The 115,343-nt window shown below is 46.2% G+C and carries 80 protein-coding genes and 1 pseudogene (1 of these 81 running past the window's edge); 21 read left to right on the forward strand and 60 right to left on the reverse strand.

What is annotated here, in order from left to right; translation table 11 throughout:
* Positions 1-14: 14 nt before the first annotated feature.
* The 4 genes from P6910_RS00745 to P6910_RS00760 form a co-directional block, all read right to left on the reverse strand.
* On the reverse strand, positions 15-1,676 hold the full coding sequence (locus tag P6910_RS00745) for a hypothetical protein (protein ID WP_317144376.1): 1,662 nt from the start codon (positions 1,674-1,676) through the stop codon (positions 15-17).
* Between the two features lie 496 nt (positions 1,677-2,172).
* Positions 2,173-4,038, reverse strand: coding sequence for a hypothetical protein (locus P6910_RS00750; RefSeq protein ID WP_317144377.1), 1,866 nt, complete (start codon positions 4,036-4,038; stop codon positions 2,173-2,175).
* Between the two features lie 181 nt (positions 4,039-4,219).
* Complete coding sequence (locus tag P6910_RS00755) at positions 4,220-5,926, reverse strand: hypothetical protein (protein ID WP_317144378.1); 1,707 nt, start codon at positions 5,924-5,926, stop codon at positions 4,220-4,222.
* A 528-nt stretch (positions 5,927-6,454) separates the two neighbouring features.
* Positions 6,455-8,281, reverse strand: coding sequence for a hypothetical protein (locus P6910_RS00760; protein WP_317144379.1), 1,827 nt, complete (start codon positions 8,279-8,281; stop codon positions 6,455-6,457).
* A 178-nt stretch (positions 8,282-8,459) separates the two neighbouring features.
* Between P6910_RS00760 and P6910_RS00765 the strand changes: the two genes are divergently transcribed.
* The 3 genes from P6910_RS00765 to deoD all read left to right on the forward strand — a co-directional run bounded on the left by P6910_RS00765 (position 8,460) and on the right by deoD (position 10,953).
* The gene (locus tag P6910_RS00765; protein WP_317144380.1) at positions 8,460-8,657 is read left to right on the forward strand and encodes a hypothetical protein; all 198 of its coding nucleotides are present in this window, start codon (positions 8,460-8,462) and stop codon (positions 8,655-8,657) included.
* 298 nt (positions 8,658-8,955) lie between these two features.
* Positions 8,956-10,173 (forward strand): phosphopentomutase, encoded by a 1,218-nt coding sequence (locus P6910_RS00770; protein WP_317144381.1) that lies wholly within the window; start codon positions 8,956-8,958, stop codon positions 10,171-10,173.
* A gap of 69 nt (positions 10,174-10,242) precedes the next feature.
* On the forward strand, positions 10,243-10,953 hold the full coding sequence (gene deoD, locus P6910_RS00775) for a purine-nucleoside phosphorylase (protein WP_317144382.1): 711 nt from the start codon (positions 10,243-10,245) through the stop codon (positions 10,951-10,953).
* Positions 10,954-11,059: 106 nt separating this feature from the next.
* Here the strand turns inward: deoD and P6910_RS00780 are convergent, their stop codons facing one another.
* Positions 11,060-11,461 carry a hypothetical protein gene (locus P6910_RS00780; RefSeq protein WP_317144383.1) on the reverse strand — a complete coding sequence of 134 codons (402 nt, stop codon included), beginning with the start codon at positions 11,459-11,461 and terminating at the stop codon, positions 11,060-11,062.
* Between the two features lie 167 nt (positions 11,462-11,628).
* On the reverse strand, positions 11,629-12,369 hold the full coding sequence (locus P6910_RS00785) for a TrmB family transcriptional regulator (protein ID WP_317144384.1): 741 nt from the start codon (positions 12,367-12,369) through the stop codon (positions 11,629-11,631).
* A 328-nt stretch (positions 12,370-12,697) separates the two neighbouring features.
* On the opposite strand from P6910_RS00785, the gene glmU reads away from it, so the two are divergent.
* From glmU to P6910_RS00805, 4 genes are all read left to right on the forward strand, one after another.
* Positions 12,698-14,074: a bifunctional UDP-N-acetylglucosamine diphosphorylase/glucosamine-1-phosphate N-acetyltransferase GlmU gene (gene glmU / locus P6910_RS00790; RefSeq protein WP_317146493.1), complete on the forward strand. Its 1,377-nt coding sequence runs from the start codon at positions 12,698-12,700 to the stop codon at positions 14,072-14,074.
* 35 nt (positions 14,075-14,109) lie between these two features.
* A complete protein-coding gene (glmS, locus tag P6910_RS00795; RefSeq protein ID WP_317144385.1) occupies positions 14,110-15,942 on the forward strand; it encodes a glutamine--fructose-6-phosphate transaminase (isomerizing) in 1,833 nt (610 codons plus the stop codon).
* 631 nt (positions 15,943-16,573) lie between these two features.
* Positions 16,574-20,359: a hypothetical protein gene (locus tag P6910_RS00800; protein ID WP_317144386.1), complete on the forward strand. Its 3,786-nt coding sequence runs from the start codon at positions 16,574-16,576 to the stop codon at positions 20,357-20,359.
* Between the two features lie 1,152 nt (positions 20,360-21,511).
* The gene (locus P6910_RS00805; protein WP_317144387.1) at positions 21,512-23,182 is read left to right on the forward strand and encodes a hypothetical protein; all 1,671 of its coding nucleotides are present in this window, start codon (positions 21,512-21,514) and stop codon (positions 23,180-23,182) included.
* 113 nt (positions 23,183-23,295) lie between these two features.
* On the opposite strand, the gene P6910_RS00810 is transcribed toward P6910_RS00805, so the two are convergent.
* The 4 genes from P6910_RS00810 to P6910_RS00825 form a co-directional block, all read right to left on the reverse strand.
* Positions 23,296-24,996: an F-box/WD40 repeat-containing protein gene (locus P6910_RS00810; protein ID WP_317144388.1), complete on the reverse strand. Its 1,701-nt coding sequence runs from the start codon at positions 24,994-24,996 to the stop codon at positions 23,296-23,298.
* Positions 24,997-25,076: 80 nt separating this feature from the next.
* Entirely contained in the window at positions 25,077-26,738 is a 1,662-nt protein-coding gene (locus P6910_RS00815) for an F-box/WD repeat-containing protein (protein WP_317144389.1), read from the reverse strand.
* 294 nt (positions 26,739-27,032) lie between these two features.
* Positions 27,033-27,782 (reverse strand): SDR family NAD(P)-dependent oxidoreductase, encoded by a 750-nt coding sequence (locus tag P6910_RS00820; RefSeq protein WP_317144390.1) that lies wholly within the window; start codon positions 27,780-27,782, stop codon positions 27,033-27,035.
* 72 nt (positions 27,783-27,854) lie between these two features.
* Positions 27,855-28,232 carry a WD40 repeat domain-containing protein gene (locus P6910_RS00825; protein WP_410493909.1) on the reverse strand — a complete coding sequence of 126 codons (378 nt, stop codon included), beginning with the start codon at positions 28,230-28,232 and terminating at the stop codon, positions 27,855-27,857.
* A gap of 107 nt (positions 28,233-28,339) precedes the next feature.
* Here P6910_RS00825 and P6910_RS00830 point away from each other — a divergent pair.
* Positions 28,340-29,904 (forward strand): IS3 family transposase gene (locus tag P6910_RS00830; protein WP_317144392.1). Its coding sequence is split into 2 segments (ribosomal slippage): positions 28,340-28,793 and positions 28,793-29,904, totalling 1,566 coding nucleotides; the frame shifts between segments, so codons are not numbered across the junction.
* A 191-nt stretch (positions 29,905-30,095) separates the two neighbouring features.
* Here the strand turns inward: P6910_RS00830 and P6910_RS00835 are convergent.
* The 4 genes and pseudogenes from P6910_RS00835 to P6910_RS00850 form a co-directional block, all read right to left on the reverse strand.
* Positions 30,096-31,196 (reverse strand): annotated as a pseudogene (locus P6910_RS00835) (F-box/WD repeat-containing protein); the annotation flags it as partial.
* A gap of 225 nt (positions 31,197-31,421) precedes the next feature.
* A complete protein-coding gene (locus tag P6910_RS00840; RefSeq protein ID WP_317144393.1) occupies positions 31,422-33,182 on the reverse strand; it encodes an F-box/WD40 repeat-containing protein in 1,761 nt (586 codons plus the stop codon).
* A gap of 223 nt (positions 33,183-33,405) precedes the next feature.
* On the reverse strand, positions 33,406-35,154 hold the full coding sequence (locus tag P6910_RS00845) for an F-box/WD40 repeat-containing protein (RefSeq protein ID WP_317144394.1): 1,749 nt from the start codon (positions 35,152-35,154) through the stop codon (positions 33,406-33,408).
* 657 nt (positions 35,155-35,811) lie between these two features.
* Positions 35,812-37,602: an F-box protein gene (locus P6910_RS00850; RefSeq protein ID WP_317144395.1), complete on the reverse strand. Its 1,791-nt coding sequence runs from the start codon at positions 37,600-37,602 to the stop codon at positions 35,812-35,814.
* A gap of 62 nt (positions 37,603-37,664) precedes the next feature.
* Between P6910_RS00850 and P6910_RS00855 the strand changes: the two genes are divergently transcribed.
* Positions 37,665-37,949 carry a hypothetical protein gene (locus P6910_RS00855; protein WP_317144396.1) on the forward strand — a complete coding sequence of 95 codons (285 nt, stop codon included), beginning with the start codon at positions 37,665-37,667 and terminating at the stop codon, positions 37,947-37,949.
* Between the two features lie 30 nt (positions 37,950-37,979).
* Here the strand turns inward: P6910_RS00855 and P6910_RS00860 are convergent, their stop codons facing one another.
* Complete coding sequence (locus tag P6910_RS00860) at positions 37,980-39,803, reverse strand: F-box/WD40 repeat-containing protein (RefSeq protein WP_317144397.1); 1,824 nt, start codon at positions 39,801-39,803, stop codon at positions 37,980-37,982.
* Between the two features lie 62 nt (positions 39,804-39,865).
* On the opposite strand from P6910_RS00860, the gene P6910_RS00865 reads away from it, so the two are divergent.
* On the forward strand, positions 39,866-40,234 hold the full coding sequence (locus tag P6910_RS00865; RefSeq protein WP_317144398.1) for a hypothetical protein: 369 nt from the start codon (positions 39,866-39,868) through the stop codon (positions 40,232-40,234).
* A gap of 30 nt (positions 40,235-40,264) precedes the next feature.
* Here the strand turns inward: P6910_RS00865 and P6910_RS00870 are convergent, their stop codons facing one another.
* Positions 40,265-42,088, reverse strand: a complete 1,824-nt coding sequence (locus P6910_RS00870; RefSeq protein ID WP_317144399.1) for an F-box/WD40 repeat-containing protein — start codon at positions 42,086-42,088, stop codon at positions 40,265-40,267.
* A 61-nt stretch (positions 42,089-42,149) separates the two neighbouring features.
* Between P6910_RS00870 and P6910_RS00875 the strand changes: the two genes are divergently transcribed.
* Positions 42,150-42,578 (forward strand): hypothetical protein, encoded by a 429-nt coding sequence (locus P6910_RS00875; RefSeq protein ID WP_317144400.1) that lies wholly within the window; start codon positions 42,150-42,152, stop codon positions 42,576-42,578.
* On the opposite strand, the gene P6910_RS00880 is transcribed toward P6910_RS00875, so the two are convergent.
* Positions 42,506-44,329, reverse strand: a complete 1,824-nt coding sequence (locus P6910_RS00880) for an F-box/WD40 repeat-containing protein (RefSeq protein WP_317144401.1) — start codon at positions 44,327-44,329, stop codon at positions 42,506-42,508. The genes P6910_RS00875 and P6910_RS00880 overlap by 73 nt on opposite strands.
* A 119-nt stretch (positions 44,330-44,448) precedes the next feature.
* On the opposite strand from P6910_RS00880, the gene P6910_RS00885 reads away from it, so the two are divergent.
* The gene (locus P6910_RS00885; RefSeq protein ID WP_317144402.1) at positions 44,449-44,646 is read left to right on the forward strand and encodes a hypothetical protein; all 198 of its coding nucleotides are present in this window, start codon (positions 44,449-44,451) and stop codon (positions 44,644-44,646) included.
* Positions 44,647-44,806: 160 nt separating this feature from the next.
* Here the strand turns inward: P6910_RS00885 and P6910_RS00890 are convergent, their stop codons facing one another.
* Together P6910_RS00890 and P6910_RS00895 are read right to left on the reverse strand one after the other, a co-directional pair.
* Entirely contained in the window at positions 44,807-46,642 is a 1,836-nt protein-coding gene (locus tag P6910_RS00890; RefSeq protein WP_317144403.1) for an F-box/WD40 repeat-containing protein, read from the reverse strand.
* Between the two features lie 245 nt (positions 46,643-46,887).
* Positions 46,888-48,678 (reverse strand): F-box/WD40 repeat-containing protein, encoded by a 1,791-nt coding sequence (locus tag P6910_RS00895; protein WP_317144404.1) that lies wholly within the window; start codon positions 48,676-48,678, stop codon positions 46,888-46,890.
* 62 nt (positions 48,679-48,740) lie between these two features.
* Here P6910_RS00895 and P6910_RS00900 point away from each other — a divergent pair, with 62 nt between their 5' ends.
* Positions 48,741-49,241, forward strand: coding sequence for a hypothetical protein (locus P6910_RS00900; RefSeq protein ID WP_317144405.1), 501 nt, complete (start codon positions 48,741-48,743; stop codon positions 49,239-49,241).
* On the opposite strand, the gene P6910_RS00905 is transcribed toward P6910_RS00900, so the two are convergent.
* Entirely contained in the window at positions 49,169-50,992 is a 1,824-nt protein-coding gene (locus P6910_RS00905; protein WP_317144406.1) for an F-box/WD40 repeat-containing protein, read from the reverse strand. The genes P6910_RS00900 and P6910_RS00905 overlap by 73 nt on opposite strands.
* A 62-nt stretch (positions 50,993-51,054) precedes the next feature.
* On the opposite strand from P6910_RS00905, the gene P6910_RS00910 reads away from it, so the two are divergent.
* Positions 51,055-51,369, forward strand: coding sequence for a hypothetical protein (locus P6910_RS00910; RefSeq protein ID WP_317144407.1), 315 nt, complete (start codon positions 51,055-51,057; stop codon positions 51,367-51,369).
* Positions 51,370-51,399: 30 nt separating this feature from the next.
* Here the strand turns inward: P6910_RS00910 and P6910_RS00915 are convergent, their stop codons facing one another.
* Complete coding sequence (locus tag P6910_RS00915) at positions 51,400-53,223, reverse strand: F-box/WD40 repeat-containing protein (RefSeq protein WP_317144408.1); 1,824 nt, start codon at positions 53,221-53,223, stop codon at positions 51,400-51,402.
* Between the two features lie 62 nt (positions 53,224-53,285).
* Here P6910_RS00915 and P6910_RS00920 point away from each other — a divergent pair, with 62 nt between their 5' ends.
* Positions 53,286-53,684, forward strand: a complete 399-nt coding sequence (locus P6910_RS00920; protein ID WP_317144409.1) for a hypothetical protein — start codon at positions 53,286-53,288, stop codon at positions 53,682-53,684.
* Here P6910_RS00920 and P6910_RS00925 read toward each other — a convergent pair.
* The 15 genes from P6910_RS00925 to P6910_RS00995 all read right to left on the reverse strand — a co-directional run bounded on the left by P6910_RS00925 (position 53,612) and on the right by P6910_RS00995 (position 78,966).
* Positions 53,612-55,435 carry an F-box/WD40 repeat-containing protein gene (locus P6910_RS00925; protein ID WP_317144410.1) on the reverse strand — a complete coding sequence of 608 codons (1,824 nt, stop codon included), beginning with the start codon at positions 55,433-55,435 and terminating at the stop codon, positions 53,612-53,614. The genes P6910_RS00920 and P6910_RS00925 overlap by 73 nt on opposite strands.
* A 265-nt stretch (positions 55,436-55,700) precedes the next feature.
* A complete protein-coding gene (locus tag P6910_RS00930) occupies positions 55,701-57,359 on the reverse strand; it encodes an F-box/WD40 repeat-containing protein (RefSeq protein WP_317144411.1) in 1,659 nt (552 codons plus the stop codon).
* A gap of 183 nt (positions 57,360-57,542) precedes the next feature.
* Positions 57,543-59,204, reverse strand: coding sequence for an F-box/WD40 repeat-containing protein (locus tag P6910_RS00935; protein ID WP_317144412.1), 1,662 nt, complete (start codon positions 59,202-59,204; stop codon positions 57,543-57,545).
* Positions 59,205-59,455: 251 nt separating this feature from the next.
* Positions 59,456-61,144, reverse strand: a complete 1,689-nt coding sequence (locus P6910_RS00940) for an F-box/WD40 repeat-containing protein (RefSeq protein ID WP_317144413.1) — start codon at positions 61,142-61,144, stop codon at positions 59,456-59,458.
* A gap of 264 nt (positions 61,145-61,408) precedes the next feature.
* Entirely contained in the window at positions 61,409-63,199 is a 1,791-nt protein-coding gene (locus P6910_RS00945) for an F-box/WD40 repeat-containing protein (RefSeq protein WP_317144414.1), read from the reverse strand.
* A gap of 266 nt (positions 63,200-63,465) precedes the next feature.
* The gene (locus tag P6910_RS00950; protein ID WP_317144415.1) at positions 63,466-65,121 is read right to left on the reverse strand and encodes an F-box/WD repeat-containing protein; all 1,656 of its coding nucleotides are present in this window, start codon (positions 65,119-65,121) and stop codon (positions 63,466-63,468) included.
* A 217-nt stretch (positions 65,122-65,338) separates the two neighbouring features.
* On the reverse strand, positions 65,339-67,000 hold the full coding sequence (locus P6910_RS00955) for an F-box/WD40 repeat-containing protein (protein WP_317144416.1): 1,662 nt from the start codon (positions 66,998-67,000) through the stop codon (positions 65,339-65,341).
* A 203-nt stretch (positions 67,001-67,203) separates the two neighbouring features.
* Positions 67,204-68,880: an F-box/WD40 repeat-containing protein gene (locus P6910_RS00960; protein WP_317144417.1), complete on the reverse strand. Its 1,677-nt coding sequence runs from the start codon at positions 68,878-68,880 to the stop codon at positions 67,204-67,206.
* 267 nt (positions 68,881-69,147) lie between these two features.
* Positions 69,148-70,809, reverse strand: coding sequence for an F-box/WD repeat-containing protein (locus P6910_RS00965; RefSeq protein WP_317144418.1), 1,662 nt, complete (start codon positions 70,807-70,809; stop codon positions 69,148-69,150).
* 123 nt (positions 70,810-70,932) lie between these two features.
* A complete protein-coding gene (locus P6910_RS00970) occupies positions 70,933-72,588 on the reverse strand; it encodes an F-box/WD40 repeat-containing protein (protein ID WP_317144419.1) in 1,656 nt (551 codons plus the stop codon).
* Between the two features lie 133 nt (positions 72,589-72,721).
* The gene (locus P6910_RS00975; RefSeq protein ID WP_317144420.1) at positions 72,722-74,377 is read right to left on the reverse strand and encodes an F-box/WD repeat-containing protein; all 1,656 of its coding nucleotides are present in this window, start codon (positions 74,375-74,377) and stop codon (positions 72,722-72,724) included.
* Between the two features lie 131 nt (positions 74,378-74,508).
* Positions 74,509-76,188 carry an F-box/WD40 repeat-containing protein gene (locus tag P6910_RS00980; protein WP_317144421.1) on the reverse strand — a complete coding sequence of 560 codons (1,680 nt, stop codon included), beginning with the start codon at positions 76,186-76,188 and terminating at the stop codon, positions 74,509-74,511.
* Positions 76,189-76,319: 131 nt separating this feature from the next.
* Positions 76,320-77,996 carry an F-box/WD repeat-containing protein gene (locus tag P6910_RS00985; RefSeq protein WP_317144422.1) on the reverse strand — a complete coding sequence of 559 codons (1,677 nt, stop codon included), beginning with the start codon at positions 77,994-77,996 and terminating at the stop codon, positions 76,320-76,322.
* 154 nt (positions 77,997-78,150) lie between these two features.
* Entirely contained in the window at positions 78,151-78,666 is a 516-nt protein-coding gene (locus P6910_RS00990; protein ID WP_317144423.1) for a WD40 repeat domain-containing protein, read from the reverse strand.
* Entirely contained in the window at positions 78,667-78,966 is a 300-nt protein-coding gene (locus P6910_RS00995; protein WP_317144424.1) for a hypothetical protein, read from the reverse strand.
* A gap of 81 nt (positions 78,967-79,047) precedes the next feature.
* Here P6910_RS00995 and P6910_RS01000 point away from each other — a divergent pair, with 81 nt between their 5' ends.
* Positions 79,048-79,371 (forward strand): hypothetical protein, encoded by a 324-nt coding sequence (locus P6910_RS01000; protein ID WP_317144425.1) that lies wholly within the window; start codon positions 79,048-79,050, stop codon positions 79,369-79,371.
* A gap of 351 nt (positions 79,372-79,722) precedes the next feature.
* Here P6910_RS01000 and P6910_RS01005 read toward each other — a convergent pair whose 3' ends face one another.
* The 4 genes from P6910_RS01005 to P6910_RS01020 all read right to left on the reverse strand — a co-directional run bounded on the left by P6910_RS01005 (position 79,723) and on the right by P6910_RS01020 (position 81,515).
* Positions 79,723-80,211: a hypothetical protein gene (locus P6910_RS01005; protein ID WP_317144426.1), complete on the reverse strand. Its 489-nt coding sequence runs from the start codon at positions 80,209-80,211 to the stop codon at positions 79,723-79,725.
* Between the two features lie 3 nt (positions 80,212-80,214).
* Entirely contained in the window at positions 80,215-80,628 is a 414-nt protein-coding gene (locus P6910_RS01010) for a helix-turn-helix transcriptional regulator (RefSeq protein ID WP_317144427.1), read from the reverse strand.
* On the reverse strand, positions 80,625-81,020 hold the full coding sequence (locus tag P6910_RS01015) for a hypothetical protein (RefSeq protein ID WP_317144428.1): 396 nt from the start codon (positions 81,018-81,020) through the stop codon (positions 80,625-80,627). Before P6910_RS01015 ends, P6910_RS01010 begins: the two co-directional genes overlap by 4 nt.
* A 216-nt stretch (positions 81,021-81,236) precedes the next feature.
* Positions 81,237-81,515, reverse strand: coding sequence for a hypothetical protein (locus P6910_RS01020; RefSeq protein ID WP_317144429.1), 279 nt, complete (start codon positions 81,513-81,515; stop codon positions 81,237-81,239).
* 214 nt (positions 81,516-81,729) lie between these two features.
* Here P6910_RS01020 and P6910_RS01025 point away from each other — a divergent pair, with 214 nt between their 5' ends.
* Positions 81,730-82,932: a hypothetical protein gene (locus P6910_RS01025; protein WP_317144430.1), complete on the forward strand. Its 1,203-nt coding sequence runs from the start codon at positions 81,730-81,732 to the stop codon at positions 82,930-82,932.
* A 134-nt stretch (positions 82,933-83,066) separates the two neighbouring features.
* Here P6910_RS01025 and P6910_RS01030 read toward each other — a convergent pair whose 3' ends face one another.
* The 11 genes from P6910_RS01030 to P6910_RS01080 all read right to left on the reverse strand — a co-directional run bounded on the left by P6910_RS01030 (position 83,067) and on the right by P6910_RS01080 (position 99,971).
* Positions 83,067-84,572: a hypothetical protein gene (locus P6910_RS01030; RefSeq protein ID WP_317144431.1), complete on the reverse strand. Its 1,506-nt coding sequence runs from the start codon at positions 84,570-84,572 to the stop codon at positions 83,067-83,069.
* Between the two features lie 66 nt (positions 84,573-84,638).
* Positions 84,639-84,770, reverse strand: a complete 132-nt coding sequence (locus P6910_RS01035; protein ID WP_317144432.1) for a hypothetical protein — start codon at positions 84,768-84,770, stop codon at positions 84,639-84,641.
* 87 nt (positions 84,771-84,857) lie between these two features.
* Positions 84,858-86,273: a hypothetical protein gene (locus P6910_RS01040; RefSeq protein WP_317144433.1), complete on the reverse strand. Its 1,416-nt coding sequence runs from the start codon at positions 86,271-86,273 to the stop codon at positions 84,858-84,860.
* 428 nt (positions 86,274-86,701) lie between these two features.
* Entirely contained in the window at positions 86,702-88,351 is a 1,650-nt protein-coding gene (locus tag P6910_RS01045; protein WP_317144434.1) for an F-box/WD40 repeat-containing protein, read from the reverse strand.
* A gap of 250 nt (positions 88,352-88,601) precedes the next feature.
* Positions 88,602-90,245 (reverse strand): F-box/WD40 repeat-containing protein, encoded by a 1,644-nt coding sequence (locus P6910_RS01050; RefSeq protein ID WP_317144435.1) that lies wholly within the window; start codon positions 90,243-90,245, stop codon positions 88,602-88,604.
* 251 nt (positions 90,246-90,496) lie between these two features.
* Positions 90,497-92,143, reverse strand: a complete 1,647-nt coding sequence (locus P6910_RS01055) for an F-box/WD repeat-containing protein (RefSeq protein ID WP_317144436.1) — start codon at positions 92,141-92,143, stop codon at positions 90,497-90,499.
* Positions 92,144-92,397: 254 nt separating this feature from the next.
* Complete coding sequence (locus tag P6910_RS01060) at positions 92,398-92,739, reverse strand: hypothetical protein (protein WP_317144437.1); 342 nt, start codon at positions 92,737-92,739, stop codon at positions 92,398-92,400.
* A gap of 111 nt (positions 92,740-92,850) precedes the next feature.
* Positions 92,851-94,500: an F-box/WD40 repeat-containing protein gene (locus P6910_RS01065; RefSeq protein WP_317144438.1), complete on the reverse strand. Its 1,650-nt coding sequence runs from the start codon at positions 94,498-94,500 to the stop codon at positions 92,851-92,853.
* Between the two features lie 161 nt (positions 94,501-94,661).
* On the reverse strand, positions 94,662-96,371 hold the full coding sequence (locus P6910_RS01070) for an F-box/WD repeat-containing protein (RefSeq protein ID WP_317144439.1): 1,710 nt from the start codon (positions 96,369-96,371) through the stop codon (positions 94,662-94,664).
* Between the two features lie 162 nt (positions 96,372-96,533).
* Entirely contained in the window at positions 96,534-98,234 is a 1,701-nt protein-coding gene (locus P6910_RS01075) for an F-box/WD40 repeat-containing protein (protein WP_317144440.1), read from the reverse strand.
* 162 nt (positions 98,235-98,396) lie between these two features.
* Positions 98,397-99,971: an F-box/WD40 repeat-containing protein gene (locus tag P6910_RS01080; RefSeq protein WP_317144441.1), complete on the reverse strand. Its 1,575-nt coding sequence runs from the start codon at positions 99,969-99,971 to the stop codon at positions 98,397-98,399.
* Between the two features lie 386 nt (positions 99,972-100,357).
* On the opposite strand from P6910_RS01080, the gene P6910_RS01085 reads away from it, so the two are divergent.
* Positions 100,358-100,672, forward strand: coding sequence for a hypothetical protein (locus tag P6910_RS01085; protein WP_317144442.1), 315 nt, complete (start codon positions 100,358-100,360; stop codon positions 100,670-100,672).
* Positions 100,673-101,119: 447 nt separating this feature from the next.
* Here the strand turns inward: P6910_RS01085 and P6910_RS01090 are convergent, their stop codons facing one another.
* Both P6910_RS01090 and P6910_RS01095 read right to left on the reverse strand, forming a co-directional pair.
* The gene (locus tag P6910_RS01090) at positions 101,120-101,227 is read right to left on the reverse strand and encodes a DUF29 family protein (RefSeq protein WP_317144443.1); all 108 of its coding nucleotides are present in this window, start codon (positions 101,225-101,227) and stop codon (positions 101,120-101,122) included.
* A 24-nt stretch (positions 101,228-101,251) separates the two neighbouring features.
* A complete protein-coding gene (locus tag P6910_RS01095) occupies positions 101,252-101,737 on the reverse strand; it encodes a DUF29 domain-containing protein (RefSeq protein WP_317144444.1) in 486 nt (161 codons plus the stop codon).
* A 246-nt stretch (positions 101,738-101,983) separates the two neighbouring features.
* On the opposite strand from P6910_RS01095, the gene P6910_RS01100 reads away from it, so the two are divergent.
* Complete coding sequence (locus tag P6910_RS01100; protein ID WP_317144445.1) at positions 101,984-102,175, forward strand: hypothetical protein; 192 nt, start codon at positions 101,984-101,986, stop codon at positions 102,173-102,175.
* Positions 102,176-102,252: 77 nt separating this feature from the next.
* Here P6910_RS01100 and P6910_RS01105 read toward each other — a convergent pair whose 3' ends face one another.
* Complete coding sequence (locus P6910_RS01105) at positions 102,253-103,959, reverse strand: F-box/WD repeat-containing protein (RefSeq protein ID WP_317144446.1); 1,707 nt, start codon at positions 103,957-103,959, stop codon at positions 102,253-102,255.
* Between the two features lie 233 nt (positions 103,960-104,192).
* On the opposite strand from P6910_RS01105, the gene P6910_RS01110 reads away from it, so the two are divergent.
* Positions 104,193-104,447 (forward strand): type II toxin-antitoxin system RelE family toxin, encoded by a 255-nt coding sequence (locus P6910_RS01110; RefSeq protein WP_317144447.1) that lies wholly within the window; start codon positions 104,193-104,195, stop codon positions 104,445-104,447.
* Positions 104,431-104,757 (forward strand): helix-turn-helix transcriptional regulator, encoded by a 327-nt coding sequence (locus P6910_RS01115; protein ID WP_317144448.1) that lies wholly within the window; start codon positions 104,431-104,433, stop codon positions 104,755-104,757. Before P6910_RS01110 ends, P6910_RS01115 begins: the two co-directional genes overlap by 17 nt.
* A gap of 132 nt (positions 104,758-104,889) precedes the next feature.
* On the opposite strand, the gene P6910_RS01120 is transcribed toward P6910_RS01115, so the two are convergent.
* From P6910_RS01120 to P6910_RS01145, 6 genes are all read right to left on the reverse strand, one after another.
* On the reverse strand, positions 104,890-106,602 hold the full coding sequence (locus tag P6910_RS01120) for an F-box/WD40 repeat-containing protein (RefSeq protein WP_317144449.1): 1,713 nt from the start codon (positions 106,600-106,602) through the stop codon (positions 104,890-104,892).
* Positions 106,603-106,999: 397 nt separating this feature from the next.
* Complete coding sequence (locus P6910_RS01125; RefSeq protein WP_317144450.1) at positions 107,000-108,664, reverse strand: F-box/WD repeat-containing protein; 1,665 nt, start codon at positions 108,662-108,664, stop codon at positions 107,000-107,002.
* Between the two features lie 184 nt (positions 108,665-108,848).
* Positions 108,849-110,537 carry an F-box/WD40 repeat-containing protein gene (locus P6910_RS01130; RefSeq protein WP_317144451.1) on the reverse strand — a complete coding sequence of 563 codons (1,689 nt, stop codon included), beginning with the start codon at positions 110,535-110,537 and terminating at the stop codon, positions 108,849-108,851.
* A 145-nt stretch (positions 110,538-110,682) separates the two neighbouring features.
* The gene (locus P6910_RS01135) at positions 110,683-112,341 is read right to left on the reverse strand and encodes an F-box protein (protein ID WP_317144452.1); all 1,659 of its coding nucleotides are present in this window, start codon (positions 112,339-112,341) and stop codon (positions 110,683-110,685) included.
* 269 nt (positions 112,342-112,610) lie between these two features.
* Complete coding sequence (locus P6910_RS01140) at positions 112,611-114,275, reverse strand: F-box/WD repeat-containing protein (RefSeq protein WP_317144453.1); 1,665 nt, start codon at positions 114,273-114,275, stop codon at positions 112,611-112,613.
* Between the two features lie 145 nt (positions 114,276-114,420).
* Positions 114,421-115,343: the 3' portion of a hypothetical protein gene (locus P6910_RS01145; RefSeq protein WP_317144454.1), read on the reverse strand. 286 nt of this gene lie beyond the right edge of the window; only the last 923 of its 1,209 coding nucleotides appear in the window; its start codon lies off the right edge, out of view; the stop codon is at positions 114,421-114,423.

The following is a 115,343-nucleotide window of genomic DNA, read 5'->3' on the forward strand; positions in this document are numbered from 1 at the left end:
TCGCCAAGACTATCCTAGTGAGGTGTCACCACTTTCAGAATCTTAATTTCAGAGTCATCGCTTTGAGAGTCACTATTTTCAGAGTCACTGGTATCAGAATCATAAGGATTCTTCATAGCAAAGTCGTAGTAAAACCTGAACCAATCGACAAAATCAATAAAGTAATTTATGCGTTCTTTCAGGTGTCTTCTCGTCTTTCCATCTTTGCTGAGCTCTTTTCCTTTTTTTCCCTTTGCTTTCCCTCTTCGCCCGGCATCACCAGCCTGTTCATTGGCATTGCTGTCAATAGTTGGCTCAAGCATTGCCAGATTCATGCGTGCATGGCCCAGCAGGTCGGCAAATCCTGTGCCGAGGGTTACCATTATGACTTGGTAATCATTTTCATCAGAAAACATGTTTTTCAATTGATGCGATATGTATTTTTTTATGGCGACAAACAATTCTTTAAATAATTCAGGATTCTCATTGCCCGGGTTGTCTTTTGCGTCGGTTAATATATTTCTGAATATTTCAAATAATTTCTGTTCTTTGCTCATTATGCCTCCAGCCCCAGTAGAGGTTTGATACGAGTTTGATTTACTAAGATAACTCGATATATTGTGAATAAGTGTAGTTGCTGATTGTATAATGAAAGGATCAAGAGTCAGTCTTATGGCATTAAGCAAATTAATGAACTGACTATTCAAGGCAACTAGTTCAGGTTTACTTTCACCATATTCCTTTATCAGCATCAACATTCGTTCTGCTGAATTTATACGGCACTCATAAAGTGATTCTTCGTTCTCATTAACGTCATAGTTGAGTAGACTGGAAGCGGCTATTAGCTGTGAATCGTCGGCAGATGTCCCGGATTTTTCAGCTTCCAGAGCGGTCTCCATTTGTTCCAAAAATTCAAAGCGCATCTCTTCCAGCGCCATCAGGGCAGAGAAGATTGGAGCAGATTCTTTGACTTTGGCTTTTAAAACTTCCTGAACTTCTATTGGCTGATCTGTACCTAAAAGATCACCTTTCCTGGCATCAAGTATTCCGATACCAGACAACTGAGTGGCGTGAAGCAGGAATGAGTTAAAAAAAACATTAGCCGCTCGAGGGGATGCCCCACTTGAATGAATGGCTGTATAGTAAGCCAGCATCAAGGTCGCGAGTCTCCGTCGATCTTGTGGTTTGGTGATATCGACAGGTGATGTGGTGCCCTGGATAGAAGATAGAACAGTTATCATGACATTCTGGTTATCCTGAACCGTAACGTTGAGAGTTTGTATCAATTGCTCCAACATACTTAGAATTGTCAGGTCTTCGTTGGGAGGGGCCACCGGAACATAGCTCAAGATAGTGTTTATGGTGGTTTGATTAAAGCCTGTATCCAATCCCTCGATAATGGTAGCCACTTCTGCAAGGGTCATTGGCGGGAGAGGTATTTGCATTAAAGGCTGTGGTTGCTGCGCTCCAGCTCCCTCCGATGATTCTGAATCCTCATCCATTTTTTCGCCTTGCTGATTTTCATGATTCATGGCGAAGATAAGATGAGTCGTGTTCGGGCTGAGAACATAAGGAGGGTTTTTCCCTATATAAGCATTATGGTTAATCAAGTCCTCCAGGAAGCCAGGCTCTTTTGTCATTTTTCCTATAATAAATCTCTGCTCCACTGGTGTAGAAAAAGGATTTCCTGCCAGCAATTTTGAACAGGGGCAAGCCATAGCGACGAGACTGAGGGTAGCTGCAACCCACTGATTGCTGTTGTCACGATGGAAAAGTATCAATCGCTTTGCTGTCTCAGGTAATCGAGAAATGGAGTGACTCATCAACATCGGCCTTCGCTATTTTATAAATGCCCTGATAAAGTAGTCCATGGATTGCAGCAGTACTCAATTTTGAGCCCAGACCAGATCCGGCCAACGGCGTTTTCTATACAGCAAAGGCGGGTGTCGAGTTTTTTCTCTTATGTTGGAAAAAGACAGCATAGATTTGTGCCTGAGCATGGAATGAGCATCTGAAAGTGAGTCCAATTCAGTGATTTTTTGGGTGTTCGCCAGATTGAGTATTAATCATTTTACTGCCGCTAACATTATGGGGGGAATCGATCGACCGATACCACTACCGCTTCCAAGTCGATCGTTCTCTGGGAAACCTGATGGTGGCACTCGGTCTGAAAGCACGGAAGATGAATAAAAATTAAATCCCGTCAAGACTAACTCTGTCGGCATCACTACTTTCAGTATCAAGAATTTCAGTATCACTGCTGTCAGTATCACTACTGTCAGAGCTATAAGGTGTCTTCATGATAAAATCATAGTTAAGCCTGAACCAATCAACGAAATTATCCAAGTAATGTATCCGCTCTTTCAGGTGTTTTATCTTCTTCTCTTCTTCGCTGAGTTCTTTTCCCTTTTGTGCCTTTGCTGCCTCGTTATATTTGGCTGCATTAACCTGATCATTGGCATCGGTGACAATAGTTGCCTCAAGAAATAGCAACATCTTGTGTGACTGTTCCAGCAGGTCCTCAAATCCTGTTCCGAGGGTTACCATCATGGCCTGGTAATCATTTCGATCAATAAAGGTATTTTGTGATTGTTGCGATATGTATTCTGCTATGAACAGAAGCAAATCTTTAAATAATTCGGGGTTCTCATTCCCCGGGTTGTCTTTTGCGTCGGATAGTACCTTTTTGAATATTTTAAACAATTTCTGCTCTTTGCTTTCTTTGTCTGCAGACTCAGTAGTGGTTAGACTCCTATTAGAGGTACTGAGATAACTCGTTAGGCTGTCAACATATTCATTTGCAGATTGTATAACGAAAGGATCAAGAGTCAGGCTTATGGCATGAATGAAACAAAGGATCTGATTGTTCGAGGCAATTAATTCAGGCTTTTTTCCATCATATTCTCTTATCAGCCTTAACATTCGTTTATACGATCTTATATTACGCTCACAGATAAACATTTCATTTATATTAACTTCATGGTTGAGCAGTGAGAAAGCGGCTATCAGCAGTGGATTAACTGATGCCCCGGATTCATCAGCTTCTAAGGAATCCTCCAATTCTTGCGAAAACGCGAGGCGCATTTTTTCCAGCGATTTCAGAGCAGTGAAGACTGAAGCAGATTCTTTAATATTTTCATTTAAGACTTCGCGATCTTCTATGGGTTCTTTTGTACCTAAAAGGTCATCTTTTTTGGTATAGAGTCTTTCGATACCAGACAAGCAAGCAGCGTGAAGCAGGAATGAGTTAAAAAAAACATGAGCGTCTTGACGTTTAGCGCCACTTGAATTGATGGCCGTATAGTAAGCGACCATCAACATCGCGAGGCTCTGTTGTTGTTGTAGTTTGGTTATATCTATAGGAGATTGGGTACTTTGGATAGAATATAGAGCATTTATTAGCTCATCCTGGTTATAGTTAGGTAAAATGTCGAGTGTTTGTGTGATTTGTTGAATCATGTTTGCAAGGGTCAGGTTCTCATTGGTGAGTGTTACCGGGACGTAGCTCAACATAGTGTTCAGGGGAGGCAAGGAGTCTTCATCAAGATCTGAATTCAAGATCTGGATCATGGCAGTAATTTGTGCATGGTTCATTGGTGGGAGCGGAATGTGTGTTAAAGGCTGTGGTTGCTGCGCTCCAGCTCCTTCCGATTCTCCCGAATGCCCATCTGTTTTTTCGCCTCGCTCATTTTCATAGTTCATGGCAAAGATAAGATGGGTTGAATTCGGTTTGAGAAAAAAAAGATGGGGAGAGATTAAATAAGTGTTATGGTGAATCAAATCGTCCAGGTAATTAGATTCTTTTGTCGTTTTTTCTTTAACAAATCTCTCATTCATTGGCGTCAGTAAAGTATGTTCTGCCAGTAGTTTTGAACAGGGACAAGCCAGAATGATGAGGCCGAGAGAAGCAGCAACCGACTGATTAGCCTTGTCACGATGGAAAAATATTGATTTCTTTGTTGTTTCAGGTAATGCAGAAATAGGGTTAATCATGAAATCTGCCTTCTTCAGGTAATAAATGCTCAGATAAAGTAGCCCAAGCATTGAAGCAATGCCCAATTTAAGCACCAGCCGATCAACCTGCCAACTCCTTTTTCTAACTGGAAAAGGTGAATGATGAGTTTTTCCTCAACTTTGAAAATTGCAGCCAGCAGTTCTGTAAGAAACCTGCACTCGGCTTAAAATAGCAGGAAGAAGCTTCAAAATAAGCTCCATCAAGACTAAATTTGCCAGCATTGCTTCATTCAGAATCACTGTTGTCAGAGTCATTAGGCTTCTTCAATGAAAAACCATATTGAGACCTGAGTAACTCGACGAAATCCTCCAAATATTTTATCCGTTGTTCCAGATATTCTTTCTTTTTCTTCTCTTCTTTACTCAGTTCTTTTCCTTTTGCTGCCTTGTCCAGTTTGGCTCCATCAACTTGCTCACTGGTATCGGTGTCAAAAGTTGATTTAAGCGTTGCCAATATTATGTGTGATTGTTTCAGCAAATTTTCAAATCCTGTGCTGAGGGTTACCATTATGGCTTGGTAATCAGGATCAATAAACGTTTTCTGTAATTGTTGCTCTATATATTTCTCTAGACCTAGAAGCAGTTTTCGAAATAAGGCAGGATTTTCATTTCCAGAGTTTACATTTGCGTCAAATACTACCTCTTTGAAGATTTCAAATAGTTTCTGCTCTTTGCCTTTGGAGTCAGTAATGGTTTGATCCCAATTTGATTGTCTAAAATAATTCGATATGTTGTTAACATGTGGGCTTGCAAGTCGTGCAACTGAAGGGTTAAGAGTCAGGCTTATAATATGAATCAAACGCATGAACTGATCATTCGCGGCAACTAATTCAGGTTTTTTTTCACCATACTCTTTTATCAGTCTTAACATTCTTTGAGCTGATTTTATATTACTAAGATAAAATGGTATTTCGTTTTTATTAACATCATAATTGAGCAGAGAGAAAGTAGCTATTTGCAGTGGGTTGGCTGATGCTCCGGTTTCTTCAGCTTCCCGGTGATTCTCCATTTGTCGCAAAAACTTAAGACGCGTTCTCTCCAACGCTACCAGACCAGAGAAGACTGTGGCAGATTTTTTAATATTGGCTCTTAAAACTTCGTTGTCTTCTATCGGTGCATTTGTACCTAAAAGAACACCTTTTTTGGCATATAGTTTCCCGATACCAGACAAGCCAGTGGCGTGCAGCAAGAATGAGTTAAAAAAAACATGAGCTATTTCTGGGGATATCCCATTTGAATTGATGGCTGTGTAGTAGGCCAACATTAATATCGCAAGGCTCTGTTGTTGTTGTGGTTTGGTCATATCGACAGGTGTTGTGGTACCTTGGATCGAAGATAGAACTATTTTTATCATCATCTGGTTATCATCAAACACAATGCCCAGAGTTCGTATCAATTTCCGAAGCATGCTGTTAATTGTCAGGCTCTCATTGGGCAGGCGTTTGGGGATGTAGCTCAACATAGTGTTTAAGGCGACTTCATCAATGCCTGTATTCAACCCACGGATAATGGCACTAACATTTGCCCTGGTCATAGGCGGGAGCGGAATTTCCATTAAAGGCCGTGGCTGCGGTGCTCCGGCTCCCTCTGATTCTTTTGAAAGCTCATCCTTTTTTTTGCCTCGCTCATTTTCATTGTTCATTGCAAAGATAAGATGGGTCGAATTCGGATTGAGAGCAAAAGGAGTGACGCTTCCCATGTAGGCATTATGGCTAATCAAGTGATCAAGGAAACCAAACGATTTTGAGCTTTTATCTTCAATAAATCTCTCCTCCACTGTCGTTGATAAAGTATTTTCTGCCATCAGTTTTGAATAGAAGAAAACCATAACGATGAGGCCAATGGAAGCAGCAACTGACTGATTAGCCTTGTAACGACGGAAAATTGTCGATTGTTTTGTCGTTTCAGTTAATCGCGAAATCGAGTTAACCATCAACATTTTCCTTCTTCAGATAATGAATGCTTTGACAAAATAGTCCAAGGGCTACAGCAGTGCACAATTTTAATCGTCTGCCGGTCCCAGCCTGATCAGCCAATTCCGTTCTCCAGACGCCAGGAATTCAGAGGGCATAGAGCCTTGTGATTCAATCGCTGTTCAAGACTTTTGCATAAGACGAGGCAGGCAGAACGCAGGCTAGCAGCCTGTCGGACTTAAGCGTCCGTAGCGAGGATTGCAAGAAATTGAGGATAAAAATCTCTGTTTCTGAGGAGAATAGCTAGCTATTTGACGAAGAAACAGGGATTTTTAGACCAATTTATTGCAACCGCAGTAGGACAGTCTTAAGTCCGACAGGCTGCTAGAAATCCGTGGGTGAGGTTCGATCAGCAGAAGACGGAAAAACAACAAGGCAGTGCCACTGATATGGCAGAAATAAACTGACCGAAACCACAGCCACTTCAGAAGCTGGCAGAACTCTGGGAAGCCTGGTAGCACTCGGTCAGTATGAGGATCGATCAGAGTTTAACTCCCTTCAGGACTGCCTCTTTCATCACCATTACTGCTTCTGTCAGCATCATTACTACTTCCGTCGGCATCATTGCTATTTCTGTCAACATCATTACTACTTCTGTCAGCATCATTATTTTGAGAGTTTTCAACGTGGGAGTCATCGTTGTAAGAGTCATAAGAAGACGTCATGTCAAAATCATAGTTAGATCTGAGCCACATGACGAAATCTTGCAAGTAGTTAATCCTTTGCCCCAAATGTTTCCTCTTCTTCTCTTCTTCGCTGAGCTTCTGTCCTTCTTGTCCTTCTGCTGCCTTGTCATCTTTGGCTCCAGCAATCTGCTTATCAAATATTTCTAACATATCATTTGATTGTTCCAGAAGATCCGCAAATCCTGTACCGAGGGTTACCATTACGACTTTGAATTCATCTTCAGTGAATGCTTTTTGTAATTCTTTTTCTATATACTCTCGCAGGGCATGAAGTAATTTTTTAAATAATTCAGGATTTTCATTTCCAGGGTTTACTTCTGCGTCGTCTAAAACCTCTTTGAATACTTCAAATATGCTCCGCTCTTTGCCTTCAGAGTCCGTAACAGGGTGGTCCCATTTTAATGCAGAAAAATAACTCGACAGGTTGTCAACATGCGTATTTGCAAATTGCATAACGAAAGGATCAAGAAGCATGCTTATAGCATGAATCAAAGTCATAAATTGACTGTTCCAGGCAACTAGCTTAGGGTTGCTTTCACCATGTGCCCCTATTAGTTTCAACATTCGCTCGTGTGAATTTTTATTACGTTTATAAAGCGGTATCCCGTTCTTTTCAACACGATAGTTGAGCAGACTGATAGCGGCTTTTAGCATTGGATCAAGAAGTGCATTAGTGCTTTCAACCTCTGAGTAATTATCGAGTTGTAGCAAAAAATCACGGCGCGCTTCTTCCAACAATTTCAGGGCAGAAAAGACTGCAGTGGATTCTTTAACATTTGCTTTTAAAACTTCGGAATCTTCTATGGGTTCTTTTACACCTAAAAGGTCACCTTTTTTGGCATGAAGTCTCCCGATACCGGACAAGCCGACAGCGTGAAGCAAAAATGAGCTAAAAAAAACCTGAGTTGTTTGAGGAGATGTTCCATTGGAATTGAGGGCTGTGTAGTAACTCACTATCAACATCGCAAGGCTCTGTTCCTGTTGTGGTTTGGTTATATCAACAGGAGATTCACTGCCATGGATATCATACAGAGCACTAATCAAACCATTCTGGACTTCGTTGACATTTATATTAAGTGTTTCTATCAAATGCTGGATCATGTTCGCAATTGTCTGGCCGTGAACGGGAGGGGTCTCCGGGATGCTCTCCAGCATAACGTTCGTGGTGTTGATATTAAGGCCTGTATTCATACCTTGAATAATGTTGGAAATTTGGGAATGGGTCATTAGCGGGAGCGAAATCTCGATTAATGACTGCTGCTGCGGTGGTTCTGCAGCTCCCTCCGACTCTGCTGAATTCTCATTCTTTATTTCGCCTTGCTCATTTTCATAGTTCATGGCAAAAACAAGATGGGTCATATCCGTGCTGAGAGCAGTTGGAGGGACTTCCCCCAAAATAGAATAATGGTTAATGAAGTTGTCCAGTAAGCTAGAATCTTTTGTCGTTTTATAGCCAACAGATACCTCACCCCCCGGCGTTGGTAGAGGACTTTCTGCCAGTAGCTTTGAACATGGGCAGGCCATAGTGATGAGGCCGAGGGTAGCAGCAACCCACTGACTCGCCCTGTCGCGATGGGAAAATAGCAATTGCTTTTCTGTTCCGGGAAATCGAGAAATGGAGTTACTCATCAACATCTGCCTTCTTTATTTATGGACGCCCCTGATAAAGTAGTCTACGAATTGCAGCAGTGCTCAATTTTAACCGATAGGCGGTAACGGCCTGATCGCACAGCCAACTCCGTTTTTTAGCACAAGGAATTACCGGGAGCGCAGAGCTTCGTGCTCTTCATGGCACTTACTTCTGAGGGTGTCGCAAAACTCTCTCCAGCGTGGGAACGATTTGACTCCCGTCATTCCCGGCTTCATTCTCGTCATTCCCGCGAAGGCGGGAATCCACACTGACTCACCACCAGAACCATACTGCCCGGTGCCCCCCCTGGCCTTGTCATGCCCGAGAAGGCAGAGATCCACCGTTGGCGCTGGATTCCCGCCTTCGCGGGAATGACGACCTCAGAGCATGGGAACGAGCTGTTGGAGTTTTGCGACACCCTCTTCTGCGTGAGTCACGGGAGGGAGCGGTATTGTGATTAAAGAATGCGGTTGTTTTGCCTAAGCGCCTTTCGAAGTTTCTGAATGTCCTGATAAAGTATTCCGCGGATTGCAGCAGCGCATGATGTTCAGCGCCTTGCGTAGTTGAGTATGGGTTGAGCGTGTGCATGGGATTAGGTATTAATCACTGTGCTGCTCCGTATTTTTCTGAGTAATAATTAGGGGACTCGCAAGGAGTTGGTAAGGTATCTCATATGAAACGAGCAATTGTCCTGGTGATGGATTCGTTCGGGATTGGCGCCAGTGCTGATGCCGACCAGTTTGGTGATGCAGGCTCTAATACGATTGGCCACATCGCCAGGGCCTGCGCACAGGGCGAGGCAGACATTGGTCGACGGGGTATACTTGAATTGCCAATGCTGGCCAGTCTTGGTCTGTTGCACGCGGCTAAAGATTCTTCAGGAGCTTTTCCCGCTGGCATGAACACCGATGTAAAGCTGATCGGTGCCCACGGCTACGCCAGGGAGGTTTCCAGTGGCAAGGATACTCCCAGTGGCCATTGGGAAATGATGGGTGCTCCGGTGTTGTTTGACTGGGGCTACTTCAAAGAAGAGGAAAACAGTTTTCCACAGGCGCTGCTGGATCAGCTGGTCGAAAAAGCCAGCCTGCCCGGCGTCATTGGTAATTGTCACGCCTCAGGAACCACCATTCTGGAAATTCTCGGTGAAGAACACATGCGCACTGGCAGGCCTATTGTTTATACATCGACTGACAGCGTTTTTCAGATTGCCTGTCATGAAGAGACTTTTGGTCTGGAAAGACTCTATGAAGTCTGTGAAATCGCCCGAGAGCTGCTCGACCCGTACAATATTGGCCGTGTCATTGCCCGTCCTTTCACAGGTGATGATGCTGGTGACTTCCAGAGAACAGGAAATCGTCGGGACTACTCGGTTCTGCCTCCTGCTGCCACGCTGCTGGATAAGCTGGTGGGCGGCGGTGGCGAAGTGGTCAGTGTCGGAAAGATAGCGGATATCTTTGCCCATCAGGGCATTACCAGAACATTGAAAGCGACCGGTATTCCTGCTTTGTTTGAAACCACTATGCAGGCGCTGGAGTCAGCCGGAGATCGCTCCCTGATCTTCACCAACTTCGTCGATTTTGATTCATCCTTTGGCCATCGTCGTGATGTGGCGGGTTATGCCAGGGCTCTGGAGGAGCTGGACGCCATGATACCGAGACTGCTCAACGCCATGCAAAAAGACGATGTGCTGATCATCAGTGCTGACCATGGCTGCGATCCCACCTGGCACGGTACCGATCATACCCGGGAACACATACCGGTACTGGTCTACGGCAAAAAGGTTCAACCGGTTTCTCTGGGTGAACGGGAAACCTTCGCAGATATCGGCCAGAGTCTGGCCAGTTTCTTTGATTTGGAGCCCATGGATTACGGGACCAGCTTTCTGTCATAAACAGAGCTGACTGTTAACACATACCCTGCCCCATGGCCCGCTTTTTGAAAAGCTCTCAAGAGGAATAAAATGACCCCTCATATTCATGCCAAACCCGGTGCTTTTGCCGATGTCTGCCTGATGCCCGGTGATCCACTGCGTGCCAGTTACATTGCCGGGAACTTTCTGGAAGGTGCTGAACTGGTAAACGACGTTCGTAATATGTTTGGTTATACCGGAACATATAAAGGCCGTCGTGTATCAGTGATGGGGTCCGGGATGGGCATTCCTTCGGCTTCCATTTACTACAAGGAACTGATTACTGAGTACGGTGTGAACAAGCTGATTCGTATTGGTTCCTGTGGTGCTATCTCTGCCGATGTAAAGCTGCGCGACATAGTGATTGGTATGGGGGCGTGCACCGACTCCAAAGTGAACCGTATCCGCTTTAATAACCATGACTTTGCAGCTATTGCAGACTTTGGCTTGCTGGAAAATGTGGTTAAGAGTGCCCGTGACAAAAAGATGCCGGTAAAAGTAGGCAACATTTTCACTTCGGATCTTTTCTACAGCCCGGAGACACATATGTTCGACATCATGGAAAAGCACGGTATCCTGGGTGTTGAAATGGAGACCGCAGGTCTTTACGGTGTATGTGCTGAGTATGGTGCCAAAGGTCTGGCTATCTGCACTGTCAGTGATCACATTCGTAAGGGTGAGGCCATGTCTCCGGAAGACAGGCAGATATCCTTGAACGAAATGATTGTGTTGGCTCTGGATTCTGTGCTGTTGGGAGACTGATCCTGGTTGTTCCAGTCTGAGCATCATAAAAAACCATCAGCAACCCTGTGGCCGCTGATGGTTTGTTAACAATTCATCCAGGCTCTGATTTAATGGATGCACATCCTCATCTACGGCTGGTAGGCCGCCCGGGAAAGCCGCCCAGGAAAGTTTGATCATCGCTGCAACGCTTTATTGCTTTACCTGTATTCTCCAGATCAAAAACAGTGCCCAGAGCAACGGGTATAGCCAGCATCGGGCCCGTAGAAACGGCAACGATTGCCTTGGAGGCGAAACCACCCAATACTCTGGCGAGCAGAGCGGATTCTTTAGAGTATTGATTGACAGACTGGGGCTCAAAAGCTGTCCTGAACAAGGTGTTGGAAAGCTTGGCTCCGCCAACGATAGCAGCACCACCCACGGCACCCACAGCACGTCCACCGAAATGGCCAATAACTCTGCCGGGTACACTGGCGAGTCTGGATGTAAGAATACAGATCCCTTTTAAAATTTCTCCTGATGTTACCATAGTCATTCCTCCTTGAGATATATGACCCCGCTGGTGAGCAGGGCTTCGTGAGCATCACAAAGGATTCTTCCAGATGGGGTGGAGAATTACACTGACAGGGCTGTCAGGTAGACTAACAAGCAGTGGAACTGCCATACAGAAGCCACGTATTAATGTTTTTCATGCCTTTACAAAGTGTTCCAAAGCGTATCAAAGATGATTTGCTGAGTGTTGGCGATCTCAATGGAATCGATGACGACAGCAACGGGGTAGTCCATGGAGGCCAGGGAGATCATGGCGACTTTTGGAGGATAAATAGCAATATAGCTGGCATCAATTTTACCGGTGGCATTGATCCATTTGCGCTCAGAAAGCTCGGCATCCTCACCGCCTTCACCAATGGCAATGACCCGGACATTGATACTCTTGCGGATTCGCTGCTGGGTATAGTTTGGAAAGGGGCGATAGAGATGCTGCCGGATCGGCTTGGATGAAAAAATGGAATAGTTTTTATCATCCTTTTTGGCAACCGTGTTCAGTATATCCTTAAGAACGAACTCGATACCGCTGTCTCCCTCATAAAAGCGGACGTTTCCGGTATTGAAGTCAGGTTTAAGCTGATTCAGTTGCGGGATCAGCTTTTGTTTCATCTCTTCAATGCTCTGTTCCAGAGACTGCTTTTTCTCTTCTGCCAGATCCAGAAGCTTTTCGGGAGGTTCTGCACAGAAAACCCGTCTTTTTCCTTTCGGGAAGTAACTGACAATACCCTTACCCGCCAGACCTTTCAGGGTCTCATAAGTGGTGCCGCGATTAATATCAGCTTCGGCCGCAATATCACGGATAGAGGCGGTTCCCAGCTTTAACAGAGCCAGATAAAGCTTGATTTCCTTCTGGTCCAGTCCCAGCTGTTTCAGTGTGTCCAGATTCATATTGTCAATTTTCCAATGACAAACACAGTTGTGTTTTAGTTCGTATAGGATAAGCTAAATTCAATACCATAGAAAAGTGTCACCTTTTCTTATGACATGGCTTATAAGGAAAGCGGCACCCTTTTCTGATGTTTCCTGCTGTTATTTGCCCTGACTGCTGTCTTCATGAGTTCATTGAAAACCATTGCGCCCAGGCTAAGAGATTTAAAGATTTTTCCAGGGGCGGTAAACCGTGTTGTTTTACCATGGTTTTTTGCTTTTGTTTTCCCTGGCAGGCGACACAGAAAGAAACCTGAATAATCAAGAGACCATTAATCAAGAGCTAACCATGAGAGCTGATATCGTCATTCTTGCTGCTGGTCAAGGCAGCCGTATGAAATCCAACCTTCCCAAGGTTCTTCACCCCATTGCCGGTAAGCCGATGCTGGAGCATGTGATTCTCAGTGCCCTGCAAACCCAGCAAGTGATCGGCAAGGGTGAAATTCATGTCGTGATTGGTCACGGTGCTGACAAGGTAAAAAGTGCCCTGGGGCACTATGACCTGAATTGGGTTGAACAGACTGAGCAGCTCGGGACAGGTCATGCTGTTCAGCAGGTTGTACCTGGCTGCGAAGGTGCCGATGTCGTGCTGGTGCTCTACGGTGATGTGCCGCTGATACACTCCTCTACCCTGCAATCTTTGCTGGCAGCCAGTAACGGCGAGCGTCTGGGTTTGCTGACCATCAATCTGGCTAACCCATCAGGCTATGGTCGTATTGTTCGGGATGATGCTGGCAGCGTGCAGGCTATTGTTGAAGATAAAGACGCGACACCTGAGCAGCTGGCTATAAACGAGGTGAACACCGGTATCATGGCCATTCCCGGCGGCAAGCTGGGTGAATGGGTCATGGGGCTGGATAACAACAATGCCCAGCAGGAATATTATCTGACAGATGTCGTTTCTAAAGCGGTGTCTGAAGGGACCGCCGTGGTGCACGTTCAACCGCAAAAGGCTACGGAAGTCGAGGGAGTCAACAGCCGGGTTCAGCTGACAGAACTTGAGCGGGCTTTCCAGCAACAGCTGGCTAACGCCATGATGACCAGCGGTGTCACCATTATTGATCCTGCCCGTCTGGATATTCGAGGTGATGTCAAAGTCGGCAAGGATATCCTGCTGGATATCAACGTGATCCTGGAAGGCGATGTCGAGATTGCCGATAACGTGGTGATCGAGGCAGGTTGCATCATTCGCAATTCCAGAATCGGTGAAGGTACTGTTATAAAAGCCCACTCGATTCTTGAGGATGCAAAAGTCGCCGCAAACTGTGAAGTAGGTCCTTTTGCACGACTGCGTCCGGGTACTCAACTGGCAGAAAATGCCAAAGTGGGCAACTTTGTCGAAATCAAAAAGGCATCCATCGGTGAGGGCAGCAAGGTCAATCATCTGACCTATATAGGCGACGCTGAAATAGGCATAGGTGTCAATGTCGGAGCGGGTACCGTGACCTGTAACTATGATGGAGTTAACAAACACAAAACCGTGATTGAAGATAACGCCTTCATCGGCACCAACAGTTCACTGGTTGCACCGGTCACTGTTGGTAAAGGTGCCACCACTGCGGCGGGTTCAGTGATTACCCGTAACCTGGACGAAGACCAGCTGGGGGTAGCCCGGAGTCGTCAGAAAAACATTGACGGCTGGCAGCGTCCTACCAACAAGAACTGAATATCAGGCAGAACACAAATCAAAGGTAGAAAATTATGTGTGGCATTGTCGGTGCTGTAGCACAAAGGGATGTAGCGCCCATTCTGTTAGAAGGTTTGCGTCGTCTGGAATATCGCGGATATGACTCTGCAGGTGTCGCCATTGTGGGTACCAACGGCGAACTTCAACGACTTCGCAGAACCGGAAAGGTCTCCGAATTAAGCGAAGCGATCAATGAGTCTCAGGTGCCTGGTGGGACTGGTATTGCCCACACACGCTGGGCGACCCATGGTGAGCCCAACGAGCGCAATGCTCACCCCCATGTCTCCGGTGAAGATATCGCCGTGGTTCATAACGGTATTATTGAGAACCACGAGCTGCTGAGAAACTATCTGGAGCAGGAGGGCTACACGTTTTTTTCTGACACAGACACAGAAGTTATTGCCCACCTGGTCAGCCACGAACTGAAAAATACTGACAGCCTGATCGCCGCCGTTCAAGCGGCTGTGCCCCGGCTGGAAGGTGCCTATGGCATGGTTATTATGGACCGCAAAGATCCAGAGCGGCTGGTGGTTGCCCGTTCTGGCAGCCCACTGGTCATTGGTCTGGGGCTGGATGAAAACTTCATTGCCTCCGATCAGTTGGCGCTGTTTCCGGTGACCCGTCGCTTTATTTTCCTGGAAGAAGGTGATGTGGCTGAAGTGACCCGTACAGAGGTGTCTGTCTTTGATACGGATGGCAAAAGCGTAACCCGTGCCGCCAGAGAAAGTAATCTTGAGCACGATGCCGGTGACAAGGGGCCGTACCGGCACTACATGCTCAAAGAAATTCATGAGCAACCCGATGCCATTGCCAACACTCTGGAAGGCCGACTGGGTGAGACAAAGTTGAACCTCGATATACTGGGTAAAAACGGTATCGAACTTCTCAATAAAACCAAAGCTATACAGATTGTTGCCTGTGGCACCAGTTACCATGCCGGTATGGTAGCCCGTTATTGGTTTGAGGAGCTGGCCGGAATCCCCTGTCGTGTAGAAATTGCCTCAGAGTTCCGTTATCGCAAATTCTTTGTGCCTGAAGACTGTCTGTTCGTCACCCTTTCCCAGTCAGGAGAAACGGCCGATACTCTGGCAGCTCTCAAACTGGCTAAAGAGATGGGTTATATGGCTTCCCTGAGTATTTGTAATGTTCCGGGTTCGTCCATGGTTCGTGAGTCTGATATGGCCTTGATGACCCGAGCCGGAGCCGAAATCGGTGTTGCGTCAACCAAAGCCTTCACGACTCAGCTGGCCGCTCTACTGATGTTGGTAACGGCCATTGGTCGCCACACCGGAATGACCTCAGATCAGGAAGCCGAAGTGGTTAAAGCCCTGAGAGAACTGCCTCATATCATCAGCAGTACGCTGGAAATGAGCAGTGAAATTGAAGCGGTCGCCGAAGATTTTGCCGACAAACATCACAGCCTTTTCCTGGGTCGCGGTACTCAATACCCGATTGCCATGGAAGGTGCGCTGAAGCTGAAAGAAATCTCCTACATTCATGCAGAAGCATATGCGGCAGGCGAATTGAAACACGGTCCATTGGCTCTGATTGATAACGATATGCCCGTGATTGTGGTGGCACCCAACAATGACCTGTTGGAAAAGCTTAAATCCAATATGGAAGAAGTACGCGCCAGAGGTGGCCAGCTGTTTGTCTTTGCAGACCGCCATGCCCGTCTGGTAGCAGGCGACGGAATTAAGGTATTGCCATTAGAGACTGCACCGGAAGTCGTTGCTCCCATTCTCTACACTGTACCTCTGCAACTGTTGTCCTACTACGTGGCCATTATCAAGGGAACGGATGTCGATCAGCCTCGCAATCTGGCCAAGTCTGTGACGGTGGAGTGAGTCTGGTTGTATTGCCCACAGTTGTTGTGGGAGAGTAATAAAGTTGGAAACTAAAACCGCCCAGAGTTATCCTGTTGCTTCCGGGTAAAGCTGGGTGATTTTTGTTATGGCAAAAAAAACAGTACGGTAACTCAGAGGCAAAGAACCGGCGATGGATAAATGAAGGCCGGGGGGCGGGTCGAGGCAAAGAGTACAAGCCTTGGCTAACCGTCAGAGACCTCCCATCAGAGGGGCGTTCTCATCGTATCTTTGGTTATAAATCACTCCTAACCCATCATCTTTTATTGTCACGAATTGTAGGCTGTTGAAAGTGATCACCTCTCAAAAAGTTCAAACTTTAATGTTCTCCGACAGTTGTCGTGGGTGAGTAATCAAGTCTCATACTGAAACCGTCCAACGTTACCCTGTTGGTCTTATGGGTCATTCCGGACGGTTTTTAGTTATGACAAAAAAAATCAGCACGCAACTTTCCAGTATTCTATCGTCATGGCTTGATTTAAATCCTCAGTTTAATATCTTAACTGATGAATTATTGCTGACACATAGAAGCGTATAAAATGGTAACCGATTGTAATGCGCTAAGGAGCAGGAGGGCGAGAAGCAGAAAGATAGTAATTTGGAACCATTAAACATGAATAGTCTAGCTAGATTAGTGACATTGATTTTATTTCTAACTGTACTTTCATTAGCCGAAAATGGAAATACTGAAACACTCCTCAATGTTAATGAAAATCCAATAGGTGCTACTGTTTCGAGTCAGGGAATACCCCATTTATTAAAAGCACAGACCCACCTCCTGGTACAACAAGACTCTTATACGATCATACGACGGGTGTTAGATTCATTGAGCACTTCTGCATCTTTTGTTGCTCTCTCATTTTTACCTTACTACGTAGCCGCCGCCAGAGAAGTTGTTATCAAACATCGATCAGGGGGAGCCCGCTCTTACATAACCGATTTTTTGGCAGTATCTGCAATGACATTGGAGTCTCAGATCAGGGTATTCTTTACCCTACTCAACCTGAATTTTTATTTTAACTATCTGACCAGTACTGCGTCTGAATATGGCGACAGGGAAAACAAAATCCTTGCCTGTGACTCGCATCTTCCCCGCAGGGGGATCATGCCTGTTTACCCTGAGCACCCCTGGCTGGCCAGTCATTATTATCAGCAGGTTGTATTCCCTGAAAGTCAAAAACCATTCCTGGAAATAAATGTACTGAATGATATGGGAAGCAGCGATGACAGCGGTCTGCCTGACGAGATTCCAGAATGGGTTAATTTATATCAAACGCTTTCCTTCAACCGTATAGATAAACTGACTATCCAGGTTCCGGAGAACAACCCTAATCGGCTAAAACTTGTGATCAGAGGTGATCAGGCTTCTGAGGAAACAGACCTGTTTATTGATGCTGAAACAGATATTAAGTGGGATTTTGAGATGATCACAACCACCTGCTCACTATTTGAAAATGATAAGGTTTACAGCCTTTTTCATGGACAAACCTTAAAGGCTATTAACAGGGCCATTGAAAAATCAATGTCGGGTAATACGACTGAAAAGGTTGTTTTTTCCCCACATTTAACCCATGTTTTAAAAAGTCAGCAAGGCGCTGCGGTTATCAGCCTCGATAATAGCCGGAATAATCCGGTATCACGACTGGTTTACTCTGATCACGATCTTTTTAGCAAACATCAGGGCTTTTTACTGCTCACAGACTCAAGGTGGCATTCAAAGGATCTATTTTCACTGGCTCTCAGTACGACATCAGATAAACTGGCAATGGATATTTCGGCACAAAAAATCTGGAGGAAAAATCATATCAACGGCTTTATGTCGTTACTTCAAATGGGAACCGGGCAGTTATTCTATCATTCCATGAATGCCCATCTGGCAAGGTCGTCAAACTTTGCATCTACCCCATCACCTCAAAAGAGCCGTTCCTTCAAAGACAGTCTGTCAAATGTTCGAGAACAAACACCATTAACAAAACGCTGGCAAGTCCCTGTTCTTTTGAGATCATCGGCACATAGATTCAAAGAGATGGTAGAGGCGGGTCAATCGTCTCTCCATAACAAGCTGTACAGGCTGAATGAAAAATTTTTAAACTCAGTTTCTCTCTTCATGCTTGAGCCGTCGGTTGATAGTGCTAACCAACTGAAAAAAAAACCTCTGGATCAGACAGGGTCTCCAGGGCAGGCCGCAAAATACTCAGAGGAGGATGTTTCAGCAGATAAAGCGGACAGTAACATGGTCGGTAGTCGACATTTTTCTACTCCATTGGCTTTTGCGACACCTACTTCAGGGGAGAGTGCAATTGATGAACCTGTAAAACATGGAGATAAACTCATAGCGGTAAATCATATGTTTGATCAGGAGCAACCCATCAGAGCAGATACGTCCTGTCGGGAAAGTCTGATCTCGAAAAAAACAAAAAGGATTACAACCCTGACAAAGCCAGAAGGCTATTTCACTGTTGGCACTGAATACAAAATAGCATTAATGAAAGATTACCTGCACGGAAATACCCAACATTTCAGTGACGATGACTGGCTCTATCTGATAATAAAAATGGGCAAGAGGGTTATTAGTGAAAAAAAACTGGCAATGCTCCAACAGGAATTTGGCACAGTAGATAAAGAGAGTTTTTTGAATAAAATAGCAAGATTACAAGCATTGAGATACAAAATTGAAGATAGAGTTCATCATTCGCACTTAAAAAGACGCTCTAAACTGTATGATGCTGCAAAGGAAGTCCAGTCTCTATTCCCGACTGCAAGTCTGATAGAGATTATCGAATCGGCAAAAAACAATCACCCCTTGCAACCCTGTGCTGCAGCAGAGCTTTTATACGCTACAGCAAGTTTGGACGACAATGCACATAATCCATATTTTTCTGAACTTATCATAGCCTGTTACAGAAACAGCGGTTTTTTACCCCCGGATATTGAAATTGGTCACAAAATCGAAAAAGAAATAAAAAATCAACAACCTGAAGAGGGCTCAAGCCAGTTCAATCTGGAAATAGAGTCAATGCTATTAGATAAAACCATCACTAAAAAAAATTGCGGTGGACGATCCATCCAGCTAACCTTTGCGGACAACCAAGCACTATACCTGAAATTTCAACGAAAAGGGGAATCATGGAATGAGTTTATCCGAGAAATTAAAATGCACAACGTCTTACACGATTTATTTACTGATTACGAGTTTTCCAGCGAAATACCTTTAAGTAAAGGTTTGTTTTCAATAACGCTAGTTAAAAGTTTTTCTTTTATGCCAGTGTATAAAATTATTAAAACATTGGAAGACAATCTCGAAATTTCTAAAGGTTATCTAAACGGATATTGTTTTGCAGCATCAAGCGATTATGTGAACTATGCATGCCAGCCGGATCCATCAAATACTCAAAAACCATATCTCAGATCCGAAGAAGGATTAAAAAAAGCAGCTGTTGATTTAGGAAAGTATGCGAGATATGGCTTGACTTTTGATAGCCTTATTAAATCACAGCACACTAAAGATATTTTTGGTCAATGGGAGGGCTTCCCAAAATGGATGTCTTTGACACAACTATCGAGTTATTTTTGTAAAAATGCAGACTGTTTTACTGGCTCAATTGCTAATTGGATAGAAGACACTGAGCGCTCAGATTTATCATGGTCCGGACTGAGAGACCTTGGTGACAGCCAAATATTTGAAACCACATTGCACAGCCTGGACCCTAAAAATGTTTTGAATGTAAAATTCTTCCCGAAAGTCGGGAACTTATTAGCTTATTTTAATGCGCTTATGGATAATTTCGTTGCCATGGTTGTTGTTTATGCTCATGGAAAACGTTTAAATCCTGAGTTTCATTACAAAAATCCTATAGCTGTTGAAGAAGTCAATAGATTTATCCGAGATATCCTGGAACACTTTGTACGAGGGTATTATTCAAGCAATACAATAACCGTGCAGCAAGCTCTTGGAGTGGATAATACAGAGTTTGAACAATGGTTGAATAGAGCTTCATTAGAAATAGTCTATTGGTTAGCTATGCAGCCGTATGAGATGACTGATGCCTTTTATAATTCAAGGCATGATCACAGAAATCTGAACGTCTGCGAACATTTGGAGCGAAATGAAAGGCCTGATCCTGAGATCATGAAAACGGCAAAGGAAAAAAGTAACTTCTTACTATTTGCTAACTGCCATGGCAAAAATCATAATATTGGGCTTGCACACAGCAACGGCTTTCCCTTACAAACCCTCATGAAAGGGTTGTGCAAATTATCTATAAATATTTTGGAACAAAAGTCACAATTAACGGCTAAAAAACCACAGGTAGACTTAGCTCAGGCTCCACCACAATCTGGCACAGTTCTTAGAGAAGAGCCTGCAAATGAAGGTTTTCCATTAACAGATGAGCAGTGACAATCACTCGCTGAATCCCCATGATTCTCAATCGGTTTTGACAGTCTGCACTGTTCTCTGTTGTTTTTCTGTATTGTTTTCGTGCAAAAAAATACCCTACATTGAGACCCTTAAAATTAATTATGAAAAAATTAAGCACTTCTTCTTTTTTACAGCTATGCTTCGATGCTGATCTAAATTATAGAGAAAGCTGAAAACAGAAGAATTTAGATGTGTAAAAAACACGCCCCGTAGACTGGTATGCAGTTCCGTCATGTTTCTAAGAAACCTCCTTGCCCAGTTGTTCAGTATTATATCGCTATGGGTTGAATTATGACCTTAGTTCAATGCTGGGTTGGCGAAGCATTGCTAAAACATTGCAGCGAATCAAATGGTAATCCGTTGCAATCTGTCTGAAAACATGAAGAAGGGACTTACTTTAGCTGTTAGCTGAAGTTTATTAATAATAAATAGAAAATTTGGAGCCATTTAAAAATGAATAACTTAGCCAGGTGGATAGCATTAATTTTAATTTTGACTGCATTTCCATTCGCTGCAAGTGGAAATACTGAAACACTCATTACTGTCAATGAAAATCCGGTAGGTACTGCTATTACGAGTCAGGGAGTACCTCATTTATTAAAAGCACAGACCCACCTTCTGGTACAGCAGGATTCCTACACAATAGCACAGCAGGTGCTGGCAACACTGAGCACTTCTGCATCTTTTGTGGGGGTCGCATTTTTACCCTACTACATATCCGCCGTCGGCGAGGTTGTTCTCAGGCACCCGTCAGGAGGCAGCCACTCATATATAACCGATCTCTTCGCAGTATCTGCAATGACATTGGAGTCTCAGATCAGGACATTTTTTATACTGATCAACCTGAAATTTTATTTTAACTATCTGACCAGTACGGTGTCTGAATATGTGGATAGGGAAAACAAAATCCTTGCCTGTGACGCACATCTTCCCCGCAAAGGCATTATGCCTGTCTATCCTGAACACCCCTGGCTGGCCAGTCATTATTATCAGCAGGTTGTATTCCCCGAAGATCAAAAGCCTTTCCTGGAAATCAATGTTCTGAATGATACGGGAAACAGTGCTGACATCAATCCGCCTGAAGACATTCCGGAATGGGTCAATTTATATCAAACGCTTTCTGACAACCGTATGGATAAACTGACTATCCAAATTCAGGGGATCAATAATAACCTATTAAAACTTATGATGAGTGGCGATCAGGTTTCTGAGGAAATAAACCTGCTTATTGACGCTGAAGCGGATGTTCAATGGGACTTAGAGACAATGACAACCCTCTGCTCACACTTTGCAGGGGATAAGGTTTACAGCCTCTTTCATGGACAAACCTTAAAGGCTGTTAACCGGGCCATTGAAAACGCAATGTCAGGCAATAGCGCTGAAAGGGATGTTTTTTCCCCACCTTTAACCGATGTTTTAAAAAGTCAAAAAGGCGCTGCGGTGATCGGCCTGAGTAGTCGCCAGAATAACCCGGTATCACGACTGGTTTACTCTGATCATGATCTTTTTACCCATCATCCGGGCTTTTTACTGCTCACTGACTCGAGTCAGCATTCAGAGAATCTGTTTTCACTGGCTCTCAGTACGACATCAGATAGACTGGCTACGGGGATTTCGTCGCAAAAAATCTGGAGGCAAGATCATATCAATGAGCTGATGTCACTACTTCAAATGGGAACCGGTCACTTGTTCTATCACTCCACGAATACCTATCTGGCAAGGTCGTCTAACTTTGGCTCAACCCCATCACCTCAACAGAGCAACTCCTTTAAAAACAGCCTGTCAAATGTTCGTGAGCCGACGACACAATTATCGAAACGCCCGGCAGTGCCCGCTTTTTTAAGATCATTGACACATAATTTCAAAGAGGTGGCAGAAGCTGGTAAACCGTCTCTCCGCAACAGACTGCACAGGCAGGATGTTTCAGAAGCTGGAGTAGATAGTGGCATAATCGCTAGTAGCCATGTCGCCACTCCATTGGTTTTAGGTGAAAGGACAGTTAATAAACATATAAAATACGGTGATAAATTTATAATGGTAAACCACTTATTTGATGAAGATCTTTTAAAAAAGGTCAACGAAGAAGTAGACAAAGATCGCCGATTGTTTGATGCCGATTTTCTGAAAAGCGAGATTGATAAATCCCCGTCTTGTGAATTTGAAATACCAAAGAATGATATTTTTGATCGTATCTTGGTGAGCTTTCAGGGGAGTAACATACGACACTCAACGCTTTTGCATTCCAGGAACCAAAACTTAATCAGTCATTTTGATGAAAATGGCAAGATAAAAGAAAAAGAAGCGTTCAAGAAAAATATTATTCATACTCGTTCAGAAGCCGTTAAAGAGCTATGCTGTCAGGCATTAGAAAAAATGGCTGATTCATTAGATTGGTCAGGTAAAAAGGTTGAAAAGATAAAGTTTTGGATAATTCGCTATCCCTCAATCAATCCTGACAGTTTTGAAGGATTCTTCTTCACTCCCCGGAACGTTGTGGATATGCCTTGGCATCGCGACAAAGGGCTGGCAAGTCTGGTCGTACAGTTGAATGACAACGATTGTGAGCTTGAATATTCAGGCGGTGGGCTTAATATTGGCCAGTCTTTAAGCCCTGAGTTTGCTGTTGCCTCGCCAGATAAAGGTACGAAAGAAACACATCGTTATAAAAGAAATTGCGGTTTTATCTTTACTAACAGGAAGGGGTTGGTTCATCAATGTGAAGATATAGACTTTAAAAGAAGTAATGATGAGAAAAAAGTGGCAGAAAAACGCATAATTGCTGTATTAGCTGATGACTGGTAACCACAAAAGCTCTTTGGCGAAATCACCGGCACCTTTAATCAGTAATGGCGAGTCTCAGCGAACCTATCTTGTTGTGGCGGGAGCCTGACTGTGAGGTCAGGCTCGTTTGATCATCAATCCTTCTTTCGAAGTTCAGTGATTTCCACTTGGTTAAGGTCACTGAAGGTCAATACATGTCGGCCATCGGCGCTGATGTTGGCTGGTCTGGACGCTATCTCGTGTTGAACAGTGGCTTTTTTTACCCAGGATCCATCGACCCCAAGACTATAAATGTTCGCCATATTGTCATCACTGGCGGTTGTTATAACATGGCATCCATCGCCACTAAAAGCGGCTCGTTGAACCGGACCTTTGTGGTGAATGGTGGCTTTTTTTACCCAGGACTCAGTGGCCTCCAGGCCATAGATTTTTGCCGTGTGATCGTCGCTGGTGGTCACCAGGTGGCGTCCATCGGCGCTGAAGTCGGCTGAGTTGACTGACTCATTGTGTACAATGGTGGTCTCTTTTACCCATAATCCAGGGACCCTCTGGCCATAGACCTCTGCCGTACCATCTCTGCTGACGGTCACCATATGACTGCCATCGGCGCTGAAGTTGGCTGAGTAGACCACCTCATAGTGAGAAATCCTGAGTATTTCTTTCCATGACCCATTGGCCTGTAGGACACAGATTTTTGCCGTGCCATCTTCACTGGTGGTTGCCATATGGCGACCATCGGCGCTGAAAGTGGCTGAGGTGACAAAATAATTATGGGAAATGGTAGACTTTATTTCCCAGAATCCGTCGTCCCCCTGACCGTAGATTGTCGCATTGTTATTTGTATCGACAATCAACACATAACGGCCATCGTAGCTTAAGCTGGCCGACCTGGCTGGACAATTATGCTTAACAGATTCTTTTTCTTCCCATGATCCATCGTCTTTCTGGCTACAGATTTTCATTATGGCATCATAACCGTTAGTCACCACATGGCGACCATTAGCACTGAAGGCCGCCCACTTGACTGAAATTTTATGGAGAATGTTGGCTTTTATTTCCCATGATCCATCGTCCTCCAGACCATAGATTTTCACTGTGCAATCGTTACTGGCGGTCACCACATGACGGCCATCGGAACTGAAGGCGGCTGATCTGACCGTTTTGTTATGGTTAATAGTGGCTTTTAGTTTCCATGATCCGTCGTTCTCCCGGCCATGGATTTCGACTTCTTCAGCAACAGTGGCAATCAGTGCATGGCGACAATCAGCGCTGAAGGTGGCCGAAATGACAGTGTGACGTTTGCTCATTTCGGCTGTTTTCACCAGGTCAAATTCTTTACATTGAGACATCAGTTTACTGTTGTTGAAAAGAAGCAGAGCAGGAAAATAAGCCTTATCTCGATGTTTTATGAGTGACTCGACAGTGTCCTCATTGGCAAACGGCTTCAACCAATCACGGAGCTGTTGTCCATCTTTCGTCGTAGCGATGGTCCTTAGTTGATCCTGGCGTGGTGAAGGAAACCGGCGGTACCATGCTCTTTCCAGAGTTTTCTCTCTTTCAACAAAATCGCGAAGATATTTGCATACTCTTGCTAAACGGGTAATCTCTCGAAAACTCAAATAGCGAATAATCATAGATTTTGTTTCGTTAGGCAAATAGAAGAATGAAGATTGATATTGGTTATATACACTAACGCCCCTGCCGGCACTGACACCTGCTGGTGTTTCATCCAGTGGAAGTTGTTCAGATGTTGGCGAGAGTGATCCGTCAATGCCGGAATGGCTTTCCATGGGCTCCATGCCTGAATCCTCCATAGCTCTATAGTTGGTATTCATCCTCGCTTGGTAAGGACATTCGAAATTGATTTGGTCTATTAGAGTCGGTTTGGTGATGGAAGTTCAAAATATTGAACGGGTTATTCCTTCTTCCGTAGTTCAGTCATTTTCGTCGTGGTATATTCATCGACGGTCAACACATGTCGGCCATCGGCGCTGATGGTGGCGAATTTGAGCTTCTCCTTGTGTCGAATAGTGGCTTTTTTTACCCATGATCCATTGGCCCCTGGACCATAAATTTTTGCCTTTTTGTCACCTATGGCGGTCGTTACGACATGGCAACCATCAGCACTAAAGGCGGCTGGTCGAACCCAACCTTTGTGGGCAATGGTGGCTTTTTTTGTCCATGATCCCCGGGTCTCCTGGCCATAGATTTTTGCCCTGCGATCTTTACTGGTGGTCACCAGGTGACGGCCATCGGGACTAAAGTTGGCTGAGATGACTGACCGTTTGTGTTTAATGGTGGCTTCTTCTACCCATGACCCGGGAGTCTCTTGACCATAGATTTTTGCCGTATCATCTTCACTGGCGGTCACCAGATGACTGCCATTGGCGCTGAACCTGGCTGAGTAGACCACATTATCATGAGAAATTTTGACTATTTCTTTCCATGATCCATCGGCCTGCAGGGCATAGATTTTGGCCGAACAATCTTCACTGGCGGTTACCAGATGACGCTCATCGGCGCTGAAGGTGGCTGAGTAGACAATACCCCTATGAGTAATGGTGCCTTTTACTTTCCATGATCCATCTTCCTCCTGACCATAGACTGTGGCATTTCTACCAAAATCGTCGACCAGCACATGACGGCAATCGCCGCTCAAGCTGGCTGAGGAAACCGGACCATTATGTTTGATTGTGGCTTTTTCTTCCCATGATCCATCGGTCTTCAGACCATAAATTTTCATCGTCTCATCCATACTGGCAGTCACCAGATGGCGGCCATCAGCACTGAAGTTGGCCGATCTGACCGAAAATTTATGGGAAATGATGGTCTTTACTTCCCATAAGCCATCGTCTCCCAGACTACAGATTCTCGATGTGCGATCATAACTGGCGGTCACCAGATGCCTGCTGTCTGGACTGAAGGAGGCTGATCTAACCCAATCCTCATGGGAAATGGTGGCTTTTGTTTTCCATGATCCATCGGTCTTCCGGCCATAGATTCTCACCTTACCCATACTGGCGGTTACCAAGTGGCAACCATCGGGACTGAAGGTGGCTGTGGTGATACCGTAATCATGGTTAGTTTTTTTTCTGGTCACCATGTGAAATTTTTCACATTGAGACATCAGTTTACTGTTGGTGAAAAGTAACTGAGCAGGAAAATAACTGCTCTTTCGTTGTTTTATGAGTGACTTGATCGTGCCTTTATTCGCTAACGGCTGCAACCAATTACTGAGTTGTTGCTTATCTTTTGCTGTAACGATGGTCTTTAGTTCATATTGGTGTGCTGAAGGAAACCGGCGAATCCATGCTCTTTCCAGAGCCTTATTATTTTCAACATGATCACGAAGATATTTGCATACCCTTACTAAACGGGTAATCTCTCGAAGACCCAAATAGCGAATGATCATAGATTTTGTTTCGTCGGGCAAACAGAAGAATGAAGATTGATTTTGGTTATATACAGCAACGTCCCTGCCGACACTGACACCTGTGGGTGCTCCCTCCAGTCGAGGTCTCTTGGGTGTTGGCGAGAGTGAACCGTCATTGCTGGAAGTGTTGTTCAAAGGATTCATGCCGGGCTTCTCCAGAGCTCCAATGTCAGTATTTATCCTTGCTTAAAAAGGTCATTCAAAATGGATTCGATCAGTTAGAGTCGGTTTTATAATGAAAGTTCAAAATACTGAGGGTAGTGTAACCAAGAAAAAGAACAGCCCTGATCCGGGAAAATGGCAGGAAGAAATTTTTTCATTAAGAGCCCGGTGCAAAAATTGCCACCGGGTTTTCGATATAACGCTATTTTTTAATTGGTTCTCACCAAAAATAAGCTTAATTACTGTTCATTTAGAAACAGTCCGAGCAAGAAACTATTATTCACTTTGCGCGGTCATTTCAGCAAAAAATGCTTCTAATTTTTGAGGTTTATCTAAAAAGATAGAATACATTTGACAGGCAAAATCATCAGGAAATACATCGCTAACCCCGGCATCTAAACTTTCGAACGTTCTGATTGCCACCTCTTCAGGAGCAGGTTTATCCATCTCAATGCCTTCAGCCAGGCGAGTGTCCGTTGGGCCGGGATAGACCCCTAAAACCCGTATCCCAAACCTGCTTAAATCTGCTCGCAACCCCTGGGTATAAGAGTGCAATGCTGCTTTTGTGGCTGAATAAGGCCCTAAAGATGGGAAATTACTTATGGCCGCAATGGACGAAATATTAATTATGGCTGCCTGATCAGACGCTTTTAATTTCGGCAGTAAAGCATGGGTCAGCGCCATTGGACCCAACAAATTCACTTCCATTTCTTTGCGTGCCACCTCAACGGCTTCGGGCTCGGTGGTGTGGATTCCTGTGGCAATCCCCGCATTGTTAATAAGAATATCCAGCTCTGGTATGGACTCCCTCACGTTGGTCACATGCTCGTTATTCGTTACATCCAAATGGATGGGCTTAATCACCCGGGGGTCAAGGGCAATGACTGACGTCAAATTATCCAGATCACGAGCAGCGGCATAAATGGTTTTAGCCCCCTGTTCCAATAAAATCTTTACAAAACCTTCTCCAATCCCTCGATTGGCACCTGTCACCAACACGACTTTATCTTTGACAGAAAACGACATAAGACTCTCCTTAACAGTAAAGGATGGGCGACTCTGCAACGGCAGAATGAATCCTTCAGGCTAATTCGGTAATCAATTGCTCCCACGTAGTTCAGTGATTCTAGCCGTGTAATCTTCACTGGCGGTCACTATATAGCGGCCATCGGCGCTGAAGGTGGCTGAGGTGATCGGCCTCTTGTGAGAAATGATGGCTTTTATTACCCATGATCCATTGTGGCTCAGACCATAAATTTTCGCCTTTTTATCGCTACTGGCGGTCACCAAATGACAGCCATCAGGACTGAAGGTGACAGATCGGAGCCAATCTTTGTGGTAAATGATGGCTTTTTCCACCCATGATCCATCGACCTGCAGGCCATGGATCTTTGCTGTGTGATCACAACTGGCGGTCACCACATGGCGGCCATCGGGGCTAAAGGTGGCTAAGGTGGCTGCCCTGATGTGGTTAATGGTGGCTTCTTCTTCCCATGATCCAGAGGTCTTCCCACTGTGTCAGGATTGTTGTCCCGGTTAATAATTAACCAACTAATAAAACAGTGGGCGGTAGACAGGTTATCGTGCCTCGTTATTCTGAAGAACGTAAAGCTGCTGTATTGAAAAAGCTTTTGCCACCCGTTAATCGCTCTGTTCCTGACGTCGCCAAAGAAGAGGGCATTAGCGAGCAGACCCTGTACAATTGGCGCAGACAGTTAAGAGATAAAGGGTTGCCCGTGCCAGGGAATGAACATAATTCAGAGCAGTGGTCTGCTGAAGCCCGCTTTGCCGTAGTCGTTGAAACTGCTGCACTTTCTGAAGCAGAGCTGAGTGAGTATTGCCGTAAAAAAGGGCTTTACCCAGAACAGGTGCACGAGTGGAAGCAAGCCTGTATTTCTGGTGCAGAACAGTCTGGACAACAGGCCAGACAAGAGAAAAAACAAGCTCAACAGGATCGAAAGCGTATTCTGAAACTTGAGAGCGAGCTTCGCCGTAAAGATAAGGCGTTAGCCGAAACTGCTGCTCTTTTGGTACTGTCAAAAAAGCTCGATGCCTTCTACGGGATAGACAACGAGGACAACTGACTCCCCTTGATGAACGCCTGAAATTGCTGACATGGTTTGATGAGGCCACAGCAAACGGGGCGCCCCGCTGGAAGGCTGCAGAACAACTACTGGTGTCTTTAAAAACATTGAATCGATGGCGTGACAACACGGGCCAGGTAATTCCTGACAAACGGCCTGGAGCCTTACGATTATCACCGTCTAATAAGCTGACAGAAGAGGAGGAGCAGCGTATTCTAACAGTGTGCAATAAGCCAGAAAATGCCAGCTTGCCACCCTCGCAAATTGTGCCGATGCTGGCAGATAAGGGTGAATATATTGCTTCAGAATCGAGCTTCTACCGGGTACTAAAAAAACATGACCAGCATCATCATAGAGGACGATCAAAGAGGCGATCAAAAAGCAGTAAGCCGACCACGTATGTAGCTTCTGGCCCTAACCAAGTGTGGTGTTGGGACATTAGCTACTTTCCGTCGAAGGTGCGCGGTCAGTTTTGGTATCTATACCTCATCCTGGATATATACAGCCGTAAAATTGTTGCGTGGGAAGTACACGACAAAGAGTCAGGGGAACTGGCTAGTAGCTTGATTAACAGGGCTGTAGTCGCTGAGCGATGTGTTAACAAGCCGATGGTTCTGCACTCTGACAACGGAGCACCAATGACGTCGCATACATTCCAATCAAAACTGGCATACCTTGGCATCATACCGTCGCATAGCCGACCAAGAGTGAGTAATGATAACGCTTTTGCAGAGTCCGTGTTTAAGACATTGAAGTACTGTCCGCAATGGCCGTCCCAAGGTTTTCTGACACTGGAAGAAAGCAGAAATTGGATGCTGTCGTTTGTCAGGTTTTACAACCAAGAGCACCGCCATAGCTCTATTCGCTTTGTGACACCAGAACAGCGTCATGATGGACGTGACAAAGCGATACTGGAGCAGCGAAAACGGGTGTACAAGAAAGCACGTGAGAAAAATCCGTTGCGTTGGTCTGGCAAGTGCAGAAACTGGGAACCAGTTGGTTCTGTTGCGTTAAACCCGGAACGGGAATCAGGGGCTGCTGACTGTATCAAAATAGCAGCATAAAACTTGGTTATCGGGACAACTATCTTGAAAAACACCGTCTTCAGGCCATAGACTTTTGCCGTGTTATCTTTACTGGCAGTGACTACATGGAGGCCATCGAGGCTGAATGAGTCTAAGAAGACTCCACCCTTATGACTAATGGTGGCTTTTTCTTCCCATGAACTATCATCCTGCAGGCCGTAGATTTTTGCCGTGTGATCTTCACTCGCGGTCGCCACATATCGACCATCGGCGCTGAAGCAGGCTGAGAAGACTCCACTTTCATGGGAAATAGTGGTCTTTTCTTCCCATGACCCATTGGCTTCCCGGACATAGATTTTTGCCATGTGATCTTCACTTGCGGTCAGCACATGACAACCATCGGAGCTGAAGCTGGCCGAATTGACCGGACCATCATGTTGAATAGTGGCTTTTACTGACCATGATCCATCGTCGCCCCGACCACAGATTTTTGCCGTGTGATCGTGACTGGCAGTCACCACATGGCTGTCATCAGCACTGAAGCTGGATGAGTAGACCCAACTATTATGGGAAATGGTGGTTTTTACTTCCCATGATCCATCATCTCTTTGACTGCAGATTTTCGCTGTGTGATCACGACTGGCGGTCACCAATTGACAGCCATCGGCACTTAAGGTGGCTGATTTGACCCAACTATTATGGGAAATGGACGTTTTTTCTTTCCATGATCCATTGGCCTCTCGGCCACAGATTTTCACAGTACTATCCAAACTGGCGGTCACTAAATGGCGGTTATCGGCGCTTAGAGTGGCTGTCTCCACATCGTGACGATGGATAATGGTTGCTTTTTTCACCAGGTGGAATTTTTTACATTGAGACATCAGTTTACTCTTGTTAAAAAGGACCAGAGCGTGAAAATAAGCGCTATCTCGATGTTTTATGAGTGACTCGACAGTGTCTTCATTCGCAGACGACTTCAACCAATCACGGAGTTGTTGCTCATCTTTTGCCGTAACGAGGGTCTTTAGTTGATATTGGTATGGTGAAGGAAATCGGCGAATCCATGCTCTTTCCAGAGCTTTATCGTCTTCAACAAGATCGCGAAGATATTTGCATACCGTTACTAAACGGGTAATCTCTCTAAGACCCAAATAGCGAATAACCATAGATTTTGTTTCGTCGGGCAAACAGAAGAATAAAGATTGATTTTGGTCATATACAGTAACGTCCCTTCCTGCACTGACACCCATTGGTGCTTCCTCCGGTTCGGGCTGCCTGGGTGTTGGCGGGTTTGAAACGTCGGTGCTTAAATGGCTGTTCATTGGGTCCATGCCCGATTCCTCAACGGCTTCAAAGTCAATATTTATCCTCCCATAGAAAAGGAGGCTCAAAATGGATCAGGTCTGTTAGAGTCGGTTTTGAAATGGAAGTTCAAAATATTGAAGTCAGTGGAATTAAGAAAAAGAAGAGTCCTGGTCCGGGAAAATTCATTCCTGCAAAAAGCATTTCTGTCTGATAGCCGACTGCAATCAACGGGTTTTACACTCATCAGCTCATCAAAGTTTCCGCAGTTCAGTGATTCTTGCCTTGTGATCATAACTGACTGTCAACACATGTCGGCCATCGGGGCTGAAGGTAGCTAAGGAGATGTCCTCCTCGTGATTAATGATGGCTTTTTTTACCCATGTTCCATCGGGACCCAGACCATAAATTTTTACCTTTTTGTCATTATCGGCCCAGGTTATCAGATGGGTACCATCAGGACTGAAAATGGCTTCTGAGCTCCAACCTTTCTGGCGAATAATGTTTTTTCTCTCCCATGATCCATCTTCCCGCAGGCCATAGATGAATACCTTGTTATCAGTTCCTTTAATCGCCAGATGGCGGCCATCGGGGCTGAAGGTGGCTGAGTGCATGCCCTTCTTGCGCTTCTTGCGAGAAATGCCGGCTTTTCTCACCCATGATCCGGCGGCCTTCTGGTTATGGGCTTTTGCCGTGTTATCTTCACTGGCGCTTACCAGATGGCGGCTATCGGCGATGAGGCTGGCTGAGTAGATCGCATCATCATGAAAAATTCTGACTTTATAGCCACTGATGACGGTCACCAAATAGCAGCTATCGGGGCTGAATGAGGCTGAGAGGACAGTATTGTCATGAACAATTGTGGCTGTTTCTCTCCATGATCCATCGTCCTGCAGGTCACAGATTTTCGCCGTACGATCTTCAGCGGTGGTGACCAGGCGGCGGCTATCGGCACTGAAGCTGGCTGAGAAGACCATGCCCTCATGGCTAATGGTGGCTTTTACGCCCCAGGATCCATCCTCCTCCTGGCCATAGATTGTCACCGTGTTATTTGAACTCACTATCAACAAATGGCGGCTATCTGAGCTGAAGCTGTCTAACTTGATCGTACCCTCATGTTTAAAAGCGGCCTTTTCTTCCCAGGCTCCACTGGTCTCCTGACCATGGATTTTCACCGATTCATAATGACTGGCAGTCAACAGATAGCGGCCATCGGGGCTGAAGGTGGCTAAGATCGGAGCCTCATGGGAAATGGTGGATTTTACTTCCCATGATCCATCACCCTGCTGAACATGGATTTTCGCAACTTTAAGGTTATTTCCATCGGAAATCAGAAAATGCCGGGTATCGGAGCTGAAGCTGGCTGATAAGACCAGACCATTAAGGTTAATAGTGTCTTTTGCTTCCCAGGAGCCATCGGTCTTCTGGCCACAGATTTTCAACGTAAAATCACAACTGGCGGTCATCATAAAGCGGCCATCGGCGTTGAAGCTGGCTATGGTGATCTTTCTGAAATGGGTGGTTTTGATTTTATTAACCGACTTAAATTGTTCACATTCAGACATCAGTTTACTGTTGTTGAAAAGGAGCAGAGCAGGAAAATAAGTACTCAGTCGTTGTTTTATGATTGGCTCGACAATGCCCTGAGGTGCAAAAGGGCTCAACCAGTCACGGAGTTGTTGCTCATCTTTTGCTTTAACGATGGTCTCTAGTTGATATTGGTGTGGTGAAGAAAATTGGCGATACCAGGCTCTTTCCAGAAGTTTATCTTTTTCAATAAGATCGCGAAAATATCTGCATACCTTTTTTAAATGGGTAATTTCGCGAAAACCCAAATAGCGAATAATCATAGATTTTGTTTCGTTGGGCAAATAGAAGAATAAAGATTTATTTTGGTCACATGCGGTAACGTCCCTGCCTGCACTGACACCTGTTGGTCCTTCCTCCAGTCGATGTTGCTTGGGTATTGGCGGGTGTGAAACGTCGATGTAGGAATTACTGTTCATAGTCTTCATGCCCGATTCCTCCCTGGTTCAGGTCATTATTTATCCTTGCATAGAAAAGGACATTTAAAATGTATTAGTTCTATTAGAGTCGGTTTTGTAATGGAAGTTCAAAATATTGAAGTCAGTGGAATTAAGAAAATGAAGAGTCCTGGTCCGGGAAAATTCATTTCTGCAAAAAGCATTTCTGTCTGATAGCCGTCTGCAGTCAATGGGTTTTACACTCATTAGCTCATCAAAGTTTCTGCAGTTCAGTGATTCTTACCTTGTGATCATTACTGATGGTCAACACATGTCGGCCATCGGGGCTGAAGGTAGCTGAGGAGATGCCCTCCTCGTGAGCAATGATGGCTTTTTTTAGCCATGTTCCCTCGGGACCCAGACCATAAATTTTTGCCGTTTTGTCATTATCGGCCCACGTCACCAGATGGGTACCATCAGGACTGAAGGTGGCTTCTGAGAAATGACCTTTGTGGCAAATGACGGTTTCTTTCTTCCATGATCCATCTTCCCCCAGGCCATAGATTATTACCTTGTTATCAGTGCCGTTGATCGCCAGATGCTGGCCATCGGGGCTAAGGGTGGCTGAGTGGATGCCCTTCTTGTGAGAAATGGTGGCATTTTTCACCCATGATCCAGCCGCCTTATGGCTATGGGCTTTTGCCGAGTTATCTTCACTGGCGCTTACCAGATGGCGGCTATCGGCGATGAAGCTGGCTGAGTAGATCGCATTATCATGAAAAATTCTGACTTTTCTTTGGGTGATGGTCACCAAATAGCAGCTATCGTGGCTTAATATGGTTGAGAAGACAGTATCGTCATGAGCAATTGTGGCTGTTTCTCTCCATGACCCATCGTCCTGCAGGTCACAGATTTTTGCCGTGCGATCATCAGCGGTGGTGACCAGACGGCGGTTATCGGCGCTGAAGGTGGCTGAGAAGATCTTACCCTCATGGGTAATGGTGGCTTTTACATCCCAGGATCCATCGTCCTCCAGACCATAGATTGTCACTGTGTTATATGAACTGGCGATCAACAAATGACGACTGTCTGAGCTGAAGCTGAACGACATGATCGTATTATCATGTTTTAAAGCGGCTTTTTCTTCCCATAATCCATCGGTCTTCTGGCCATGGATTTTCACCCAATTATATTGACTGACGGTCAACAGATAGCGGTCATCCGGGCTGAAGGTGGCTGAAATGATACCACCCTCATGGGTGATGGTAGCTTTTACTTCCCATGATCCATCTTTCCCCTGAGCATGGATTTTCGCAGTCTCAGAGTTATCTCCATCGGAAGTAAGAAAATGACAGGTATCAGAGCTGAAGCTGGCCGCAAAGACTGCACCATCAAGGTTAATAGTGTCTTCTGCTTCCCATGATCCATCGGTCTTCCGGACACAGATTGTCAACGAGCCATCGTCACTGGCCATGATAAAGCTGGCATCAGCGCTGAAGCTGGCTGTGTAGACCTCGTCAAAATGGGAGATTTCGTTTTTTTTCACTAACTTGAATTGTTCACATTCAGACATCAGTCTGCTGTTGTTAAAAAGAAGCAGAGCAGGAAAATAAGTACTCAGTCGTTGTTTTACCATTGACTCGACAGTGCCCTGAGGTGCAAAAGGACTCAACCAATCACGGAGTTGTTGCTCATCTTTTGTTTTAACAATGGTCTTTAGTTGATGTTGGTGTGGTGAAGAAAATCGGCGATACCAGGCTTTTTCCAAAAGTTTATGGTTTTCAACAAGATCGCGAAAATATCTGCATACCTTTTTCAGGCGGGTAATCTCGCGAAAGCCCAAATAGCTGATAATCATAGATTTTTTTTCGTCGGGCAAACAGAAGAATATAGATTGATTTTGGTCATATACAGTAACGTCCCTTCCTGCACTGACACCCGTTGGCGCTTCCTCCGGTCGAGGTTGTCCCGGTGTTGGTGGTTTTGAAACGCCGATGCTGGAATTGCTGTTCATGGGGTCCATACCCGATTCCTCCCTGGTTCCAAAGTCATTAAGTACCTAACCAGTTGGTTTCGCATATTCTGGACGGCGGCTTTTTCCATCCTTCTGCGTTCCAACTCTGGTTGCGTAGCTATGGCTACGCGCCCGTCGTTGCGCCTTGAAGGATGAAAAAATCCTCTCGCCAGAATATGCGAAACCAACTGGCCAGGTACTTATTTATCCTTGCATAGAAAAAGACTTTCAAAATGGATTCGATATTTAGAGTTGGTTTTGTAATGGGAGTTCATAACATTGAGGTCAGTGAAACTAAGCAGCCTGTCGGACTTAAGCGTCCGTAGCGAGGATTGCAAGAAATTGAGGATAAAAATCTCTGTTTCTGAGGAGAATAGCGAGCTATTTGACGAAGAAACAGGGATTTTTAGACCAATTTATTGCAACCGCACGACTGCATGGATGCAGGAGCTAGAGCAACGCAGGAGCAGTTGCCGTGTAGGACAGTCTTAAGTCCGACAGGCTGCTAAGAAAACCTGAGTTCGACGCAAAAAAAACAGAGTCCTGATTTCGGGAAATGATAGAAAGAAACATTTCATTAAGAGCCCACTGCAAAAATTGCCATCGGGCGTTTGATATAACGCTGTTTGCTGATCGGTTCTGAGAAAAAATACATTCATTCGATCATCAATCGTTCTTCCATAGTTCGGTGATTCTCACCTTGTGATCTGTACTGGCGGTCACCAGGTGTCGGCCATCGATGCAGAAGGTAGCTGAGAGGACTACTTCATCGTGTAGAACGGTGGCTTTTTTTACCCATGAGCCATCCTTCCCCAGACCATAAATTTGTGCAGTGCAATCTTCACTGGCGGTCGCCACAAGGCAACCATCGGCACTGAAGGTGGCGGATAGGACCCTGCCATTGTGGGTTATGGTGGCTTTTTTTACCCAGGATCCACCGGCCTCACGGCCATAGATTTTCGCTGTTTTATCATGACTGGCGGTCACTAAATGGCGGCCATCGGCGCTGAACCTGGCTGACATGATATCCCCATTGTGTTCAATGGTGGTTTTTTTTACCCATGATCCAGGGGTCTCCTGACTGTAGACTTGCGCCGTATTATCATCTCTTCCGGTCACCAGATGGCGACCATCGGCGCTGAACTTGACAGAGTAGAAAAAAATATCATGAGAAATCGTGGTTATTTCTTTCCATGATCCATCGTCCTGCAGGTCACATATTTTCGTTTTCTTATCGGAACTGACGGTTGCAAGATGGCGGCAATCGTCGCTGAAGAAGTGTGAGTGGACAAAATTATTATGGTTAATGGTGGCTTTGACTTCCCATGACCCAATGGCCTCCTGACTGCAGATTTTCATAGTGTTATGTCCAACGCGTATCAACGCATGACGGCCATCGGAGCTGAGGCAGGCCCAATTGACACCACCCGGATCAGTAATGGTGGCTTTTGCTTGCAATGATCCATCGTCCTCCAGACCATAGATTGTCGCAACGTCAGATGTATTGACTACCAACAGAGGACAGCCATCGGCGCTGAAGCTGGCCAATTTGATTGGAGTATCACAGTTAATAATGTATTTTGCTTCCCATGATCCATCGGTCTTCTGGCCGTAGATTTTCAACGTATTATCGAAGCTGGCGGTGATCGCATGGCGACCATCAGCACTGAAGGTGGCTGAAATGACCGAATTATTATGGGAAATGTTGGCTTTTGCTTCCCATGATCCATCCTCCTTCGTACCATAGATTTCCACCCTGAAACCACTGACGACCAACACATGCCGGTTATCGGCGCTGAAAAAGGCTTCATAGACCCAACCATTTCTGGGAATGGAGGCTTTTACTTTCCATGATCCATCGGTCTCCTGACTACAGATCTTCACTGTACCATCAAAGCTGGCGGTCACTAAGTGACGGCTATCGGCGCTTAAGGTGACTACAAAGATATTGCTGGGATGGGTAATTTCGTTTTTTGTCTTTAAGTTAAATGTTTCACATTGAGACATCAGTTTACTGTTGTTGAAAAGGAGCAGAGCAGGAAAATAAGTACTCTTTTGTTGTTTTACGAGTGACTCGACAGTGTCTTTATTCGCAAACGGCTTCAACCAATCACGGAGTTGATGCTCAGCTTTTGTCGTAGCGATGCTCTTCAGTTGATACTGGTGTGGTGAAGGAAACCGGCGATACCAGGCTCTTTCCAGAGATTTATGGTTTTCAACAAGATCGCGAAAATATTTGCATACCTTTGCTAAACGGGTAATCTCCCGAAAACCCAGATAGCGAATAATCATGGTTTTTGATTCGTCGGGCAAACAGAAGAATGAAGACTGATTTTGGTTATACACACTAACGTCCCTGCCTGCGCTGACACCCGTTGGCGCTTGCTCGAGTCGAGACTGCTCAGGTGTTGGCGAGAGTAAACCGTCATTGCTGGAACTTTGGTTCAAAGGGATCAAGAGCAGCTCCTCGAGAGCTTTAGAGTTAATATTTATCCCCGCATAGAAAAAGGATATTTAAAATGAATAAATCTGGTTCCCATGCTTTCAGGCCCTGTGGGTCTCAGCGTGGGAACGAGTTGATTACCGTCATTCCCGGCTTCATTCTCGTCATTCCTGCGAAGGCGGGAATCCACACTGACTCACCACCAGAACCCTACTGCCCGGTGCACCCCTGGCCTTGTCATCCCCGAGAAGGCAGAAATCCACCGTTAGCGCTGGATTCCCGCCTTCGCGGGAATGACGACCTCAGAGCACGGGAACGAGCTGTTGGAGTTTTGCGACACCCTCAGAATGACTTGGAGTGACTTAGAGGGGACATCCAAAACTGATTCGATCTATATAGACTCGATTTTGTCGTGGAAGTTCAAACTACTGTTCTTCCATAGTTCAGTGATTCTCACCTTGTAATCTTCACAGGTGGTCACCACATGTCGGCCGTCGACGCAGAGGGTGGCTGAGAGGACTACTTCACCGTGTGGAACGGTGGCTTTTTTTACCCATGAGCCATCCTTCCCCAGACCATAAATTTGCGCGGTGCAATCTTCACTGGCGGTCACCACAAGGCAACCATCGGCACTGAAGGTGGCGGACAGGACCCTGTCATTGTGGGTTATGGTGGCTTTTTTTACCCAGGACCCACCGGCCTCACGGCCATAGATTTTCGCTGTTTTATCATGACTGGCGGTCACTAAATGGCGGCCATCGGCGCTGAACCTGGCTGACATGATATCCCCATTGTGTTCAATGGTGGTTTTTTTTACCCATGATCCAGGGGTCTCCTGACTGTAGACTTGCGCCGTATTATCATCTCTTCCGGTCACCAGATGGCGACCATCGGCGCTGAACTTGACAGAGTAGAAAAAAATATCATGAGAAATCGTGGTTATTTCTTTCCATGATCCATCGTCCTGCAGGTCACATATTTTCGTTTTCTTATCGGAACTGACGGTTGCAAGATGGCGGCAATCGTCGCTGAAGAAGTGTGAGTGGACAAAATTATTATGGTTAATGGTGGCTTTGACTTCCCATGACCCAATGGCCTCCTGACTGCAGATTTTCATAGTGTTATGTCCAACGCGTATCAACGCATGACGGCCATCGGAGCTGAGGCAGGCCCAATTGACACCACCCGGATCAGTAATGGTGGCTTTTGCTTGCAATGATCCATCGTCCTCCAGACCATAGATTGTCGCAACGTCAGATGTATTGACTACCAACAGAGGACAGCCATCGGCGCTGAAGCTGGCCAATTTGATTGGAGTATCACAGTTAATAATGTATTTTGCTTCCCATGATCCATCGGTCTTCTGGCCGTAGATTTTCAACGTATTATCGAAGCTGGCGGTGATCGCATGGCGACCATCAGCACTGAAGGTGGCTGAAATGACCGAATTATTATGGGAAATGTTGGCTTTTGCTTCCCATGATCCATCCTCCTTCGTACCATAGATTTCCACCCTGAAACCACTGACGACCAACACATGCCGGTTATCGGCGCTGAAAAAGGCTTCATAGACCCAACCATTTCTGGGAATGGAGGCTTTTACTTTCCATGATCCATCGGTCTCCTGACTACAGATCTTCACTGTACCATCAAAACTGGCGGTCACTAAGTGACGGCTATCGGCGCTTAAGGTGACTACAAAGATATTGCTGGGATGGGTAATTTCGTTTTTTGTCTTTAAGTTAAATGTTTCACATTGAGACATCAGTTTACTGTTGTTGAAAAGGAGCAGAGCAGGAAAATAAGTACTCTTTTGTTGTTTTACGAGTGACTCGACAGTGTCTTTATTCGCAAACGGCTTCAACCAATCACGGAGTTGATGCTCAGCTTTTGTCGTAGCGATGCTCTTCAGTTGATACTGGTGTGGTGAAGGAAACCGGCGATACCAGGCTCTTTCCAGAGATTTATGGTTTTCAACAAGATCGCGAAAATATTTGCATACCTTTGCTAAACGGGTAATCTCCCGAAAACCCAGATAGCGAATAATCATGGTTTTTGATTCGTCGGGCAAACAGAAGAATGAAGACTGATTTTGGTTATACACACTAACGTCCCTGCCTGCGCTGACACCCGTTGGCGCTTGCTCGAGTCGAGACTGCTCAGTTGTTGGCGAGAGTAAACCGTCATTGCTGGAACTTTGGTTCAAAGGGGTCATGAGCAGCTCCTACAGAGCTTTAGAGTTAATATTTATCCCCGCATAGAAAAAGGATATTTAAAATGAATAAATCTGGTTCCCATGCTTTCAGGCCCTGTCGGTCTCAGGGTGGGAACGAGTTGATTACCGTCATTCCCGACTTCATTCTTGTCATTCCCGACTTCATTCTCGTCATTCCCGACTTCATTCTCGTCATTCCCGGCTTCATTCTCGTCATTCCCGGCTTCATTCTCGTCATTCCCGCGAAGGCGGGAATCCACACTGACTCACCACCAGAACCCTACTGCCCGGTGCACCCCTGGCCTTGTCATCCCCGAGAAGGCAGAAATCCACCGTTAGCGCTGGATTCCCGCCTTCGCGGGAATGACGACCTCAGAGCGTGGGAACGAGCTGTTGGAGTTTTGCGACACCCTCAGAATGACTTAGAGTGACTTAGAGGGGACATCCAAAACTGATTCGATCTATATAGACTCGATTTTGTCGTGGAAGTTCAAACTTCTGTTCTTCCATAGTTCAGTGATTCTCACCTTGTAATCTTCACAGGTGGTCACCACATGTCGGCCATCGACGCAGAAGGTGGCCGAGATGACTGCCCTGTTGTGTACAAGGGTGGCTTTTTTCACCCATGATCCATCCTTCCTAAGGCCATAAATTTGTGCCGTGTTATCCTTACTCGCGGTCACCACAAGGCAACCATCGGCACTGAAGGTGGCTGATCGGACCTTATCTTTGTGGGCTATGGTGGCTTTTTTTACCCAGGATCCACCGGCCTCACGGCCATATATTTTCGCTGTTTTATCATAACTGGCGGTCACCAGATGGCGGCTATCGGCGCTGAACTCGGTTGAGATGATCCTCTCATTGTGTTTAATGGTGGCTTCTTCTACCCATGATCCAGGGGTCTCCTGACCATAGACTTTCACAGTAATATCATCACTTCCGGTCATCAGACGGCGACAATCAGCGCTGAACTTGAGAGAGTAGAAAAAATGATCATGAGAAACCGTGGTTATTTCTTTCCATGATCCATCATCCTGCAGGTCAAATATTTTCGCTGTATTATCGGAACTGGCGGTTGCAAAATGGCGGCAATCGTCGCTGAAGGAGTGTGAGTTGGCAAAATTGTTATGGTTAATGGTGGCTTTTACTTTCCATGACCCAATGGCCTCCTGACCGTAGATTTTCAAAGTGTTAGGTCTAAAGCGGATCAACGCATGGCAGCCATCGGAGCTGAGGCAGGCCCAATTGACACCACCCGGATCAGCAATGATGGCTTTTGCTTGCAATGATCCATCGTCCTCCAGACCATAGATTGTCGCAACATCAGATGTATTGACAACCAACAGATGACGGCGATCGGCGCTGAAACTGGTCAATCTGGTCGAAGCATCACAGTTAACAATGTATTTTGCTTCCCATGATCCATCGATCTTCTGGCCATAGATTTTCAGCGTATTATCCAAACTGGCGGTCACCACATGACGACCATCAGCACTGAATGTGGCTGAGATGAGCCAGGGATTATGGGAAATGTTGGCTTTTGCTTCCCATGATCCATCCTCATTCATACCATAGATTCCCGCCCTGAGACGACTGACGACCAACACATGGCGGTTATCGGTACTGAAAATGGCTTTTTGGACCCAACCATTATCGGGAGTGGAGGCTTTTACTTTCCATGATCCATCGGTCTCCTGGCTGCAGATCTTCACTATACCATCCAAACTGGCGGTTACTAAGTGGCGGCTATCGGCGCTTAAGGTGGCTATCAAGATATGGTCAGGATGGGTAATTTCGGTCTTTGTCTCTAAGTTAAATATTTCACATTGAGACATCAGTTTACTGTTGTTGAAAAAGAGCAGAGCAGGAAAAGAAGTACTCTTTTGTTGTTTTACGAGTGATTCGACAGTGTCCTTATTCGCAAACGGTTTCAACCAGTCACGGAGTTGTTGCTCATCTTTTGTCGTAGCGATGGTCTTCAGTTGATATTGGTGTGGTGAAGGAAACCGTCGATACCAGGCTCTTTCCAGAGCGTTATGGTTTTCAACAAGATCGCGAAAATATTTGCATACCTTTGCTAAACGGGTAATCTCCCGAAAACCCAAATAGCGAATAATCATGGTTTTTGATTCATCGGGCAAACAGAAGAATGAAGACTGATTTTGGTTATACACACTAACGTCCCTGCCTGCGCTGACACCCGTTGGCGCTTGCTCGAGTCGAGACTGCTCAGTTGTTGGCGAGAGTAAACCGTCATTGCTGGAACTTTGGTTCAAAGGGATCAAGAGCAGCTCCTCGAGAGCTTTAGAGTTAATATTTATCCCCGCATAAAAAAGGATATTTAAAATGAATAAATCTGGTTCCCATGCTTTCAGGCCCTGTGGGTCTCAGCGTGGGAACGAGTTGACTCCCGTCATTCCCGGCTTCATTCTCGTCATTCCCGGCTTCATTCTCGTCATTCCCGGCTTCATTCTCGTCATTCCCGCGAAGGCGGGAATCCACAATGACTCACCACCAGAACCCTACTGCCCGGTGCACCCCTGGCCTTGTCATCCTCGAGAAGGCAGAAATCCACCGTTAGCGCTGGATTCCCGCCTTCGCGGGAATGACGACCTCAGAGCATGGGAACGAGCTGTTGGAGTTTTGCGACACCCTCAGAATGACTTAGAGGACTTAGAGGGGACATCCAAAACTGATTCGATCTATATAGACTCGATTTTGTCATGGAAGTTCAAACTACTGTTCTTCCATAGTTCAGTGATTCTCACCTTGTAATCTTCACTGGCGGTCACCACATGTCGGCCATCGACGCAGAAGGTGGCTGAGAGGAGGGCTTTATTGTGTACAACGGTGGCTTTTTTCACCCATGATCCATCCTTCCTAAGGCCATAAATTTGCGCGGTGTTATCCTTACTGGCGGTCATCACAAGGCAACCATCGGCACTGAAGGTGGCGGATCGGACCTTATCTTTGTGGGCTATGGTGGCTTTTTTTACCCAGGTTCCATCGGCCTTAAGGCCATAAATTTTCGCTGTTTTATCATAACTGGCGGTCACCAAATGGCGGCCATCGGCGCTGAACTCGGCTGAGTTAATAGAGTCATTGTGTTCAATGGCGGCTTTTTCTACCCATGATCCAGGAGTTTCCTGACTATAGATTTTCGCCGTTTTATCATCACCTATGGTCACCAGATGACGACCATCGGCGCTGAACTTGACAGAGTGGACAAAACGATCATGAGAAATCGTGGTTATTTCTTTCCATGATCCATCGTCCTGCAGGTCACATATTTTCGCTGTCTTATCGAAACTGGTGGTTGCAAGATGGCGGCAATCGTCGCTGAAGGAGTGTGAGTGGACAAAATTATTATGGTTAATGGTGGCTTTGACTTCCCATGACCCAATGGCCTCCTGACTGCAGATTTTCACAGTGTTATGTCCAACGCGTATCAACGCATGACGGCCATCGGAGCTGAGGCAGGCCCAATTGACACCACCCGGATCAGTAATGGTGGCTTTTGCTTGCAATGATCCATCGTCCTCCAGACCATAGATTGTCGCAACGTCAGATGCATTGACAACCAACAGATGACGGCCATCGGCGGTGAAGTTGGCGAGCCTGATCGGAGTATCACAGTTGATAATGTATTTTGCTTCCCATGATCTATCGGTATTCTGGCCATAGATTTTCAGCGTATTATCCAAACTGGTGGTCAACGCATAGCGACCATCATCACTGAATGCGGCTGAAAGGACCCAACGATTATGGGAAATGGTGGCTTTTGCTTCCCATGATCCATCCTCCTTCATACCATAGATTCCCGCCCTGAGACGACTGACGACCAACAGATGGCGGCTATCGGTGCTGAAAATGGCATCTTTGGCCCAACCATTATTGGGAGTGGAGGCTTTCACTTTCCATGATCCATTGGTTTCCTGCCTACAAATCTTCACTGTACCATCCATACTGGCGGTCACTAAGTGACCGCCATCGGCGCTTAAGGTGACGACTGAGATCATGCTGGGATGGGTAATTTCGTTTTTTGCCTCTAAGTTGAATGTTTCACATTGAGACATCAGTTTACTGTTGTAAAAAAGGAGTAGAGCAGGAAAACAAGTACTCTTTTGTTGTTTTACGAGTGATTCGACAGAGTCCTTATTCGCAAACGGCTTCAACCAGTCACGGAGTTGTTGCTCATCTTTTGCAGTAGCTACGGTCTTTAGTAGATATTGGCGTGGGGAAGGAAACCGGCGATACCATTCTCTTTCCAGAGTTTTATGGTTTTCTAAAAGATCGCAAAGATATTTGCATACCTTTGCTAAACGGGTAATCTCCCGAAAACCCAGATAGTGAATAATCTTGGTTTTTATTTCATCAGGCAAACGGAAGAATGAAGATTGATTTTGGTTATATGCAGTAACATTCCTGCCTGCAACGATGCCCGTTGGCACTTGTTCGAGTCGAGACTGCACAGGTGTTGGTGAGAGTGAACCGTCATTGCTGGAATTATTGTTCAATGGGGTCATGAGCAGCTCCTCCAGAGCCTCAGAGTCAATATTTATCCTCACATAGAAAAGGACATTCAAAATGGATAACCTCTGGTTCCCACGCTTTCAGGCCCTGTGGGTCCCAGCGTTGGAACGAGTTGACTCCCGTCATTCCCGGCTTCATTCTCGTCATTCCCGCCTTCATTCTCGTCATTCCCGCCTTCATTCTCGTCATTCCCGCCTTCATTCTCGTCATTCCCGCCTTCATTCTCGTCATTCCCGCGAAGGCGGGAATCCACAATGACTCACCACCAGAACCTTACTGCCCGGTGCCCCCCTGGCCTCGTCATCCCTGAGAAGGCAGAGATCCACCGTTGGCGCTGGATTCCCGCCTTCGCGGGAATGACGACCTCAGAGCATGGGAACAAGCTGTTGGAGTTTTGCGACACCCTCGCTCTGCGTGGGAATGCATACCTCACCTGATGACTTAGAGAGGACATCCAAAACTGATTCGATCTATATAGACTCGATTTTGTCATGGAAGTTCAAACTACTGTTCTTCCATAGTTCAGTGATTCTCACCGTGTAATCTTTACTGGCGGTCACCAGGTGTCGGCCATCGACGCAGAAGGTGGCTGAGATGAGGGCTTTATCGTGTATAACGGTGGCTTTTTTTACCCATGATCCATCCTTGCTCAGACCATAAATTTGCGCGGTATTATCCTCACTGGCGGTCACCACAAGGCAACCATCGGCACTGAAGGTGGCGGATAGGACCTTATCTTTGTGGGTTATGGTGGCTTTTTTTACCCAGGTTCCATCGGCCTTACGGCCATAGATTTTTGCCGTTTTATCATGACTGGCAGTCACTAAATGGCAGCCATCGGCGCTGAACATGGCTGCGGTGATATACCCATTGTGTTCAACGGTGGCTTCTTCTACCCATGATCCAGGGGTCTCCTGACTACAGACTTTCGCCTTGTTATCATAACTTTTGGTCACCAGATGGCAGCCATCGACGCTGAACTCGACAGAGAGGACAAGGCTGTGATGAGAAATCCTGGTTATTTCTTTCCATGATCCATCGTCCTGCAGGTCACATATTTTTACTGTATTATCGCAACTGCCGGTTGCAAGATGGCGGCAATCTTCGCTAAAAGAGATTGAGCTGAGACCACTATTATGGGTAGTGGTGGCTTTTACTTCCCATGACCCGGCCTCCTGACTATAGATTTTTAAAGTCACCCATCCATCGCAGAACAACGCATGACGGCCATTGGAGCTGAGGCAGGCCCAGCTGTCACTACCCTCATCAGGAAGGGTGGCTTCTACTTCCCATGATCCATCGTCCTCCTGACCATAGATTGTCGCAACGCCAGATGTGTTGACAACCAACAGATGACGGCCATCGTCGCTGAAGCTGGCCAACCTGTTCGGAGTATCACAGTTAATAATGTATTTTACTTCCCATGATCTATCGTTATTCTGGCCATAGATTTTCAGCGTATTATCCACAATATCCACATTATTCAAACCGGCGGTCAACACATGGCGACTATCAGCACTGAAGGTGGCTGAGCAGGTCGCACGATTATGGGAAATGGTGTCTTTTGCTTCCCAGGAACCATCCTCGTTCATACTGTAGATTTCCGCCGTGAAACGATTGACGACCATCACATGCCGGTTATCGGCGCTGAAAAAGGCTTCATTGACCCAACCATTCCTGGGAATGGAGGCTTTTACTTTCCATGATCCATCGGTCTCCTGGCTACAGATCTTCAATGTATCATCTGAACAGGCAGTCACTAAGTGGCGACTATCGGCGCTTAAGGTGGCTTTTAAGATTTTGTCAGCATGGGTAATTTCGATTTTTGTCTTCAAGTCAAATGTTTCACATTGAGACATCAGCTTACTGTTGTTGAAAAGGAGCAAAGCAGGAAAGTAAGTACTCCCATGTTTTTGTACGAGTGACTCGACAGTGTCCATATTCGCAAACGGCTTCAACCAGTCACGGAGTTGTTGCTCATCTTTTGTGGTAACGATGGTCTTTAGTTGATAGAGGTGTCGTGAAGGAAACCGTTGATACCAGGCTCTTTCCAGAGTCTCATGGTTCTCAACAAGATCGCGAAGGTATTTGCATACCCTGGTTAAACAGGTAATCTCCCGAAAACCCAAATAGCGGATAATCATGTTTTTTGTTTCGTCGGGCAAACGGAAGAATGAAGATTGCTTTTGGTTATACAAAGTAACGTCCCTGCCTGCACTGACACCCTTTGGCGCTGCTTCAAGCCGAAGTTGCCTGATTGGCAAGAGTGAACCGTCATACCTGGAATTGTTGTTCAAAGGGTTCATGAGCAGCTCCTCCCTGAGCTCCAGAGTCAATATTTGTCCCCGCACAAAAACATAGAAAAGGACATTCAAAATGAATTCGATCTACAATAGAGTCGATTTTGTCATGGAAGTTCAAACTATTGAGGTCAGTGGCATCAAGAAAAAGAAGTGCCCTGATCCGGGAAAAGGATAGAAAGACATTTTTTTATTGAGAGCACAGTGCAAAAATTGCCATCGGGCTTTTTGATAATACGTTCATTCGATCATCAATCGTTCTTCCATAGTTCTGTGATTCTTACTTTGTCATCTTCACTGGTGGTCACCACATGTCGGCCATCGGCGCAGAAGTTGGCTGAAATGACTTTGTCATTGTGTTGAATGGTGGTTTTTTTTACCCAGAATCCATCCTTACTCAGACCATAAATTTGCGCCGTGTTATCCTTACTGGCGGTCACCACAAGGCAGCCATCGGCACTGAAGGTGGCCGATCGGACCCAGTCTTTGTGGACAATGGTGGTTTTTTTTACCCAAGATCCACCGGCCTCACGGCCATAGATTTTCGCCGTTTTATCATGACTGGCAGTCACCAAGTGGCGGCCATCGGCGCTGAACCTGGCTACGGTGATATTTTCATTGTGTTCAATGGTGGTTTTATTTACCCATGATCCAGGGGTCTCCTGACCGTAGACTTTCGCCGTATTATCAGCACTTCTGGTCACCAGATGGCGACCATCGGCGCTGAACTGGACTGAGTAGACATAACGATCATGAGAAACCGTGGTTATTTCTTTCCATGATCCATCGTCCTGCAGATCAAATATTTTCGCCGTATTATCGAAACTGGCGGTTACAAGATGGCGGCAATCGTCGCTGAAGGCGTACGATGCGACAAAATTATTATGGTTAATGGTGGCCTTGACTTCCCATGACCCAATGGCCTCCTGACCGTAGATTCTAAAAGTGTTATGTTCAAAGCCTATCAACGCATGACGGCCATCGGAGCTGAGGCAGGCCCTGCTGACACCACTCGGATCAGTAATGGTGGCTGTTACTTGCCATGATCCATCGTCCTGCTCATCATAGATTGTCGCAACGTCAGATGTATTGACAACCAACAGATGACGGCCATCGGCGCTGAAGCTGGCCAACCTGATCGAAGCATCATAGTTAATAATATATTTTGCTTCCCATGATCCATCGGTCTTCTGGCCGTAGATTTTCAGTGTATTATCGCAACTGGCGATCAACACATGGCGACCATCAGCACTGCAGGTGGCTGAAATGATCGAACGATTATCGGTAATGGTGGCTTTGACTTCACATGATCCATCCTCGTTCATACCATAGATATCCGCCCCTAAACGATTGACGACCAACAGATGGCGGCTATCGGCGCTGAAAATGGCTTCTTTGAACCAACCATTATCCTGAGTGGAGGCTTTTACTTTCCATGATCCATCGCTCTCCTGGCTACAGATCTTCACTGTATTATCCAAACTGGCGGTCACTAAGTGGCGGCCATCAGCGCTCAAGGTGACTGCAAAGATATCATTAGGATGGGTAAATTCGGTCTTTGTCTCTAAGTTAAATGTTTCACATTGAGACATCAGTTTACTGTTGTTGAAAAAGAGCAGAGCAGGAAAATAAGTACTCTTTTGTTGTTTTACGAGTGATTCGAAAGCGTCCTTATTCGCAAACGGTTTCAACCAGTCACGGAGTTGTTGCTCATCTTTTGCGGTAGCGATGGTTTTCAGTTGATATTGGTGTGGTGAAGAAAACCGGCGATACCAGGCTCTTTCCAGAGACTTATGGTTTTCAACAAGATCGCGAAGATATCTGCATACCTTTGCTAAACGGGTAATCTCCCGAAAACCCAGATAGCGAATAATCATGGTTTTTGATTCGTCGGGCAAAGAAAAGAATGAAGATTGATTTTGGTTATATGCAGTAACGTCCCTGCCTGCGCTGAAACCCGTTGGCGCTTGCTCGAGTCGAGGCTGCTCAGGTGTTGGCGAGAGTGAACCGTCATTGCTGGAACTTTGGTTCAAAGGGATCATGAGCAGCTCCTCCAGAGCTTCAGAGTTAATATTTGTCCCCGCACAGAAAAAGGATATTTAAAATGAATAAATCTGGTTCCCATGCTTTCAGGCCCTGTGGGTTCCAGCGTGGGAACGAGTTGACTAGCGTCATTCCCGGCTTCATTCTCGTCATTCCCGGCTTCATTCTCGTCATTCCCGGCTTCATTCTCGTCATTCCCGGCTTCATTCTCGTCATTCCCGGCTTCATTCTCGTCATTCCCGCGAAGGCGGGAATCCACACTGACTCACCACCAGAACCATACTGTCCGGTGCCCCCTGGCCTTGTCATACCCGAGAAGGCAGAGACCCACTGTTGGCCCTGGATTCCCGCCTTCGCGGGAATGACGACCTCAGGGCATGGGAACGAGCTGTTGGAGTTTTGCGACACCCTCAGAGCGTGGGAACGAGTTGTTAGAGTTTTGCGACACCCTCAGAATGACTTAGAGACGACATCCAAAACTGATTCGATCTATATAGACTCGATTTTGTCATGGAAGTTCAAACTACTGTCCTTCCACAGCTCAGTGATTCTCACCTTGTGATCTTCACCGGTGGTCACCACATGTCGGCCATCGGCGCAGAAGGTGGCTGAGATGACTGCTTCATTGTGTAGAACGGTGGCTTTTTTTACCCATGATCCATCTTTCCTCAGACCATAAATTTGCGCCGTGTTATCCTTACTGGCGGTCACCACAAGGCAACCATCGGCACTGAAGGTGGCTGATTGGACCCAATCTTGGTGGACAATGGTGGTTTTTTTTACCCAGGATCCACCGGCCTCACGGCCATAGATTTTCGCTGTTTTATCATGACTGCTAGTCACTAAATGGCGACCATCGTCGCTGAACCTGGCCGCGGTGATATTTCCATTGTGTTCAATGGTGGTTTTTTTTACCCATGATCCAGGGGTCTCCTGACCATAGACTTTCGCCGTTTTATCATCACTTCGGGTCACCAGATGGCGACCATTGGCGCTGAACTTGACTGAGTAGATAGAACTATCATGAGAAACCGTGGCTATTTCTTTCCATGATCCATCGTCCTGCAGGTCACATATTTTCGCTGTATTATCGAAACAGACGGTTGCAAGATGGCGGCAATCGTCGCTAAAGGTGGTTGAGCTGACAATATGATTATGGGTAATGGTGGTTTTGACTTCCCATGATCCAATGGCTTCCTGACCGTAGATTTTCAAAGTGTTATGTCCAACGCGGATCAACGCATGACGGCCATCGGAGCTGAGGCAGGCCCAATTGACATTACTCTCATCAGTAAGGTTGGCTTTGACTTCCCATGATCCATCGTCTTTCTGACCATAGATTATCGGAGTGTCAGATGAAGTAAGGACCAACAGACGACGGCCATCGGCGCTGAAGCTGGCCAACCAGATCGAAAGGTCGTAGTTAATATTGTATTTTACTTCCCATGATCCATCGGTCTTCTGGCCGTAGATTTTCAGCGTATTATTGAAACTGGCGATCATCGCACGGTGACCATCGGCACTGAAGGTGGCTGAAATGACCGAATTATTATGGGAAATGTTGGCTTTTGCTTCCCATGATCCATCCTCCTTCGCACCATAGATTTCCACCCTGAAACGATTGACGACCAACGCATGCCGGTTATCGGCGCTGAAAAAAGCTTCTTTGACCCAACCATTTCTGGGAATGGAGGCTTTTACTTGCCACGATCCATCGGTCTCCTGACTGCAGATTTTTACTGTACCATCAAAACTGGCGGTCACTAAGTTACGGCTATCGGCGCTTAAGGTGACTACAAAGATATCATTAGGATGGGTAAATTCGGTCTTTGTCTCTAAGTTAAATGTTTCACATTGAGACATCAGTTTACTGTTGTTGAAAAAGAGCAGAGCAGGAAAATAAGTACTCTTTTGTTGTTTTACGAGTGACTCAACAGCGTCCTTATTCGCAAACGGTTTCAACCAGTCATGGAGTTGTTGCTCATCTTTTGCGTTAGCGATGGTTTTCAGTTGATATTGATGTGGTGAAGGAAACTGGCGATACCAGGCTCTTTCCAGAGCGTTATGGTTTTCAACAAGATCGCGAAAATATTTGCATACCTTTGCTAAACGGGTAATCTCCCGAAAACCCAGATAGCGAATAATCATGGTTTTTGATTCGTCGGGCAAACAAAAGAATGAAGATTGATTTTGGTTATAGGCAGTAACATCCCTGCCTGCAACGATGCCCGTTGGCGCTGGCTCGAGTCGAGGCTGCTCAGGTGTTGGCGAGAGTGAACCGTCATTACCGGAATTATTGTTCAAAGGGGTCATGAGCAGCTCCTCCAGAGCTTCAGAGTTAATATTTATCCCCGCATAGAAAAAGGATATTTAAAATGAATAAATCTGGTTCCCATGCTTTCAGGCCCTGTGGGTCCCAGCGTGGGAACGAGTTGACTAGCGTCATTCCCGGCTTCATTCTCGTCATTCCCGCGAAGGCGGGAATCCACACTGACTCACCACCAGAACCCTACTGCCCGGTGCCCCCCTGGCCTTGTCATCCCCGAGAAGGCAGAGATCCACCGTTGGCGCTGGATTCCCGCCTTCGCGGGAATGACGACCTCAGAGCATGGGAACGAGCTGTTGGATTTTTGCGACACCCTCAGAGCGTGGGAACGAGTTGTTGGAGTTTTGCGACACCCTCAGAATGACTTAGAGACGACATCCAAAACTGATTCGATCTATATAGACTCGATTTTGTCATGGAAGTTCAAACTACTGTCCTTCCGTAGCTCAGTGATTCTCACCTTGTGATCTTCACCGGTGGTCACCACATGTCGGCCATCGGCGCAGAAGGTGGCTGAGATGACTGCTTCATTGTGTAGAACGGTGGCTTTTTTTACCCATAATCCATCTTTCCCCAGACCATAAATTTGCGCCGTGTGATCCATACTGGCGGTCACCACAAGGCAACCATCGGCACTGAAGGTGGCGGATCGGACCTTATCTTTGTGGGTTATGGTGGCTTTTTTTACCCAGGTTCCATCGGCCTTACGGCCATAGATTTTCGCTGTTTTATCAAAACTGGCAGTCACTAAATGGCAGCCATCGTCGCTGAACCTGGTTGTGGTGATCAACCCATTGTGTTCAATGGTGGCTTTTTTTACCCATGATCCGGGGGTCTCCTGACCGTAGACTTGCGCCGTCATACGATCACCTTGGGCCACCAAATGGCGACCATTGGCGCTGAACTTGACTGAGCAGATAGAACTATAATGAGAAACCGTGGCTATTTCTTTCCATGATCCATCGTCCTGCAGGTCACATATTTTCGCTGTATTATCGAAACAGTCGGTTGCAAGATGGCGGCAATCGTCGCTGAAGGTGGTTGAGCTGACAGTATGATTATGGGTAATGGTGGCTTTGACTTCCCATGATCCAAGGACTTCCTGACCGTAGATTTTCAAAGTGTCAGGTTCAACGCGGATCAACGCATGACGGCCATCGGAGCTGAGGCAGGCCCCGCCGACACGACTCTTATCAGCAAGGGTAGCTTTTACTTCCCATGATCCATCGTCATTCTGACCGTAGATTATCGGAGCGCCAGATGAAGTAAGGACCAACAGACGACGGCCATCGGCGCTGAAGCTGGCCAACCAGATCGAAAGATCACAGTTGATATTGTATTTTACTTCCCATGATCCATCGGTCTTCTGGCCGTAGATTTTCAGCGTATTATTGAAACTGGCGGTTAACACATGGCAACCATCAGCACTGAATGTGGGTGAAATGACCGTACTATTATGGGAAATGGTGGCTTTTGCTTCCCAGAATCCATCCTCATTCATGCTGTAGATTCCCGCCCTGAAAGTACTGACGACCAACACATGACGATTATCGGCGCTGAAAATGGCTTCTTTGACCCAACCATTGTCGGAAGTGGAGGCTTTTACTTCCCATGATCCATCGGTCTCCTGGCTACAGATCTTCAATGAATTATCCAAACTGGCAGTCACTAAGTGGCGGCCATCGCCGCTTAAGGTGACTGCAAAGATATCATTAGGATGGAAAATTTCGGTCTTTGTCTCTAAGTCAAACGTTTCACATTGAGACATCAGTTTACTGTTGTTGAAAAAGAGCAGAGCAGGAAAATAAGTACTCTTTTGTTGTTTTACGAGTGACTCGACAGCGTCCATATTCGTAAACGGTTTCAACCAGTCACGGAGTTGTTGTTCAGCTTTTGTCGTAGCGATGGTCTTCAGTTGATACTGGTGTGGTGAGGGAAACCGGCGACACCAGGCTCTTTCCAGAGCTTTATGGTTTTCAACAAGATCGCGAAAATATTTGCATACCTTTACTAAACGGGTAATCTCCCGAAAACCCAGATAGCGAATAATCATGGTTTTTGATTCGTCGGGCAAACAAAAGAATGAAGATTGATTTTGGTTATAGGCAGTAACATCCCTGCCTGCAACCGTGCCCGTTGGCGCTGGCTCGAGTCGAGGCTGCTCAGGTGTTGGCGAGAGTGAACCGTCATTACTGGAATTATTGTTCAAAGGCGTCATGAGCAGCTCCTCCGGAGCTTCGGAGTTAATATTTATCCCCGCATAGAAAAAGGATATTTAAAATGAATAAATCTGGTTCCCATGCTTTCAGGCCCTGTGGGTCCCAGCGTGGGAACGAGTTGACTAGCGTCATTCCCGGCTTCATTCTCGTCATTCCCGGCTTCATTCTCGTCATTCCCGCGAAGGCGGGAATCCACACTGACTCACCACCAGAACCCTACTGCCCGGTGCCCCCCTGGCCTTGTCATCCCCGAGAAGGCAGAGATCCACCGTTGGCGCTGGATTCCCGCCTTCGCGGGAATGACGACCTCAGAGCATGGGAACGAGCTGTCAGAGTTTTGCGACACTCTCAGAATGACTTAGAGACGACATCCAAAACTGATTCGATCTATATAGACTCGATTTTGTCATGGAAGTTCAAACTACTGTTCTTCCATAGTTCAGTGATTCTCACCTTGTAATCTTCACTGGTGGTCACCACGTGTCGGCCATCAATGCAGAAGGTGGCTGAGATGACTGCACTGTTGTGAACAACGGTGGCTTTTTTTACCCATAATCCATCTTTCCCCAGACCATAAATTTGCGCCGTGTTATCCTTACTGGCGGTCACCACAAGGCAACCATCGGCACTGAAAGTGGCTGATCGGACACAATCTTTGTGGACAATGGTGGTTTTTTTTACCCACAATCCACCGGCCTCAAGGCCATAGATTTTCGCCGTGTTATCATCACTGGCGGTCACGAAATGGCGGCCATCGGCGCTGAACCTGGCTGTGGTGATACTCCCATTGTGTTCAATGGTGGCTTCTTGTACCCATGATCCGGGGGTCTCCTGACCATAGATTTTCGCCGTGTTATCATCACTTCTGGTCACCAGATGGCGACCATCGGCGCTGAACCTGACAGAGTAGGCAAAAGGATTATGAGAAACCGTGGTTATTTCTTTCCATGATCCATCGTCCTGCAGGTCACATATTTTCGCTGTTTTATCGGAACTGGCGGTTGCGAGATGGCGGCAATCGTCGCTGAAGGAGTATGAGCTGACAAAATTATTATGGTTAATGGTGGCTTTTACTTCCCATGACCCAATGGCCACCTGACCGTAGATTTTCAAAGTGTTATGTCTAACGCAGATCAACGCATGACGTCCATCGGAGCTGAGGCAGGCCCAACTGACACGACTCTCATCAGCAAGGGTAGCTTTTACTTCCCATGATCCGTCGTCCTTCTGACCATAGATTATCGGAGCGACAGATGTAGCGAGGACCAACAGACGACGGCCATCGGCGCTGAAACTGGCCAACCTGATCGAAGCATCACAGTTAATAATGTATTTTGCTTCCCATGATCCATCGGTATTCTGGCCATAGATTTTCATTGTATTATCAAGACCGGCGGTCAATACATGGCGACCATCAGCACTGAAGGTGGCTGAGAAGGCTGAATGATCATGGGAAATGGTGTCTTTTGCTTCCCATGATCCATCCTCCTTCATACTATGGATTTCCGCCCTGTAACGACGGACGACCAACACATGCCGGTTATCGGGGCTGAAATTGGCTGCTCTGACCCAACCCTTCCCGTGAGTGGAGGCTTTTACTTTCCATGATCCATCGGTCTCCTGACTACAGATCTTCACTGTATAATCGAAACTGACGGCCAATAAGTGGCGGCTATCGGCGCTTAAGGTGGCTATTAAGATTTTGTCAGGATGGGTGATTTCGGTTTTTGTCTCTAAGTTAAATGTTTCACATTGAGACATCAGCTTACTGTTGTTGAAAAGGAGCAGAGCAGGAAAATAAGTACTCTGATGTTTTTTTACGAGCGACTCGACAGTGTCCTTATTCGCAAACGGGTTCAACCAGTCACGGAGTTGTTGCTCATCTTTTGTGGTAACGATGGTCTTTAGTTGATACTGGTTTGGTGAAGGAAACCGTCGGTACCAGGTTTTTTCCAGAGCTTTATGGTTTTCAACAAGATCGCGAAAATATTTGCATACCTTTACTAAACGGGTAATCTCCCGAAAACCCAGATAGCGAATAATCATGGTTTTTGATTCGTCGGGCAAACAAAAGAATGAAGATTGATTTTGGTTATATGCAGTAACTTCCCAGCCTGCAACGATGCCCGTTGGCGCTGGCTCGAGTCGAGGCTGTTTGGGTGTTGGTGAGAGTGAACCGTCATTACTGGAATTATTGTTCAAAGGGGTCATGAGCAGCTCCTCCGGAGCTTCAGAGTCAATATTTGTCCGCGCATAGAAAAGGACATTCAAAATGGATTCGATGTATATAGAGTCGGTTTTGTCATGGAAGTTCAAACTGTTGAGGTCAGTGGCATTAAAAAAAGAAGAGCCCTGATTCGGGAAAAGAATAGAAAGACATTTTTCTATTGAGAGCCCAGTGCAAAAATTGCCATCGGGCTTTTGATATAACGCTGTTTGCTAATCGGTTGTGAGCAAAAAGACATTCATTCAGTCATCAATCACTCTTCACCAGTTCAGTGATTCTCGCCGTTTTATCTTTACTGGCGGTCACCACATGTCGGCTATCCATGCTGAAGTTGGCTGAGGTGACTGCACACTTGTGTTGAATGGTGGCTTTTTCTACCCATGACCCACTGCTCCCCAGACCATAAATTTTCGCCGTTTTGTCGCAACTCGCGGTCACCACGAGGCACCCATCGGCGCTGAAACTGGCTGACAGGACCCAATCGTCGTGGGTGATGGTAAGTTTTTCTACCCATGACCCATCGGCCCTGAGGCCATAGATTTTCGACGTATTGTCAGCACTGGCGGTCACCACATGGCAGCCATCAGCGCTGAAAGTGGCTGTAATGACTGCCCCCTCGTGTTGAATGGTGATTTCTTCTCGCCATGATCCATCGCTCTGCAGGCCATGGATTTTTGCCGTGTTATCTTGGCTGGTGGTCACCAGATACAGGCCATCGGCGCTGAAGTTGGCTGAGTAAACCGCATTATCGTGGGAAATGGTGGCTATTTCTTCCCATGACCCACTGGTCCGCAGGCTCAGGATTTTTGCCGTCTTATCTCCACTGGCGGTTACCACATGGCGGCCATCAGCACTGAAGGTGGCTGAGAAGACCGTGAGAGTATGGGTAATAGTGGCTTTTACTTCCCATAATCCATTGGCCTGCTGACCGTAGATTGCTACATCGTTATCTCCACAGACCAACAAATGACTGCCATCGGAGCTGAAGCTGGCCCAATCGGCCACAGCATAATGGTGAATAATGGCCTCTTCTTCCCATGACCCATCGTCCGCCTGAGCACAGATTTTCGCCGTGCAATCCTCACTGGTGGTTACCAGGCGGTGGCCATTAGCACTGAAGGTGGCTGAGTTGACCCTTCTATTATGGAAAATGGTTTTTTTTACTTCCCATGACCCATCGTCCGCCCGACCACAGATTTTCGCTGTGTGATCACGACTGGCGGTCACCAGATGACGGCCATCGACACTGAAGGTAGCTGATACGACCCAATTATAATGGTTAATGATGGCTTTTTTTTTCCATGATCCATTGGTCTTCTGGTTACAGATTCGCACCGTATTATCCAGACTTGCGGTCGCGAAATGTCGGCTATCGGCACTAAAGTTGGCCGTGTTGACATCGTCAAGGTGTTTAATTTTGGTTTTTGTCACGGGCTTAAATGTTTCACATCGAGCCATTTGTTTACTGTTGGTGAAAAGGAACAGCGCCGGAAAATAAGCATTATTCCGTTTTTTTACGAGCGACTTTACAGTGCCCTTATTCGCAAACGGCTTCAACCAATCGCCGAGTTGTTGATCATCTTTTGCTGCAAAGATTGTTTTCAGTTGATATTGATGTGGTGAAGGAAATCGGCGATACCATGCTCTTTCCAAAGCCTTATCTTTTTTTATGAGATGGTGAAGATATCTGCATACCTTTGCTAAACGGGTAATCTCTCGAAAACCCAAACAGCTTATAATCATGGAATGTGTCAGGTCGGACAAATCGAGGAATGAAGGTGTTTTTTTGTCATTTACGGTAACCTGTCTGCCGGCACTGACACCCGTTGGAATTCCCTCCAGTCGAGGTCGCTTGGGCGTTGGCGAGAGGGGGCCGTCGTTGCTGGAATGGCTTTTCGTGGCGTCCATGCCTGATTTCTCCGTAGTTCTTAGGTTCGTATTTATCCTCGCCTGGGAAGGACATTCAAAATTGATTCGATCTTTTGGAGTGGGTTTTATAATGGAAGTTCATAACATTAAGGCCAGTGAAACTAACGAAAAACAGAGCCCTGATTCGGGAAAATGACAGAAAGACATTTTTTTATTCTATGATCAACCGTTCTTCTGGAGTTCAGTAATTCTTGCCGTGTTATCATTGCAGTTGGTCACCACATTTCGGACATCGGGGCTGAAGTTAGCTGATTCAACTGTTCGCGCGTGTACAATGGTGGCTTTTTCCAGCCATGACCCATCGGCCTCCAGACCACAAATTTTTGCTTTACGGTCCCGACTGGCGGTTACCATATGACAACCATCGGCACTGAAGGTGGCTGAAAGGACAACGTCCCCATGGGTAATGTCGGCTTTTTTTGCCCAGGCTCCATCGGTCATCAGACCATAAATTTTCGCCCTATGATCGGCACTGGCGGTTACCAGATGGCAACCATCGGCACTGAAGATAGCTGAGTAGATCCAATCATTATGGGTAATGGTGGTCATTTTTTCCCATGATCCATCGGACTTCAGGCCATAGATTTTTGCCGTGAAATCCCGGCTTGCGGTCACCAGATGGAGGCAATCGGCGCTGAAGTTGGCTGAGGTGATAAATTCACCATGATGAATCGTGGCTGTTTTTTTCCATGATCCATCGACCTGCAGGTTAAAGATATTCGCCGTGTCATCGAAACTGGTGGTTACCAGATGGCAGCTATCGGCGCTGAAGCTGGCTGAGTCGATTGGGCTATCGTGTGGAATGGCGGCTTTTACTACCCATGATCCAGCGTCTGACTGACTATAGATATCAAGAGCGAAATTTAAACCGTAGATCGCCAGATAACGGCCATTGGGGCTGAAACTGGCCGAAACGTTCTGACTAATGAGGTCAATAGTGTCCTCCAATTCCCATGAGACATTGTCCACCTGAGCAAAGATTTTCGCTGTATGATCTTCACTGACAATCACCACACGGCGCCCATCTGCACTGAAGTTGGCTGAATTGACACCGACAACATGGGGAATGATGGCTTTTGCTTTCCATGATCCGTCGTCCTCCCGACCATAGATATTCACTGTCTTATCATAAATGGTGGCCAGCACATGATGGCCATCGGAGCTGAAGCAGGCCGACCTGACTGAACCATTATGGGTAATGTTGGCGGTTTCTTTCCATGTCCCACCAGTCTGCTGGCTATAGATTTTCAGCGTCATGTCCAAACTGGCGGTTAACAGATGGCGGCTATCGGCACTGAAGGCGGCTGTTTCGATGTTGTAGGAATGAGTAATTCTGGCTTTTTCCGCTAACTTGAATTTTTTACATTCAGACATCAGTTTACTGTTGATGAAAAGGAGCTGAAGAGGAAAGTAAGTACTTTCTTGTTGTTTTAAAAGTGACTCGACAGTGTCCTTATTCGCAAACGGTTTCAACCAATCACGGAGCTGTTGCTCATCTTTTGTCGTGATCATAGCTTTTAATTGATATTGCTGTGATGAAGGAAACCGGCGATACCATGCACTTTCCATAGTTTTATCATTTTTAACAAGATCGCGAAGATATCTGCATACCTTTACTAAATGAGTAATCTCTCGAAAACCCAGATAGCGAATAATCATCGTTTTTGTTTCGTCGGGCAAACAGAAGAAGAAAGATTGATGTTGGTTATAGACAGTAACGTCCCTGCCTGCACTGATAGCCGTTGGCGCGGCTTCCAGTTGAGGTTGATTCGGTGTTGTCGAGGGTAGACCGTCAATGCCGGAATTGTTGTTAAGAGGGCTCATTCTCGGATCCTTCAAAAATCCAGATTCAGTATTTATCCTTGCTTGGAAAGGACATTAAAAATTGATTAGACCGATTAGACTCGGTTTTATGGTTGAGTACTTAAGTGGAACCAGGAAAAACAGAGCCCTGATTCGGGAAAATAACAGAAAGACATTTTTTTATTGAGAATCCAGTTTAAAAACTGCAATCGTGCTCTCTGTATTAGGCTGTTTTTTAATCAGTTCCCAGCAAAAATACGCTCATTCGATCATCAGTCGTGCTTCTGTAGTTCAATGATTTTCGCAGTGCAATCTTTACTTATGGTCAACACATTTCGGCCATCGGGGCTGAAGATGGCTGAGATGAACCCAACACTGTCAGAAATGATGGCTTTTTTCTCCCATGATCCTTTGGGCATCAGGCCATAAATTTTCGCTTTACAATCCAGACTGGCAGTTACCACATGACAACTATCGGGACTGAAGTCGGCTGACAGGACAAGATCTTCGTGGCAAAGAGTGGCTTTTACTTTCCATGATCCATCAGTCTGCAGGCCATGGATTTTTGCCGTGTTATCCTCACTGGTGGTCACCATATAGTTGCTATCAGGGCTGAAGCTGGCCGATATGGCCCGGGCGTTATGGTCAAAGGTGTATTTTTCTTTCCATGAACCTTCGGTCTGCAGGCCGTGGATTTTTACCGTCTTGCCAATGATGGTTAACAGATGGTCGGCATCTTGGCTGAAGGTGGCTGACCTCACCCCGGTATTACAGGTAATGATGGTTATTTTTTCCCATGATCCATCCAACTGCCGGTTGCAGACTTTTGCCTTACCATCTTCGCTGGCGGTTACCACATGAAGGCCATTGTTGCTAAAGCTGGCGGACATGACTGATTTATCATGGTTAATAGTGGCTTTTATTTCCCATGAGCCATCGTCCTCCTGACCATAGATTGCCACAGTGTTATCAAGACTTGAGAATAACAAATGACTGCCATCGGCGCTGAAGCTGGCTGACCGGATCGGAGAATGATGCCGGATAGTGTATTTTGCTTCCCATGATCCATCGGCCTCCTGGCCATAGATTTTCACCGTCCCATCCATGCAGGTGGTCAATAAGTAGCGACCATCAGTGCTGAAGGTGGCTGACGTGGTCAAAAAACTGAGGGAGTTGGATAAGGTGATCGCAAATTCACGGGGAATGGCGGCTTTTACTTTCCACGAGCCATCGTCCTCCTGAGCAAAGATTTTCGCATGGCAGTCGTAACTGACGGTCACTATTTGATGACCATCGGGGCTGAAAGTGGGTGACATGGTAAGACTTTCATGGGGAATGGTGGTTTTTGCTTCCCATGATCCATCGGTTTTCTGGCCAGTGATTTTTGCTGTTCTATAACAGCTGGAGGTCACCACATGGCAGCTATCAGGGCTGAAGGAGGCTCTTTTGATAGAGTGGGGATGGGAGATTTCGATTTTTTTCACCGGCTTGAATGTTTTACATTGAGACATCAGTTTACTGCAGGTGAAAAAGAGCTGATGAGGAAAAAAAGTACTTTCTTTTTGTGTTAAAAGTGACTCGATAGTGTCCTTATCCGCAAATGCCTTCAACCAATCACGGAGTTGTTGTTCATCTTTTGTCCTGACGAGAGTCTTCAGTGGATTTTGGTATGCTGAAGGAAACCGGCGGTACCATGCTCTTTCCAGAGCTTTTTCTTCTTTAACAAGATCGTGAAGATATTTGCATGTCTTTGCTAAACGGGTAATCTCGCGAAAACCCAAATAGCGAACAATCATAGATTTTTGTTCGTCGGGTAAACAGAAGAATAAAGATTCATCTTGGTGATAGACACTAACGTCCCTGCCTGCACTGACAGCCATGGACGCTTCTTCCGGTGGGGGGCACTCAGGTGTCGACAAGAGTGAACTTTCATTGCTGGAATGGTTGTTTAAAGGGTTCATATCGGCTTCTTCCAAAGCTCCTAAGTCAGTTTTTATTCTCACTTGGAAAGGGCATTCAAAATTGATTAAACCTTTTAGAGTCGGTTTTATAACGGAAGTTCAAAAATATCAGGGCAGTTGAGCTAAGAAAAAGAAGAACCCTGTCAGGGAAAATAACAGAAAGACATTTTTTTATTGAGAGTCCGGTTTAAACATTGTCTTCGTGCTCTCGATATAACGCTGTTGTTTTAATCGGTTCTCAGCAAAAATACGCTCATTCGATCATCAATCGTTCCCCTGTAGTTCAGTGATTTTCACCTTGTAATCTTCTTCACTGGCGGTCAATACATGTCGGCTATCGGCGCTCAAGGTGGCTGAGAAGAGGCTTGCATTGTGTTGAATGGTGGCTTTTTCTGCCCATGTTCCATCCCTTCTCAGGCCATAAATTTTTGCCTTTCTGTCATGACTGGCGGTCACCACAAGGCAACCATCGGCACTAAAGTTGGCTGACAGGATATAACCTATGTGGACAATGGTGGCTTTTATTAGCCATGATCCATCTTCCTGCAGGCCATAGATTTTTGCTGTGTGATCCATATTGATGATTGCCAGATGTCGGCTATCGGCGCTGAAGTTAGCCGAATTGATCGGCTGTGTGAAGGTAATGCTGGCTTTTTCTAACCATGTTTCAGCGAACTTACGGGTATAGATTTTTGCCGTATTATCACCATCGATGGTTACCACATGGCGGCTATCGGCGCTGAAGTTGGCTGAGAAGACCACATTATCATGCTTAATCACGGCTGTTTTTTTCCATGATCCATCGTCCTGCAGGCCGTAGATTTTCGCCGTGCAATCTCTACTGGCAGTTGCCAGGTGGCAGCTATCGGCGCTGAAGTTGGCAGACTCGACCGTGCCTATGTGTAGAGTAGAGTCATTTTTTACCCATGATCCGGCGGCCCCCAGGCTGTAGATTCTTAGACCGTCTCCTATAATGTAAACCGCCAGATGACGGCCATCGGGGCTGAACCTGGTCACAACGATAAGTCTCTCATGGATAGTGCCCTCTATTTCCCATGATCCATCGTCCGACTGACTATGGATCCGCAACACACCATCGCCGAAGGTGAACACATGGCGCCCATCAGCGCTGAAGTCGGCTGAAATGATTGATATTTCATGGAAAATGCAGGCCTTCAGTTCCCATGACCCATCGTCCTCCAAGCCATGGATTCTCGCTGTTTGTTTTAGACTGGCGGTTAACAGATGGCGGCCATCGGGGCTGAAGGCGGCTGAAATGACCCAGTACTCATAGGTAATGGTGGCTTTTTCTTCCCATGATCCATCATCCTTCAGGGCGTAGATTTTCGCTGTGTGATCTTTACTGGCGGTTACCAGATGGCGGCCATTGGGGCTGAAATTAGCTAAGAGAACCGCATCATTATGGAAAATGGTGGTTTTTGGTTCCCATGATCCATCGTCCTCCTGACCATAAACTTTCGCGGTATTATCATCACTTCCGGTCACCAGGTGGCGACCATCGTTGCTGAAGGTGGCCGAGTTGACTGTTGCACCATGGGTGATTTTGATTTTTTCCACTAACTTGAATTTTTCACATCGAGACATCAGTTTACTGTTGGTGAAAAAGAGTTGAGCAGGAAAAAAAATACTTTCTTTTTGTGTTAAAAGTGACTCGATAGTGTCCTTCTCCGCAAACGGCATCAACCAATCACGGAGTTGTTGCTCATCTTTTGTCCTGACGAGAGTCTTCAGTGGATTTTGGTATTCTGAAGGAAATCGGCGGTACCATGCTCTTTCCAGAGCTTTTTCTTCTTTAACAAGATCGCGAAGGTATTTGCATGTCTTTGCTAAACGGGTAATCTCGCGAAAACCCAAATAGCGAACAATCATAGATTTTTGCTCGTTGGGCAAACAGAAGAATAAAGATTCATTTTGGTGATAGACACTAACGTCCCTGCCTGCACTGACAGCCATGGACGCTTCTTCCGGTGGGGGGCACTCAGGTGCCGACAAGAGTGAACCGTCATTGCCGGGATTGTTGTTCAAAGGATTCATGCCTGGTTCCTCCAGAGCTCCAGAGTCAATATTTATCCTCACATAGAAAAGGACATTCAAAATGGCTTCGGTCTAAATAGAGTCGGTTTTGTAATGGAAGTTCAAAATATTGAGGTCAATGACATTAAGAAAAAGAAGAGCCCTGACCCGGGAAAAGGATAGAAAGAAACTTTTTCATTGAGAGCCCACTGCAAAAATTGCCATCGTGCTCTCGATATAAGGCTGTTTTTTAATCGGTTCTCAGCAAAAAGACGCTCATTCGATCATCAATCGTTCTTCTGTAGTTCAGTGATTGTCGCCGTGTGATCATTACTTATGGTCAACACACTTCGGCCATCGGGGCTGAAGATGACTAAGTAGACCGCACTCCTGTGAGAAATGATGGCTTTTTCCCCCCATGACCCTGTGGGTTCCAGACCATAAATTTTCGCTGTTTTGTCATCACTGGCGGTCACTACCAGGCAGCTGTCGGGACTGAAGGTGGCAAAGTTGACCTCCTTTTCGTGGTAAATGGTGGCTGTTATATCCCATGATCCATCAGCCTGCAGGGCATGGATTTTTGCCGTCTTATCCTCACTGGTGGTCACCATATGGTTGCTATCAGGGCTGAAGCTGGCCGACGAGACCCAGGAGTTGTACTTAAAGGTGTATTTTTCTTTCCATGAACCATCGGTTTGCAGGCCGTGGATTTTTACCGTCTTGCCACTGATGGTCACCACATGGCTGCCATCGGGGCTGAAGGTGGCGGATTTAACCTCATTATCATGGGGAATGATGGCCATTTTGTCCCATGATCCATTGGCCTGCAGGCCATAGATTTTTGCCTTGCCATCCTTACTGGCAGTTACCACATAGCTGCCATCGGCGCTGAAGGTGGCCAGCGTGAAATTCTCATGGGAAATGGTGCCTTTTACCTCCCATGAGCCATCGTCTTCCTGACCATAGATTGTCACAGTGTTATCTCCACTTGAGACCAATAAATGGCTGCTATCGGCGCTGAAGCTGGCCGATAGGATCGGAGAAATATGCCTGATAGTGTATTTTGCTTCCCAGGATCCTTTGGTCTCCCGGGTCCAGATTTTCACCGTACTATTCATACTGGTGGTCAATAAGTAGCGGCCATCAAGGCTGAAGTTGGCTGAGCTGATCGCAGATTCATGGGGAATGGTGGCTTTTATTTTCCACGATCCATCGTCCTCCTGAACACAGATTTTCGCTTGCCAGTCCCAACTGGAGGTCACCACTTGATGACAATCGGGGCTGAAGGGGGCTTCGAAAACAAGATATTTATGGGGAATGGTGGTTTTTACTTCCCAGGAACCATCCGTCTTCTGGCCAGAGATTTTCGCTGTTTTATCAAAGCTGGCGGTCGCCACATGGCAGCTATCGGCGCTGAAGGTAGCTGTTTTAATAGTGTCATTATGGGGGATTTCGATTTTTTTCACCGGCTTGAATGTTTCACATTGAGACATCAGTTTACTGTTGGTGAAAAAGAGCTGAGCAGGAAAAAAAGTACTTTCTTTTTGTGTTAGAAGTGAATCGATAGTGTCCTTATTCGCAAACGGTATCAACCAATCACGGAGTTGTTGCTCATCTTTTGTCCTGACGAGAGTCTTCAGTGGATTTTGGTATTCTGAAGGAAACCGGCGGTACCACGCTCTTTCCAGAGCTTTATCTTCTTTAACAAGATCGTGAAGATATTTGCATGTCTTTGCTAAACGGGTAACCTCGCGAAAACCTAAATAGCGCATAATCATAGATTTTGATTCGTCAGGCAAACGGAAGAACGAAGATTTATTCTGGTAATAGACAGTAACGTCCCTGCCCGCCGAGACACCCGCTGGCACTCCTTCCAGTCGAGGTCGGTTGGGCGTTGGCGGGAATGTACCCTCATCGTTGGAATTGTTTTTCAAAGGGTTCATATCGGCTTCCTCCAAAGCTCCAAAATCAGAATTTATCCTTGCTTGGAAAAAGCATTCAAACCTGATTAGATTCAGTTTCAGTTAGAGTCGATTTTTATAATGGAAGTTCATAACATTAAGGTCAGTGAAACTGAGAAAAAACAGAGCCCTGATCCGGGAAAATGATATAACGCTGTTTTTTTAATCGGTTCTCAGCAAAAAGACGCTCATTCGATCATCAATCGTTCTTCTGTAGTTCAGTGATTGTCGCCGTGCGATCATTACTTATGGTCAACACATTTCGGCCATCGGGGCTGAAGGCAGCTAAGGAGATCCCTTCCCTGTGAGAAATGATGGCTTTTTTCTCCCATGATCCTTTGAGCCCCAGACCATAAATTTTCGCTGTTTTGTCATCACTGGCGGTCACTACAAGGCAACTATCGGGACTGAAGGCGGCTGACAGGACATGATCCTGGTGGTAAATAGTGGCTTTTACTTTCCATGATCCATCAGCCTGCAGGCTATGGATTTTTGCCGTGTTATCCGCACTGGTGGTTACCATATGGTTGCTATCAGGGCTGAAGCTGGCCGATATGATCCGGGCGTTATGGGCAAAGGTGTACTCTTCTTTCCATGAACCATCGGTTTGCAGGCCGTGGATTTTTACCGTCTTGCCACTGATGGTCACAACATGGCCGCCATCGGGGCTGAAGGTGGCGGATTCGACCAAATTATCATGGGGAATGATGGCTATTTTGTCCCATGATCCATCGGCCTGCAGGCCATAGATTTTTGCCTCGCAATCGGCACCAGCGGTCACCACATGACTGCCATCGGGGCTGAAGGTGGCCTTCACGACTGTAATTGATTTGTTATGGGGAATGGTGGTTTTTACTTTCCATGAGCCATCGTCCTCCTGACCATAGATTGTCACAGTCCTATCTCCACCTGAGGCCGACAAATGACTGCTATCGGGGCTGAAGCTGGCCCATTGGACCGGTGAATTATGCCAGATAGTGTATTTTGCTTCCCATGATCCATCGGTTTTCTGGCCACAGATTTTCAACGTGTCATCCAAACTGGCGGTCAATAAGTAGCGGTCATCGGTGCTGAAGGTGGCTGAACTGACCATGAAATCATGATGAATGGTGGCTTTTACTTTCCACGATCCATCGTCTTCCAGAACACAGATTTTCGCTTGGTGGTCGCTAGCTGCCACCATTTGATGACCATCGGCACTGAAGCTGGCTGAGAAGACAAAACCTTCATTAGGAATGGCAAGTTTTGCTTCCCATGATCCATCGGACTTCTGGCCAGTTATTTTGACTGCATCACGAAAGGTGGCAGTCACCACATGGTAGCTATCAGGGCTGAAGGAGGCTTTTTCGATAGCCCCGGTATGGAAGATTTCGATTTTTTTCACCGGGCTGAATGTTTTACATTGAGACATCAGTTTACTGCTGGTGAAAAAGAGCTGATGAGGAAAAAAAGTACTTTCTTTTTGTTTTAAAAGTGAGTCGATGGTGTCCTTATCCGCAAATGTCTTCAACCAATCACGGAGTTGTTGCTCGTCTTTTGTCCTGACGAGAGTCTTCAGTGGTTTTTGGTATGCTGAAGGAAACCGGCGGTACCATGATTTTTCCAGAGCTTTTTCTTCTTTAACAAGATCGTGAAGATATTTGCATGTCTTTGCTAAACGGGTAATCTCGCGAAAATCTAAATAGCGAACAATCATAGATTTTTGTTCGTCGGGTAAACAGAAAAATAAAGATTCATTTTGGTGATAGACACTAACGTCCCTGCCTGCACTGACAGCCGTCGACGTTCCTTCCATTGGAGGTTGCTCAGGTATTGACGAGAATGGACCGTCATTGCTGGAATTGTTTTTCAAAGGGTTCATATCGGGTACCTCCAAAGGCCAAAGACAGTATTTATCCTTGCCTGGAAAAAGCATTCAAAATTGATTAGATTCTGTTGCAGTTGGAGTCGATTTTATGATGGAAGTTCATAACATTAAGGTCAGTGAAACTAAGAAAAAACAGAGCCCTGATCCGGGAAAATGATATAACGCTGTTTTTTTATCGGTTCTCGGCAAAAAGACGCTCATTCGATCATCAATCGTTCTTCCATTAGTTCAGTGATTGTCGCCGTGTGATCTGCACTTACGGTCAATACATTCCGGCCATCGGGGCTGAAGGCAGCTAAGGAGATCCCTTCCCTGTGAGAAATGATGGCTTTTTTCTCCCATGATCCTTTGAGCCCCAGACCATAAATTTTCGCTGTTTTGTCATCACTGGCGGTCACTACAAGGCAACTATCGGGACTGAAGGCGGCTGACAGGACATGATCCTGGTGGCAAATAGTGGTTTTTACATCCCATGATCCATTGGCCTGCAGGCTATGGATTTTTGCCGTGTTATCCGCACTGGTGGTTACCATATGGTTGCTATCAGGGCTGAAGCTGGCCGATATGATCCGGGCGTTATGGGCAAAGGTGTACTCTTCTTTCCATGAACCATCGGTTTGCAGGCCGTGGATTTTTACCGTCTTGCCACTGATGGTCACAACATGGCCGCCATCGGGGCTGAAGGTGGCGGATTCGACCAAATTATCATGGGGAATGATGGCTATTTTGTCCCATGATCCATCGGCCTGCAGGCCATAGATTTTTGCCTCGCAATCGGCACCAGCGGTCACCACATGACTGCCATCGGGGCTGAAGGTGGCCTTCACGACTGCAAGTGATTCGTTATGGGGAATGGTGGCTTTTACTTTCCATGAGCCATCGTCCTCCTGACCATAGATTGTCACAGTCTTGTCTGCACCTGAGGCCGACAAATGACTGCTATCGGGGCTGAAGCTGGCCCATTGGACCGGTGAATTATGCCAGATAGTGTATTTTGCTTCCCATGATCCATCGGTTTTCTGGCCATAGATTTTCAATGTTTTATCGAAACTGGCGCTCAATAAGTAGCGGCCATCAGCGCTGAAGTTGGTTGAGCTGAACGTATATTTATGAGAAAGGGTGGTTTTTACTTTCCACGATCCATCGTCCTCCAGAACACAGATTTTCGTGTGGCGGCTGGCACCAGTGGTCGCCATTTGATAACCATCGGCGCTGAAGGTGGCTGAGAAGACAACACCTTCATCAGGCAGGTCGAGTTTTGCTTCCCATGATCTATCGGTCTTCTGGCCAGTTATTTTCACTGCCTCACCAAAGCCGACAGTCACTACATGACAGCTATCAGGGCTGAAGGAGGCTGCATTGATGTCCTCGGTATGGGGGATTTCAACTTTTTTTACCAGGTTGAATGTTTTACATTGAGACATCAGTTTACTGCTGGTGAAAAAGAGCTGATGAGGAAAAAAAGTACTTTCTTTTTGTTTTAAAAGTGACTCGATGGTGTCCTTATCCGCAAATGTCTTCAACCAATCACGGAGTTGTTGTTCGTCTTTTGTCCTGACGAGAGTCTTCAGTGGATTTTGGTATGCTGAAGGAAACCGGCGGTACCATGATTTTTCCAGAGCTTTTTCTTCTTTAACAAGATCGTGAAGATATTTGCATGTCTTTGCTAAACGGGTAATCTCGCGAAAACCTAAATAGCGAACAATCATAGATTTTTGTTCGTCGGGTAAACAGAAGAATAAAGATTCATTTTGGCGATAGACACTAACGTCCCTGCCTGCACTGACAGCTGTCGACGTTCCTTCCATTGGAGGTTGCTCAGGTATTGACGAGAATGGACCGTCATTGCTGGAATTGTTTTTCAAAGGGTTCATATCGGGTACCTCCAAAGGCCAAAGTCAGTATTTATCCTTGCTTGGAAAAAGCATTCAAAATTGATTAGATTCTGTTGCAGTTGGAGTCGATTTTATAATGGAAGTTCATAACATTAAGGTCAGTGAAACTAAGAAAAAACAGAGCCCTGATCCGGGAAAATGATAGAAAGGCATTTTTTTATTGAGAGCACGGTTTAAACGTTGCAATTGTGCTCTCGATATAAGGCTGTTTTTTAATCGGTTCTCAGCAAAAATACGTTCATTCAATCACCAATCATTCTTCAGTAGTTCTGTGATTCTTGCTTTGTTATCTCTGGAAACGGTCATCACATTTCGGGCATCGGCGCTGAAGGTGGCTGAGACAACCTCCCCGTTGTGAGGAATGATGGCTTTTTCCCGCCATGATCCACCAACCTGCAGGCCACTGATTTTCGCCGTGTTATCATCGCTGGTGGTAACTACATGAAGGCAATCGGCGCTGAAGTTGGCAGAGTTGACCGTCCTGTTGTGGTGAATGCAGGCTTTTTCTTCCCACGATGCATTGAGCTTGTGGCTATAGATTTTTGCCGTGTTATCAGCACTGGCGGTCACCACATGGCGGCCATCAGCACTGAAGCTGGCTGCGCGGACCGCACCATCATGATGAATCCTGGTTATTTCTTGCCATGATCCATCGGCTTGCAGGTCACAGATTTTTGCCGTGCTATCTAAACTGGCGGTCACCAGATGGCAGCTATCGGTGCTGAAGTTGACACAGGTGATTGTGCTCTTGTGTTGAAGCGGGGCTTTTTTTACCCATGATCCAGCGGCCCCCCGGGCATAAATTTTTAGAGCGTAATCTATACCGAGGATCACCAGGTGTCGGCCATCGGGACTGAGCCTGGCCGAAGTGACATAACTTTCATGAACAGTGCCCTCCAGTTTCCATGAGCTATCATCCCCCTGACTATGGGTCTTCACCGTTCTATCGCCACTGACGGTCACCACATGGTGGCCTTCAGTACTGAAGTTGGCAAAATGAATCAATTTATCATGAGAAATGGTGGCTCTTACCTTCCATGATCCATCGTCCTCCAGATCATAGATCTTTGCTGTTTTATCGTGACTGGCGGTTAGCAGATGGCGGCCATCGGCGCTGAAGGTGGCTGAAATGACCCAATTATTATGGGTAATGGTGGTTTTTAATTCCCATGATCCATCGTCTTCCTGAAAATACACTTTCGCTGTTTTATCGGCACTGGCGGTCATCAGGTGGCGGCCATCGGCGCTGAAGTTGGCTGAGACAAGCCAGTCGCCATGGGTAATGGTGGTTTTTGATTGCCATGATCCATCGTTTTCCTGAGCATAAATTTTCGCTGTTTTATCGGCACTGGCAGTCAGCAGATGGCGGTCATCGGGGCTGAAGGTGGCGGTCTTGATTTTTCCAGCGTGGGTGATTTCGGTTTTATCCACAAACTTAAATTTTTCACACTGAGACATCAGTTTACTGTTCGTGAAAATTAACTGGGCAGGAAAATAAATACTCTTTTGTTGTTTTAAAAGTGATTCGACAGTGACCCTATCGGCAAACGGCTTCAACCAATCACGGAGCTGCTGCTCATCTTTTGTCCTGACAATGGTCTTTGGCTGATATTGGTAGGGTGAAGGAAACTGGCGATACCATGCTCTTTCCAGAGCTTTATCGTTGTCAACAAGATTGCGAAGAAATTTGCATACCTTTCTTAAACGGGTAATCTCGCGAAAACCCAGATAGCGAATAATCATACGCTGTGTTAATTCGGGCAAATTCAGGAATGAACTTTGACTTTTCCCGTAGACAGTCACTTCCTTACCTGCACTGAAACCTGTTGGTGCTTCCTCCAGCTGAGGTTGCCCGGGTGTTGGCAAAAGTGAATTGTCAATGCTGGCATTGCTGTTTATTGGGTCCATGCCCGATTTCTCTTAAGCTCCAGAGTCACTGCTTATCCCTGCCTGGAAAGGGCATTTGAAATTGATTTGATCTGTTTGACCCGGTTTTATAATGGAAGTTCAAAAGAGTGAGCTATACGATCATCAATCGTTCTTCCATAGTTCAGTGATTCTCACCTTGTTATCATCACTGACGGTCACCACATGTCGGCTATCGGCGCTGAAGATGGCTGAAGTGACTGCATTATTATGTTGAATGGTGGCTTTTTCCAGCCATGATCCACCCGCTTGCAGGCCACTGATTTTCGCCGTGTTATCAGCACTGGCGGTCACAACATGGAGACCATCGGTGCTGAATGTGGCTGAGTGGACAGAATCGTCATGAACAATTGTGGCTGTTTCTTTCCATGATCCATCAGCCTGCAGGTCACAGATTTTCGCCGTGTTATCATCGCTTGCAGTGATTAGATGGTGGCTATCGGTGCTGAATGTGGCTGAGCGGACAGAATCGTCATGAACAATTGTGGTTATTTCTTGCCATGATCCATCGTCCTGCAGATTACAGATTTTCACTTTGCCGTCCCAACCGGCGGTTGCCAAGTGGCGGCTATCGGCACTGAATTTGACAGAGGCAAAGTTCTCGTATTGAAGGGTGTTTTTTTCTACCCATGGTCCAGCAGCCCCCTGACCATAGATTTTTAGAACAAAATCTTTAACGAAGATCACCAGATGACGGCCATCGGGGCTGAGCCTGGCCCAAATGATAGATCTTTCACGAATAGTGTCCTCTACTTCCCATGATCCATCGTCCCCCTGACTAAGGATTTTCACCTTATGATCGCTACCGACGGTCACCACATGGCGGCAATCAGCAGTGAAGTTGGCTGGAAGGACCCAGCAAGTATGGGTAATGGTGGTTTTTATTTCCCATGATCCATCCTCCTCCAGACCATAGATTTTCGCTGTTCTATCGTGACTGGTGGTGACCAGATGACGGCCGTCGGCGCTGAAGTTGGCTGAATTGACTCGGCGAGCATGGGTAATGGTGGCTTTTATTTTCGATGATCCATCGTCCTCCAGACCATAGATTCTTGCTGTTCCATGGACATTGGCGGTCACCAGATGGCGGCCATCGCGGCTGATGTTGGCGAAGAGGACACCATGATCATGGGAAATGGCGACTTTTGGTTGCCATGATCCATCGTCCTCCTGAACACAGATTTTCACTGTTTTATCGAAACTGGCAGTTATCAGATGGCGGTCATCGGGGCTGAAGGTGGCCTTTTTGACTCTGTCTCTGTGGAGGATTTCGGCTTTATCCACTAACTTGAATTTTTTACATTGAGACATCAGTTTACTGTTGATGAAAAGTAACTGAGCAGGAAAATAAAGACTCTTTTGTTGTTTCAGGAGTGACTCGACAGTGCCCCTGTCCACAAAAGGCTTCAACCAATTACGGAGTTGTTGCTCATCTTTTGTTCTTACGATGGTCTTTGGTTGATATTGATAGGGTGAAGGAAACTGGCGATACCAGGCTCTTTCCTGAGATTTATCGTTTTCAACAAGATCGCGAAGATATTTGCATACCTTTTTTAAACGGGTAATCTCGCGAAAGCCCAGATAGCGAATAATTATACGCTGTGTTAATTCGGGTAAATTCAGGAATGAACTTTGACTTTTCACGTAGACAGTCACTTCCTTACCTGCACTGAAACCTGATGCTGCTTCCTCTAGCTGAGGTTGCTCAGGTTTTGGCGAGAGTGAATTGTCAATGCTGGCATTGCTGTTTATTGGGTCCATGCCTGATTTCTCATAAGCTCCAGAGTCGCTATTTATCTCTGCCTGGAAAGGGCATTTAAAATTGATTCGATCTGTTTGACCCGGTTTTATAATGGAAGTTCAAAAGAGTGAGGTCAGTGGAATGATTCGATCATCAATCCTTCTTCCGCAGTTCAGTGATTTTCGTGATGTTATCTTCAGTGACGGTCACCACATGTCGACTATCGGCGCTGAACATGGCTGAGGTGACTGCACAATCATGTTGAATAATGACTTTTTCCAGCCAGAATCCACCGGCCTGCAGGCCAATGATTTTGGCCGTGTTATCATCACTGGCGGTGACCACATGGAGGTCATCGGCGCTGAAGTTGGCTGAGTTGACCGCCCCCCTGTGGGTAATACAGGCTCGTTCTTGCCATGATCCATCGTCCTGCAGGCTGTAGATTTTGGCCGTGTTATCTTCACTGGCGGTCACCACATGTTGGCAATCGGCGCTGAAGTTGGCTGAGAAGACCCGACCGTCATGACAAATCCTGGTTATTTCTTTCCATGATCCATCGTCCTCCAGGTGACAGATGTTCACCGTGCGATCTAAACCGACGGTTACCAGATGGCAGCTGTCGGTGCTGAAGTCGGCAGAGTCGACCAGTTTCTTGTGCCGGAGAGTGCCTTTTTTTACCCATGATCCAGCGGACCCCTTACCATAGATTTTCACAACTCCATCTAGATCGGAGATCACCAGATGATGGCCATCGGAGCTGAGCTTGGCCGAAGTGATTTTTCCGTCATAAACAGTGTCTTTTACTACCCATGAGCCATCATCCACCTGACTGGAGATTTTCACACTAGCCCCATCGAAGGTCACCAGATTGTATCCATCAGCGCTGAAGGTGGCTGAAAAGATCATCCAGTCATGGGAAATGGTGTTTTTTATTTCCCATTGTCCGTCTTCGTTCAGACCATAGATTTTTGCTGTGTCACAATCACTCATGGTTATCAGATGTCGGCCATCGGGACTGAAGTTGACTGCATTGCCAAAGCCACAATGGGGAATGGCGGTTTTTTCTTCCCATGATCCATCGTCGGCCAGACGACAGATGTTCGCTATATTATCGTAACTGAAGGTTACCAGGTGGCGGCCATCGGGACTGAATTTGGCTGCAAGGACCTTGTCCCGATGGAAAATGGTGGCTACTGGTTCCCATGATCCATTGTCTTGCTGAGCATAAATTTTCGCTGTTTTATCGTTACTGGCGGTTGCCAGATGGCAATCATCGGGGCTGAAATTGACTATTCTGACTTCTCTGTGATGGATAATTTCGAGTTTTTCCACTAACTCGAATTTTTCGCATTGAGACATCAGCTTACTGTTGATAAAAAGTAACTGAGCAGGAAAGTAAATACTTTTTTGTTGTTTTAAGAGTGACTCGACAGTGTCCCTATCCGCAAACGGCTTCAACCAATCACGGAGTTGTTGCTCGTCTTTTGTCTTGATAATGGTCTTTGGGTGATATTGGTAGGGTGAAGGAAACTGGCGATACCAGGCTCTTTCCTGAGCTTTATCGTTTTCAACAAGATCGCGAAGCTGTTTGCATACCTTTTTTAAACGAGTAATCTCGCGAAAGCCCAGATAGCGAATAATTATACGCTGTGTTAATTCGGGTAAATTCAGGAATGAACTTTGACTTTCCACGTAGGCAGTCACTTCCTTACCTGCTCTGAAACCTGTTGGTGCCTGGTTCAGCTGGGGTTGCCCAGGTGTTGGCGAGAGTGAACTGTCAATGCTGGCATTGCTGTTTATTGGGTCCATGCCTGATTTCTCTTAAGCTTCAAAGTCAGTACTTATCCCGGTCTGGAAAGGACATCCGAAATTGATTTGATCTGTTTGACCCGGTTTTATGATGGAAGTTCAAAAGAGTGAGCTACACGCTCATTCGATCATCAATCGTTCTTCCATAGTTCAGTGATTCTCACCTTGTCGTCGTCACTGACGGTCACCACATGTCGACTATCGGCGCTGAAGTTTGCTGAGGTGACTGCATAATCGTGTTGAATGATGACTTTTTCCAGCCATGATCCACCCGGTTGCAGACCACTGATTTTCGCTGTGTCATCATCACTGGTGGTCACAACATGGAGGCCATCGGTGCTGAATGTGGCTGAGCGGACAATATCGTCATGAACAATTGTGGCTATTTCTTGCCATGATCCATCGGCCTGCAGGTTACAGATTTTCGCCGTGTTATCATGACTGGCGGTGACCAGATGGCGGCTATCGGCGCTGAAGGTGGCTGAGATAACATATCGGTGATGATCAATTGTGACTATTTTCTTCCATGATCCATCGTCTTGCAGGCTAAAGATTTTCACTCTGCCATCCCCGCCGGCGGTCGCCAGGTGGCAGCTGTCGGCACTGAATTTGGTAGAGGCGATGGTACTGTATACACGGGTGTTTTTTTCTACCCATGATCCAGCAGCCCCCTGAACATAGATTTTTTGAACGGTATCTTGACCGAAGATCACCAGATGACGGCCATTGGGGCTGAGATTGGCCGATCTGATAAATCTTTGATGAACAGTGTCCTCTACTTCCCATGATCCATCGTCCCCCTGGCTAAGGATTTTCACCTCATCACTTCCGGTGGTCACCGCATGACGGCCATCAGTACTGAAGGTGGCTGAAAGGACCGGGATAGTATGGGTAATGGTGGTTTTTATTTCCCATGATCCATCCTCCTCCAGACCATAGATTTTCGCTGTTTTATCGTTACTGGCGGTGACCAGAAGACGGCCATCGTCACTGAAGGTGGCTGTATTGATCTTGCCAGTGTGGGTAATGGTGGCTGTTATTTTCGATGTTCCATCGTCTTCCAGACCATAGATTCTTGCTGTTTTATCGACATTGGCGGTCACCAGATGGTGGCCATCGCGGCTGACGTTGGCAAAGAGGACACTACGATCATGGGAAATGGTGACTTTTGGTTCCCATGATCCATCGTCTTTCTGAACATAGATTTTCACTGTTCTATCGCGACGGTTTATCAGGTAGGGGGCATCGTGACCGGTGGTCACCAGATGGCGGTCATCGGGGCTGAAGGTGGCCGTCTTGACTTTGTCTCTATAGGGGATTTCGGCTTTATCAACTAACTTGAATTTTTTACATTGGGACATCAGTTTACTGTTGATGAAAAGTAACTGAGCAGGAAAATAAAGACTCTTTTGTTGTTCTATGAGTGACTCGAGAGTGCCCCTGTCCGCAAACGGCTCCAACCAATGACGGAGTTGCTGCTCATCTTTTGCCCTGAGGATGGCCTTTAGTTGAAATTGGTACGGCGAAGGAATCTGGCGATACCAGGCTCTTTCCTGAGTTTTATCATTTTCAACCAGATCGCGAAGATGTTTGCACACCTGTTTTAAACGGGTAATCTCGCGAAAGCCCAGATAGCGAATGATTACACGTTGTGTTATTTCCGGTAAATTCAGGAATGAACTTTGACTTTCCACGTAGACAGTCACTTCCTTACCTGCACTGAAACCTGTTGGTGCTTCTTCCAGCCGAGGTTGCCCAAGTGTTGGCGAGAATGAATTGTCAATGCTGGCATTGCTGTTTATTGGGTCCATGCCTGATTTCTCTTAAGCTCCAGAGTTATTAATTATCCCTGCCTGGAAAGGACATTCGAAATTGATTCGATCTCTTTGACCCGGTTTTATAATGGAAGTTCAAAAGAGTGAGCTATACGCTCATTCGGTCATCAATCGTTCTTCCATAGTTCAGTGATTCTCACCTTGTGATGGTCACTGACGGTCGCCACATATCGGCTATCGGCGCTGAAGATGGCTGAGATGACCGCATCATCGTGTTGAATGATGGCTTTTACCCGCCATGATCCACCCCGTTGCAGGCCACTGATTTTTGCCGTGCTATCATTGCTGGCGGTCACAACATGAAGAACATCGGGGCTGAATGTGGCTGAGCGGACAGAATCGTCATGAACAATTGTGGCTGTTTCTTGCCATGATCCATCGGCCTGCAGGTTACAGATTTTCGCCGTGTTATCATTGCTGGCGGTGACCAGATAGCGACTATCGGCGCTGAATGTGGCTGAGCAGACACAATCGTCATGAACCATTGTGGTTATTTCTTGCCATGATCCATCGTCCTGCAGGTTACAGATTTTCACTGTGCGATCAAAACTGGCAGTTGCCAGGTGACAGCTATCGGCACTGAATTTGGTAGTGATGAGGCTCTTGTGTTGTAGGGTGAGTTTTTCTACCCATGATCCGGCAGCCCCCTGACCATAGATTTTTAGAACAAATTGACTATATAAGATCATCAGATGACGGCCATCGGGGCTGAGCTTGGCCATAATGATAGATATTGCATGACTTGGACGACTTGCATGAATAGTGTCCTCCAGTTCCCATGATCCATCGCCAACCTGACTAAGGATGTTCACCCTGTTATCCCCAGCGATGGTCACCACATGACGGCCATCAGCACTGAAGCTGGCTGAAAGGAGCCAGTGAGTGAGGGGAATGGTGGCTTTTATTTCCCATGATCCATCCTCCTCCAGACCATAGATTTTCGCTGCTTTATCGTTACCGGCGGTGAGCAGATGACGGCCATCGGCGCTGAAGGTGGCTCTATTGATCCGGCGAGTATTGGTAAAGGTGGCTTTTACTTTCGATGTTCCATCGTCCTCCAGACCATAAATTCTTGTTATTCTATCATCGAGATTGGCGGTCACCAGATAGCGGCCATCGGGGCTGACGTTGGCTAAGAGGACTCTATGATCATGGGAAATGGCGACTTTGGATTCCCATGATCCATCGTCCTTCTGAACATAGATTTTCACTGTTTTATCGAAACTGGCAGTGACCAGATGGCGGCCATCGGGGCTGAAGGTGGGCGTCTTGACTTGGGATCTATGGGAGATTTCGGCTTTATCCACTAACTTGAATCTCTCACACTGAGACATCAGTTTACTGTTGATAAAAAGTAACTGAGCAGGAAAATAAAGACTCTTTTGTTGTTTTATGAGTGACTCGACAATGCCCCTGTCCACAAACGGCTTCAACCAATTACGGAGTTGTGGTTCGTTCTTTGCCCTGAGGATCGCCTTTAGTTGAAATTGGTAGGGTGAAGGAAACTGGCGATACCAGGCTCTTTCCTGAACTTTATCGTTTTCAACAAGGTCGCGAAGCTGTTTGCAGACCTTTTTTAAACGGGTAATCTCGCGAAAGCCCAGATAGCGAATAATTATACGCTGTGTTATTTCCGGTAAATTCAGGAATGAACTTTGACTTTTCTCGTAGACAGTAACTTCCCAACCTGCACTGAAACCTGTTGGTGCTTCCTCCCGCTGAGGTTGCCCGGGTGTTGGCAAGAGTGAATTGTCAATGCTGGCATTGCTGTTTATTGTGTTCATGCCTGATTTCTCTTAAGCTCCAAAGTCAGTACTTATCCCCACTTGGAAAGGACATTCGAAATTGATTCGATCTGTTTGACCCGGATTTATAACGGAAGTTCAAAATAGTGAGGTCAGTGAAATTAAGAAAAAGAACAGCCCTGATTCAATACGCTTATTCGATTATCAGTTCAGTGATTCTCACCTTGTTATCTTTAGTGACGGTCACCACATGAAGGCAATCGGCGCTGAAGCTGGTAGAGTTGATCAGGCCCCTGTGACTAAAAGTGGCTTTTTTTACCCATGATCCAGCGGCCCCCTGACCATAGATTTTTGCAACTGCACCTATACCGGTGGTCACCAGATGACGGCCATCGTAGCTGAGCCTGGCCGAAGCCATATATCCGTCATGAACAGTGTCCTCTACTGCCCATGAGCCATCGTCCAACTGACTACAGATTTTCACACTATCCACACTGACGGTCACCAGATTACACCCATCAGCGCTGAAGGTGGCTGAAACGATCATTCCATTATGGGAAATAGTGTTTTTTACTTCCCATTGTTCATCTTCGTCCAGGCCATAGATTGTCGCTGTTTTATCGTCACTGGCGGTTGCCAGACGGCGTTCATCGCGGCTGAAGTTGACTGCTTTGACTTTTTCATCATGGGTAATTTCGATTTTTTCCACTCACTTGAATGTTTCACATTGAGACATCAGTTTACTGTTGATGAAAAATAACTGAGCAGGAAAATAAATATTCTTTTGTTGTTCCATGAGTGACTCGACAGTGCTCATATCCATAAAAGTCTGCAACCAATTACGAAGTTGTTGCTCATCTTTTGTCCTGACGATGGTCTTTAGTTGCGATTGAAGGGGTGAAGGAAACTGGCGAATCCATGCTCTTTCCAGAGTTTTATTATTTTCAACAAGATCGCGAAAATATTTGCATCCCCTCTGGCTTTCTGCACAGGGGAAAATTTCAGGCAATAAAAAACCCCACGCCACTTTGTTCAAAAGAGAGGTGAGGCTTGCTTAGCAAAATCGTCGTAAACCCTCGCCCAATCGAGGGTGTCGCAAAACTCTCTCCAGCGTGGGAACGAGTTGACTCCCGTCATTCCCGACTTCATTCTCGTCATTCCCGACTTCATTCTCGTCATTCCCGCGAAGGCGGGAATCCACACTGACTCTCCGCCAAAACCATACTGCCCGGTGCCCCCCTGGCCTTGTCATCCCCGAGAAGGCAGAGACCAACTGTTGGCCCTGGATTCCCGCCTTCGCGGGAATGACGACCTCAGAGCATGGGAACGAGCTGTTGGAGTTTTGCGACAGCCTCAATCGGGCGGGGATATAAGACGGGAACGCAGAGCGTTCCGGTTGAGTATTTGTACGTAGTTGGTTATATTTTCCATCGGTCTGTCTCTATGCAGAGACTCACGGTGACGAAAACCAAGCACTGTTAACAAAAAATTAAGGCAGAGACAACTGCCCAACCGCCCTTGAAGAACCAGACGAGCCCATACCTGAGTGACCCGTTAAGGCTGCGGCAAATCAAACAAAAGACCAATAAATAACCGAGGGGCACCCGGTTACTGCTGATGGAGGCTTCTGTGTAAGTCCAGTCGCTATAGGCTGGCTGTAGCCTGTGAAGTCAGAAGCCTCGCCTGACAAGGCGGGGAGTGTCACCTTGGAAAAAACATCCCAAAAGCGTCATCAAAAGTCAAAGTTTGAACAATTTCACTGTCATCAATCGTCAGACTCAGTATCAATCTTTTTCTGGAAATCTGTATACAACGGTACAGGAAGTAAGCCTACACCGGCTTTCATACATGAGCTTTGTACATGTTCTCGCCAAAACGGCCATACATGATAGCCAACATTATTCTTTAGAAACTCCTCAATGCACTCTCGGCGAACTTCATTATCCGATTTATAACGGACTGAATAGGTAGCAATAATCTCTGCCTTTAAAAAGTCATCCTGATCTTCATCGAACCTCAGATCAGCGGCCCTCAGACCAACGCTATACTCAAAATCGTATAAGAAATGGTTACTGGACTCAGCTTCAAGCTCCTTAACGGTATAACTTCTTACACCTTTAAAGGACTGCACTTTAAACTTGTCAGAGAGTTCGGGTGACTCAATATCCTCATGGAAAAAGACATGTCCTTTCCTCAAAAAAACCGCGACAAACTTTAGCTGGCTACCTGCCTCGTTGAGCAATTTCTGGTTCATAGATTATGCAAATTTCAATTCATTATCGCCATTGACGGGAACAGTCTCACGCTTTCTGGCAGATGCAGGAAAATAGATTACGTTAACACTATCAGAGCCACACCAGTCATGATGGGGAACAGGAGCATTAAGCCGCAGCCCTGTTTTGGCATCATTGATCATGACTGTAGGCTTTATATCCAGCGCATAGCAGATGTCAGCGAGGGAACGCAATGTCATGTTTCTTGCGCCATCTAGCACTTGGCTAACATAAGACCTGGATTTTGATAATTTTCTTGCCAATTCTGCCTTACTGATGCCTTTATCTTCCATTATGACCAGAATATCTTCTGTTACATTCATGATCAGATCTTCCTGAGCGCAAGCTTTTTTATTACTCTCTGACTCATTAGCCCAATCTTCAAAAAAGCTACTCATAACCCATCACCTTCTTCAATTTCCCGCCAATTATTACAAACCTTAGTGATATCTTGCGCCTTTAGCTTTTGAAAATCCTTGTAAATAAAGTGGCTTATAAAACACTTGCCTGGATACTTCTTCGATCGCCATAAATACGCTCGCAGCGGAATCTTCTTAATAGCACGAAATTTAGAACCATCAGGAAGATCGCCTTCTTTTGGAAAGTTCTCCTTGGTCATTCTGTGGCCATCAGCCAATCTCACCAGTAGAGACCGCATCTGTGCCTTTAATTTGTTGCTTTTCATCGGCTGCGGTGCATGCTTGGCAAGAACTTCATCAAGACTTTCCTTTGCACCCTTACAGTACACTATCGTGTAATGTGTACCTACGTACTTATCAAGCTCATCCATATCCGAGGCGAACTATATGTTTATATATATGTAAACATCAACCATTGCGCAAATAAAAAATCCCCAACCCCCTTTGCGCAGAAAACTGAGTAGCAAAAAATCCTTTTGATTCATACAGTTAATGAGAACATGACAACCTATAACTTTTTGCTATAGAACCTTGGTGTGTCTGGGGTGCTGACTTCACCGCATCAAGATATACATAAACAGCACCATTCACAAATCAATCAACCCATGACGCTTACGGGCATCTGCAATCACCGTCAGCACGACTCTATCCAACTGATCACACCTGTCGAGGTATAAATGCTTCCAGACCGCAAAGTCCCGGCACCAGTTTTGCCGGATGATCCCACACCGCTTGCGAACTTCTCTATCGGAATAAAGGTATTGGTCAGTTGATACAAAGTGACGATAATTCAGCACAGTTAGAGCAACGACATCACGAATTTTATCCGCTGTTGCAGGCCGGTAGTTCCGCTCACTTTCTAACAACCGGATAGAGACATCATCGTTTAGCCAGGTAAAAAAGTGCCCTTGCTCCGGTCAAGTCGTCTGTTAATATTTTTTACCTGAATGCCTTTATTTATCTATCACTGGAATGCAGTTCCGGTACATTAAAAAATGCCGCACATTCCCGGGAACATTTTCTTTTCTGCCATGTCTAAATTACATGTCCTGAATTATCCAAATTTCGAAGGTGAAAAAAATGAAAAAGACATGGAAACCATCCGGCGTAAGAAAATATCTGGTCGGCTCACTGTTCTGCTTTGTTTCAAGCGCTATTGCCAGTTCTGAAGCGAGTATTGACGCTGTGCTTGCGGAGTTGAACTCAAGGCCAGAACCTGTGAACTATCAAAAAGTCAGGCGTCTGACTGGCGGGCGCGGCCCCATTTACTCCATTGATCAGTACCCTGGTTATATCCTGAAAATCGACCGGGGAAATTTAGGTCGAGTGACCTCTGCCTGGTCATTTTTTGAGGCTTTTGGCTTGAAACACCTGTTTGTTCCACAAATGCTCCCAGTGATCGTAGGTGGTGAGGAGATGTTGCTTACAGAGCGGGTCAATATACCAACAGATAGTTTTGCACACTATATGGAGTTCAGTCTGAACCGCAAAGGTTATGGTGATGCTATTAAGGATCTGACGGCGCTGGCCTGCATGAGGGAAATTCCTGACTTTACCATTAATGGAATGCTGACAGGAGAGCGTATTCGTTACGATAATATTCCTCCTTTTCAAACAGTGGATAACAATGGCAATACTCAATACAAGGTCGCTTTGATTGACCTTGATCATTACTATGACACTTTACCCGTCCGCCGCCGCCCTGCATTAGAGATTGTTCGTGAAGTCGTGGAAGCTTTTCCCTGGGCTTTGGACGATATTCTGGAAACCGCTTCCTATCATCGAAGCTGCTTTCTGACAGGTGATAATATCCGTTGGTTGCGTGATTTCGCTGATGAGCAGTCAATCAGAAGGTACACAATGTATGAAGGATATCATGATTATCTGTTAGCCAAAGGCATTAATCCGATGTCAGCTTCCGTGCACCTGGATACACTCTATCAGGCACCCGGGGAGTTCAAACTGACCTTGAGGCACGACTATGATACAGCGGTTCTTAATCTGGCAGAGGTTATTTACAATACAGCGAAAGAGAAAATGCAAGTTAAGAAAAAACAGAATGTTAAAGGCTATAATGCCCGTATCAGCTATGTGGATAGTCATGCCCTTGAATACCTCACAAATATTAAACAGCAGTATATAGATGCCTATATGGATCTTGAAAAGGGTGTTGAAGAAGGTAATGCATTATTCTTGGAAGCAGTTGCTTTATTAGAAGAAAACAAACTGATTTACAGAGCATCTGTTGACCGGAATCGACTGAATGTGCTTATCTATTTTTGAGTGTAAACTTTCGGCAACCGGCAATTGAATATTTACTTTTCTCATAGACAGTCACTTTCCTGCCTGCACTGAGACCCGCAGGTGCTTTCTCCAGCTGAGGTGTTGGCGAGAGTGAACTGTCATTGCTGGAATTGTCATCGTTTTTCAGCAAAGAGGGTTTTCCGGATAATCGCTTCTGCTTTTTCCCGGATAAACGATTCGGTTTGATTGTTCTTTTTTAACCAATCCGTGAAGTCACGTTCGAATGCTTGCCATTGCGAGCCAAGCAGTTGTTGCAATGAGACTCTTTTATCTGGGTTGTTCATGAGAGAACCTATGGTGTTATCAGGTAAGTTCGCACCAGCCGTTTTCCAAGGGGCCATCAAAGAACCATATTGCTCATTTCCCGGAATTGCACAAAATTTTTCCATTGCTCTCACCATTTTCCGAAATAGAACCCCTCCTTTTTTATAGTGATCAACGATTGGGATTTTTCCTTTGGCAAGAACATCGGAGAGGCTGATATCACCGGAACTCCAATTGATTACAGAACCTTGTTGTAAAAGATCAAAGTCACTATTTACTATTCGACCAGGGGTAATAATGTTTATATTTTTTTCCTGCTGACCATCGGGATTTTGGAAAGTCATGATCACACCTTTATTATCATCACTGTTGATTTTAAATAAATTAACAGACCTATAGGGAAAAAAGTCCGGCTGCTGTTCAGAGGAAAACTCGCTTAGGTAGCCCGGATTAAGCTGCCGAGAGCTGACTAACACCACATCTCTGTCGTTGTTTCCTTCCATCAGTACCAGAGTTCTCAGCGCCTGAGCAAGAAAATATTCATCATGACCATAGACAAAATAAAATACGCTCTGGTCATTCCCATCACTGCTTTTGCTCAGTGGATTAGCGCAATACTTACGCAGTAAATCGTCCTTGAATACAGTGTCAGGGTATGTATTTTCCATCAGGTATAAACGCTGACAGCTAAAGCCCATACCAATCTCTTCTATTCCATGACGGTCTGTATAACTATATTGTCCGCTTTTGATTTCATATTCACTAAGACCCACAGTTTTGCTGGCAAATTTACCATTGCTGTTTGCCAACGGCGCTATCAAACCACTCGGGCCATGCAAGATAAAATTGGCCTCATGCAGCAATTGACAGACTTCCTCTTCCTGATGCACTGCGGTTAACTGCTGCTGTTCAGATGGCCGGAATCTTTGTTGATGGCGACCATTCAGAATGAAGGTTTTAACGTCGTCAAAGGTGGCAATGCATCTTAATCGATTCAGCTCATCAATGTCAGCGGCATGGTGTTCAAAGACAAATGAGCAAGTTGCTTCAGGAAAGAGTTTCCTGACATAACCTAACTCCCTTACCCCGGATGCAATATCACCATACCCCCTATCTAAAATGGTATCGCCCATGTACTGCCGGGTAGCAACAACAATTTTGATGGTTCTGTTCTTAAAGCTCGGGCTACCTTTTGATTCAGGCTCATTTAAAAACCTTGTCAGGTCTTTACTAAAAAGTCCTGAATTTAACTCTGTAACATCCATGTTTTTTTCTTGGCTCCTCTTTTGTAATATTTGTATCTTCCTTACCAGGGCATAATAAAAAATGTATCCAAACCTTTTCAGAAACATCACGCTTTAAACTTGGATTAATAATAAAAATAAATCCCTGACATAAATGACAGCTACAGTGACAATGCTTTAAGCGATTAAGAGGTTAACCCTTACAGACGTTGCCGAGTTCCAGACGGTCACTGCAAGACAACCATCGGCACTGAAGGTGGTTGAGTACTTATAGATCCTGTCTTTGTGAGTTTTCTCATAGACAGTCACTCCCTGCCTGCACTGAAACCCGCAGGTGCTTTCTCCAGCTGAGGTTGCTGAGTTGTTGGGAAGAGTGAACTGTCATTGCTGGAATTGTCATCGTTTTTCAGCAAAGAGGGTTTTCCGGATAATCGCTTCTGCTTTTTCCCGGATAAATGATTCGGTTTGATTGTTCTTTTTTAACCAGTCCGTGAAGTCATGTTCGAACATTTGCCATTGCGAGCCAAGCAGTCGTTGCAACGAGACTCTCCTGGCCAGGCTTTTCGTGAGAGAACTATTCCCGGCGTAATAATCTAAGCTCGCACAAGCCGTTCTCCAAGGGCCCATCAAAGAGTTATATTGCTCATTTCCCGGAATTGCACAAAATTTTTTCATTTCATCCAACATTCCCCAAATTAGATCCTCTTTTTTATAGGGCTCAACGATTGGGATTTTTCCTTTGGCAAGAACATCGGAGAGGCTGATATCACCGGAACTCCAATTGATTACAGAACCTTGTTGTAAAAGATCAAAGTCACTATTTACTATTCGACCAGGGGTAATAATGTGTATATTTTTTTCCTGCTCACCATCGGGATTTTGAAAAGTTATGATCAAATCTTTTTTATCATCACTGTTGATTTTAAATACCTTAACAGACTTATAGGGAAAAAAGTCCGGCCGCTGTTTAGAGAAATACTCGCTGACGTGGCCCGGATTAAGCTGCCGAGAGCTGACTAACACCACATCTCTGTCGTTGTTTGCTTCCATCAGCACCAGAATTCTCAGCGCCTGAGCAAGAAAATATTTAGCATGACCATAGGCAAAATAAAATACGCTCTGGTCATTCCCATCACTGCTTTTGCTCAGTGGATTAGCGCAATACTTACGCAGTAAATCGTCCTTGAATACAGTGTCAGGGTATGTATTTTCCATCAGGTATAAACGCTGACAGCTAAAGCCCATAGCAATCTCTTCTATTCCATGATGTCCTTTGTTACTATAACGTCCGCTTTTGAGTTCATATTCACTAACACCCACAGTTTTGCTGGCAAATTTACCATTGCTGTTTGCCAAGGGCGCTATCAAACCACTCGGGCCATGCAAGATAAAATTGGCCTCATGCAGCAATTGACAGACTTCCTCTTCCTGATGCTCTGCGGTTAACTGCTGCTGTTCAGGTGGCCGGGATATTTGTTGATGGCGACCATCCAGAATGAAGGTTTTAACGTCGTCAAAGGTGGCAATGCATCTTAATCGATTCAGCTCATCAATGTCAGCGGCATGGTGTTCAAAGACAAATGAGCAAGTTGCTTCAGGAAAGAGTTTCCTGACATAACCCAACTCCCTTACCCCGGATGCAATATCACCATAGCCCCTCTCTAAAATGGTATCGCTCATGTACTGCCGGGTAGCAACAACAATTTTGATGGTTCTGTTCTTAAAGCTTGGGCTACCTTTTGATTCAGGCTCATTTAAAAACCTTGTCAGGTCTTTACTAGAAAGTCCTGAATTAAGCTCTGTAACATTCATGTTTTTTCTTGGCTCCTCTTTTGTAATATTTGTATCTTCCTTACCAGGGCATAACAAAAAATGTATCCAAACCTTTTCAGAAACATCACCCTTTAAACTTGGATTAATAATAAAAATAAATCCCTGACATAAATGACAGCTACAGTGACAATGCTTTAAGCGATTAAGAGGTTAACCCCGGGTTTAAGTACCTAACCAGTTGGTTTCGCATATTCTGGACGGCGGCTTTTTCCACCCTTCTGCGTTCCAACTCTGGTTGCGTAGCTATGGCTACGCGCCCGTCGCTGCGCTTTGAAGGATGAAAAAATCCACTCACCAGAATATGCGAAACCAACTGGCCAGGTACTTACTGGCGTTGCCGAGTTCCGGATGAGATGTTGAAGATTAAGTGATTGCTGCCAGCGGCACCGTTGACGAACATTCGATCATCAAACGTCCTTCTGTAGTTCAGTGATTCTTGCCGTGTTATCACTGAAGGTCACCACATGTCGGCCATCGACGCCGAAGGCGGCTGTGCCGAGACCGAGATTACCCCTGTGGGAAATGATAGCTTTTTGAAGCCATGATCCATCGGCCCCAAGACCATAAATTTTCGCCGTTTCGTCCTTACTGGCGGTCACTACAAGACAACCATCGGCACTGAAGGTGGTTGTATAGATCCTGTCTGTGTGAGAAATGGTGGCTTTTTCTACCCATGATCCATCGGCCTCCTGACGATAGATTTTTGCCGTATTATTATCAATGCTGGTCAGCAGATGGCGACTATCGGCGCTGAAGATGGCTGAGTGGACCGGGCTCTCGTGAGGAATGATGGCTGTATTTACCCATGTTCCGGCCTGCAGGCCATAGATTTTCGTCGTTTTATCTTCACTGGCGGTCACCAACTGAGTGCCATCGGTGCTGAACTTGGCTGAATAGACCCTGCCATCATGCAGAATCTCGTCTATTTTTTCCCATGATCCATCGTCTTGCTGGCCATATATTTTTGCCTTGCCATCCCTGCTGGCAGTTACCACATAGCTGCCATCGGCGCTGAATTGGGCCGACATCACCCAACCACTATGGTTAATGGTGCCTTTTGCGTTCCATGAGTCATTGGCCTGCTTACCATAGATTGTCACAGAGTATGTAGAGTAGGCCATCAAATGACGGCCATCGATGCTGAAGCTGGCCATACCGGGAGAATTATGGTCAATAGTGGCTTTTGCTTGCCATGATCCATCGTTCTCCAGTCCATAGATTTTCAACTTACTATCCAAACCGGAGGTCACAACATGACGGCCATCTGCAGAGAAGGTGGCTGAGCAGACCGCATTTTCATGAGAAATTGTGATTTTTACTTTCCATGATCCGTCATCCTCCATACCATAGATTATCGCATTACCATTACATACGACCAACAGACGGCAGCCATTGGGACTGAAGGTGGCTGATGTGACGTGATGAGCAATAATGTTGGCTTTAACTTTCCATGATCCATCATTCTCACGGCTAGAGATTTTCAACATATTATCCAAGCCGGCGGTCACCAGGTGGCGGCTATCGTCACTTAAAGTGGCTTTGTGGATCCAGTTGGAATGGATGATTTCGGTTTTTGTCTCCAGGTTAAATTTTTCACACAGAGACATCAATTTACTATTGGTGAATAGGAACAGAGCAGGGAAATAAGCATTATCTCGTCGTTCTACAAGTGACTCGACAGTGTCATTATTCGCAAACGGCCTCAACCAATCACGGAGTTCTTGATTCGTTTTTGCTTTAAAGATGGTCTTCAGTTGATGTCTGTGTTGTGAAGGAAATCGACGATACCATGCTCTTTCCAGGGCTTTAGAGTTTTCAACAAAATCGCCAAGATATTTGCATACCCTTGCCAGACGGGCAATCTCGCGAAGGCCCAGATAGCGAATAATCACAGATTTTGGTTCGTCGGGCAAACAGAGGAATGAAGATTGATTTTGGTTGTACGCAGTAACGTCCCTGCCTGCAGTGACACCCGTTGGGACTGCTTCCAGTCGAGGTCGCTTGGGTGTTGGCGAGACTGTACCCTCATTTCTGGAATTGTTGTCCAAAGGGTTCATATCGGGTTCCTTCAAAGCCCAAAGGCAGTATTTATTTCCGCTTGGAAAGCGCGTTCGAAATTAAATCGATCCTTTAGACTCGGTTTTATAATGGAAGTTCAAAATAATTAAGAAAAAGAAGAACCCTGATTCGGGTAAAGAATGGAAAGAAAGTTTTTCATTGAGAGCCAAGTGCAAAAATTGCCATTGTGCTCTCGATATAACACTGTTTTTTAATCGATTCTTAACAAAAATGCCGCTCATTCGATCATCAAACGTCCTTCTGTAGTTCAATGATTTTTGCAGAGTTATAGCTGAAGGCCACCACATGTCGACCATCGAAGCCGAAGGCGGCTGAGCCGACAAAAGCCCTGTGGGGAATAATAGCTTTTTGTAGCCATGATCCATCGGCCCCAAGACCATAAATTTTCGACGTTTTGTCCTTACTGTCAGTCACTGCAAGACAACCATCGGTACTGAAGGTGGCTGAATAGATCATGTCTTTGTGAGAAATGGTGGTTTTTTCCACCCATGATCCATCGGTCTCCAGGCGATAGATTTTTGCCGTGTTGTTAGTAATGGTGGTCAACAGATGGCGACTATCGGCGCTGAAGATGGCTGAGTGAACCGGCCTCTCGTGTGGAATGATGGCTTTTTTTATCCATGATCCGGCCTGCAGGCCATAGATTTTCGTCGTTTTATCTTCACTGGCGGTCACCACCTGAGTGCCATCGGTGCTGAACTTGGCTGAATAGACCGAGCCATCATGCAGAATCTCGTCTATTTTTTTCCATGATCCATCGTCTTGCTGGCCATATATTTTTGCCTTGCCATCCTTGCTGGCAGTTACCACATAGCTGCCATCGGCGCTGAATTGGGCCGTCATCACCCAACCACTATGGTTAATGGTGCCTTTTGCGTTCCAGGAGTCATTGGCCTGCTTACCATAGATTGTCACAGAGTATGTACCGTAGGCCATCAAATGATGGCCATCGATGCTGAAGCTGGCCAGACCGACTTGAGAATTATGGTTTATAGTGGCTTTTGCTTGCCATGATCCATCGTTCTCCAGTCCATAGATTTTCAACTTTTTATCAAAACCGGAGGTCAACACATGACGGCCATCTGCAGAGAAGGTGGCTGAGCAGACATCATCTTCATGGAAAATTGTGACTTTTACTTTCCATGATCCATCTTCCTCCATACCATAGATGATCGCATTAACACGACTGGCGGTTAGCAGATGGCGGCCATCGGAACTGAAGGTGGCTGATGTGACGTTATGGGAAATGTTGGCTTTAACTTTCCATGATCCATCGTTCTCACGGCTAGAGATTTTCAATATATTATCCACACAGGCGGTCACCAGGTGGCGGCTATCGTCACTTAAAGTGGCTTTGTGGATCCAGTTGGAATGGATGATTTCGGTTTTTGTCTCCAGGTTAAATTTTTCACACAGAGACATCAATTTACTATTGGTGAATAGGAACAGAGCAGGGAAATAAGCATTATCTCGTCGTTCTACAAGTGACTCGACAGTGTCATTATTCGCAAACGGCCTCAACCAATCACGGAGTTCTTGATTCGTTTTTGCCTTAAAGATGGTCTTCAGTTGATATCTGTGTTGTGAAGGAAATCGACGATACCATGCTCTTTCCAGGGCTTTAGAGTTTTCAACAAAATCGCCAAGATATTTGCATACCCTTGCCAAACGGGCAATCTCGCGAAGGCCCAGATAGCGAATAATCACAGATTTTGGTTCGTCGGGCAAACAGAGGAATGAAGATTGATTTTGGTTGTACGCAGTAACGTCCCTGCCTGCAGTGACACCCGTTGGGACTGCTTCCAGTCGAGGTCGCTTGGGTGTTGGCGAGACTGTACCCTCATTTCTGGAATTGTTGTCCAAAGGGTTCATATCGGGTTCCTTCAAAGCCCAAAGGCTGTATTTATTTCCGCTTGGCAAGCGCGTTCGAAATTAAATCGATCCATTAGACTCGGTTTTATAATGGAAGTTCAAAATAATTAAGAAAAAGAAGAACCTTGATTCGGGTAAAGAATGGAAAGAAAGTTTTTCATTGAGAGTCAAGTGCAAAAATTGCCATTATGCTCTCGATATAACACTGTTTTTTTAATCGATTCTTAACAAAAATGCCGCTCATTCGATCATCAAACGTCCTTCTGTAGTTCAGTGATTCTCACCTTGTTATCTATAGTGACAGTTACCACATGTCGGCTATCGGTGCTGAAGTGAGCTGAGGTGACTTTACTGTTGTGTTGAATGGTGGCTTTTTCCAGCCACGATCCATCGAGTTGCAGGCCACTGATCTTCACCGTGTTGTCATCACTGGCGGTCACCACATGGAAGCAATCGGCGCTAAATTTGGCTGAGTTGACCACCCCCGTGTGGGTAATGCAAGCTTGTTGTTCCCATTTTCCAGCGGCCTTACGGGTATAGATTTTCGCCGTGTTATCTTTACTGGCGGTCACCAGGTGGTGGCAATTGGCACTGAAGTCGGCTGCAATGACCCAATGATCATGCGCAATTGTGGTTATTTCTTGCCATGATCCATCGTCCTGCAGGTTACAGATTTTCGCTGTGCTATCCGTACTCGCAGTTACCAGATGGCAGCTGTCGGCGCTGAAGCGGCAAGTGCTGATCACGTCCTTGTGTTGAACGGTTGCTTTTTTTACCCATGATCCATCCCCCTGACCATAGATATGTGCAGCAAATAGACTAGAGATCACCAGATGACGGCGATTGCAGCTGAGCTTGGCCGAAATGCTAAGGCTTTCATGAACAGTGCCCTCTACTATCCATGATCCATCGTCCACCCGACTACAGATTTTCACATCATTACCGAAGATCACCAGATTGCACCCATCAGCGCTGAAGGTGACTGAAAGGGTTGTTCCTTTATGGGGAATGGTGTTTTTTACTCCCCATTGACCCTCTTCGTCCAGGCCAAAGATTTTCACTGTGTTATCGTCAGCGGCGGTTGCCAGATATTGGCCATCAGGGCTGAAGTTGGTTGAATTGGGCCAGCCACTACGGTTGGAAATGGTGATTTTTTCTTTCCATGATCCATCGTCATCCTGAGCATAGATTTTCGCCGCAAATTCAGTGGCAGTCATCAGATGACGGCCACAGGGGCTGAATTTGGCTGTGACGACCTCCTTCTTATTGGAAATAGCGGCTGTTGGTTCCCACGATCCATCGGTCTTCTGGCTGCAGATTTTCACTGTTTTATCTTTACTGGCGGATACCAGGTAGCGATCATCGGGGCTCAAATTGACCATGTTGACTTCGTTACAATGGGTAATTTCGATTTTTTCCACTAACTTGAATTTTTTACATTGAGACATCAGTTTACTGTTGATGAAAAGTAACTGAGCAGGAAAATAAAGATGCTTTTGATGTTCCATCAGTGACCTGATAGTGTCCATATCCGTAAACGCCCCCAACCAATGACGGAGTTGTTGCTTATCTTTTGTCCTGACGATGGTCTTTGGTTGATAATGGTAGGGTGAAGTAAACTTGCGAATCCACGCTCTTTCCAGAGTTTTATCATTTTCAACAAGATTGCAAAAATATTTGCATACCCTTTTTAAACGGGTAATCTCGCGAAAACCCAAGTAGCGAATAATCAGGGACTGAGCTACGTAGGGCAAATTAGAGAATGAACATTCACATTTCTCATAGACAGTCACTTCCCTGCCTGCACTGACACTCGTTGGTGCTTCTTCCAGCGCAGGTTGCCCAGGTGCTGGCAAGAGTGGAACGTCATTGTTGGAATGGTTTTTCAAAGGGTTCATACCGGGTTTCTCCAAGCCTCCTTGAAAGAGCAATTAAAATTTATTTGATCCTGTTGGAGTTGGAGTCGGTTTTATAATGAAGGTTCATAACATTAAGGCCAGCGAAACTGACAAAAAACAGAGTCCTGATTCGTGACAATGATAGAAAGGTATTTTTCCGTTGAGAGCCCGGTGTAGAAATTGCCTTCTAATCCTTTAAATCAGTGGTTGCCGACAACAGGCAATCCACTGGGTTTTATTGTTAGGTGGCGTGGTTATTGGCGGGAGAGTAAGACTTGGAGCATTTCTTTGATAGTGGCAATATCAGAACCTTGCTGGTCAAGGTGCCTACTTTGCTGGTCAAGGCGCTTATCCTGCTGATCAAATCGTTCTCTGATTTCTTTGCTTTGCTGATCAAAACGCTTATCTTGCTGGTCAAAACGCTTATCTTGCTGGTCAAAACGCTTATCTTGCTGGTCAAAACGCTTATCTTGCTGGTCAAATCTCTGGTGCATCTCACTACGGGTTTGACCAAGGCCGTCAATTAAGTCCGCCAGGGTGTTACGGATATGATTAATCTCTGTCGGCTGAGGTTTGGGTTTGGGTTTCGCACTCATGGGTTACTCCTCGATAAAATGTCAAAGAGGATCAGCATAGCAGAGACTGCCACAAAGACACCTAACACTGTTTTTTAATCGGTTCTAAGCAAAAATACGCTCATTCGATCATCAATCCTTCTTGCGTAGTTCGGTGATTCTTACGCTGATATCTCTACTGACCGTCACCAGGTTTCGGCCATCGGTACTGAAGTTGGCTGAGGTGACCGCTTTCTTGTGCCTGGTGATGGCTTTTTCCAGCCATGATCCATCGGCCTGCAGACCAAGGATTTTCGCCGTGTTATCATCACTGGTGGTCACCACATGAAGGCAATCGGCGCTGAATTTGGCTGAGTTGACCACCTTCTTATGGGTAATGCAGGCTGTTTCTACCCATAATCCAGGGGCCTTCCGGGTATATATTTTCGCGGTCTTATCATCACTGGCAGTCACCACATGTAGGCTATCGGCACTGAATTCGGCTGAGCGAACATCGCAATCATGAGGAATCGTGACTATTTCTTTCCACGATCCATCGGCTTGCAGGTCAAAGATTTTTGCCGTGTCATCAAAACTGGCGGTTACCAGATGGCAGCTATCGGCGCTGAAGTTGGCAGAAATAATTGTGCTCCTGTGTTGAAGGGGGGCTTTTTTTACCCATGATCCATCGTCCCCCCGACCATAAACTTTTAGAGCGTAATCAACACAGATGATCGCCAGATGACGGTCATCGGGACTGAGCCTGGCTGAAGTGACAACACTTTCATGAATAGTGTCCTCCTCTTCCCATGATCCATCGTCTCCCTGACTACGGATCTTCACTGTGTTATCAAAGCCGACGCTCATCACATGCCGACTATCAGCGCTGAAGGTGGCGGAAAGAATCATACGATCATGGAAAATGATGGTTTTTACCTCCCATGATCCATCGTCCCCCTGACCGTAGATTTTCGCTGTGTGATCATGACTGGCGGTTAGCAGATGGCGGCCATCTGGGCTGAAGGTGGCTGATGCAAGCCAATTATCGTGGGTAAAGGTGGCTTGTGGTTCCCATGATCCATCGTCCTCCTGAACATAGATTCTCGCTGTGTTATCGTGACTGGCAGTTACCAGATAGCGGCCGTCGGGGCTGAAGTTGGCTAAAACAACCCTGTGATTATGGAAAAAGATGGCTTTTGGTTCCCATGATCCATCGGTCATCTGGCTGCATATTTTCACTGTTTTATCTTCACTGGCGGATGCCAGATGGCGATCATCGGGGCTGAAATTGACTGCTCTGACTCTTTTATCATGGGTAATTTCGATTTTTTCCACTAACTTGAATTTTTCACATTGAGACATGAGTTTACTGTTGGTGAAAAGGAGCTGAGCAGGAAAGTAAGTACTTTCTCGTTGTTTTAAAAGTGACTCGACAATGTCCTCATCCGCAAACGGCGCCAGCCAGTCACGAAGTTGCTGCTCATCTTTTTTCGCTATCATGGCCTTTAGCTGATATTGGTGTGGTGAAGGAAACCTGCGAAACCATGCTCTTGCCAGCGCTTTATCGTTTTCAACAAGATCGCGAAGATGCCTGCATACCTTTACTAAACGGGTAATCTCGCGAAAACCCAAATAGCGAATAATCATCGATTTTGTTTCGTAGGGTAAACAGAGGAATGGCGATTGATTTTGGATGTATACACTCACCTCCCTGCCTGCACTGACAGCCGTTGATGCTTCCTCAAGTTGAGGTTGTCCAGGTGTTGGCGAGTCAATACCCGAATTGCTGTTAACAGGGCCCATGTCTGGCTCCTTCAAAACTCCAAAGTGGGTATTTATCTTTGTATGAAAAAGACATTCAAAATGCATTCGACTCGGCTTTATGCTGAAAGTTCAGAATATTGAGGCCAGTGAAACCAGGAAAAACAGAGCCCTGATCCGGGAAAATTTTTCAAGGTCATGGATCAAAAGAGGAGACAACCAACCTCAGGCGGGAGTTGGGTTATGCTCATTCGATCATCGTCGCCCTTCCACAGCTCAGTGATTTTCGCACTGTAATCATTACTGACGGTCAGCACATGTCGGTCATCGGGACTGAAGTCGGCTGAGATGACTCCTTTCTGGTGTCGGATGGTGGTTTTTTCCAGCCATGATCCATCGGTCTGCAGACCAAAAACTTTCGCCGTACCATCCAAACTGGCGGTCACCACAAGACGACCATCGGCACTGAAGGTGGCTGAGAAGATTCTGTGCTTATGGGGAATGCTGGCTTCTTCCTGCCATGATCCATCGGCCTGGAGACCACTGATTTTTGCCGTATTATCGTCACTGGTGGTCACCACATGGAGGCAATCGGCACTGAAGGTGGCTGAGACGACTCTACTAGTGTGGGAGATACAGGCTTTTTCCTGCCATGATATAGAGGCTTTCTGGCTATAGATTTTTGCCTTGCCGTCCCAACTGGCGGTCACCACATGGCAGCTATCGGTGCTGAAGGTGGCTGTGATGAGCAAATCATCATGACAAATCGAGGCTGCTTTTTTCCATGATCCATCGGCCTGCAGGTCATAGATATTTGCCGTGCGACCTAAACTGTAGGCTAACAGGTGGCAGCTATCGGCGCTGAAATTGGCGATTTCTGCGATGCCTTCAAGGGTGGCTTTTTCTACCCATGATCCATCGGCCCCCTTGCCATAGATTGTAACAACGTAATTTATATCGAGGATCGCCAGAAGGCTCTCGTCGACACTGAACCTGGCCGAATGGACCAGACTGGAATGATAAACAGTCTCTTCTAATTCCCATGATCCGATGCCCCCCTGACCAAAGAATTTCACCGTGTGATCTGGACCGACAGTCAGCAAACGGCGGCCATCAGCATTGAAGGTGACTGAATTGACATTGAGAACATGAGGAATGGAGGCTTTTGCTTCCCAGGATCCATTGTCTGCCTGACCGTAGATATTGAATGTATGATGGTAACCGAAGGCTATCACGGCTAAAACATGACGGCCATCAGAGCTAAAGCTGGCCGACATGACTGCATCGTTATGGGTAATAGTGTTTTTTTCTTCCCAGATTCCACCATTCTCCTGGCCATAGATTTTCAACTTATGATCCACACTGGCGGTCATCACATGGCGGCTGTCGGCGCTGAAGGTGGCTGTGCTGATACGGTTGGAATGGTTGATTTCGGTTTTTTCCACCAGGCTGAATGTTTTACATTGAGACATCAGTTTACTGTGGGTGAAAAGGAGCTGAGCAGGAAAGTAAGTACTTTCTCGTTGTTTTAAAAGTGACTCGACAATGTCCTCATCCGCAAACGGCGCCAGCCAGTCACGAAGTTGTTGCTCATCTTTTTTCGCTATCATGGCCTTTAGTTGATATTGGTGTGGTGAAGGAAACCGGCGAAACCATGCTCTTGCCACCGCTTTATCGTTTTCAACAAGATCGCGAAGATGCCTGCATACCTTTACTAAACGGGTAATCTCGCGAAAACCCAAATAGCGAATAATCATCGATTTTGTTTCGTAGGGTAAACAGAGGAATGGCGATTGATTTTGGATGTATACACTCACCTCCCTGCCTGCACTGACAGCCGTTGATGCTTCCTCAAGTTGAGGTTGTTTAGGTGTTGGCGAGTCAATACTCGAATTGCTGTTAACAGGGCTCATGCCCGACTCCTTCAAAACTTCAAAGTTGCCATTTATCTTTGTGTGAAAAAGACATTCAAAAGGGATTCGACTCGGTTTCAGGATGAAAGTTCAAAATATTGGGGTCAGTGAAACCAGGAAAAAGCAGAGCTCTGATCCGGGAAAATTTTTCAAGGTCATGGATCAAGAGAGAAGACAACCAGCCTCAGGCAGGTGCTGGGTTGTGCTCATTCGATCATCATCGTCCTTCCGCAGCTCAGTGATTCTCGCACTGCAATCAACACCGAGGGTCATCACATATCGATCATCGGGACTGAATTTGGCTAAGGTGACTCCTCTCTCGTGTCGGATGGTGGCTTTTTCCAGCCATGACCCATCGGCCTCCTGGCCATAAATTTTCGCCGTACCATCCACACTAGTGGTTATTACATGACAACCATCTGCACTGAAGGTGGCTGAGATGACGCTGCTCTTATGGCCAATGTTGGCTTCTTCTCGCCATGATCCATTGGCCTGCAGGCCATGGATTTTTGCCGTCTTATCACTACTGGTGGTAGCCACATGGAGGCAATCGGCACTGAAGGTGGCTGAGAAGAGTTCGTCATTGTGGGTAATGCAGGCTTTTTCCTGCCATGATGAATCGGCTCTCCGGCTATAGATTTTCGCCTTGAAATACCTACTGGCACTGACCACGTGGCAGCTATCGGCGCTGAAGGTGGCTGAGATGGGTGCAAAATTATGAGAAATCGTGGCCGCTTTTTTCCATGATCCATCGGCCTGCAGGTTAAAAATATTTATCTCGAAACCTGTTCTGGTTAACAGGTGGCAGTTATCGGCGCTGATATCTTTAATTGATTTCTGGGTGCCTTGAAGGGTGGCTTTTTCCGCCCATGATCCAGCGGCCCCCTTGCCGTAGATTGTAACAACGGAATTTATATCGTGGATCGCCAGAAGACTCTCATCGACGCTGAACCTGGCCGAAATGACCGGACTGGTATGGTAAATAATGTCCTTTAATTCCCATGATCCATTGTCCCCCTGACCAAAGAATTTCACCGTATGATCTGGACCGAAAGTCATCAAACGGCGGCCATCAGCAGTGAAGGTGAATGATCTGACATTGAGAACATGGGGAATGCTGGCTGTTTCTTCCCAGGATCCATTGTCCGCCTGACTGTAGATAGTGACTGTCTTGTCATAACCGGCGGCTAAAACATGACGGCCATCAGAGCTAAAGCAGGCCGACATGACTGCACCATTATGGGCAATAGTGTTTTTTTCTTCCCAGGTTCCACCATTCTCCTGGCCATAGATTTTCAACTTATGATCCACGCTGGCGACCACCACACGGCGGCTGATGGCACTGAAGGTGGCTGTATTGATACCGTCAGCAAGGGGAATTCTGGCTTTTTCTGCCAGCTTGAATTTTTTACATTGAGACATCAGTTTACTGTTGGTGAAAAGGAGCTGAGCAGGAAAGTAAGTACTTTCTCGTTGTTTTAAAAGTGACTCGACAGTGTCCTCATCCGCAAACGGCGCCAGCCAGTCACGAAGTTGCTGCTCATCTTTTTTCGTTATCATGGCCTTTAGTTGATATTGGTGTGGTGAAGGAAACCGCCGATACCAGGCTCTTTCCAGAGCTTTATCGTGTTCAACAAGATCGCGAAGATGCCTGCATACCTTTACTAAACGGGTAATCTCGCGAAAACCCAAATAGCGAATAATCATCGATTTTGTTTCGTAGGGTAAACAGAGGAATGGCGATTGATTTTGGATGTATACACTCACCTCCCTGCCTGCACTGACAGCCGTTGATGCCTCCTCAAGTTGAGGTTGTCCAGGTGTTGGCGAGTCAATACCCGAATTGCTGTTAACAGGGCTCATGCCCGACTCCTTCAAAACTTCAAAGTTGCTATTTATCTTTGTGTGAAAAAGACATTCAAAAGGGATTCGACTCGGTTTCAGGATGAAAGTTCACAATATTGGGGTCAGTGAAACCAGGAAAAAGCAGAGCCCTGATCCGGGAAAATTTTTCAAGGTCATGGATCAAGAGAGGAGACAACTAACCTCAGGCAGGCGTCGGGTTACACGCATTCGATCATCATCGTCCTTCCACAGCTCAGTGATTCTTGCACTGTAATCATTACCGACGGTCACCACATATCGGTCATCGGGACTGAAGTCGGCTGAGAGGACTCCTTTCTTGTGTCGGATGGTAGCTTTTTCCAGCCATGCGCCATCGGTCTGCAGACCAAAAACTTTCGCCGTACCATCCTCACTGGCGGTCACCACAAGACGACCATCGGCACTGAAGGTGGCTGAGAGGACTCTGCGCTTATGGGGAATGCTGGCTTCTTTCTGCCATGATCCGTCGGCCTGGAGACGACTGATTTTTGCCGTATTATCGTTACTGGTGATCACCACATGGAGGCAATCGGCACTAAAGTTGGCTGAGGTGAGCCATCTAACGTGGGATATACAGGCTGTTTCCTGCCATGATGCAGAGGCCTTCTGGCTATAGATTTTTGCACTGCCATCCCAATTGGTGGTCACCAGATGGCAGTTATCGGCGCTGATATCGGCAATTGCGAACTGGATGCCTTGAAGGGTGGTTTTTTTCACCCATGATCCAACGGTCCCCTTGCCGTAGATTGTAACAACGGCATTTATATCGTGGATCGCCAGAAGACTCTCATCGAAGCTGAATCTGGCCGAATTGACCTGACTGGTATGGTAAATAGTATCCTCTAATTCCCATGATCCATTGTCCCCCTGACCAAAGAATTTCACCCTGTGATCTGGACCGACAGTCATCAAACGGCGGCCATCAGCGCTAAAGGTGGCTGAAGTGACCTGCTCAATATGGGGAATGATGGCTTTTTCTTTCCATGATCCATTATCCTCCTGACCATAGATTTTCGCCGTGTGATCCAGACTGGCAGTCACCACATGACGGCCATCAAGACTGAAGCTGGCTGATATGACCCAATTATTATGGGAAATGGTGCCTTGTAATTCCCATGATCCATCGGCCTCCTGGCCGAAGATTTTCGCTGTTGTATCACTGGCCGTTACCAGATGGCGGCCATCGATGCTTAAGGTAGCTGCGTTGACTTGATCAAGGTGGGTAATTTCAGTTTTTTTCACTAACTTGAATTTTTTACATTGAGACATCAGTTTACTGTTGGTGAAAAGGAGTTGAGCAGGAAAGTAAGTACTTTCTCGTTGTTTTAAAAGTGACTCGACAGTGTCCTTATTCGCAAACGGCGCCAGCCAGTCACGAAGTTGTTGCTCATCTTTTTTCGCTATCATGGCCTTGAGTTGATATTGGTGTGGTGAAGGAAACCGGCGATACCATGCTCTTGCCACCGCTTTATCGTTTTCAACAAGATCGCGAAGATGCCTGCATACCTTGGCTAAACGGGTAATCTCGCGAAAACCCAAATAGCGAATAATCATCGATTTTATTTCGTAGGGTAAACAGAGGAATGGCGATTGATTTTGGATGTATACACTCACCTCCCTGCCTGCACTGACAACCGTTGATGCCTCCTCAAGTTGAGGTTGTCCAGGTGTTGGCGAGGGTAAGTCAATACCTGAATTGCTGTTAACAGGGTCCATGCCTGACTCCTTTAAAACTCCAAAGTGGGTATTTATCCTTATATGATAAAGGACATTCAAAATGGATTCAGAAGGTTGGACTCGGTTTCAGGATGAAAGTTCACAATATTGAGATCAGTGAAACCAGGAAAAAACAGAGCCCTGATCCGGGAAAATTTTTCAAGGTCATGGGTCTCTGTAGGGGGCAATTTCGAAACGAATCTTGATACAAAGGGGAGAGTGGTTACTCACCAGCAGGTATAACTGCAAGCTTATGAACTCAAGCTGAATGATTCCCGACTTCACTCCCGTCTTCCGGCTTCACTCCCGTCATTCCCGACTTCATTCTCGTCATTCCCGCGAAGGCGGGAATCCACACTGACTCACCACCAGAACCATACTGCCCGATGCCCCCTTGGCCCTGTCATCCCCGAGAAGGCAGAGATCCACCGTTGGCGCTGGATTCCCGCCTTCGCGGGAATGACGACCTCAGAGCATGGGAACAAGCTGTTGGAGTTTTGCGACACCTTCGAAGGCGGGAATCCACACTGACTCACCACCAGAACCATACTGCCCGATGCCCCCTTGGCCCTGTCATCCCCGAGAAGGCAGAGATCCACCGTTGGCGCTGGATTCCCGCCTTCGCGGGAATGACGACCTCAGAGCATGGGAACAAGCTGTTGGAGTTTTGCGACACCTTCGAAGGCGGGAATCCACACTGACTCTCCACCAGAACCAAACTGCCCGGTGCCCCACCCTGGCTTTGTCATCCCCGAGAAGGCGGAGACCCACTGTTGGCGCGGGAATGACGACCTCCTACTGGCGAAGAAGCGCTTGAGACGTTTACGCCTGGAGTCGATTCCGGTACCGTGCCCCATAGTTCGGGCGATACTGGACAGGTTGCTGAACCCATCTGGATGAGGCCAAAAATAACCAGCGCAATAAAGTCAATACGGGATTGATGCCAGCCAGGAGAGGTTTTAAGAGGCTTTGCCAGTGAATGGGTGTGTTGCACGAAAGGTGGCTGCTTGAGGTAATGGGCCTGCAAAATACCTGCTGCCGACCACCTATTCAGCCTTTCATATCAAGCTTTGTCTCGAAATTGTCCCCTACAGAGGTCATGGATCAAAAGAGGATGCATCCAAACTGAGGCAGGGGCTAGGTTACGCTCATTCGGTCATTTTCTCTATGTCAAGCTGGTCAAACTGTCGTTTGGCAAGCAGATCCTGCTGTTGGCTCAGCCATCGGTGGTAATCAGTGTCATACAAGTTTTTCATAAAATACCTCCACTGCCCGACCACTCAAACACCGTTGAGTGGATACCAGTCTTCAGTCATTATTTGCTCATAGCTCCAGGGACATTCGTCAGGAAAGCTATTGTTGTCCAGTTTTTTAAGGACATAAATATTCATTTCTTTGATGGCACCTTTTTTACCATCAACATACGCTTGTTTAAGGGAGTCTTCGATCCTCGACGTTAAACTAGGATTCTCTTTCACCAGTTTATTAATCTTAATTCTTGATCTAACTATGGTTTCCATCCAACCTTTAAGCACTCTACCTGTCGATGTAGACTCCCTTAGTACACTGGTCTGATAATTACATTTAAGAAGATGAGTTAGCAAAGTTGACAGGCGGTTCTCTAACTCGCGAAGGTCTTGCTTAATGCTCAACTCTAAATCCTCAATCAGGTTTTCTAAATCCAACTGATTAAAGTTTTGAGTTTTCAATAGGGTTACTTGCTGACTCAGCCATTGATGATAATCAGTGTTATATAAGCTATTCATCCTTTTACCTCAACTGGATACCTGTTGAAAAAAATACCTCCATTGCCCTACCACTCTAGCAGCCTGTCGGACTTAAGTCTGCCCTACTGCGGTTGCGATAAATTGGTCTAAAAATTCCTGCCTCTTCGTCAAATAGCCCCGCTATTCTCCTCAGAAGCAGAAATTTTTATCCTCAATTTCTCGCAATCCTCGCTACGGGCGCTTAAGTCCGACAGGCTGCTAGGCAAATAACAGAAGGGAAGCAAAATGAATTACCAAAGCACAGATGCCTTTGCCGGGTGCTTTGCCCGTGGTTTTGAGCTGGTCAATTCGGCCATTGATGCCAGGGAGAACCGTCAGTATCGAAAACAAATGATGGGGATGCAGAAAGATTTATCTTTTTTGTATGAAAAGAACATTCAAAATGGATTCAACAGCTTGGACTCGGTTTCAGGATGAAAGTTCACAATATTGAGGTCAGTGAAACCAGGAAAAAACAGAGCCCTGGTTCGGGAAATTTTTTTCAAGGTCATAGATCAAAAGAGGATGCATTCAGCCTGAGACAAGAGGTGGGTTACGCACATTCGATCATCATCGGCCTTCGATAGTTCAGTGATTCTCGCACTGGAATCAAAACTGACGGTCACCACATGTCGGTCATCGGGACTGAAGTTGGCTGAGATGACTCCTATATCGTGTCGGATGATGGCTTTTTCCAGCCATGACCCATCGGTCTGCAGACCAAAAACTTTCGCCGTACCATCCATACTGGCGGTTACCACATGACAAGCATCGGCACTGAGGGTGGCTGAGTAGACGCTTTTCTTATGGCTAATGCAGGCTTTTTCTTGCCATGATCCATCGGCCTGAAGACTACTGATTTTTGCCGTGTTATCTCTACTGGTGGTCACCACATGAAGGCAATCGGCAGTGAAGGTGGCTGAGGTGATCCCGTTATTGTGGGTGATGCAGGCTTTTTCCTGCCATGATGAATCAGCCCTCTGGCTGTAGATTTTCGCCTTGAGATCCCAACCGGTGGTCACCACATGGCAGCTATCGGCGCTGAAGGTGGCTGAGATGATTATATCATCATGGGAAATCGTGGCTGCTTTTTTCCATGATCCATCGGCTTGCAGGTTAAAGATAATTGCCTCGTGATCTGAATCTATGGTTAACAGGTGGCAGCTATCGGCGCTGATATCGACAATTACGATCGGGTTTTCTTCAATGGTGGCTTTTTCCACCCATGATCCAGAGGCTTCCTTGCCGTAGATTGAAACAACGCATTCTGTATCCTGGATCGCCAAAAGACTCTCATTGGCGCTGAACCTGGCCGATTTGATCGGACTGGTATGGCAAATGGTTTCCTCTAATTCCCATGATCCATTGTCTCCCTGAGCAAAGATTTTCACCGTGTGATCTCGACCGACAGTCACCAAACGGCAGCCATCAGCAGTGAAGGTGGCTGATGTGACATTAATAACATCTGGAATGGTGGCTTTTGCTTGCCAGGATCCATTGTCCGCCTGACTGTAGATAGTGAATGCCCCTTCATAACCGGCGGCTAACACATGACGGCCATCAGAGCTAAAGCAGGCCGACCTGACTGGACCATCATGGGTAATAGTGTTTTTTTCTTCCCAGGTTCCATCATTCTCCTGGCCATAGATTTTCAACTTATGATCCCAACTGGCGGTCACCACACGGCGGCTGTCGGCACTGAAGGTGGCTGTCCTGATAGAGTCATGGGGAATTTCGGTTTTTTCTACCAGCGTGAATTTTTTACATTGAGACATCAGTTTACTGTTGGTGAAAAGGAGCTGAGCAGGAAAGTAAGTACTTTCTCGTTCTTTTAAAAGTGACTCGATAGTGTCCTCATCCGCAAACGGCGCCAGCCAGTCACGAAGTTGCTGCTCATCTTTTCTCGTTATCATGGCCTTTAGTTGATATTGATATTGTGAAGGAAACCGGCGAAACCATGCTCTTTCCAGTGCTTTATCGTTTTCAACAAGATCGCGAAGCTGCCTGCATACCTTGGCTAAACGGGTAATTTCGCGAAGACCCAAACAGCGAATAATCATTGATTTTGTTTCGCAGGGTAAACAGAGGAATGGCGATTGATTTTGGTTGTATACACTCACCTCCCTGCCTGCACTGACAACCGTTGATGCTTCCTCAAGTTGAAGTGGTCCAGGTGTTGGCGAGGGTGAGTCAATGCCCGAATTGCTGTTAACAGGGCCCATGTCTGGCTCCTTCAAAACTCCAAAGTGGGTATTTATCTTTGTATGAAAAAGACATTCAAAAGGGATTAGACTCGGTTTCAGGATGAAAGTTCACAATATTGAGGTCAGTGAAACCAGGAAAAAACAGAGCCCTGATCCGGGAAAATTTTTCAAGGTCATAGATCAAAAGAGGATGCATCCAAACTGACGGTTGTTAAACTGCAATTGTAATGAATTGACTTATAATATAAGTCATGAATATTATAAGCTGGTCTAACAAAGCCCGTAAGCAGCTTCTTAAACTGCCTAACAAAGAGGCCAAAAAAATACATGAAGGAGTGTTGGCTCTTGAGTGCTTTCCGGCGTGTCAGAACATAAAGAAACTCACGAACCATCAGTATGAATATCGTTTACGAGTGGGACGCTTCAGAGTCTTTTTCAACTTCGACGGTGCTGTTCGTATCGTCACCATAGAAGAGGTTAAACGTATAAATGAACATACCTACTGACGTTCAGATCATTACCCATTCTGGTAAACCCGCTTTTGCTGTGATTCCCTATGACCAATGGCTGCAACTCACTGGTCAGGCCACTGAAGCCTATTTCCCCCATGAAGTGGTCGGGTTCCAGCTACAGGGTTTGAGCCTGATTACTGCGTGGCGCAAGTATAAAAAACTGACCCAGACACAACTGGCTGACCGGCTCGGTATCAGCCAGTCGGCTATGGCCCAAATTGAGAACACGGAATCGCCAACCGAACGAACCCTGTCCCGTGTGGCGCAAGCTCTGGGTATCACTGTTAAGCAACTGGAAGACTGAATGTATGAAAAGGACATTCAAAATGGATTCGACAGGTTGGACTCGGTTTTGTGATGAAAGTTCACAATATTGGGGTCAGTGAAACCAGGAAAAACAGAACCCTGATCCGGGAAAATCTTTCAAGGTCATGGATCAAAAGAGGAGACAACTAACCTCGGGCAGGCGTTGGGTCAGGCTCATTAGATCATTATCGTCCTTCCACAGTTCAATGATTCTCGCACTGCAATCACTACTGATGGTCACCACATATCGGTCATCGGGACTGAAGTCGGCTGAGAGGAATCCATTCTCGTGTCGGATGGTGGCTTTTTCCAGCCACGCCCCTTCGGTCTGCAAACCAAAAACTTTCGCCGTACCATCTGCACTGGCGGTCACCACAAGACGACCATCGGCACTGAAGGTGGCTGAGAGGATTTTGTCCTTATGGGTAATGCTGGCTTGTTTTCGCCATGATCCATCGGCCTGCAGGCCACTGATTTTTGCCGTGTTATCTTTACTGATAGTCACCACATGAAGGCAATCGGCACTGAAGGTGGCTGATAAGACTTCGTACTTGTGGGTAATGCAGGCTTTTTCTTGCCATGATGAGTCGGCTCTTCGGCTATAGATTTTCGCCTTGTAATCCCAACTGGCGGTCACCACATGGCAGCTATCGGCGCTGAAGGTGGCTGTGGCGAGTATATAATCATGGGAAATCGTGGCCGCTTTTTTCCATGATCCATCGGCCTGCAGGTTAAAGATACTTGCCTTGTAACCTGAATCTTTGGTTAACAGGTGACAGTTATCGGCGCTGATATCGGCAATTTCGATATGGGTGCCTTGAAGGGTGGCTTTCTCCACCCATTTTCCAGCGGCCCCCTTGCCATAGGTTGTAACAACGAAATGTGTATCGTGGATCGCCAGAAGACTCTCATCGACGCTGAACCTGGCCGATTCGATCGGACTGGTATGGTCAATGGTGTGCTCTAATTCCCATGATCCATTGTCTCCCTGGCCAAAGATTTTCACCGTGTGATCTGTACCGACAGTCACTAAACGGCGACCATCGGCAGTGAAGGTGACTGAATTGACAGTGGGAACATAGGGAAGGGTGGCTTTTGCTTCCCAGGATCCATTGTCCGCCTGACTGTAGACAATGAATGTCTTATCATAACCGATGGCTAACACATGACGGCCATCAGAGCTAAAGCTGGCCGTCATGACTGAACCATCATGGGTAATAGTGTTTTTTTCTTCCCAGGTACCACCATTCTCCTGGCCATAGATTTTCAACTTATGATCCACACTGGCGGTCACCACACGGCGGCTGTCGATGCTGAAGGTGGCTGTGGTGACATAAGAAGCGTGGGTAATTTCGGCTTTTTCTGCCAGTTTGAATTTTTTACATTGAGACATCAGTTTACTGTTGGTGAAAAGGAGCTGAACAGGAAAGTAAGTACTTTCTCGTTGTTTGAAAAGTGACTCAACAATGTCCTTATCCGCAAACGGCGCCAACCAGTCACGGAGTTGTTGCTCATCTTTTCTCGTTATCGTGGCCTTTAGTTGATATTGGTGTTGAGAAGGAAACCGGCGATACCATGCTCTTTCCAGTGCTTTATCGTTTTCAACAAGATCGCGAAGCTGCCTGCATACCTTTGCTAAACGGGTAATTTCGCGAAGACCCAAACAGCGAATAATCATTGATTTTGTTTCGCAGGGTAAACAGAGGAATGGCGATTGATTTTGGTGATATACATTAACTTCTCTGCCTGCACAGACACCCGTTTCCGCTTCCTCCAGTCGAGGTCGCTTGGGTGCTGGCGGGAGTGAATCGCCATTGCCGGAATTGTTGTTCAAAGGGTTCATGTCTGGCTCCTCCTGAGTTCAAAAGTCAGTGCTTACCCTGGCCTGGAAAAGACATCTAGGAGCCTGACCGAGAATAGACTGCCCTACTGCGGCGGCAGCAAATTGGTCTGAAAATCCGCTTTTGTTCGTCAAATAGCTCGCTATTCTCCTTACAAAACCGAATTTTCATCCTCAATTTTCTGCCGTCCTCGCGACGGGCGCTATTCTCGGTCAGGCTCCTAGAAATCGATTTGATCCATTAGAGTCGGTTTTGTAACGGAAGTTCAAAATATTGAGGTCAGTGGAAATAAGAAAAAGAAGCGCCGCGATCCGGGAAAATGACAGAAAGAAACTTTTCATTGGGAGCCCAGTGTAAAAATTGCGATCGGTTCTCAGCAAAAATATGCTCATTCGATCATCAATCATTCTTCCATAGCTCAGTGATTTTCGCTGCGTTCTCGGTGACGGTTACCACATGTCGGCTATCGGCACTGAAAGTGGCCCAGCCAACTGCATCTGCATCCTCGTGTTGGATGGCGGCTTTTTCCAGCCATGACCCGTCGGCCTCCTGGCCACAAATTTTCGCTGTGCGATCCAAACTGGCGGTTACCATATGACAACCATCGGCACTGAAGGTGGCTGAGACGATCATGTCACCATGATGAATCGCAGTTATTTCTTTCCATGATCCATCGGCCTGCAGGCCACTGATTTTTGCCGTGTTGTCACCACCGGCGGTCACCACATGGAGGCAATCGCTGCTGAAGTTGGCTGAGCTGACCTCCCTGGTGTGGGAAATGCAGGCTTTTTCTTGCCATGATGCAGCGGCCTTCTGGCTATAGATTTTCGCCTTGCCATCCCAACTGGCGGTCACCACATGACGGCAATCGGCGCTGAAGTTGGCTGAGCAGATCACGTCGCCATGATGGATCGCAGTTATTTCTTTCCAAGATCCATCGGCCTGCAGGCCACAGATTCTCGCCGTGCAATCAAAACTGGCGGTTACCAGATGGCAGCTATCGGCGCTGAAGTCGGCTGAGGAGATTGCTTTCTCGTGTCGGATGGTGGCTTTTTCTACCCATGATCCAGCGACCCCCTGAGTGTAGATTTTTACAGCATAACCTTCATCCCAGATCACCAGATTATGGCCATTGGCGCTGAGCTTGGCCGAACAGACCGCACTACTATGGTCAATAATGCCCTCCGGTTGCCATGATCCATCGCCCCCCTGACCAAAGATTTTCACCGTATGATCCAGACTGGCAGTCACCACACGGCGACTATCAGCACTGAAGCTGGCTGAACTGACATGATCAATATGGTGAATAATGGCTTTTTCTTCCCATGATCCATCATCCTTCAGACCACAGATTTTCGCTGTGCCATCGTGACAGGCAGTGACCAGATAACGGCCATCGGGGCTAAAGCTGGCTGACAAGACCAGACGATTATGGCTGATAGTGGCTTTTTCTTCCCATGATCCATTGGCCTCCCGGCGGTAGATTTTTGCTGTCTTATCATAACTGGCGGTTGCCAGGAAGTGGCCATCGGGACTGAAAGTGGCTTCGGAGACAGGACCATTATGAGTAATCCTGATTTTTTCCACTAACCTGAATTTTTTACATAGAGACATCAATTTACTGTTGGTGAAAAGTAACTCAACAGGGAAATGAATATTCTTTCGGTTTTCAATGAGTGACTCGACAGTGCCCTTATTAGCAAAAGGCGCTAACCAATCCCGGAGCTGTTGCTCGTCTTTTGTCTTAATTGCGGCCTTTAGCTGATATAGGTGTGGTGAAGGAAACCGGCGATCCCATGCTCTTTCCAGTGCTTTATCGTTTTCAACAAGATCGCGAAGCTGCCTGCATACCTTTGCTAAACGGGTAATTTCGCGAAGACCCAAACAGCGAATAATCATTGATTTTGTTTCGCAGGGTAAACAGAGCAATGGCGATTGATTTTGGTGATATACATTAACGTCTCTGCCTGCACAGACAACCGTTGCCGCTTCCTCCAGTCGAGGTCGCTTGGGTGCTGGCGGGAGTGAATCGTCATTGCTGGAATTGTTGTTCAGAGGGTTCACGCCTGACTCCTTCAAAACGCCAAAGTGAGTATGAAAAAAAAGACATCCAAAATGGATTCAACAGTTCAGACTCGGTTTTATGATGAAAGTTCACAATATTGAAGTCAGTGAAACCAGGAAAAAACAGAGCCCTGGTCCGTGAAATTTTTTTCAAGGTCATGGATCAAAAGAGGTGACAACTACCCTAAGGCTGAGGGTGGGTCAGACTCATTGGATCATCATCCTTCAGTAGTTCAGTGATTTTTGCCGTGTCAAGAGCAACCGTCACAACAAGTCGGCTATCGGCGCTGAAAGTGGCTGACTTGACTGGACTTTCGTGTTGAATGGTGGCTTTTTCCAGCCATGACCCGTCGGCCTCCTGGCCACATATTTTCGCTGTACCATCCAGGCTGGTGGTTACCATATGACAGCCATCGGAACTGAAGTTAGCTGAGGTGACGCTGTTCTGATGGATAATGATGATGGCCTCTTCTCGCCATGATCCATCAGCCTGAAGGGTAATGATTTTTACCGTGTTATCCTTGCTGCTGATCACCACATGGCGGCAATCGGCACTGAAGTTGGCTGAGGTGAGCGGCCTGGTATAGATAATGCTGGCTTTTTCTTGCCATGATGAATCGGCCCTCTTGCTATGGATTTTCGCCTTGCCGCTCCGACTGGCGGACACCAGATGGCAGCTATCGGCGCTGAAGGTGGCTGAGAAGAGCAAATGATTATTAGAAATCGTGGCTACTGTTTTCCATGATCCATCGGCCTGCAGGCCATTGATTTTTGCCGTTCTGTCATCACTGACGGTTACCACATGGAGGCTATCGGCGCTGAAGTTGGCGGATTTGATTTCGAAACTGTGCTGAATGCTGGCTTTTTCTACCCATGATCCAGCGGGCCCCTGAGCATAGATTTTTACAGAGCAATCTTTACTGCAGAGCGCCAGATGATGGCCATTGGAGCTGATTACGGACGAAGAGACCGAACTACCACGTTCAATAGTACTCTCTAATGCCCATGATCCATCATCCCCCTGACTAAAGATTTTCGTCCTATCAGCACTGGCAGTTACCACACGGCGGCCATCAGCACTGAAGGTGGCTGAATAGACCGGACCACTATGGGAAAGGATGACTTTCTGTTTCCATGATCCATCATCCTCCTGACCATATATTTTCGACTGGCCAACCCAATTGGCGGTCGCCAAATGACGACCATTGGGACTGAAGCTGGCTGAGTAGACGTTATCACTTTGGGAAATGATGCCTTTTAGCTCCCATGATCCATCGGTCTTCTGGCCGAAGATTTTCACTGTTTTATCCTCACCGACGATGACTAGATGGCGGCCATCGGCGCTGAAGGTGGCTGTGTTGAAATGGAAGGAATGGGTAATTTTGGCTTTTTCCGCTAACTTGAATTTTTTACATTCAGACATCAGTTTACTGTTGCTGAAAAGTAACTGAACAGGAAAATAAGAGCTCTTTCGTTGTTTTATGAGTGAATCGATAGTTTCTGAATTCGCAAACGTCTGCAACCAATCACGGAGCTGTTGCTCGTCTTTTGTCTTAATTGCGGCCTTTAGTTGATATAGGTGTGGTGAAGGAAACCGGCGATCCCACGCTCTTTCCAGAGCTCTGTTTTGTTTAACAAAATCGCGAAAATATCGGCATACCTTTGCTAAACGGATAATCTCTCGAAAACCCAGACAGCGAATAATCTTTAACTGTGTTAATTCGGGCAAAGCTAAAATCGGAGAGTTATTGTTGTGATATAAAGCAACGTCCCTACCTGCAATGACACCCGTTGGTGCTTCCTCAAGCTGAGGTTGCAAAGGTCTTGGCGAGAGTGATTCGTGTATATCTGAAGCGCTGTTGATAGGGTTCATCCCTGATTGCTCCGTAGCATCAAAGTCAGTCTTTATCCTCGCCTGGAAAGGATAGTTAAAATGGATTCGATCTGTTGGAGTCGGTTTTATACTGGAAGTTCAAAAAAGATTGAGGTCAGTGGAACTAATAGCAATCATTCGATCATCAATTCTTCTTCCGAAGTTCAGTGATCCTCACCGTGTCATCTTTACAGACGGTCATCACATTTCGGCTGTCGGGACTGAAACTGGCTGCGGTGAGTTCTGTCTCTTTTTGAATGACGGCTTTTTTCAGCCATGACCCGTTGGTCTCGAGACCATAAATTTTCACTACACCATCGACACTGGCGGTCAACACATGGCAAGCATCGGCACTGAAAGTGGCTGAGACGACCTCATCCTGATGGACAATGCGGGCTTTTAGAGCCCATGATCCATCGGCCTGCAGGCTGCTGATTTTCGCTATGGCATCACTGGTGGTCACCACATGCTGGCAATCGGCACTGAAGCTCGCTGAGGTGACCTTCTCAGAGTGTTCAATGCAGGCTTTTTCTTCCCATGATCCAGCATTCTGGCTATGGATTATTGCCATACCATTTTTACAGGCGGTCACCACATGGCGGCAGTCGGCGCTGAAGTTGGCTGATTCGATCAAATTATCATGTTCTATCCTGTCCATTTCTTTCCACAATCCATCAGCCTGCAGGTTATAGATTATTGCCGCGTGATTACGATTAGTGCTGAGGACCAGATGGCAGCTATCGGCGCTGAAGTCGGCCAGGAAGACAGGGGCCTTTAGTTGAATGGTAGATGTTACTTCCCACAATCCCGCAGCCAACTGGCCATGAATTTCTACAACGTGATCCAATGAACTAAGAATTATCATGTGACGGCCATCGGGGCTGAGCTTGGCCGAAGTGATCCAATTTCTATGAAAAGTGTCCTCTACTTCCCATGACCCATTGTCTCTCTGACCGATGATTTTCAACGTGTTATAGAAACTGTTGATCACCACACGGCGGCTATTAGCACTGAAGGTGGCTGAAATGATGGGACCCTTATGGGAAATACAGGCCTTTTCTTCCCAGGATCCATGGTCCTCCAGACCGTAGATTTTCGCTGTGCCATCGTGACAGGCAGTGACCAGATAGCGGCCATCGGGGCTGAAGCCAGCTGAATAGACCAAACGATCATGGGTAATGGTGGCTTTTTCTTGCCATGATCCATTGGCCTCCCAGCAGTAGATTTTTGCTGTGTGATCGCTACTGGCGGTTACCAGATGCAGGCCATCGGGGCTGAAACTGCCTTCATAGACTCTCTCACCATGGGTAATTTCGAGTGTTTCCACTAACTCAAATTCTCTGCACAGAGACATTAATTGACTGTTGGTGAAAAGTAACTGAACAGGGAAATGAATATTCTTTCGGTGTTCAATGAGCGACTCGATGGTGCCCTTATTAGCAAAAGGCGCCAACCAATCACGGAGCTGTTGCTCATCTTTTGTCTTAATGGCAGCCTTTAGTTGATAGAGATGTGGTGAAGGAAACCGGCGATTCCATGCTCTTCCCAAAGCGTTATTTTGTTTAACAAGATAGCGAAAATATCGGCATACTTTTGCTAAACGGGTAATCTCTCGTAAACCCAGACAGCGAATAATCTTTAACTGTGTTAATTCCGGCAAATCTAAAAGCGGAGAGTTATTGTGGTAATAAGGAGTAACCTCCCTACCTGAACAGACAACCGTTGCAGCTTCATTCAGTCGATTTCGCCTGGGTGTTGGCGGGAGTGGTTCCTGTATCCCGGAATGACTTTTAATTGGGTTCATCCCTGATTGCTCCTTAGTTCCAAAGTCAGTCTTTATCCTCCCCTGGAAAGGATATTTAAAATGGATTCAATCTGTTGGAGTCGGTTTTATAGTGGAAGTTCAAAAAACATTGAGGTCAGTGGAGCTAACTTAAGGAAGAGCCCTGATCCGGAAAAATAAAAGAAAGAAACTTTTTCATTAAAAGCTCAGAGTAAAAGTTGCAATAGGGTTTTTAATATAATGCTGTTCTTTTAATCGGTTCTCAGCAAAAAAGTACGCCCATTCGATCATCAATTCTTTCTCCGAAGTTCAGTGATTCTCACCTTGTTATCCAGGCTGACAGTCAACACATGTCGGCTATCGGTGCTGAAGGTGGCTGATTTGACAGAACGCTCGTGTCGAATGGTGGCTTTTTCTACCCATGAACCATCGGTCCACAGGCCATAAACTTTTGCCGTGTGATCTCTACTGGCGGTCACTACAAGGCAACCGTCGCTACTGAAGGTGGCTGAGAGGACCTCATGCTGGTGGACAATGCTGGCTTTTAGTGCCCATGATCCATCGGTCTGCAGGCTATTGATTTGCGCCGTGGCATCGTCACTGTTGTTTACCACATGCTGGCAATCGGCACTGAAGCTTGCCGAACTCACCTCCCCGGAGTGGACAATGCAGGCTTTTTGTTTCCATGATCCAGCACTCTGGCTATAGATCTTCGCCGTATTATCCTTACTGGCGGTCACCAGGTGGAGGCAGTCGGCGCTGAAGTTGGCTGATGGGATCACAGCATCATGTTTAATCCTGCCCATTTCTTTCCATGTTCCATCAGCCTGCAGGTCATAGATTATCGCTGCGGGAGCAAATGTGCTGATGACCAGATGGCAGCTATCGGCGCTGAATTTGGCCCAGTCGATTCCATCCTCTAGCTGAATGGAGGATGTTACTGCCCATAATCCAGCGGCCAACTGACTCTGGATTTCTATAACGCGATCCTTGGGAGTATGAATGATCAGGTGACGGCCATCGGGGCTGAGCTCGGCCGAATGGATCCAACTTTTTTGAAAAGTGTCCTCCAATTCCCATGATCCATTGCCCCCCCGACCTGTAATTTTCACCAAAGCATCATGACCATAACTGACAGTCATCACACGGCGGCCATCAGCACAGAAGGTGGCTGAAGTGATGTATCTCTCGTGGGAAATGCGGGCTTTTTCTACCCATGATCCATCGTCCTCCAGACCATAGATTTTCACTGTGCCACGATGAGCGGCGATTATCAGATAGCGGCCATCGGGGCTGAAGGTGGCTGATATCAACCAATATTGATGGGTAATAACGGCTTTTTCTTCCCATGAGCCATTGGGCTCACGGCTGTAGATTTTCGCTGTTGTATCGCGACTGGCGGTTGCCAGATGTTGGCCATCGGGGCTTAAAGTGGCTTGGTAGACACGACCTCTATGGGTAATTTCGAGTTTTTCCACTAACTCAAATTCTTTACATAGCGACATCAGTTTGCTGTTGGTGAAAAGGAGCTGAACAGAAAAATGAATGTTCTTTCCTTGTTCCATGAGCAACCCGATAGTGCCCTTATCAGCAAACGGCTCCAACCAATCACGGAGTTGTTGCTGATCTTTTGTCTCAATGGTGGACCTTAGTTGATATTGCTGTGGTGAAGGAAAACGACGATACCAGGCTCTTTCCAGAGCTTTATCTTGTTTAACAAGATTGCGAAAATATCGGCATACCTTTGCTAAACGGGTAATCTCTCGTAAACCCAGACAGCGAATAATCTTTAACTGTATTAATTCCGGCAAATCTAAAAACGGAGAGTTATTGTGGTAATAAGGGGTAACGTCCCTACCTGTATAGACAACCGTTGCAGCTTCCTCCAGTCGATTTCGCTTGGGTGCTGGCGAAAGTGGTTCCTGTATCCCGGAATGGCTGTTAATTGGGTTCATCCCTGATTGCTCCGTAGTTCCAAAGTCAGTCTTTATCCTCGCCTGGAAAGGATATTTAAAATGGATTCAATCTGTTGGAGTCGGTTTTATAGTGGAAGTTCAAAAAAGATTGAGGTCAGTGGAGCTAATACCAATCATTCGATCATCAATTCTTCTTGCGAAGTTCAGTGATCCTCACCGCGTCAACTTTACAGACGGTCATCACATTTCGGCTGTCGTGACTGAAGCTGGCTTTGGTGAATCGTATTCTGTCGCCAACGGCTGTTTTTTGCAGCCATGATCCATCGGCCTGCTGGCCAAGAATTCTCACCATACCATCGTCACTGGTGGTCACCAGATGGCAAGCGTCGGGACTGAAGGCGGCTGAGAGGATCTTGTTCTGATGGACGATGTTGGCTTTAGGTTGCCATGAGCCATCGGTTTGCAGGCTATGGATTTTCGCTGTGGCATCAGCACCGATAGTCAACAAATGCTGGCAATCGGCACTGAAGCTTGCCGACTTGACCTTCCCATGGTGGACTATGCAGGCTTTTTGTGCCCATGATCCAGCATTCTGGCTAAAGATTTTCGCCGTACCATCATCACTGGCGGTCATCAAATGGAGGCTGTCGGGACTGAAGTTGGCTGATTTGATCCACTGATCATGTTCAATCGAACCCATTTTTTTCCATGATCCATCAGCCTGCAGGTCAAAGATTATCGCCGTGTGAGCATTAGTTATGATGATCAGATGGCAGCTATCGGCACTGAAGTTGCCCTTGCGGATATTAAACCTGGATTTAATGGTGGATGTTACTACCCAGGATCCGGCAGCTGACTGGCCATAGATTTCTACAGCATCATGAGAAGTGCTGTAAATTGCCAGGTGACGGCCGTCAGCGCTGAGCTTGGCCGATTTGATGAAACTTGCATGGATAGTGTCCTCCACTTCCCATAATCCATTGTCCCTGCGACGGATAATTTTCGCCGAATCACTTCTGCCGACGGTCACCACACAGAGGCTATCAGCACTGAAGGTGGCAGAAGCGATCGAATACTCGTGGGAAATGCAGGCTTTTTCTTCCCATG

Source organism: Endozoicomonas sp. 8E, assembly GCF_032883915.1.
Classification (GTDB): Bacteria; Pseudomonadota; Gammaproteobacteria; order Pseudomonadales; family Endozoicomonadaceae; genus Endozoicomonas_A.

Excerpts from the sequence above, each read along its gene's own strand:
- P6910_RS00755 (WP_317144378.1), bottom strand. The coding sequence starts at position 5,926 with ATGGTTAACTCGATTTCGCGATTAACTGAAACGACAAAACAATCGACA.
- P6910_RS00760 (WP_317144379.1), bottom strand. The coding sequence starts at position 8,281 with ATGAGTAACTCCATTTCTCGATTTCCCGGAACAGAAAAGCAATTGCTA.
- P6910_RS00770 (WP_317144381.1), top strand. The coding sequence starts at position 8,956 with ATGAAACGAGCAATTGTCCTGGTGATGGATTCGTTCGGGATTGGCGCC.
- deoD (WP_317144382.1), top strand. The coding sequence starts at position 10,243 with ATGACCCCTCATATTCATGCCAAACCCGGTGCTTTTGCCGATGTCTGC.
- P6910_RS00780 (WP_317144383.1), bottom strand. The coding sequence starts at position 11,461 with ATGGTAACATCAGGAGAAATTTTAAAAGGGATCTGTATTCTTACATCC.
- P6910_RS00785 (WP_317144384.1), bottom strand. The coding sequence starts at position 12,369 with ATGAATCTGGACACACTGAAACAGCTGGGACTGGACCAGAAGGAAATC.
- glmU (WP_317146493.1), top strand. The coding sequence starts at position 12,698 with ATGAGAGCTGATATCGTCATTCTTGCTGCTGGTCAAGGCAGCCGTATG.
- glmS (WP_317144385.1), top strand. The coding sequence starts at position 14,110 with ATGTGTGGCATTGTCGGTGCTGTAGCACAAAGGGATGTAGCGCCCATT.
- P6910_RS00800 (WP_317144386.1), top strand. The coding sequence starts at position 16,574 with ATGAATAGTCTAGCTAGATTAGTGACATTGATTTTATTTCTAACTGTA.
- P6910_RS00805 (WP_317144387.1), top strand. The coding sequence starts at position 21,512 with ATGGATAAACTGACTATCCAAATTCAGGGGATCAATAATAACCTATTA.
- P6910_RS00810 (WP_317144388.1), bottom strand. The coding sequence starts at position 24,996 with ATGAATACCAACTATAGAGCTATGGAGGATTCAGGCATGGAGCCCATG.
- P6910_RS00815 (WP_317144389.1), bottom strand. The coding sequence starts at position 26,738 with ATGAATCCTTTGAACAACACTTCCAGCAATGACGGTTCACTCTCGCCA.
- P6910_RS00820 (WP_317144390.1), bottom strand. The coding sequence starts at position 27,782 with ATGTCGTTTTCTGTCAAAGATAAAGTCGTGTTGGTGACAGGTGCCAAT.
- P6910_RS00840 (WP_317144393.1), bottom strand. The coding sequence starts at position 33,182 with ATGAAGACTATGAACAGTAATTCCTACATCGACGTTTCACACCCGCCA.
- P6910_RS00845 (WP_317144394.1), bottom strand. The coding sequence starts at position 35,154 with ATGGACCCCATGAACAGCAATTCCAGCATCGGCGTTTCAAAACCACCA.
- P6910_RS00855 (WP_317144396.1), top strand. The coding sequence starts at position 37,665 with ATGAATAAATCTGGTTCCCATGCTTTCAGGCCCTGTGGGTCTCAGCGT.
- P6910_RS00860 (WP_317144397.1), bottom strand. The coding sequence starts at position 39,803 with ATGACCCCTTTGAACCAAAGTTCCAGCAATGACGGTTTACTCTCGCCA.
- P6910_RS00865 (WP_317144398.1), top strand. The coding sequence starts at position 39,866 with ATGAATAAATCTGGTTCCCATGCTTTCAGGCCCTGTCGGTCTCAGGGT.
- P6910_RS00875 (WP_317144400.1), top strand. The coding sequence starts at position 42,150 with ATGAATAAATCTGGTTCCCATGCTTTCAGGCCCTGTGGGTCTCAGCGT.
- P6910_RS00880 (WP_317144401.1), bottom strand. The coding sequence starts at position 44,329 with ATGACCCCATTGAACAATAATTCCAGCAATGACGGTTCACTCTCACCA.
- P6910_RS00890 (WP_317144403.1), bottom strand. The coding sequence starts at position 46,642 with ATGAACCCTTTGAACAACAATTCCAGGTATGACGGTTCACTCTTGCCA.
- P6910_RS00895 (WP_317144404.1), bottom strand. The coding sequence starts at position 48,678 with ATGATCCCTTTGAACCAAAGTTCCAGCAATGACGGTTCACTCTCGCCA.
- P6910_RS00900 (WP_317144405.1), top strand. The coding sequence starts at position 48,741 with ATGAATAAATCTGGTTCCCATGCTTTCAGGCCCTGTGGGTTCCAGCGT.
- P6910_RS00905 (WP_317144406.1), bottom strand. The coding sequence starts at position 50,992 with ATGACCCCTTTGAACAATAATTCCGGTAATGACGGTTCACTCTCGCCA.
- P6910_RS00910 (WP_317144407.1), top strand. The coding sequence starts at position 51,055 with ATGAATAAATCTGGTTCCCATGCTTTCAGGCCCTGTGGGTCCCAGCGT.
- P6910_RS00915 (WP_317144408.1), bottom strand. The coding sequence starts at position 53,223 with ATGACGCCTTTGAACAATAATTCCAGTAATGACGGTTCACTCTCGCCA.
- P6910_RS00920 (WP_317144409.1), top strand. The coding sequence starts at position 53,286 with ATGAATAAATCTGGTTCCCATGCTTTCAGGCCCTGTGGGTCCCAGCGT.
- P6910_RS00925 (WP_317144410.1), bottom strand. The coding sequence starts at position 55,435 with ATGACCCCTTTGAACAATAATTCCAGTAATGACGGTTCACTCTCACCA.
- P6910_RS00930 (WP_317144411.1), bottom strand. The coding sequence starts at position 57,359 with ATGGACGCCACGAAAAGCCATTCCAGCAACGACGGCCCCCTCTCGCCA.
- P6910_RS00935 (WP_317144412.1), bottom strand. The coding sequence starts at position 59,204 with ATGAGCCCTCTTAACAACAATTCCGGCATTGACGGTCTACCCTCGACA.
- P6910_RS00940 (WP_317144413.1), bottom strand. The coding sequence starts at position 61,144 with ATGAACCCTTTAAACAACCATTCCAGCAATGAAAGTTCACTCTTGTCG.
- P6910_RS00945 (WP_317144414.1), bottom strand. The coding sequence starts at position 63,199 with ATGAATCCTTTGAACAACAATCCCGGCAATGACGGTTCACTCTTGTCG.
- P6910_RS00950 (WP_317144415.1), bottom strand. The coding sequence starts at position 65,121 with ATGAACCCTTTGAAAAACAATTCCAACGATGAGGGTACATTCCCGCCA.
- P6910_RS00955 (WP_317144416.1), bottom strand. The coding sequence starts at position 67,000 with ATGAACCCTTTGAAAAACAATTCCAGCAATGACGGTCCATTCTCGTCA.
- P6910_RS00960 (WP_317144417.1), bottom strand. The coding sequence starts at position 68,880 with ATGAACCCTTTGAAAAACAATTCCAGCAATGACGGTCCATTCTCGTCA.
- P6910_RS00965 (WP_317144418.1), bottom strand. The coding sequence starts at position 70,809 with ATGGACCCAATAAACAGCAATGCCAGCATTGACAATTCACTTTTGCCA.
- P6910_RS00970 (WP_317144419.1), bottom strand. The coding sequence starts at position 72,588 with ATGGACCCAATAAACAGCAATGCCAGCATTGACAATTCACTCTCGCCA.
- P6910_RS00975 (WP_317144420.1), bottom strand. The coding sequence starts at position 74,377 with ATGGACCCAATAAACAGCAATGCCAGCATTGACAGTTCACTCTCGCCA.
- P6910_RS00980 (WP_317144421.1), bottom strand. The coding sequence starts at position 76,188 with ATGGACCCAATAAACAGCAATGCCAGCATTGACAATTCATTCTCGCCA.
- P6910_RS00985 (WP_317144422.1), bottom strand. The coding sequence starts at position 77,996 with ATGAACACAATAAACAGCAATGCCAGCATTGACAATTCACTCTTGCCA.
- P6910_RS01005 (WP_317144426.1), bottom strand. The coding sequence starts at position 80,211 with ATGAACCAGAAATTGCTCAACGAGGCAGGTAGCCAGCTAAAGTTTGTC.
- P6910_RS01010 (WP_317144427.1), bottom strand. The coding sequence starts at position 80,628 with ATGAGTAGCTTTTTTGAAGATTGGGCTAATGAGTCAGAGAGTAATAAA.
- P6910_RS01015 (WP_317144428.1), bottom strand. The coding sequence starts at position 81,020 with ATGGATGAGCTTGATAAGTACGTAGGTACACATTACACGATAGTGTAC.
- P6910_RS01025 (WP_317144430.1), top strand. The coding sequence starts at position 81,730 with ATGAAAAAGACATGGAAACCATCCGGCGTAAGAAAATATCTGGTCGGC.
- P6910_RS01040 (WP_317144433.1), bottom strand. The coding sequence starts at position 86,273 with ATGAATGTTACAGAGCTTAATTCAGGACTTTCTAGTAAAGACCTGACA.
- P6910_RS01045 (WP_317144434.1), bottom strand. The coding sequence starts at position 88,351 with ATGAACCCTTTGGACAACAATTCCAGAAATGAGGGTACAGTCTCGCCA.
- P6910_RS01050 (WP_317144435.1), bottom strand. The coding sequence starts at position 90,245 with ATGAACCCTTTGGACAACAATTCCAGAAATGAGGGTACAGTCTCGCCA.
- P6910_RS01055 (WP_317144436.1), bottom strand. The coding sequence starts at position 92,143 with ATGAACCCTTTGAAAAACCATTCCAACAATGACGTTCCACTCTTGCCA.
- P6910_RS01060 (WP_317144437.1), bottom strand. The coding sequence starts at position 92,739 with ATGAGTGCGAAACCCAAACCCAAACCTCAGCCGACAGAGATTAATCAT.
- P6910_RS01065 (WP_317144438.1), bottom strand. The coding sequence starts at position 94,500 with ATGGGCCCTGTTAACAGCAATTCGGGTATTGACTCGCCAACACCTGGA.
- P6910_RS01070 (WP_317144439.1), bottom strand. The coding sequence starts at position 96,371 with ATGAGCCCTGTTAACAGCAATTCGAGTATTGACTCGCCAACACCTAAA.
- P6910_RS01075 (WP_317144440.1), bottom strand. The coding sequence starts at position 98,234 with ATGAGCCCTGTTAACAGCAATTCGGGTATTGACTCGCCAACACCTGGA.
- P6910_RS01080 (WP_317144441.1), bottom strand. The coding sequence starts at position 99,971 with ATGGACCCTGTTAACAGCAATTCAGGTATTGACTTACCCTCGCCAACA.
- P6910_RS01085 (WP_317144442.1), top strand. The coding sequence starts at position 100,358 with ATGCCCCCTTGGCCCTGTCATCCCCGAGAAGGCAGAGATCCACCGTTG.
- P6910_RS01090 (WP_317144443.1), bottom strand. The coding sequence starts at position 101,227 with ATGAAAAACTTGTATGACACTGATTACCACCGATGGCTGAGCCAACAG.
- P6910_RS01095 (WP_317144444.1), bottom strand. The coding sequence starts at position 101,737 with ATGAATAGCTTATATAACACTGATTATCATCAATGGCTGAGTCAGCAA.
- P6910_RS01100 (WP_317144445.1), top strand. The coding sequence starts at position 101,984 with ATGAATTACCAAAGCACAGATGCCTTTGCCGGGTGCTTTGCCCGTGGT.
- P6910_RS01105 (WP_317144446.1), bottom strand. The coding sequence starts at position 103,959 with ATGGGCCCTGTTAACAGCAATTCGGGCATTGACTCACCCTCGCCAACA.
- P6910_RS01110 (WP_317144447.1), top strand. The coding sequence starts at position 104,193 with ATGAATATTATAAGCTGGTCTAACAAAGCCCGTAAGCAGCTTCTTAAA.
- P6910_RS01115 (WP_317144448.1), top strand. The coding sequence starts at position 104,431 with ATGAACATACCTACTGACGTTCAGATCATTACCCATTCTGGTAAACCC.
- P6910_RS01120 (WP_317144449.1), bottom strand. The coding sequence starts at position 106,602 with ATGAACCCTTTGAACAACAATTCCGGCAATGGCGATTCACTCCCGCCA.
- P6910_RS01130 (WP_317144451.1), bottom strand. The coding sequence starts at position 110,537 with ATGAACCCTATCAACAGCGCTTCAGATATACACGAATCACTCTCGCCA.
- P6910_RS01135 (WP_317144452.1), bottom strand. The coding sequence starts at position 112,341 with ATGAACCCAATTAAAAGTCATTCCGGGATACAGGAACCACTCCCGCCA.
- P6910_RS01140 (WP_317144453.1), bottom strand. The coding sequence starts at position 114,275 with ATGAACCCAATTAACAGCCATTCCGGGATACAGGAACCACTTTCGCCA.